The 110,131-nt window shown below is 65.7% G+C and carries 114 protein-coding genes and 1 rRNA gene (1 of these 115 cut by a window edge); 64 read left to right on the top strand and 51 right to left on the bottom strand.

The features are described 5' to 3' along the window. The 4 genes in view from HNQ08_RS04180 to HNQ08_RS04165 are tightly spaced (each overlapping or abutting the next) and all read left to right on the top strand, a layout consistent with a single transcriptional unit that may run on beyond the window. Positions 1 to 1,482, top strand: the 3' portion of a protein-coding gene (locus tag HNQ08_RS04180; protein ID WP_184127851.1) for a hypothetical protein. The gene continues 36 nt to the left of window position 1, outside the view; the window shows 1,482 of its 1,518 coding nt (coding positions 37-1,518); its start codon lies off the left edge, out of view; the stop codon is at positions 1,480 to 1,482. Beyond that, a complete protein-coding gene (locus HNQ08_RS04175) occupies positions 1,472 to 1,897 on the top strand; it encodes a RidA family protein (protein WP_184127850.1) in 426 nt (141 codons plus the stop codon). The genes HNQ08_RS04180 and HNQ08_RS04175 overlap by 11 nt, the downstream gene beginning before the upstream one ends. Beyond that, entirely contained in the window at positions 1,894 to 2,682 is a 789-nt protein-coding gene (locus tag HNQ08_RS04170) for a hypothetical protein (RefSeq protein ID WP_184127849.1), read from the top strand. Before HNQ08_RS04175 ends, HNQ08_RS04170 begins: the two co-directional genes overlap by 4 nt. After that, the gene (locus HNQ08_RS04165) at positions 2,679 to 3,641 is read left to right on the top strand and encodes an aldo/keto reductase (RefSeq protein ID WP_184127848.1); all 963 of its coding nucleotides are present in this window, start codon (positions 2,679 to 2,681) and stop codon (positions 3,639 to 3,641) included. The genes HNQ08_RS04170 and HNQ08_RS04165 overlap by 4 nt, the downstream gene beginning before the upstream one ends. Before the next feature lie 56 nt (positions 3,642 to 3,697). Here the strand turns inward: HNQ08_RS04165 and HNQ08_RS04160 are convergent, their stop codons facing one another. Further along, complete coding sequence (locus HNQ08_RS04160; RefSeq protein WP_342355677.1) at positions 3,698 to 4,429, bottom strand: HepT-like ribonuclease domain-containing protein; 732 nt, start codon at positions 4,427 to 4,429, stop codon at positions 3,698 to 3,700. Here HNQ08_RS04160 and HNQ08_RS04155 point away from each other — a divergent pair. The 3 genes from HNQ08_RS04155 to HNQ08_RS04145 are packed head-to-tail and all read left to right on the top strand — an operon-like array spanning position 4,428 to position 6,200. Beyond that, positions 4,428 to 4,811 (top strand): 4'-phosphopantetheinyl transferase superfamily protein, encoded by a 384-nt coding sequence (locus HNQ08_RS04155; RefSeq protein WP_184127847.1) that lies wholly within the window; start codon positions 4,428 to 4,430, stop codon positions 4,809 to 4,811. The two genes, HNQ08_RS04160 and HNQ08_RS04155, sit on opposite strands and share 2 nt — an antisense overlap. Positions 4,812 to 4,822: 11 nt before the next feature. Continuing rightward, on the top strand, positions 4,823 to 5,653 hold the full coding sequence (locus HNQ08_RS04150; RefSeq protein WP_184128878.1) for a Cof-type HAD-IIB family hydrolase: 831 nt from the start codon (positions 4,823 to 4,825) through the stop codon (positions 5,651 to 5,653). A gap of 55 nt (positions 5,654 to 5,708) precedes the next feature. After that, a complete protein-coding gene (locus HNQ08_RS04145; protein WP_184127846.1) occupies positions 5,709 to 6,200 on the top strand; it encodes a hypothetical protein in 492 nt (163 codons plus the stop codon). 3 nt (positions 6,201 to 6,203) lie between these two features. Here HNQ08_RS04145 and HNQ08_RS04140 read toward each other — a convergent pair whose 3' ends face one another. From HNQ08_RS04140 to HNQ08_RS04130, 3 genes are read right to left on the bottom strand one after another with little or no spacing between them, the layout of a single operon-like run. Further along, on the bottom strand, positions 6,204 to 6,611 hold the full coding sequence (locus tag HNQ08_RS04140) for a PhoU domain-containing protein (RefSeq protein WP_229789759.1): 408 nt from the start codon (positions 6,609 to 6,611) through the stop codon (positions 6,204 to 6,206). A 57-nt stretch (positions 6,612 to 6,668) separates the two neighbouring features. After that, the gene (locus HNQ08_RS04135; protein WP_184127845.1) at positions 6,669 to 7,943 is read right to left on the bottom strand and encodes a class I SAM-dependent RNA methyltransferase; all 1,275 of its coding nucleotides are present in this window, start codon (positions 7,941 to 7,943) and stop codon (positions 6,669 to 6,671) included. A gap of 39 nt (positions 7,944 to 7,982) precedes the next feature. After that, complete coding sequence (locus tag HNQ08_RS04130) at positions 7,983 to 8,612, bottom strand: nucleotidyltransferase family protein (RefSeq protein WP_184127844.1); 630 nt, start codon at positions 8,610 to 8,612, stop codon at positions 7,983 to 7,985. Positions 8,613 to 8,797: 185 nt separating this feature from the next. On the opposite strand from HNQ08_RS04130, the gene HNQ08_RS04125 reads away from it, so the two are divergent. Next, positions 8,798 to 9,262: an SRPBCC family protein gene (locus tag HNQ08_RS04125; RefSeq protein WP_184127843.1), complete on the top strand. Its 465-nt coding sequence runs from the start codon at positions 8,798 to 8,800 to the stop codon at positions 9,260 to 9,262. 41 nt (positions 9,263 to 9,303) lie between these two features. Here HNQ08_RS04125 and HNQ08_RS04120 read toward each other — a convergent pair whose 3' ends face one another. From HNQ08_RS04120 to HNQ08_RS04090, 7 genes are all read right to left on the bottom strand, one after another. Then, positions 9,304 to 9,930 (bottom strand): hypothetical protein, encoded by a 627-nt coding sequence (locus HNQ08_RS04120; protein ID WP_184127842.1) that lies wholly within the window; start codon positions 9,928 to 9,930, stop codon positions 9,304 to 9,306. Between the two features lie 109 nt (positions 9,931 to 10,039). Then, a complete protein-coding gene (locus tag HNQ08_RS04115) occupies positions 10,040 to 10,846 on the bottom strand; it encodes a hypothetical protein (RefSeq protein WP_184127841.1) in 807 nt (268 codons plus the stop codon). Positions 10,847 to 10,892: 46 nt separating this feature from the next. Then, on the bottom strand, positions 10,893 to 12,584 hold the full coding sequence (locus HNQ08_RS04110) for a putative ABC transporter permease subunit (RefSeq protein ID WP_184127840.1): 1,692 nt from the start codon (positions 12,582 to 12,584) through the stop codon (positions 10,893 to 10,895). Further along, complete coding sequence (locus HNQ08_RS04105) at positions 12,581 to 13,357, bottom strand: ABC transporter ATP-binding protein (protein ID WP_184127839.1); 777 nt, start codon at positions 13,355 to 13,357, stop codon at positions 12,581 to 12,583. Before HNQ08_RS04105 ends, HNQ08_RS04110 begins: the two co-directional genes overlap by 4 nt. 60 nt (positions 13,358 to 13,417) lie before the next feature. Then, positions 13,418 to 14,134 (bottom strand): nucleotidyltransferase domain-containing protein, encoded by a 717-nt coding sequence (locus HNQ08_RS27280; RefSeq protein WP_229789761.1) that lies wholly within the window; start codon positions 14,132 to 14,134, stop codon positions 13,418 to 13,420. A gap of 71 nt (positions 14,135 to 14,205) precedes the next feature. Then, on the bottom strand, positions 14,206 to 15,051 hold the full coding sequence (locus HNQ08_RS04095; protein WP_229789763.1) for an HAD-IIB family hydrolase: 846 nt from the start codon (positions 15,049 to 15,051) through the stop codon (positions 14,206 to 14,208). Between the two features lie 60 nt (positions 15,052 to 15,111). Further along, the gene (locus HNQ08_RS04090) at positions 15,112 to 16,332 is read right to left on the bottom strand and encodes a sensor histidine kinase (RefSeq protein ID WP_184127838.1); all 1,221 of its coding nucleotides are present in this window, start codon (positions 16,330 to 16,332) and stop codon (positions 15,112 to 15,114) included. Between the two features lie 130 nt (positions 16,333 to 16,462). Here HNQ08_RS04090 and HNQ08_RS04085 point away from each other — a divergent pair, with 130 nt between their 5' ends. Continuing rightward, a complete protein-coding gene (locus HNQ08_RS04085; protein ID WP_184127837.1) occupies positions 16,463 to 16,918 on the top strand; it encodes a response regulator in 456 nt (151 codons plus the stop codon). 76 nt (positions 16,919 to 16,994) lie between these two features. On the opposite strand, the gene HNQ08_RS04080 is transcribed toward HNQ08_RS04085, so the two are convergent. Both HNQ08_RS04080 and HNQ08_RS04075 read right to left on the bottom strand, forming a co-directional pair. Continuing rightward, on the bottom strand, positions 16,995 to 17,492 hold the full coding sequence (locus HNQ08_RS04080; RefSeq protein ID WP_184127836.1) for a PaaI family thioesterase: 498 nt from the start codon (positions 17,490 to 17,492) through the stop codon (positions 16,995 to 16,997). Between the two features lie 47 nt (positions 17,493 to 17,539). After that, positions 17,540 to 18,103, bottom strand: a complete 564-nt coding sequence (locus HNQ08_RS04075; protein WP_184127835.1) for a DUF402 domain-containing protein — start codon at positions 18,101 to 18,103, stop codon at positions 17,540 to 17,542. 35 nt (positions 18,104 to 18,138) lie between these two features. Here HNQ08_RS04075 and HNQ08_RS27275 point away from each other — a divergent pair, with 35 nt between their 5' ends. Beyond that, the gene (locus HNQ08_RS27275; protein ID WP_184127834.1) at positions 18,139 to 18,531 is read left to right on the top strand and encodes a hypothetical protein; all 393 of its coding nucleotides are present in this window, start codon (positions 18,139 to 18,141) and stop codon (positions 18,529 to 18,531) included. Between the two features lie 22 nt (positions 18,532 to 18,553). Here the strand turns inward: HNQ08_RS27275 and HNQ08_RS04065 are convergent, their stop codons facing one another. The 3 genes from HNQ08_RS04065 to HNQ08_RS04055 all read right to left on the bottom strand — a co-directional run bounded on the left by HNQ08_RS04065 (position 18,554) and on the right by HNQ08_RS04055 (position 20,476). Further along, positions 18,554 to 19,138: a YcjF family protein gene (locus HNQ08_RS04065; RefSeq protein WP_184127833.1), complete on the bottom strand. Its 585-nt coding sequence runs from the start codon at positions 19,136 to 19,138 to the stop codon at positions 18,554 to 18,556. A 322-nt stretch (positions 19,139 to 19,460) separates the two neighbouring features. Then, entirely contained in the window at positions 19,461 to 19,904 is a 444-nt protein-coding gene (locus tag HNQ08_RS04060) for a hotdog fold thioesterase (protein WP_184127832.1), read from the bottom strand. After that, a complete protein-coding gene (locus tag HNQ08_RS04055; RefSeq protein WP_184127831.1) occupies positions 19,901 to 20,476 on the bottom strand; it encodes a PaaI family thioesterase in 576 nt (191 codons plus the stop codon). Before HNQ08_RS04055 ends, HNQ08_RS04060 begins: the two co-directional genes overlap by 4 nt. Before the next feature lie 260 nt (positions 20,477 to 20,736). Between HNQ08_RS04055 and hemC the strand changes: the two genes are divergently transcribed. Then, positions 20,737 to 21,675 carry a hydroxymethylbilane synthase gene (gene hemC / locus HNQ08_RS04050; protein ID WP_184127830.1) on the top strand — a complete coding sequence of 313 codons (939 nt, stop codon included), beginning with the start codon at positions 20,737 to 20,739 and terminating at the stop codon, positions 21,673 to 21,675. A 57-nt stretch (positions 21,676 to 21,732) separates the two neighbouring features. Next, positions 21,733 to 22,572, top strand: coding sequence for a VOC family protein (locus tag HNQ08_RS04045; RefSeq protein WP_184127829.1), 840 nt, complete (start codon positions 21,733 to 21,735; stop codon positions 22,570 to 22,572). Positions 22,573 to 22,660: 88 nt separating this feature from the next. On the opposite strand, the gene HNQ08_RS04040 is transcribed toward HNQ08_RS04045, so the two are convergent. The 3 genes from HNQ08_RS04040 to HNQ08_RS04030 all read right to left on the bottom strand — a co-directional run bounded on the left by HNQ08_RS04040 (position 22,661) and on the right by HNQ08_RS04030 (position 26,616). Further along, on the bottom strand, positions 22,661 to 23,689 hold the full coding sequence (locus HNQ08_RS04040; RefSeq protein ID WP_184127828.1) for an ABC transporter permease: 1,029 nt from the start codon (positions 23,687 to 23,689) through the stop codon (positions 22,661 to 22,663). Between the two features lie 31 nt (positions 23,690 to 23,720). Then, entirely contained in the window at positions 23,721 to 24,743 is a 1,023-nt protein-coding gene (locus HNQ08_RS04035) for an ABC transporter permease (protein ID WP_184127827.1), read from the bottom strand. Positions 24,744 to 24,903: 160 nt separating this feature from the next. Continuing rightward, positions 24,904 to 26,616 (bottom strand): ABC transporter substrate-binding protein, encoded by a 1,713-nt coding sequence (locus HNQ08_RS04030; protein ID WP_184127826.1) that lies wholly within the window; start codon positions 26,614 to 26,616, stop codon positions 24,904 to 24,906. Between the two features lie 332 nt (positions 26,617 to 26,948). Here HNQ08_RS04030 and HNQ08_RS04025 point away from each other — a divergent pair, with 332 nt between their 5' ends. Beyond that, positions 26,949 to 27,422 carry a hypothetical protein gene (locus tag HNQ08_RS04025; protein ID WP_184127825.1) on the top strand — a complete coding sequence of 158 codons (474 nt, stop codon included), beginning with the start codon at positions 26,949 to 26,951 and terminating at the stop codon, positions 27,420 to 27,422. 78 nt (positions 27,423 to 27,500) lie between these two features. Here HNQ08_RS04025 and miaB read toward each other — a convergent pair whose 3' ends face one another. After that, complete coding sequence (gene miaB / locus HNQ08_RS04020) at positions 27,501 to 28,880, bottom strand: tRNA (N6-isopentenyl adenosine(37)-C2)-methylthiotransferase MiaB (protein ID WP_184127824.1); 1,380 nt, start codon at positions 28,878 to 28,880, stop codon at positions 27,501 to 27,503. 242 nt (positions 28,881 to 29,122) lie between these two features. On the opposite strand from miaB, the gene HNQ08_RS04015 reads away from it, so the two are divergent. Next, the gene (locus HNQ08_RS04015) at positions 29,123 to 31,009 is read left to right on the top strand and encodes a DUF5693 family protein (protein WP_229789765.1); all 1,887 of its coding nucleotides are present in this window, start codon (positions 29,123 to 29,125) and stop codon (positions 31,007 to 31,009) included. After that, complete coding sequence (gene csaB, locus HNQ08_RS04010) at positions 31,006 to 31,980, top strand: polysaccharide pyruvyl transferase CsaB (protein ID WP_184127823.1); 975 nt, start codon at positions 31,006 to 31,008, stop codon at positions 31,978 to 31,980. The genes HNQ08_RS04015 and csaB overlap by 4 nt, the downstream gene beginning before the upstream one ends. 23 nt (positions 31,981 to 32,003) lie before the next feature. Here the strand turns inward: csaB and HNQ08_RS04005 are convergent, their stop codons facing one another. Further along, positions 32,004 to 32,258 carry a hypothetical protein gene (locus HNQ08_RS04005; RefSeq protein ID WP_184127822.1) on the bottom strand — a complete coding sequence of 85 codons (255 nt, stop codon included), beginning with the start codon at positions 32,256 to 32,258 and terminating at the stop codon, positions 32,004 to 32,006. 138 nt (positions 32,259 to 32,396) lie between these two features. Here HNQ08_RS04005 and HNQ08_RS04000 point away from each other — a divergent pair, with 138 nt between their 5' ends. From HNQ08_RS04000 to meaB, 4 genes are all read left to right on the top strand, one after another. Then, positions 32,397 to 32,651 (top strand): hypothetical protein, encoded by a 255-nt coding sequence (locus HNQ08_RS04000; RefSeq protein WP_184127821.1) that lies wholly within the window; start codon positions 32,397 to 32,399, stop codon positions 32,649 to 32,651. Positions 32,652 to 32,735: 84 nt separating this feature from the next. Further along, the gene (gene scpA / locus HNQ08_RS03995) at positions 32,736 to 34,883 is read left to right on the top strand and encodes a methylmalonyl-CoA mutase (RefSeq protein WP_184127820.1); all 2,148 of its coding nucleotides are present in this window, start codon (positions 32,736 to 32,738) and stop codon (positions 34,881 to 34,883) included. A gap of 72 nt (positions 34,884 to 34,955) precedes the next feature. Next, positions 34,956 to 35,756 carry a VOC family protein gene (locus tag HNQ08_RS03990; protein ID WP_184127819.1) on the top strand — a complete coding sequence of 267 codons (801 nt, stop codon included), beginning with the start codon at positions 34,956 to 34,958 and terminating at the stop codon, positions 35,754 to 35,756. Between the two features lie 69 nt (positions 35,757 to 35,825). After that, the gene (gene meaB, locus HNQ08_RS03985; RefSeq protein WP_184127818.1) at positions 35,826 to 36,770 is read left to right on the top strand and encodes a methylmalonyl Co-A mutase-associated GTPase MeaB; all 945 of its coding nucleotides are present in this window, start codon (positions 35,826 to 35,828) and stop codon (positions 36,768 to 36,770) included. On the opposite strand, the gene HNQ08_RS03980 is transcribed toward meaB, so the two are convergent. Then, positions 36,757 to 37,407 carry a DNA-3-methyladenine glycosylase gene (locus HNQ08_RS03980; RefSeq protein WP_184127817.1) on the bottom strand — a complete coding sequence of 217 codons (651 nt, stop codon included), beginning with the start codon at positions 37,405 to 37,407 and terminating at the stop codon, positions 36,757 to 36,759. The two genes, meaB and HNQ08_RS03980, sit on opposite strands and share 14 nt — an antisense overlap. 135 nt (positions 37,408 to 37,542) lie before the next feature. On the opposite strand from HNQ08_RS03980, the gene HNQ08_RS03975 reads away from it, so the two are divergent. From HNQ08_RS03975 to HNQ08_RS03965, 3 genes are all read left to right on the top strand, one after another. Further along, the gene (locus tag HNQ08_RS03975; RefSeq protein ID WP_184127816.1) at positions 37,543 to 37,818 is read left to right on the top strand and encodes a DUF2171 domain-containing protein; all 276 of its coding nucleotides are present in this window, start codon (positions 37,543 to 37,545) and stop codon (positions 37,816 to 37,818) included. A 106-nt stretch (positions 37,819 to 37,924) separates the two neighbouring features. Further along, entirely contained in the window at positions 37,925 to 39,880 is a 1,956-nt protein-coding gene (locus HNQ08_RS03970; RefSeq protein ID WP_229789768.1) for an alpha-amylase family protein, read from the top strand. Beyond that, a complete protein-coding gene (locus HNQ08_RS03965; RefSeq protein ID WP_184127815.1) occupies positions 39,877 to 40,086 on the top strand; it encodes a hypothetical protein in 210 nt (69 codons plus the stop codon). Before HNQ08_RS03970 ends, HNQ08_RS03965 begins: the two co-directional genes overlap by 4 nt. A 154-nt stretch (positions 40,087 to 40,240) precedes the next feature. Here the strand turns inward: HNQ08_RS03965 and HNQ08_RS03960 are convergent, their stop codons facing one another. After that, a complete protein-coding gene (locus HNQ08_RS03960) occupies positions 40,241 to 42,478 on the bottom strand; it encodes an ATP-dependent Clp protease ATP-binding subunit (protein WP_184127814.1) in 2,238 nt (745 codons plus the stop codon). A 217-nt stretch (positions 42,479 to 42,695) separates the two neighbouring features. On the opposite strand from HNQ08_RS03960, the gene HNQ08_RS03955 reads away from it, so the two are divergent. Next, a complete protein-coding gene (locus HNQ08_RS03955) occupies positions 42,696 to 43,094 on the top strand; it encodes a carboxymuconolactone decarboxylase family protein (protein ID WP_184127813.1) in 399 nt (132 codons plus the stop codon). A gap of 38 nt (positions 43,095 to 43,132) precedes the next feature. On the opposite strand, the gene HNQ08_RS03950 is transcribed toward HNQ08_RS03955, so the two are convergent. Beyond that, on the bottom strand, positions 43,133 to 43,792 hold the full coding sequence (locus HNQ08_RS03950) for a hypothetical protein (RefSeq protein ID WP_184127812.1): 660 nt from the start codon (positions 43,790 to 43,792) through the stop codon (positions 43,133 to 43,135). A 272-nt stretch (positions 43,793 to 44,064) separates the two neighbouring features. Between HNQ08_RS03950 and HNQ08_RS03945 the strand changes: the two genes are divergently transcribed. From HNQ08_RS03945 to HNQ08_RS03910, 8 genes are all read left to right on the top strand, one after another. Further along, complete coding sequence (locus HNQ08_RS03945; RefSeq protein WP_184127811.1) at positions 44,065 to 44,826, top strand: electron transfer flavoprotein subunit beta/FixA family protein; 762 nt, start codon at positions 44,065 to 44,067, stop codon at positions 44,824 to 44,826. Continuing rightward, positions 44,823 to 45,773, top strand: coding sequence for an electron transfer flavoprotein subunit alpha/FixB family protein (locus HNQ08_RS03940; protein WP_184127810.1), 951 nt, complete (start codon positions 44,823 to 44,825; stop codon positions 45,771 to 45,773). Before HNQ08_RS03945 ends, HNQ08_RS03940 begins: the two co-directional genes overlap by 4 nt. A gap of 234 nt (positions 45,774 to 46,007) precedes the next feature. After that, the gene (locus tag HNQ08_RS03935) at positions 46,008 to 46,166 is read left to right on the top strand and encodes a hypothetical protein (RefSeq protein ID WP_184127809.1); all 159 of its coding nucleotides are present in this window, start codon (positions 46,008 to 46,010) and stop codon (positions 46,164 to 46,166) included. A 77-nt stretch (positions 46,167 to 46,243) separates the two neighbouring features. Beyond that, complete coding sequence (locus HNQ08_RS03930) at positions 46,244 to 46,576, top strand: DUF2087 domain-containing protein (protein ID WP_184127808.1); 333 nt, start codon at positions 46,244 to 46,246, stop codon at positions 46,574 to 46,576. Next, entirely contained in the window at positions 46,569 to 47,921 is a 1,353-nt protein-coding gene (gene radA / locus HNQ08_RS03925) for a DNA repair protein RadA (RefSeq protein ID WP_184127807.1), read from the top strand. Before HNQ08_RS03930 ends, radA begins: the two co-directional genes overlap by 8 nt. Before the next feature lie 173 nt (positions 47,922 to 48,094). Continuing rightward, positions 48,095 to 48,457 (top strand): ArsR/SmtB family transcription factor, encoded by a 363-nt coding sequence (locus tag HNQ08_RS03920; RefSeq protein ID WP_184127806.1) that lies wholly within the window; start codon positions 48,095 to 48,097, stop codon positions 48,455 to 48,457. After that, positions 48,454 to 48,981, top strand: coding sequence for an SRPBCC domain-containing protein (locus HNQ08_RS03915; RefSeq protein ID WP_184127805.1), 528 nt, complete (start codon positions 48,454 to 48,456; stop codon positions 48,979 to 48,981). Before HNQ08_RS03920 ends, HNQ08_RS03915 begins: the two co-directional genes overlap by 4 nt. Before the next feature lie 272 nt (positions 48,982 to 49,253). Beyond that, positions 49,254 to 49,667, top strand: a complete 414-nt coding sequence (locus tag HNQ08_RS03910; protein WP_184127804.1) for a VOC family protein — start codon at positions 49,254 to 49,256, stop codon at positions 49,665 to 49,667. 135 nt (positions 49,668 to 49,802) lie between these two features. Here the strand turns inward: HNQ08_RS03910 and clpB are convergent, their stop codons facing one another. Continuing rightward, positions 49,803 to 52,361, bottom strand: a complete 2,559-nt coding sequence (gene clpB / locus HNQ08_RS03905; protein ID WP_184127803.1) for an ATP-dependent chaperone ClpB — start codon at positions 52,359 to 52,361, stop codon at positions 49,803 to 49,805. Between the two features lie 257 nt (positions 52,362 to 52,618). Between clpB and HNQ08_RS03900 the strand changes: the two genes are divergently transcribed. Continuing rightward, the gene (locus HNQ08_RS03900; RefSeq protein WP_184127802.1) at positions 52,619 to 53,509 is read left to right on the top strand and encodes a hypothetical protein; all 891 of its coding nucleotides are present in this window, start codon (positions 52,619 to 52,621) and stop codon (positions 53,507 to 53,509) included. A gap of 155 nt (positions 53,510 to 53,664) precedes the next feature. On the opposite strand, the gene HNQ08_RS03895 is transcribed toward HNQ08_RS03900, so the two are convergent. The 3 genes from HNQ08_RS03895 to HNQ08_RS03885 all read right to left on the bottom strand — a co-directional run bounded on the left by HNQ08_RS03895 (position 53,665) and on the right by HNQ08_RS03885 (position 56,479). Next, positions 53,665 to 54,177 carry a hypothetical protein gene (locus HNQ08_RS03895; RefSeq protein ID WP_184127801.1) on the bottom strand — a complete coding sequence of 171 codons (513 nt, stop codon included), beginning with the start codon at positions 54,175 to 54,177 and terminating at the stop codon, positions 53,665 to 53,667. A gap of 243 nt (positions 54,178 to 54,420) precedes the next feature. Then, positions 54,421 to 55,659, bottom strand: a complete 1,239-nt coding sequence (locus HNQ08_RS03890) for a TCR/Tet family MFS transporter (protein ID WP_184127800.1) — start codon at positions 55,657 to 55,659, stop codon at positions 54,421 to 54,423. 199 nt (positions 55,660 to 55,858) lie between these two features. Continuing rightward, the gene (locus HNQ08_RS03885) at positions 55,859 to 56,479 is read right to left on the bottom strand and encodes a nitroreductase family protein (RefSeq protein ID WP_184127799.1); all 621 of its coding nucleotides are present in this window, start codon (positions 56,477 to 56,479) and stop codon (positions 55,859 to 55,861) included. Between the two features lie 88 nt (positions 56,480 to 56,567). Between HNQ08_RS03885 and HNQ08_RS03880 the strand changes: the two genes are divergently transcribed. From HNQ08_RS03880 to HNQ08_RS03855, 6 genes are all read left to right on the top strand, one after another. Next, entirely contained in the window at positions 56,568 to 56,954 is a 387-nt protein-coding gene (locus HNQ08_RS03880; protein WP_184127798.1) for a winged helix-turn-helix transcriptional regulator, read from the top strand. 1 nt (position 56,955) lies between these two features. Further along, a complete protein-coding gene (locus HNQ08_RS03875; protein ID WP_229789770.1) occupies positions 56,956 to 57,186 on the top strand; it encodes a hypothetical protein in 231 nt (76 codons plus the stop codon). 43 nt (positions 57,187 to 57,229) lie between these two features. After that, a complete protein-coding gene (locus HNQ08_RS03870) occupies positions 57,230 to 57,817 on the top strand; it encodes a hypothetical protein (protein ID WP_184127797.1) in 588 nt (195 codons plus the stop codon). Positions 57,818 to 58,101: 284 nt separating this feature from the next. Continuing rightward, the gene (locus tag HNQ08_RS03865) at positions 58,102 to 59,073 is read left to right on the top strand and encodes an aldo/keto reductase (protein WP_184127796.1); all 972 of its coding nucleotides are present in this window, start codon (positions 58,102 to 58,104) and stop codon (positions 59,071 to 59,073) included. Beyond that, positions 59,067 to 59,987: an NAD-dependent epimerase/dehydratase family protein gene (locus HNQ08_RS03860; protein WP_229789778.1), complete on the top strand. Its 921-nt coding sequence runs from the start codon at positions 59,067 to 59,069 to the stop codon at positions 59,985 to 59,987. Before HNQ08_RS03865 ends, HNQ08_RS03860 begins: the two co-directional genes overlap by 7 nt. After that, complete coding sequence (locus HNQ08_RS03855) at positions 59,984 to 60,988, top strand: SDR family oxidoreductase (RefSeq protein ID WP_184127795.1); 1,005 nt, start codon at positions 59,984 to 59,986, stop codon at positions 60,986 to 60,988. The genes HNQ08_RS03860 and HNQ08_RS03855 overlap by 4 nt, the downstream gene beginning before the upstream one ends. Here HNQ08_RS03855 and HNQ08_RS03850 read toward each other — a convergent pair. The 3 genes from HNQ08_RS03850 to HNQ08_RS03840 all read right to left on the bottom strand — a co-directional run bounded on the left by HNQ08_RS03850 (position 60,985) and on the right by HNQ08_RS03840 (position 62,966). Beyond that, positions 60,985 to 61,452, bottom strand: a complete 468-nt coding sequence (locus HNQ08_RS03850; protein ID WP_184127794.1) for a hypothetical protein — start codon at positions 61,450 to 61,452, stop codon at positions 60,985 to 60,987. The two genes, HNQ08_RS03855 and HNQ08_RS03850, sit on opposite strands and share 4 nt — an antisense overlap. A gap of 61 nt (positions 61,453 to 61,513) precedes the next feature. Further along, positions 61,514 to 62,188: a DUF2270 domain-containing protein gene (locus HNQ08_RS03845; protein WP_184127793.1), complete on the bottom strand. Its 675-nt coding sequence runs from the start codon at positions 62,186 to 62,188 to the stop codon at positions 61,514 to 61,516. A gap of 118 nt (positions 62,189 to 62,306) precedes the next feature. Continuing rightward, complete coding sequence (locus HNQ08_RS03840; RefSeq protein ID WP_184127792.1) at positions 62,307 to 62,966, bottom strand: MBL fold metallo-hydrolase; 660 nt, start codon at positions 62,964 to 62,966, stop codon at positions 62,307 to 62,309. Positions 62,967 to 63,059: 93 nt separating this feature from the next. On the opposite strand from HNQ08_RS03840, the gene HNQ08_RS03835 reads away from it, so the two are divergent. From HNQ08_RS03835 to ftsZ, 10 genes are all read left to right on the top strand, one after another. Continuing rightward, positions 63,060 to 64,136: a sensor histidine kinase gene (locus HNQ08_RS03835; RefSeq protein ID WP_425321332.1), complete on the top strand. Its 1,077-nt coding sequence runs from the start codon at positions 63,060 to 63,062 to the stop codon at positions 64,134 to 64,136. Further along, on the top strand, positions 64,133 to 64,717 hold the full coding sequence (locus tag HNQ08_RS03830) for a response regulator transcription factor (protein ID WP_184127791.1): 585 nt from the start codon (positions 64,133 to 64,135) through the stop codon (positions 64,715 to 64,717). The genes HNQ08_RS03835 and HNQ08_RS03830 overlap by 4 nt, the downstream gene beginning before the upstream one ends. Before the next feature lie 94 nt (positions 64,718 to 64,811). Then, entirely contained in the window at positions 64,812 to 65,426 is a 615-nt protein-coding gene (locus HNQ08_RS03825; protein WP_184127790.1) for a superantigen-like protein SSL4, read from the top strand. Positions 65,427 to 65,547: 121 nt separating this feature from the next. Beyond that, a complete protein-coding gene (locus tag HNQ08_RS03820; RefSeq protein ID WP_184127789.1) occupies positions 65,548 to 66,729 on the top strand; it encodes a pyridoxal phosphate-dependent aminotransferase in 1,182 nt (393 codons plus the stop codon). Between the two features lie 271 nt (positions 66,730 to 67,000). After that, positions 67,001 to 68,182: an undecaprenyldiphospho-muramoylpentapeptide beta-N-acetylglucosaminyltransferase gene (gene murG, locus HNQ08_RS03815; protein ID WP_184127788.1), complete on the top strand. Its 1,182-nt coding sequence runs from the start codon at positions 67,001 to 67,003 to the stop codon at positions 68,180 to 68,182. A gap of 23 nt (positions 68,183 to 68,205) precedes the next feature. Beyond that, on the top strand, positions 68,206 to 69,639 hold the full coding sequence (gene murC, locus HNQ08_RS03810) for a UDP-N-acetylmuramate--L-alanine ligase (RefSeq protein WP_184127787.1): 1,434 nt from the start codon (positions 68,206 to 68,208) through the stop codon (positions 69,637 to 69,639). Beyond that, positions 69,636 to 70,562, top strand: coding sequence for a UDP-N-acetylmuramate dehydrogenase (locus HNQ08_RS03805; protein ID WP_184127786.1), 927 nt, complete (start codon positions 69,636 to 69,638; stop codon positions 70,560 to 70,562). Before murC ends, HNQ08_RS03805 begins: the two co-directional genes overlap by 4 nt. Continuing rightward, positions 70,559 to 71,257 carry an FtsQ-type POTRA domain-containing protein gene (locus HNQ08_RS03800; protein WP_229789781.1) on the top strand — a complete coding sequence of 233 codons (699 nt, stop codon included), beginning with the start codon at positions 70,559 to 70,561 and terminating at the stop codon, positions 71,255 to 71,257. The genes HNQ08_RS03805 and HNQ08_RS03800 overlap by 4 nt, the downstream gene beginning before the upstream one ends. After that, positions 71,254 to 72,582, top strand: coding sequence for a cell division protein FtsA (gene ftsA, locus HNQ08_RS03795; protein ID WP_184127785.1), 1,329 nt, complete (start codon positions 71,254 to 71,256; stop codon positions 72,580 to 72,582). Before HNQ08_RS03800 ends, ftsA begins: the two co-directional genes overlap by 4 nt. Before the next feature lie 167 nt (positions 72,583 to 72,749). Continuing rightward, positions 72,750 to 73,820, top strand: coding sequence for a cell division protein FtsZ (ftsZ, locus tag HNQ08_RS03790; protein WP_184127784.1), 1,071 nt, complete (start codon positions 72,750 to 72,752; stop codon positions 73,818 to 73,820). A 166-nt stretch (positions 73,821 to 73,986) separates the two neighbouring features. Here the strand turns inward: ftsZ and mobA are convergent, their stop codons facing one another. After that, positions 73,987 to 74,589 (bottom strand): molybdenum cofactor guanylyltransferase, encoded by a 603-nt coding sequence (gene mobA, locus HNQ08_RS03785; protein ID WP_184127783.1) that lies wholly within the window; start codon positions 74,587 to 74,589, stop codon positions 73,987 to 73,989. 6 nt (positions 74,590 to 74,595) lie between these two features. Next, positions 74,596 to 76,062, bottom strand: coding sequence for an aldehyde dehydrogenase family protein (locus tag HNQ08_RS03780; RefSeq protein ID WP_184127782.1), 1,467 nt, complete (start codon positions 76,060 to 76,062; stop codon positions 74,596 to 74,598). A gap of 243 nt (positions 76,063 to 76,305) precedes the next feature. Between HNQ08_RS03780 and HNQ08_RS03775 the strand changes: the two genes are divergently transcribed. Further along, positions 76,306 to 76,758, top strand: coding sequence for a superoxide dismutase (locus tag HNQ08_RS03775; protein ID WP_184127781.1), 453 nt, complete (start codon positions 76,306 to 76,308; stop codon positions 76,756 to 76,758). A gap of 67 nt (positions 76,759 to 76,825) precedes the next feature. Here the strand turns inward: HNQ08_RS03775 and HNQ08_RS03770 are convergent, their stop codons facing one another. Then, the gene (locus HNQ08_RS03770; protein WP_184127780.1) at positions 76,826 to 77,971 is read right to left on the bottom strand and encodes a prepilin peptidase; all 1,146 of its coding nucleotides are present in this window, start codon (positions 77,969 to 77,971) and stop codon (positions 76,826 to 76,828) included. A gap of 354 nt (positions 77,972 to 78,325) precedes the next feature. On the opposite strand from HNQ08_RS03770, the gene HNQ08_RS03765 reads away from it, so the two are divergent. Further along, positions 78,326 to 79,786 carry a nitronate monooxygenase gene (locus HNQ08_RS03765; RefSeq protein WP_229789783.1) on the top strand — a complete coding sequence of 487 codons (1,461 nt, stop codon included), beginning with the start codon at positions 78,326 to 78,328 and terminating at the stop codon, positions 79,784 to 79,786. A 72-nt stretch (positions 79,787 to 79,858) separates the two neighbouring features. Here the strand turns inward: HNQ08_RS03765 and rimO are convergent, their stop codons facing one another. The 12 genes from rimO to HNQ08_RS03705 form a co-directional block, all read right to left on the bottom strand. Beyond that, positions 79,859 to 81,355 carry a 30S ribosomal protein S12 methylthiotransferase RimO gene (gene rimO / locus HNQ08_RS03760; RefSeq protein WP_184127779.1) on the bottom strand — a complete coding sequence of 499 codons (1,497 nt, stop codon included), beginning with the start codon at positions 81,353 to 81,355 and terminating at the stop codon, positions 79,859 to 79,861. Between the two features lie 124 nt (positions 81,356 to 81,479). Beyond that, complete coding sequence (purD, locus tag HNQ08_RS03755; RefSeq protein ID WP_184127778.1) at positions 81,480 to 82,727, bottom strand: phosphoribosylamine--glycine ligase; 1,248 nt, start codon at positions 82,725 to 82,727, stop codon at positions 81,480 to 81,482. Then, the gene (locus HNQ08_RS03750; RefSeq protein WP_221284011.1) at positions 82,724 to 83,638 is read right to left on the bottom strand and encodes an MBL fold metallo-hydrolase; all 915 of its coding nucleotides are present in this window, start codon (positions 83,636 to 83,638) and stop codon (positions 82,724 to 82,726) included. The genes purD and HNQ08_RS03750 overlap by 4 nt, the downstream gene beginning before the upstream one ends. Positions 83,639 to 83,643: 5 nt before the next feature. Further along, a complete protein-coding gene (locus HNQ08_RS03745) occupies positions 83,644 to 83,817 on the bottom strand; it encodes a hypothetical protein (protein WP_184127777.1) in 174 nt (57 codons plus the stop codon). A gap of 64 nt (positions 83,818 to 83,881) precedes the next feature. Then, a complete protein-coding gene (locus HNQ08_RS03740; protein WP_229789785.1) occupies positions 83,882 to 84,229 on the bottom strand; it encodes an RNHCP domain-containing protein in 348 nt (115 codons plus the stop codon). Continuing rightward, positions 84,226 to 84,651, bottom strand: a complete 426-nt coding sequence (locus HNQ08_RS03735) for a hypothetical protein (RefSeq protein WP_184127776.1) — start codon at positions 84,649 to 84,651, stop codon at positions 84,226 to 84,228. Before HNQ08_RS03735 ends, HNQ08_RS03740 begins: the two co-directional genes overlap by 4 nt. 254 nt (positions 84,652 to 84,905) lie before the next feature. Next, positions 84,906 to 85,511, bottom strand: a complete 606-nt coding sequence (locus HNQ08_RS03730) for a hypothetical protein (protein ID WP_184127775.1) — start codon at positions 85,509 to 85,511, stop codon at positions 84,906 to 84,908. 52 nt (positions 85,512 to 85,563) lie between these two features. Further along, entirely contained in the window at positions 85,564 to 86,880 is a 1,317-nt protein-coding gene (locus tag HNQ08_RS03725) for an ABC transporter permease (RefSeq protein ID WP_184127774.1), read from the bottom strand. Next, positions 86,877 to 87,638, bottom strand: a complete 762-nt coding sequence (locus tag HNQ08_RS03720; RefSeq protein WP_184127773.1) for an ABC transporter ATP-binding protein — start codon at positions 87,636 to 87,638, stop codon at positions 86,877 to 86,879. The genes HNQ08_RS03725 and HNQ08_RS03720 overlap by 4 nt, the downstream gene beginning before the upstream one ends. Continuing rightward, complete coding sequence (locus tag HNQ08_RS03715) at positions 87,635 to 88,996, bottom strand: efflux RND transporter periplasmic adaptor subunit (RefSeq protein WP_184127772.1); 1,362 nt, start codon at positions 88,994 to 88,996, stop codon at positions 87,635 to 87,637. The genes HNQ08_RS03720 and HNQ08_RS03715 overlap by 4 nt, the downstream gene beginning before the upstream one ends. Continuing rightward, entirely contained in the window at positions 88,993 to 90,045 is a 1,053-nt protein-coding gene (locus HNQ08_RS03710; protein ID WP_184127771.1) for a TolC family protein, read from the bottom strand. Before HNQ08_RS03710 ends, HNQ08_RS03715 begins: the two co-directional genes overlap by 4 nt. Next, positions 90,042 to 91,397: a TolC family protein gene (locus HNQ08_RS03705; RefSeq protein ID WP_184127770.1), complete on the bottom strand. Its 1,356-nt coding sequence runs from the start codon at positions 91,395 to 91,397 to the stop codon at positions 90,042 to 90,044. Before HNQ08_RS03705 ends, HNQ08_RS03710 begins: the two co-directional genes overlap by 4 nt. A gap of 253 nt (positions 91,398 to 91,650) precedes the next feature. Between HNQ08_RS03705 and HNQ08_RS03700 the strand changes: the two genes are divergently transcribed. The 11 genes from HNQ08_RS03700 (at position 91,651) to HNQ08_RS03650 (ending at position 102,695) form a co-directional block, all read left to right on the top strand. Further along, entirely contained in the window at positions 91,651 to 92,334 is a 684-nt protein-coding gene (locus HNQ08_RS03700; RefSeq protein ID WP_184127769.1) for a response regulator, read from the top strand. After that, positions 92,331 to 93,671, top strand: coding sequence for a sensor histidine kinase (locus HNQ08_RS03695; protein ID WP_229789787.1), 1,341 nt, complete (start codon positions 92,331 to 92,333; stop codon positions 93,669 to 93,671). The genes HNQ08_RS03700 and HNQ08_RS03695 overlap by 4 nt, the downstream gene beginning before the upstream one ends. 55 nt (positions 93,672 to 93,726) lie before the next feature. Next, positions 93,727 to 94,746, top strand: coding sequence for a D-alanine--D-alanine ligase family protein (locus HNQ08_RS03690; protein WP_184127768.1), 1,020 nt, complete (start codon positions 93,727 to 93,729; stop codon positions 94,744 to 94,746). Positions 94,747 to 94,851: 105 nt separating this feature from the next. After that, positions 94,852 to 95,757, top strand: coding sequence for a pyridoxal kinase PdxY (gene pdxY / locus HNQ08_RS03685; protein WP_184127767.1), 906 nt, complete (start codon positions 94,852 to 94,854; stop codon positions 95,755 to 95,757). Between the two features lie 104 nt (positions 95,758 to 95,861). Next, entirely contained in the window at positions 95,862 to 96,500 is a 639-nt protein-coding gene (locus HNQ08_RS03680) for a hypothetical protein (RefSeq protein WP_184127766.1), read from the top strand. 218 nt (positions 96,501 to 96,718) lie between these two features. Then, positions 96,719 to 98,404, top strand: coding sequence for a glycerol-3-phosphate acyltransferase (locus HNQ08_RS03675; RefSeq protein ID WP_184127765.1), 1,686 nt, complete (start codon positions 96,719 to 96,721; stop codon positions 98,402 to 98,404). A 135-nt stretch (positions 98,405 to 98,539) separates the two neighbouring features. Further along, the gene (locus HNQ08_RS03670) at positions 98,540 to 100,024 is read left to right on the top strand and encodes a phospholipase D-like domain-containing protein (RefSeq protein ID WP_229789789.1); all 1,485 of its coding nucleotides are present in this window, start codon (positions 98,540 to 98,542) and stop codon (positions 100,022 to 100,024) included. Positions 100,025 to 100,131: 107 nt separating this feature from the next. Next, positions 100,132 to 101,127 (top strand): 4-hydroxy-3-methylbut-2-enyl diphosphate reductase, encoded by a 996-nt coding sequence (gene ispH / locus HNQ08_RS03665; protein WP_184127764.1) that lies wholly within the window; start codon positions 100,132 to 100,134, stop codon positions 101,125 to 101,127. Positions 101,128 to 101,220: 93 nt separating this feature from the next. After that, entirely contained in the window at positions 101,221 to 102,024 is an 804-nt protein-coding gene (locus tag HNQ08_RS03660; protein WP_184127763.1) for a [LysW]-aminoadipate kinase, read from the top strand. Positions 102,025 to 102,064: 40 nt separating this feature from the next. Next, positions 102,065 to 102,394: a YbjQ family protein gene (locus HNQ08_RS03655; RefSeq protein ID WP_221283999.1), complete on the top strand. Its 330-nt coding sequence runs from the start codon at positions 102,065 to 102,067 to the stop codon at positions 102,392 to 102,394. A 22-nt stretch (positions 102,395 to 102,416) separates the two neighbouring features. Then, entirely contained in the window at positions 102,417 to 102,695 is a 279-nt protein-coding gene (locus HNQ08_RS03650) for a hypothetical protein (RefSeq protein WP_184127762.1), read from the top strand. Positions 102,696 to 102,819: 124 nt separating this feature from the next. Here the strand turns inward: HNQ08_RS03650 and HNQ08_RS03645 are convergent, their stop codons facing one another. The 4 genes from HNQ08_RS03645 to HNQ08_RS03630 form a co-directional block, all read right to left on the bottom strand. Beyond that, complete coding sequence (locus HNQ08_RS03645) at positions 102,820 to 104,175, bottom strand: S1C family serine protease (protein WP_184127761.1); 1,356 nt, start codon at positions 104,173 to 104,175, stop codon at positions 102,820 to 102,822. Positions 104,176 to 104,270: 95 nt separating this feature from the next. Continuing rightward, positions 104,271 to 104,699 (bottom strand): S1 RNA-binding domain-containing protein, encoded by a 429-nt coding sequence (locus HNQ08_RS03640; RefSeq protein WP_184128829.1) that lies wholly within the window; start codon positions 104,697 to 104,699, stop codon positions 104,271 to 104,273. Positions 104,700 to 104,792: 93 nt separating this feature from the next. Continuing rightward, positions 104,793 to 106,934 carry a hypothetical protein gene (locus HNQ08_RS03635; protein ID WP_229789791.1) on the bottom strand — a complete coding sequence of 714 codons (2,142 nt, stop codon included), beginning with the start codon at positions 106,932 to 106,934 and terminating at the stop codon, positions 104,793 to 104,795. Beyond that, positions 106,931 to 107,509, bottom strand: a complete 579-nt coding sequence (locus HNQ08_RS03630; protein WP_184127760.1) for a glycerol-3-phosphate acyltransferase — start codon at positions 107,507 to 107,509, stop codon at positions 106,931 to 106,933. The genes HNQ08_RS03635 and HNQ08_RS03630 overlap by 4 nt, the downstream gene beginning before the upstream one ends. A 177-nt stretch (positions 107,510 to 107,686) precedes the next feature. Between HNQ08_RS03630 and HNQ08_RS03625 the strand changes: the two genes are divergently transcribed. The 3 genes from HNQ08_RS03625 (at position 107,687) to HNQ08_RS03615 (ending at position 109,936) form a co-directional block, all read left to right on the top strand. Further along, positions 107,687 to 108,469 (top strand): HesA/MoeB/ThiF family protein, encoded by a 783-nt coding sequence (locus HNQ08_RS03625; protein ID WP_184127759.1) that lies wholly within the window; start codon positions 107,687 to 107,689, stop codon positions 108,467 to 108,469. A gap of 204 nt (positions 108,470 to 108,673) precedes the next feature. Then, entirely contained in the window at positions 108,674 to 109,018 is a 345-nt protein-coding gene (locus tag HNQ08_RS03620; protein WP_184127758.1) for an HU family DNA-binding protein, read from the top strand. Positions 109,019 to 109,429: 411 nt separating this feature from the next. Next, entirely contained in the window at positions 109,430 to 109,936 is a 507-nt protein-coding gene (locus HNQ08_RS03615) for a CarD family transcriptional regulator (protein WP_184127757.1), read from the top strand. A 100-nt stretch (positions 109,937 to 110,036) separates the two neighbouring features. Here HNQ08_RS03615 and HNQ08_RS03610 read toward each other — a convergent pair. Then, positions 110,037 to 110,131 (bottom strand): 16S ribosomal RNA (locus HNQ08_RS03610); the annotation flags it as partial.

Here is a 110,131-nt window from a genome sequence, read left to right as displayed (position 1 = left end):
CTGCCCGCCCTGGGGGTCTTCACGTTCACCGGGGCGCAGGCAGGCACGCCCACCCCCGTCAAGACCACCAATCAGACGTGCGGCGCGTTCACCGTGCAGCTCCGGCAAAACGGCTTTGAGGACCCGGCTGACAGCGCCAGCCTGCTGCTGAACGGCAAGACGCTCGCCAGCGTCAACGATTCGATGGTCAATCTGGACTTCTGCCGCGACGTCACCGGCGACGGCATGCCCGAGGCGATGCTGACAGGGTTCAGCGGCGGCGCGCACTGCTGTTTCACGCACCACCTGTACTCGCTGACGAGCCCGCCCCGGCGCATCCTTCAGGTGTTCAGCGCCGACACCAGCACGCTGACACCACAGCAACTGGACGGCAAAGGCGCGCTGGAACTGCTGGGCGGCGACTGGCGCTTTGCCTACGCCTATGGTCTGCCCTTTGCCGGAAGTCCGGCGCTATGGCAGATCTACTCGTACATCGGCGGGCAGTACGTGGACAACAGCCGCGCGTATCTGGGGGTGGCGCTGCGCGACGTGGGCCAGCCGGAGGTGGAAATGCAGCCTGGACAGGCACTGTACGACTATGCCTCGCTGCTGCTGGCGGGCCAGCCGGGACAGGCGCAGACCTACCTGTCGCAACTGCCCCCCCTGCTGCGAACCTGGCTTAACAATTACGACCCGGACATTCGCCAGGAACTCTCGGACTACGGCATGTCCGGCTGGCCCACGCGGGCGGGCGCGGCCCCGGATGCCCCCCGGACCGGGATCGGCGGCTCGTTCAGCGCGCCGGGAAGGGCGGAGTATCTGGCCATCGTCGCGCAGGGTGGGACGGCAGCGCTGCGGCTGTACCAACCACAGTCGGGAGGCGTGGTCGCCGGACCCATACTGGACACCCGTCCATACCCCACCCGAACGCCTTTTGGTCCGTCCTTCCAGGGCCTGAACTGGTGGCCTGCCTTCACCGTTCGGCGCGCGACGGGCCGCGACGACGCCGTGGTCCACGACGCCCGTTCCGGCAGCGTGAAGTACCCGGTCTATCGCCTGAGCGCGACTTCGGGAACGGTCCTGAATGACGACGCCCTGAGTGTCGCCACAAGCCTGATCGCCAACCTGGAAGCGCTGGCCCAGCATGTGTCTTCCAGCTATGCCAGCACGCCACGCACCCCCGCGCAGAGGGCCGAGGTTCAGCGGCGGATTGACGTGGCCGCGTCGCGCGTGCAGCCTGCGCTGGCCCTGGGCAACCTGAAGTTCGATCCGCGTGACCTGGGGAACTTCACGGTCTCGGCCCTGGAGATGCCCACAGATAGGGCCGACACCGCGCAGGTGGTGGCCCCGGTGACCTTTGGTCTGGTGGCCCCCGGTCAGGACAGCGAATATGTGACCGGCAAGCGCTACACCCTGACCGTGGATCTCAAGAAGAGCGCAGGCAGCTGGACGGTCACGCGCTGGGGGCTGGAGCGCCGCGTGGGTGAACCGTATGCCGAGTGAGTCAGAGCCGGAAAAGGCAGTCCACCCTGAGGCGGTAAGGCAGAACATCAGAGGCACCTCCCCCTGGGAGGCCACGGTGGGCTATTCGCGCGCCGTCAGGCTCGGCAACGTGGTTCATGTGGCGGGCACAACAGCCACGGTGAACGGCGAGGTGGTGGGCGTGGGGGACGCCTACGAACAGACTCGCGTGGTCCTAGGCATCATCGCAGGGGCGCTGAGCGAGGCGGGGGCCACGCTTGAAGACGTGGTGCGGACCCGCATCTTCGTGACTGACATCTCGCGCTGGGCGGAGGTGGGGCGGGCACACGGTGAGGTCTTCGGCACCATCCGCCCGGCGGCAACGATGGTGGGGGTGGCCGCGCTGATCGACCCGCAGCATCTCGTGGAGATCGAGGCCGAGGCCATCCTCCCATGAGTCCCGCCTCCGACCTGGAAGGCCATGCCGGGCTGGACGCCCGCCTGCGGGACGCCATGCACGCCGACCAACGCATCACGCACGCGCTGGCTTATGGCAGTTTTACCCAGGGCACGGCGGACCGGTTCAGCGACCTTGAGTACTGGCTCTTTCTCGATCCAGAGACCGAACTGGACGTGCGCGAGTGGCTTGGACGCCTGATGCCGATCCTGCACTTCGTCGTCAACGAGTTCGGCACGCCCACCGCCATTGGGCCAGGACTACTGCGGGTAGAGTTGCACGCCCTTCCCAACACACAACTTGCTGCGCTGGAGGGCTGGGGCAACGAACACCTCTTTCCCGAACGGATGCGGGTCAAGGATTCGGATGGACGGCTGGCGTCAGCCCTGCAGAAGCTGGCCGCGAACCCTCCGCCGGATCCGCAGTTGCAGGCCACGCTGGACCGAACGCTGAACTGGCTGGCCTTCGGGCTGAATGTGCTGGCGCGCGGCGAGCGCCTGCGGGCGCACGGCTTGCTGTGGTGGGTTCAGAGCGGCCTGCTGACGCTGGCGGTGGTGGAATCAGGCCACACGGATTACCTGCTCAACCCGGCGCGGCTGGCCGAAGGGCGGCTGGACGCGGACACCCTGCGCAGATACGAGGGCATCGCAGGAAGCCTGAAGGAGCTGGAAAGCGCGTATGCCAACGCGGTGACGTGGACGCTGGAACTGGCCGGCCAGCTCGCGCTAAGGGTAAATCCCGAGCTGGCCTCAGACCTGAAAGAACGTGCCAGGGTAGGGACATGACCTCTCCCCTGCTGCCACCGCATTCCCCCCGCCTGGGCCTAGGTCTGGCCGCGCTGGGACGGCCCGGCTACATCAATCTGGGGCACGGCGATGATCTGGCCGACAAGACGCCGCAGGCCATGCGCGATCACGCCTGGCACGTGCTGGACACCGCCTGGAGCGCCGGAATCCGTTACTTCGATGCCGCCCGCAGTTACGGCCGTGCCGAGGAGTTCCTGGGGAGCTGGCTCCGGGAGCGCGGCCACGGCGTCTCCTCTGGAGGGGTAACGGTCGGCAGCAAGTGGGGCTATACCTATGTGGCGGCTTGGCGCACCGATGCCGACACGCACGAGGTCAAGAGTCACGATCTGGACACGCTGGAACGGCAGTGGCCCGAAACGCTGTCCAGCCTGGGCCGCGCCCCGGACCTCTATCTGATCCACTCCGCGACGCTGGAGACGGGCGTGCTGGAAAACAGGCAGGTGCTGGCGCGGCTGGCCGAACTGGCAGCTTCGGGTGTGCGCGTGGGTCTGTCCACCAGCGGACCGGGGCAGGCCGACACGTTGCGGCGGGCGCGGGCAGTCACGGTGGACGGCGTCAATCCTTTGAGCGCCGTGCAGGCCACCTGGAACGTGCTGGAGCCCTCGGCGGGCGCAGCGCTGGCCGAGGCCCATGAGGCCGGCTGGGCCGTGGTGATCAAGGAGGCGGTGGCCAACGGACGGCTGACCGGACGGGGCGACATCCCGCCCGCGATGGCACAGGTCTGCCACGAATGGAACGCCACTCCCGACGCTGTCGCGCTGGCCGCCGCCCTCGCGCAGCCGTGGGTCGACGTGGTGCTGAGCGGCGCGACCACTCCGGAGCAGCTGGAGAGCAATCTGCGGGCACTGGAGTTGCGTGGCGATTTCCCTGCGCTGGTGGGCTTGGCTGAGTCGCCACAGCAGTACTGGCAGACGCGGGCGGGGCTGGCCTGGAACTGAATGCACTGTTCAGGCGTTTGCCAGGGGGAACAGCCCGGTCATCGCCCGGCGAACCGTTACTCCTCTCTCCCGTCCGCCAGCTGTTGCAGGGCGGGGCGGATGTTGATCAGCTCCGAAGTGGCCGTGTGCCACACCAGCGCCGGATCGATCCCGAAATAGTCGTGCGCCACCAGATTGCGGATGTCGCGCAGGTAGGCCCACGGCACCTGCGGGTGGCGGTCCTCCACACTCTGCGGGATGAACTTGGTGGTCTCGCCCAGCCGCGCGAGGTTTCGCAGCACGGCGTCGCGGCTGCGCTCGTCGGCGATAAAGCTGTCCAGGGTGTGGTCCGCCGTGTAGGCGCGCACGCGGTCCAGGGCGTCCAGCACGTCATGCAGCCTCCAGCGCCAGCGTTTGCGCCGGAAGGTGGTGTGCGGGTGAGGTGGCACATTCAACACGTCAACCGCGTCGCTCAGGATCTCGCGGCGCAGTTGCGGCTTGAGGCCGCCCTCGGTCAGCACGTCGATGCGGCGGCGCAGGGTGTCCTCCAGCAGGTCCTTGACGTTCATCAGGTCCAGCAGGCCCGCCTCAGCCGCGAAGTCCACCAGCAGGTCCACGTCCGACAGGTCGGTGGCCTCGCCGCGCGCCACCGAGCCGAAAATCCGCACACGGGACACGCCCATGCGGCGCCACTGGTCCTCCACGGAGCGGATGAGGCGCGCCACCTCCTGCAGGCTGGTGTCGGGAAAGAGGGTCGGCTCTGGTTTCACCGTCTGAAGATACCCGCCGCGCACTACCATCACGGTCATGATCGTTGCCGTGGGCCATGACCTGATCGAGATCGCGCGGATCCGGCGCATGCTGGAGCGTGAGGGGCCGCGCGCCGAGCGGCTGTTTACCCCCGAGGAACTGGCCTACTGCGCCCGCCTGAGCGACCCGGCCCCCAGTCTGGCCGCCCGTTTCGCAGCCAAGGAAGCCTTTCAGAAGGTCTGGCCCAGGCCGCACGGCTGGCGCGACGTGTGGGTGGTGCGCCACGCCACGCCGGACGGTCCCTTCCGGTTCACCCGGCCCTTCCTGGCCTTTGTTCCCGAGATCGAGGCCGAGATGAAGGCGCAGGGCTGGGCAGCCCACCTGACGCTGACGCACACCAAAGAACACGCCTCTGCGGTCGTGGTGCTGGAGGAGCGTTAAGCATGGCGGCCATGTCCATTCGCCTGATTGCCACCGATCTGGACGGCACGCTGCTGCGCCCGGACCTGAGCGTCAGCCCGCGCACCCGCCGGGCCCTGGACGCGGCGCGGGCAGCGGGGATCCTCGTCGTGCCGGTCACAGCCCGGCAACCGCGTGGCGTCCGGCGGATTGCAGAGGCGGCAGCCTTCACGGGGTGGGCACTGTGCGGCAACGGCGCTCACGGGCTGCACCTGACCACTGGGGAGGTGCTGTTCGAGGCACATGTGGACGTGGCGGCGCAACGCGCGCTGGCCGAGGCCCTGTCCGAGCGCGTTCCCGGGGTGCTGTTCGTCAGTGTGCGGCGTGGGGGTGAGGTGTTCGTCGCCCAGACAGGCTACGCCGAACTGGCGCATTTCGAGGATCACAAGCGCGAACCAGGCGAGATGGGGCGTTTTCTGCTGGACGAGGTGCTGGCCGAACCCAGCCTGAAATTCATCGTGCGCCACCCGACGCTGACCCCGCGCGAACTGCAGGCGGAAGTCCAGGCCCTGACGCTGGGCGGCTACGCGGTGACCCACAGCGGCGCGCCGTTTCTGGAAGTGCTGGCCGAGGGCGTCAGCAAGGCGTGGGGCCTGTCACGGCTGTGCGAGAAACTGGGGATCGCCAGGGACGAGGTGCTGGCCTTCGGGGACGCCCCCAACGACGCCGAGATGCTCGCCTGGGCCGGGCGCGGCGTGGCGATGGCGAATGCCGAGGCCAAGGCGCTGAGTGCGGCAGACGAGGTCACCCTCAGCAACGCCCAGGACGGCGTGGCTGTGGTGATCGAGCGGCTGCTGGGCCAGACACCGCCACGACTGGACTGACCCCGATGGTCTGCCATCTGACAACCCGGCCCGCTTCCGGCGGGTACGCTGAGGAATGAATGCCAGAACGTCCACGATGGCCCTCGCCCTGCTGGTGCTGAATGGGTTGGCGCTGGCGCAAAGCGGAACGCCCCTCCCCACCAAACCCCCGGCGTCTGCCGCCAGCCGCACCCCCGCCGAGCAGGCCGCCTTCACGCGTGGTCGGGCGCTGATGACCGAATTCCTGGCGCTCAAGCTGGACCGCCTGTGGAACGCCTTCACGCCGGACGTGCAGGGGCAGTGGGGCACGCTGGCCGGCTTCACCGCCTTCCGCAAGACGGGCATCGAGCAGTACGGCAAGGAAACCCAGCTGGTGCGCGAGCGAACCTTCATGCAGGGCGACGAGGCGATGTATGTCCGCAGCTCGATCTACGAGAAGATGCCCGATCAGGTGTGGGCCTTCGTGGTGGGTTTCACGGGCGAGCGGGTGACCACCTTCGGCGTGCTGCTGGAAGACGAGCGCACCGACGATCCGGTGGCGCTGAGTTATGTGATGCTGGGCCGTTAGACTTCAGCGGCCGCTCTGCTGCGCCAGCACCTCACCGTTGCGGTTGGTGATGGCAAAGGTGTACTGCCCTGCCTCCAGCTTCTTCCAGCCCAAGCGCTGGCCCTCGCAGGCGTCAGGCAGGACCACCTGCGATGGTCCAGGGTAGCGGTTGCCCAGACTGCTCTGGCGAAACAGTTCCAGCGCGCGGGCCAGCGCGATGGCGCAGTTCTGGGCGGCGGCGCGGGCCGTCACGTCGCCGGCACTGGGCGTGCTGCTGTTCGGCCTTCGAGCTTTCAATTCGGACACTTCACCTTCAAGCGCGTCGATACGGGCGCTGAGGTCGGCGATCTGCTGGGCAGCTTCCGGGTCTGGCCGGGGTGCCTGGCAGCCGCTCAACAGCATGGCGGGCAGGAGCAGGAGGCCAGCTTTCATGGGGTTCACGCTACCGCCTGCGTTGCATAGCGGCGTGAAAGACTTGCCAAGGGACCCTCAGCGGTTCAGCACGCTGACGATTTCCACATGGCTGGTCTGCGGATAGAAGTCGTGTGGCGTGACCTCGCCCAGCTTCCAGCCCCGCCGCACCAGATCACCCACGTCGCGCGCCCAGGTGGCCGGATCGCAGGAGATGTAAACCAGACGGTCCGCCGTGCTGGAGTCGATGTGAACCCGCGCTCCCTCCTCCAGCCCGGCGCGCGGGGGATCGACAACGATCACATCGGTGCCCAGTTCGCTGAAGCGGGCGGCGTCGCCGTCGCGGTAGGTGACGTTGCCCTCTGGCCTTCCTGCCGCGACACTCTCGGCCACGTCCTGCCGCCCACGCGCCAGGGCCTCGGGCGAGGCGTCCAGCACGGTCACGCGGCGGAAGTTGGGGGCCAGGTGACGGCCAATTGCGCCCGCGCCGCCGTACAGGTCCACAGCGTGCTCGCCGCTGCCCGCGAGTTCGGCAGCGCTCACGTAGGCCAGGCCCGCCGCCGCCGGATTGACCTGAGCGAAACCGGTGGCACTCACGCTGACCTGCACGCGCCCGAACTGCTCGCGAATCTCCGATTCCCCGGCGATCAGGCGCACCCCCGCGCTGAAACGGCGTCCAGCCGGCTGGGCCAGCGAGACCCCCACCACCCCGGCGTCCATCAGGTGATCGCTGGCCCGCAGGAACACGCGCGGCTCCCCGGCCCCGATCAGCGCGGCCACCACTTCCCCGGTCAGCGCGCTGGCGCGGAAGGCAACTTCGCTCGCCGGATCCAGATGCACCGGATCGATCTTCTGCACGATGGCCGAGATGGCTTCCATCACGAGCGGATCTTCGCCCACCACCAGCGGCTCATTGCCGCGCCGCTCCCGGTAGGCCAGGCCAGCGGGTGTGACCAGATACTGCGCGGTGTTGCGGTAATGCCATTCGCTGGGACTGGGCACGGTCTCGTTGACCCCGTGACTCAGCTTGGCAATCCGGCTGAGTGCCTCCCGCACGAAGTCGCGTTTGTACCGCAACTGCGCGCCGTAGCTGGCGTGGGCCAGATCGGCAGTGGGCAGTTGCGGGCCGTCCACCCGGTCTGGACTTGAGCGCAGGACCTCCAGCGTCACGCCCTGACGCACGCCCCGGCCTGAGCGAACCGCCGCGCGCACCCGCTCGCCGGGAAGCGCGCCGCGCACCAGCACCACGCCGCCCTCGTCACGGGCCAGCCCCAGCCCCCCCGCGACGAGCTTCTCTATTTCCAGGGTTAAGACTTCGGGTTGTGGGGCACTCTGGGGGGCAGCTTCAGACATCAGATCTTCAGGGTAGCGCGGCGCGGCGGACTCAACCGTTCAGCCCCTCTCCTTCAGCGCCGCCTCCGCCCTGGCCAATCCCTCAGGGGTATCGACATCCAGCAGCAGCGCGGCAGGAAAGTGCAGCGTCACCGCCGCCTGGGCACGCGCCCCGATCACCCGGCGGGGGCCGTGATCGGTGTCGCTCAGCGTCAGCAGTTCGGGCAGAAGGTCTGCCCGCAGCAGATGCGGAGGGGCGTGGACCGCCTCATTCCCCTCGCCGTAGGCCGACAGCACGACCGAGGGGGCCGTTTCCCGGAATGCCGCAAGCAGCGAAGCATGAAGCTCTGCCGTTACCAGCGGCATATCGCCCAGCGCAAAAGCTGCGCCGCCCACACCAGGCGGCAGGTGTTCGGCGGCCACCCGGAAGGAGGAGGCCAGCCCCCGCTCCGGCTGCGGATTGACGGCGAATGAGAACGGCAGGTCAGACAGCGCCGCCCGAATACCCTCGCCCACCTCGCCGGGGGGAATGACGGCCAGCAGCGGGGCGTAGACCTGCGCCAGCGCCCGCGCCGCGTACATACACAGCGGTTGCCCATTCAGGGGCGCAAGCTGTTTGGGATGGCCCATGCGTGTGCTGCGGCCAGCGGCGAGCAGGACACCCGCGACCGGAAGGGGCTGAGGGGGCATGGCGCATGGTAGTACAGGGCAACGCAGCTGGCGGGAGTGAAACACGCACACGGCTGAACCACGGCCCACAAGAAAAACAGGAGGCGCGTTCATCGTCCCTGGTCTCTGGCCCCCCTACAATCACAGGAGCCCCGGCACCTCAACCGCTGCCCCACCTCTTCAAAGTTTCCAAAGGAGCGTCAAGCATGAAACTCAATTACTCAGGTCAGGAACAGGTCAAAGCCGCCCCCGCCGTCGTGTGGGCCTTCGTACAGGATCCCGAACGCGTGGCGCGTTGCCTGCCCGATGTTCAGGAGGTTGTCGTGCAGGATGCCACGCACATGGAGGCCACCGTGCAGGTGGGTGTGGGCATGGTGCGCGGCAAGTTCAAGTTCAAGATTGAGGTGCTGCCCGACGAGGCGGCGGGGCGCGTGAACGTCAACGTGCGCGGCGGCGGCCTGGGCAGCGTGGTGGACCTGACGGCGGGCGCGAACGTGCTGGACAACCACGACGGCACCACCACCCTGGACTGGACCGGCGAGGCCAATATGCGTGGTCCGGTGGCCTCGGTGGGCGGGCGCATGCTGGACGCTCAGGCCAAGAAGCTGATCGAAAAGACCTTCGAGAACATGGGCACGGCCATGAGCGCGGCGGGGGGAACGCTGGCGTAAGCGCGGGCGCAGGACAGCGGCGACGGGCCAGGCCCCGTCTCTCAGCCGCTTTCCGGCAGCGCTGCCCGCCCCTGGTCCAGCTGTTGTACGGCGCTCACGACGCCGTGCGGCGACACCGACAGCACGCGGCGTTCGGCCAGTGTCCACAGGGCGCGGTGGACCGCCATTTCCATCTCGGCGCTGCCACCGGGGGCTAGGCGGTCCAGCAGCGCGGTGTAACGCAGTGGTCCCGCCTCCGGTGCGCCGCCCGCCCAGCCCGTGACCCCGGCCACCAGCGTCAGGATCTGGCGCTGCTCAGGGGTCTCGGCACGGTTCAGCAGTTCCTGACGGGCCAACGCCCGGCGGATGCGGGCGTCGCGTTCGCTGCGGCGCTGCTCGAGCAGTGCGGCCACCTCTTCCGGCGTGGCCTCGCCCCGACGGGCCCGCGACTCGTCAATCAGGCGCTCCAGATTGCGGTCTGCGGTGTCGCCCACACGGATGCGGACCGCTTCGGCGCGGTCACGCACCAGTCCGGCGGCGCTCTGCACGCGCGGGTCGTTCAGGGCGCTCTGGGCGGCGCGGCGGGCCGTTTCACGGAAACCGCCGCCCTCGCCCGGCTTGGCTTCGGGTTCCCGCAGGGCCTTGGTCACGCGGATCAGGGTGTTCAAATTGGGGCGGCGACGGCTCATGCGTCCTCCTGTGGCAGAAAAGAGGGAAGGAGAAAATACGTCCTCCACTTATAGCGGAGGCAGGGGTGAGAGATCGTCAGCCGAAAGTGAATCCCAACGTCCCGTATCCTCAGTCCTTCTCGCCCTTGCGGGCTGCCAGAAAGCGTTGCTGCGTTTCCCAGGCCCGTCGTCCGGCCTCGCCGCCGGAATCCTCTGCCCCCGCAATCTCGCGCACCTGCTCCAGCGCCCGCGTCAGTTCGCCCAGATCACGCTGGTCCTCGGCCTGGGCTTTCCAGGCGTTGACTGTGTTGGGTAGATAATCGGTCAGGCCCTGGCGGGCGTCGTAGGACCGGCGGGTATCCCCATTGCGTTTCGCCTCGGCAGCCACCGTTTCCAGATGCTCCACGGTGGCAAAGACCTGTCCGGCCACGGCGGGGGGCAGCCCCCGGCACAGGGCGCGGAGGTCGATTTCGGAGAAGGTCTCGCCGCTGGACTGCGCCGGAAGGGCGACAGGCGGCTGAATGTCCTGTTCCTTCACCTGCCGAGCGTCAGCTGTGCCGGTGCGAACCGTCAGCATGGCGGCGGCCAGCCCCAGCGCCGCCACCACCAGCACGAAAACCATCAGCAAGACATTGCCCTCAGTAAAGATGCTGGTGACCGCAAACACGGGAATGATCAGCTGGACGCCGCGTTTAAACCCCGGCAGGGTCAACAACGTGGCCATCCCCCGCTGCGCCTGCACCGAGCTGAAATAGAGGGCCGCGAGCAGGGCCACCAGTCCCAGCAGGGTCACGCCCACCAGCGCACTGCCCTCGCTGAAAATCAGACCGATGGCCAGCAGCGCAATCAGGGTGCCGCCGAGAAGGGAAAGGGGATCGTCACGCCGCCGGGCCTGACGTTCGGCGCGGCGCTGTGGTCTTTCGAGGTCATCCGCCATAGGTGGGGCAATTATGCGCTCCGCCGCAGGAGTGTTCGCTCCACCACTATTCCAGCGTATCCAGCTTCCGCCACCCCAGACGCAAGCTGAGCCACGTCCCGAAAACCGTCGCCAGCCCCAGGCCGATCAGACCCAACACGCCCTCGGGCGTTGACAGCGCGGACAGCCCCGTAAATAGATCAGGCCGCAGCACGCTGCCTGCCGCCGGACGCGCCAGCAGTCCCAGACATAGCACTGAATACGCCAGACTCAGGCCCATGAAGGCCAGCCCGCCGGGACTGACGCCGATCTCGGCTGGGTTGTCGGCATCGAATTTGGGCGAGGCCGCGCCCAGGCCCACCCCGAGCGCGGTGATCACGAAAGCGTTGCTGACGCTGACCAGGCCGCTCAGGAGCAGCAGAGTGGGCCCCAGATCCATGCTGCGGGCGCTGGCGATGCCCATCACCAGCCCCAGCGTGAGCGTGACGGGCAGCACCCCGTAAAACTTGCTCAGGACGATCTGCCGGGCGCTGATCGGGCCAGTTCTGAGCAGCCAGTACGCCTTCGCCTCGGTGCTGAGGGCAGGAAAGGCCAGCCGCACCGCCACGCCCGCGACGATAAAGCCCTGAAAGGCCAGCTGCACGTACCCCAGAATGCCCCGGAACTGCGGCACTGGAATCGGCACGGCCCGGACGCTCACCAGGTACACCCCGGCCAGCGCCACCACCACAAGGAGCTGGCTCCACTGGGTCGGATCGCGCAGGGTCACACGCAGATCCTTGTGGGCCAGGCTGCCGGCGGGGCCGAGCCGTGCAAACAGCCGCTCTGCCAGCGTGGCCCGCCGGGGCGACGGATCGAGCCGTGGCGTGCTGGAGTCCAGCGCCCGCGCCCAGCCGTCCTGATACGCGCGGGTGGCGAGGGCGGTGGCGGCGGCCAGCAGGCCCACGGTCAGGATCACGAGCGGGAGCAGCGCCACGTCCACACGGCCCTGTGACGCGCTCCAGAGACCCTGCGAGGCCCACACGGGCGGGAGGAAGGGGCTGCTGGGGCTGGCAAAGTTCTTTAATAGCGCCCCGAACTGTGCGGGGTCCTGCATCTTCTGGATCAGGACTTCAGGACGCAGGGCACGGATGGCATAGACCAGTCCGGCACTGATCAGCACGCCCAGACCGGTGCTGACCTCACGCACCCGGCCCACCGGGGCCAGACGCATCAGCACCACGGCCAGCAGCGCCCCCAGGCCCACCGGGGCGGCAAAGGTCATCACCGCCGTCAGCACCATCAGCGGGTAGGCCCACAGCGGCGCGTGGAAGTACACGCCCACCGTCAGCAGCAGCGGAACGGTCAGTAAGGTCGGCACCAGGGCCGTGTTCAGGAACGTCTCGGAGACCTTCAGCGCAAAGACGCGCCAGGTCTTGAGGGGCTGGGTCAACAGGAAATTCAGGTCCTCGCTGAGGTACAGCGTGGAGATGGCGGCGGTGGTGGCGCTGAAGGTCACGCCGCTGCTCAGGGTGATCAGGCCAATTTCCAGCACGCGCGCAAAGACATGGGTGCCGATGCTGCCAAATGACCCCAGGAACTTCAGTGCCCGCCACGTGCCGTACACCTCGCCCCAGACGAGGAGCACGGCCAGCACGGCGACGAAGGCGTAGCCCCACTTCGGCCCCCGCCGCAGCGTGTGGCGCAGGGCGGTCAGCTTGAGGTTCAGCAGACTGGGCGCACGGGATGGATGGGCCTGGGGGGCCGGGCGGGTGGTCATCCCGCTTCCACCGCCTCCCGCCGCCGGTGTTCCTCCTCCTGCTCCTCCTCAATCAGGCGAAAAAAGATGCGTTCCAGGCTGTCGCCGTGCACGCCCCCGGCCTCGGTGCCCGTGCGGGCGCGCAGATCGTCCATGGTGCCCTCGCCCAGCACGCGGCCCCGGTCCAGGACCACCAGACGGTCACAGACGGCCTCGGCGAGCGGCAGGCTGTGGGTGGTCAGCAGCACGGTGCGGCCCCGGTCGGCGTGGGCGCGGAACAGCTCGCGGACCTGCTGGGCGGCGTGGGGATCGAGGCCTACCATCGGCTCGTCCACGATCAGCACGCCGGGATCGGGCAGCATGGCGGCAATGATCGCCACCTTCTGGCGCATCCCGTGCGAGAACGTCTCGATGGGTTCGTTGCCGAAATCCTCCAGCCGGAACAGGGTCAGCCAGCGGTCAATTTCCGCCTCGGCCCCTTCCACCTTGTAGAGCTGGCCCACAAACCGCAGCAGTTCGCGGGCGGTCAGCTTGCCATACAGGTAAGGGCGATCCGGGATGTATCCGAAGGCGGCCTTCGCTCTCAACGGTTCTTTCCAGACGTCGAAGCCCGCCACCCGCACCGTGCCAGAGGAGGGGCGCGTCAGGCCCACCAGGGCGCGAATGGTGGTGGTCTTCCCCGCTCCGTTGCTGCCCAGCAGGCCAAACACGGCCCCCGGCTGCACGGTGAAGCTCAGATCCTGCACCGCCTGATGTGCGCCGTAGCGTTTGCCATAGTGGCTGACCTCGATCATGCGGTCCCGATCATGAACACGAGTGTAGGGCGGGCGAAATGACAGGGAACTGACGCGGCCTCACGGGACGGGTTCGGGTTCAGTGCCGCCCTCCACGTAAGACAGTTCGCCCATCAACCGGCGCGCCAGAACCTCGAAAGCCTCCTGCCGCGCGTCATCCGTCGCCGCGCTCAGCACGAGCCGAAGTTCCTGGGCGATGACGGGTGCTCTGGCCTCCAGATCGTCCAGCCAGCGTTCGCGTTTCACATCCCACCAGCCGTGGACGGCGTACAGAGGCCGCACCAGCAGCGGGCCAAGTGCCGCCATGACAGTCAGCGTATGAACAGGGGTGTGGAGGCTGGCACGGGCGTCCATCACGGTATCCATCAGCATGAACCGGATGAATTCGCTGACCGGTGTGGGCGCCGGGCCAGCAGCATACAACGCCTGCGCCTCGGCCATCAGGGGGCCCAGATCGGGATGGGGCAGCGCGGGGCGGCCCTGGGCGAACATCGCAATCGTCGCAGCGTCCCCGTCGGTAAACATGGAGCGCACCTTGCGAACGGGATTGTGGAAGACTTCCACCGGAACGCCGTCCACTACAAAGTTGCTCCGCCAGCGGAAATCGCCGGTCACCAGCGCGTGAAAGTCCAGATCGCTGTACGGCGTGGCCTCTCCCCGCGCCGCCGAGCCGCACCACAGCGCGGCATAGACGCGGGGTGTGGCGGCGATGCGCTCGAGAGCAGCAGGCAGGGCGGCTTCCAGACGGGCTTGATGGGGGGACCTTCCAGACTTCACCCGTGGATTTTAAGCTCCGCCCCTGACGAAGGGGACCTCATTTCAAATCAGGGAAATGTCCCCTTCTCCGGTCAGGGACGCGCTTCTTCCCGTTCCAGGCGGTCTGCCCAGGCGTTCAGATAACCTCCCAGATCCGTCTGGCGGTTCAGACGGGTGTGGGCATGGCGGGCCAGCAGGGGCAGCTTGCCCACCTGCACGGCGTAGCCGGCCACCTCCAGCATGGCCTCGTCGTTGTCGCTATCGCCGTAGGCCACCGCGCGGTCATGGGGCAAGTGCAGCGCGTCCGCGATCAGCGTCAGGGCCGCGCCCTTGTGGGCACCCTCGGGGGTGACGGTCAGGAAACTGAGGTACGGATCCTGCGCGCCGGTCAGGACCAGATGCGGGTGGGACTGCCGCAGCCGTCCGGCAAAGTCCGCCACGCCGGGGTGATAGAACCCGGCTTTCAACACATCCCCGACAGGCGCTTCGCTCAGGGGGGCGTAGTTGCGGGCAATCATCCAGGGCTCCGGCTCGGTGCCGCGCGGTAGGTCCACGAACAGGCGCTGGGCCGTGAACAGCACGATGCGGGCGCCCGTCAGTTCGTGGGCCAGCACCGCCTCCAGATCCGAGGGCGTGAAGCGGGCCTCGCTGTGCAACTCGCCGTCCACCACGATGCGCCCACCATTGTTGGTTGCGACCGCGTCGGGCTGCATCACCTCCATCACAGCGTCGGGAGCCATGTCGCGTCCGGTGATGATCGCCAGCTTGACGCCCACTTCGCGCAGCCGCGCCAGGGCCTTCCCGGTGGCAGCATCCACCTCACGGCCCTGCTCGGTGATCAGGGTGCCGTCCAGATCAAAGGCCATCAGCAGCGGCAGGCCTGTCGGGGGCGGAATTGGAGGGCGTCCAGTGGGGAGGCCAGAATCGCGGGAGGTCACGCGCGGCAGCCTAGCAAAGACCGGACCGTGCGAAATGGGAAAAGATCAGAGGCCGCGCTGTCACCCAGCCCTTGCTTCATTGCCCGAGCCCTGCTGGGGGGCGGCTTCCTGAGCGGCGGGCAGCGTGAAGTGAATGGCGGTGCCGCCTCCGGGCGCAGCCTCAATCCAGATGGTGCCGCCGTGACGCTCCACGATGCGGCGGCACACCGCCAGCCCGATGCCGTTGCCCCCGGTGGCCGTGCGCCCGTGCAGACGCTGAAACATCCCGAAGACCTTCTCGGCGTATTCTGGCGCGACGCCGATGCCGTTGTCGCGCAGCGTGAAGTGGACCAGCGGCCCTTCCGGCTGCGCGCTCAGGTCCACCCGCAGCGGCTCGGGTCCATGAAACTTCAGGGCGTTGCCCAGCAGGTTGTCCAGCAGCTGGCGCATCTGGGGCGGGCTGGCGTACACCGGGACTAGATTGCCGATGTCCAGTTGGGCGTCCGGCGGCCAGTCCAGCTCGGTCTGGACCTCGCGGCACACCCTGCCCAGATCGGTCATTTCGCGCGGGGCTTCTTCACTGACGGTGGCCAGCGCCAGCACGTCACGGACCAGCCGGCGGGCGCGCCCCACCTGCTCGGTGATGTGGCCCAGGTAGGTGTCGGCCCGCTCGTCGAACTGCTTGCCCCGGTAGCGGTGACGCAGGATGTCAGCGTAGGCCCCCAGCGTCCGGAGCGGTTCCTGAAGGTCGTGGCTGGCCACGTACACGAACTGCGAGAGCTCCTCGTTGCGTGCCGTAAGTTCAGTGTTCAGACGCTGCAAATCCAATTCGCTGGCTTCCAGCGCCTGCGTCCGTTTCAGAACCCGCCGCTCCAGCGAGACGTTCAGGGAGTTCACTTCCCGTTCGGCCAGTTTCCGGCGGGTGATGTCCTCGTGGGCCACCAGAGCGTAAAAGGCGCCGTCCTGCTCGAAGCGGGTTACGCGGGCCACGTAGTAACGCTGCTGGGTGGGCGTATGACAGGGATATTCCAGCTCATACAGGGCCTGCTCACCGCTCACCACCGCACGAATGCCCGCCGCAATGGCGTGCGCATAGGAACTGTCCTCCCCCTGCGCCGCTTCGCAGACCGTCAGGTAATTGACGCCCACGTCGTTGCCTGTTCCGCCGTTCTCACACGCAAAAGCTGTCCACGCCCGGTTAACGGCGACGATCAGCCCCTCCGCATCGACAATGGCAATATTCGCCAGCAGCGCATCGAAAGCCGCCACGGCAAAGCGTTCAGGCGGCGAAACGGTTGACATGACCTTTAAGGTAACACCCGCGCTCCCCTGGCGGCCCAAGGCTCATTCCAATCTTCACTTTTTCTTGCTGCCAGGAGCCATTGTCTACTGGCTGACGATTGGCCCGCCGGTCAATAATTAATCTGATTTCATGAGTGCTGCGCCCTTTCACCTGCTGCTTGTCGAGGACGAGCTGGCCGACGCCCTCCTCTTCCAGGATATGCTGGCCGAACAGGACCAGGACATCACAGTTCATCACGTTCAAAACGGACAGGAAGCCCTTGATCATCTCGCCCACCCGGACCGGGCTTCGCGCCCCCATCTGATCGTGCTGGACCTCAACATGCCCATCATGAACGGCCATGAGTTCCTGGAACGGGTCAAGACCCTGCCCGAGGTGCGCTCCATCCCGGTGCTGGTGCTGTCCACCTCTGAACACCCCAGCGACATCCACCGCGCCTACGATCAGCAGGTCAGCGGCTATGTGGTCAAACCGGGCAACTACCAGGAATACATGCACGTGCTGGAAACCATCCGGGCCTACTGGCGTGGACTGGTCCGTCTGCCCAGCCTCGAAGAGGTGCTGCGGGGCCGCGTCGGCTCCTGAACCCATGAAGCCGGCAGGGCGAAAAGAGCAGAAGGGCCAGGCAAACCACCTGGCCCTTCTGCTTCTTCCGTCTTTCTCAATTCCCCCGGATGGTGGCCATGGAGCGCAGATACCAGTGCGCCACCGCCCGCATCACTGCCTTGTCCTCGCCGTCACGGACGGTGACATCGACGGTCAGCCGGGCCTTACCGTCCCGGGCATAGGTTTCCAGTGCGGCGGGGAGTTCCTCGGCCCGCGCCTGTGCCGTGGCGCTCAGGCCACCGCGGGCGCGGCCCACGTAATGTGTGTCCAACCGCTCGATCAGTGGAACACCCCCGGCGATCTGGGCCGCAAAGGCTCCAGCGAAAGCGGCTCCGCTCGTCGCCTCGGCCAGCAAGAACTGCGCTCCAGCGTGGATGGTCCCCAGATGGTTGTGAAAGGCGGGCGTATCGGCACACTTGCCCGTGGCCCAGCCCACGCCGACGTCGGTGATGGTCACGCCCACAGTGGCGTTCATGGGAATAGCGTGCAACGCGGCCTGAACAGCCTGTACAGCTTGCGGGGGCAGAGTGGGAAGGAGCGTGGATTCGGGCATGCAAGACCTCTGGGAATTGGATTTTGAACCGAGTTCAAGTTCTGGCTTCAAGTATACGGGTCTTCCACATAGCGGCGCAGCACTTGCACTGGCGAGTAGGTTCCCGCCCGCAGCTCCGTCTCAATGTGGTGGGCATGTTCCCAGGTCTGCGCGGCCAGGATCGGCGTGACCAGCCCGGCCACTACCGCCTCGTCCAACTCGTCAGCATCGATGATCTCGGTGGCGGCCACGGTCCAGGGGTCCTCTTCCTCGGGATCGCCCACCACGTCCAGATACAGATCGTCGTGCCACGGCAGACCGTCTTCGCTGACGCCCTCTCCACCATGAATGTCCACGTAGAACTGAACCGGCTGGCCCACCGCGTTCAGCTGCACGGTCAGAGCTGCGCCCATCATACCCTCGCCCGTGCCGGTGGGGTGACAGCGAATCCAGCGGTAACCGTCGTCGAGGATCAGGTGACAGACGGTGGTTCCAGGTCTGGTCACCTCCAGCGGACGAATCACGCTCTGGGCCGTGAAATCCACGATCACGTACCCTGGCACCGCCAGCACCGTCTGGGTGGACTGCGTGACCCGCGCCCAGGGCCGGAGATCAAAGGTTTTGCGCTTCACGCTCCCCAGAGTAGCCGTTTGGTTAGGATACGGGCGTGAGCCCCTTCGTCCGCCGCCTATGGCCCGCCGTGGTGCTGATCGTGCTGCTGAGCGCCTTGTGGGCCGTTCCCGCCCTCCGTCAGGCCGAGGCCGAACGTCAGCGGCAAAGTGCCGAAACCATGCGTCAGGCCGAAGCCACGCGCCTGCTGGCCTCCGATCCGGTGCGCTTCGAGGAATACGTGCGGCAGGTGGCGATTGCCGCCGACGTGATCGGGGACGGCGAGCAGAATGCCAGTGGCCCATGCCGCAGCGTCAGCGGCTTCGAGAGCGGCGTGGGCGATCCCCCGCCCGAAACGCGGACCTGCGTGATCCGCGATCCGGGGAAAGACCCGGCCACCGTGACGCTCACGCTGGGCGATGGCCGGGTCTTTCGCTGGCCCAGAGATTAACCTGCTCCTGTGATTTCAGGCCTCAGTTGGGGCCGTTCGGTCCACCCTGGCTCTTGTTCTTCTCCTCGGCGCGGCGGCGCAGTTCGCTGGCGAGGTCCGTGAAATCCTGAGCGCTGGGCAGAACCTTGCGGGACTGCTGTTTGGCCTCCTGGATGACTTTGACCTGCTCCTTGCGGCTGTCGGGCAGTCCCAGGCTCTTGCGCTCGAAGTAACTCTGCGCCACCCGGCCGAGCCCGAAGGTCCAGCCGTACACGGCGGGCGCGGTGATGATGCCCCCAATCACGGGCAGCGCCAGTTTTGCCAGGCCGCGCATGACCTGCCGCGCCGCCACGCCGTAGGCCACCGTGACCCCTAGTTCCTGCACGATCTCACGCGCCCGCTCGGGCGTAATGTCGAAGCCGTAGATTTTGCCGATGTGCAGCACCATCTTGGCCTGCACCGGCGTGATTACCAGAATGTCCGCGAAGGGAATAGGCTCTATGGCCACCGCGCCGGACAACAACGCCGCGCTCTTGATGACCTCATCGACATTGTCTTCGCGACTCCGGTCCGAGTCGATGTCGAAGTTGAAGTTGTCGAGAACCTGCTTGACCAGCGGGGGCAACATGGGGCGAGTGTACTCCCAGTGACGGGGCGCGCGTGAGTCACGGGTGAACGCCCGTCCACCTTCGCGAGGGATTGCGTCCAACTGACACGGCAAGAAATCAGGACACGCCGGGGGGTGACGTGTCCAGGGAGGGAAGGATGAGGGGTGGAGTGCACCGCTCCAGATCAGCCTAGTTCCGGCCCATCACATTTTTCTGACAGGTGGCGGGCACACCTAAGACACGTGATCCGCCGGCAGCAGAGGGAGCACCGGACAGACCGCTGACAGGCGCGTGCTCCTGCGCCCACAGGACCGGAGCGGTGGCCGCGCCCATGCAGGACAATCAGCCCGGCTGTCTCTCCTGCGGCCTTGGGATAATCGCCAGCGTGCAGCGCGAGATGCAGATCAGCTTGCCGCGCTCGTCGGCGATCTCGACGTTCCACACCTCGGTGGTCCGGCCCTGGAAGATGGGCGTGCCCGTGGCCGTGACCGTTCCGGAAGCTATCCCGCGCAGGTGGTTGGCATTGATTTCCAGCCCCACCGCCACCATGCCCCGGTCCTTGACGTTCAAGTACGCGCCCGTGCTGGCCACGCTTTCGGCCAGCACCACACTTGCTCCCCCATGCAGCAGGCCGAACGGCTGGTGCACGCGGCTTTCGACCGGCATCTGTGCCACCACCCGCGTTCCGCTGGCCTCACTGAATGTGATGCCCAGGTGTTCCACAAGTGTGCCCTGACCGCTCCACTCTTCAGTCAGGGCGGCAGCCTGATTTTTTGCATCACTCATAGGTTCGTCTCCTGCTGTAGGGCAGAGGGTATGGGTGCGGTGGGACGCAACACCAGGCAGGTGGTGGTGGCCGTGGCGTAGACCTTGCCTGCCTGATCGACGATCTGTGCGCTGGCGGTGGCAATCTGACGCGACACGCTGATCACGTCAGCCTCTGCGCGGACCTCGGCCATACCCATTCGCAGCGGACGTAGGTACTTCACCGCCAGATCCAGGGTGGTGTAGCCCACCCCGGCGGGCAACATGGTGTGGATCGCGCAGCCCAGCGCCGAGTCCAGCAGGGTGGCATAGACGCCGCCGTGGACGCTGCCGATCGGGTTGTAATGGAATTCCTCGGGGCGCATCCGAAAGACCACCCTTCCTTTTTGCACATCCTCCTGGCTGCCGATGCTGAACCCCAGCGTCTGTCCAATAGGTGGGGGAGGAAAATCGCCCCGGGCCATGCCGCGCAGGTAATCCAGCCCACTCAGGCCGGGTGCCGCGTCCGCGCCGATCAGCGGGTCCTGCCAGGTGTAGGTACGGGTGCGCTTGGGGGCACCGGAGTGGGCCGAAGGGTGTTCAGTCTGGGTCATATGACTCCTTGCTGGTCTTGCCTTGCCGCCTATGCTGCTGAAGCGCTGCCCGGCGTGTTCCTGCAGATACCATAGGGCGGATCTGCGAGCCGGGGGAAGATTGAGCTTGCTTGCTGACCGTGGGCCTTTCAGGTCCGCTCCAGTCACGCTCAGCGTCCTTCCAACGCTGGACCCCGGCAGGCTGATCACCCTGGCACTGCGGAGATGAAGGACAAAACGCGTAGGCGTGAGCCGCCCCCAACCCCTATACTGCCCAGGTTATGCGGACGGTGACGGTAGGAACGCGCGGCAGCACGCTGGCGCTGGCACAGACCCACTGGGTGGTGGCCCGGCTCAAAGAAGAGTGGCCTGAAACGGATTTCCGGATTCAGACCATCGCCACCAAAGGGGATCGCAACCGCGCCAGCCTGATCTCAATGGCCAAGGAGGGCGACAAGGGCTTCTGGATCAAGGAGATCGAGGACGCCCTGCTCGCCAAGCGCATTGATATTGCGGTGCATTCTCTCAAGGACCTGCCCACCGCACAGCCCGAGGAACTGGAAGTGGCCTCCATTCCCAAACGGGTGGATGCCCGCGACGTCCTGATCGGGAAGGAGGGCATGAAGCGTCTCTCGGAGCTGCCCCACGGCGCGCGCGTCGGCACCAGCAGCGTGCGCCGCAAGGCGTTCCTGAAAGCCTTCCGCCCGGACCTGCAAGTCGTGGGACTGCGCGGCAACATCGACACCCGGCTGGCGGCGCTGGCCTCTGACGAATATGACGCGATCATCCTGGCCGCCGCCGGCCTGATCCGCACCGAGATGCGCCACCGCATCGACGAGTTCATCGAGCCGGACATCATGCTGCCCGCCCCCGGTCAGGGCGCGCTGGCCCTGGAGACCCGCGCCGATGACGATCTGACGGTAGAGGTTGCCTACGCCATCCACGACCACACGACCGATGACCGCATCACCGCCGAACGTGAATTCCTTGCGGGGCTGGGCGCGGGGTGCATGGCTCCGGTGGGCGCACACGCCACGGTCAAGGGCGGCATTCTGACGCTGGAAGGCTGGGTTGCTGCGCTGGACGGCTCGCAGGTGATCCGCGCCACCACCAGCGGTGACGTGGCAGAGTGCGCTGACCTGGGTGCGGAGCTGGCCGCCGACACGCTGGGGCAGGGAGCGCAGGCGCTTGTGGACGCCGCACACCAGCAGATCGCCTGAAGAATCCCTGAATCCCGCCAGCGAACTGGGAGGGGCGGCCTGCGCTCAAATGCAGGGATGACCCCCTCTCCTATCCTTGATCTGGCGGGCTTGACGCTGGAAGTCAATCATCTGGCGCGCGGCGTGCGCTTTTACTCACAGGTTCTGGGCCTGGAACTGATCCGCCACGACGAGGCGGTGGGCGTGGCCGAATTCACGGTCAATCCGCACCAGACCCTGACGCTGTGGCAGCCGATCACACGGCAAAACAACGATGACCGCCTGGCTTCCCTGAGGCCACGTGGGGCATCACACCTCCACTACGCCTGGCAGATCGACCCCAGCGACCTGGAACCCAGCAAGGGACTGCTGGACGCTCACGGACTGGAATGGCAAGAAATCAACCTGGGCACGGAGGACCGGCCAGACTGGACGCTGTACTTCTTTGACCCGTTCGGGCACGGCCTGGAACTGCGCGGCGTGAACCGGGAGGATACGCGGCAACCGCACTTTCCGCCCCAGCCCATGGCGCGCCCCGCCCACGCCCTGCCGGTAATGGGACTGCGCGAGGTGGCCCTGGCCTTTGGCGATTACTCTGCCATGAAGAAGCGCCTACCGGGCGCCTACGGCTTCGCTTTCGCCAAGGAGCAGGAGGACCGTGACTTCGCCCAGTTCACGCTGGGTCCGCAGAGCGAGCCGGACGGCAACGGCACGCCGAGGAGATGGCTGTATGCCTGGGACCCGCAGGTGGGGCTGGCCGATATGCTGGGCGGCGACCACGCGCTGGTCCGCTTCTACGCCGACGTGAACGCGGTGGCCGATCTAGTGGCGGCGGCTGGGCTGCTGTCGGTGCAGGACGAAAAGGGGCTGGCGGTTCGTGATCCGGAAGGACACGTGTTTGAATTTGTTGCGGGCTGACCCGCTGGGCGACACCCCAACAGACAAGAAAAAGTACGCGGTGTTCGGGAACTGAAAGCCCGGACACCGCGCACCACTGCCAGTCGACCTATCTCGTCTTGGGATCCAGCGCGTCGCGCAGACCGTCGCCGAACAGGTTGAAGGCCAGACTGAACAGAATGATGAAGGCGGCGGGAAAGACCAGCACATACCAATAATCAGGCTTCAGCCACGCGCGGGCAAAGTCGACCAGTTGCCCCCATTCGGAGTACCCCGGCTCAAAGCCGAGGCCCAGGAAGCTCAGAGCGGCGATGCCCAGCGGCACAGTTGCCAGGTCCAGCACGGCAATGGTGAAGACGGTGGTCACGCTATTGGGAACAACGTGTTTGAGGATCATCCGCAGGTCGCGGGCACCCAGGCCACGGGCGGCGTCTACGTATTCCAGTTGCCGGGTCTTAAGCACGTCCCCACGAATCACGCGGGCGTACCCAGCCCAGCCCGCCACCGAATACGCCAGGATAATCGGCCAGGTGGGATCACCCCCGGGATTCTTGGCCCGCAGGATGGTCAGGATCACCACCGTCAGCACCAGCCCCGGCATGGCGAACAGCACGTCAATGAACCGCTGAATCAGGTTGTCGATCCAGCCGCCGTAAAAGCCGCTGATGGCCCCGATCAGCACGCCCACAGCCAGCGTGATGCCCACGATGATGAAGGCCATCTTGAGCGCGGTGCGCGTTCCCCAGACCAGTCCGTAGAAAATGTTGTAGCCGTTCACCGTGCCGAAAGGCGCAGTGGCACCGGGGATCGAATTTGGGGGAACGGGTTCCTGCGCGAAGCTGAGCCGTTCAATCTTGTAACAGGAGGCTGGCGGCGCAAAAACAGCCTGCCAGAAGGGTGCCCCCAGCGGGTTGTACACCTGATTCTGGCTGGTCATGCCCAGATCGCGCAGGCAGTTGCCGGTGGGTCTGGCCACCAGGGGGGCGAACAGCGCCAGCAACGCGAATAGCAGGGTGATGATCAGCCCGCCGATGGCCAGTGGGTTGCGCCGCATCTTCCGCATGGCCGGACTGGTCCAGAACATCTGAAAGGAGCCGCGTTTCTCGATGGCAATGGGAGCCGAGGAAGTGGTCGTCATACAGGCCTCCAGGTGGTTTTAGAGGGGAACATCAGTGAAACCTCACGCGGGGATCGATCACACCGTACAGGATATCCACCGCCGTGCTCATGACGACCACCAGCAGCGCCGAGAGCAGGGTAAAGCCAAGCACCCCGGCAATATCGAGTTGCAGGGCTGCCTGCACGAACCACTGACCGATACCCGGATACGCGAAGATGGTCTCGGTGATGACCGAACCGGCCAGCAGGTTGATGATCAGAAAGCCGCCCAGCGTGATGATGGGCAGCAGAGCGTTGCGACGGGCGTGCTTGCCATTGACCACCCCAGGAGCCAGCCCCTTGGCACGGGCGGTACGGACGTAGTCGCTGGTCAGCACTTCCAGCATGCTGTTTCGCATCACCTTGACAAGGTTGGCACTCAGGACGATCAGCAGGGTCACGGCGGGCAGAATCATGTGACGCAGCGCGTCCCAGGCAATATCCCAGCGTCCGTTCAGGGCGGCGTCCACCGTCATCATGCCGGTGTAGCGTCTCATGTCACCGACCGCGAACTGGTTCAGGATGTCCAGTTGCCCCGCGCCGGGTAACCAGCCCAGATAGGCGTAGAATACAGCAAGCAACACGATCCCCAGCACGAAAGTTGGCAAGCTGTAGCCCAGGACCACCACCACCCGCAAGATCTGGTCGATCAGCTGATCCTTGTGCAGCGCGCTTAACGTCCCCAGCCAAACTGAGAGCAGCAGAATGGGAATGGCGGTCAGGAGCGCCAGTTCAATGGTGTTGGGCAGGCGCTCGGCAATTGTGGCCACCACATCCTTGTTGCTGGCCTTGGAAAAGCCCAGATCGCCCTTGACGATGTTGGAAAACCAGCGCCCATATTGGACGGGAAAGGGATCGCGCAACCCACGCTCGTCAATGATCTGTTGTATGCGCGCGGCCTGCTGCTCGCTGCGGATGTACGGCGCGGCGCGTTGTTCCGGGGTGAGTAGTTGCGTGAGGCCAATGACGATAACGGAAAGGACGAGCATGACCAGTGGGATCTGGATCAGTCGCCGGAGAGTGAAGTTAAGCATTTGGGCCTCAGTTTATAGGGAGGAAGGCGCATGAAGGTATCTGCAGCATGAACCCGAGCAAAAACAAAAGGGGGACGGGGCAACCCGCGTTCGTGGTCGCCCCGCCCTTCCCCATCGGCGTTACCGCTCCTGGAACCTTTCAGGTCACAGAGAAGAACGCTTACTTCTTGGTCAAGCCCTTCCAGTACAGCGAGGTCATGGGGTTGAAGGTGGCCTTGGTCAGCCCCTCACCGGTGACGCGGCTGCTCTGGAACTGGTAAGCCACAGGAGCGGGAACCAAGATGAATGGGGCCTGTTCGTAGGCGCGCTTGCCCACCAGACTGTACAGACGGTTGCGCTCGGCAACGTTCACTGTGCTACGGGCCTGCTTGAGCCACTTGTCCACGCTGGCATCTTTCCAGTTGGCACGCGGGCTGTAGTAGCCGTCGCTGGCGTAGAAGGTGTACATGAAGTTGTCGGCGTCGGCGTAATCAGGCGCCCAAGCGATCAGGATCATGGCTTCCTCGCCCTTCTTGGAATCGGCCAGCATTTCGGACCACTGCTTGGCCTGAATGTTCACGCGGAACTTGGGATTGATCGCCTCGATGTTCTTCTTCAGGATTTCCATCGCGGTCTGCGATGCGGGGGTGTTGGCACGATAGTTGGCCGTCAGAACGAAGCCGTTCTTCCACAGCTGGCCGCCCCAGGCGCGCTTGAAGTATTCAGTGGCCTTGGCAGCGTCGAAGGTGTACTTGCTGATCTTGGGATCATAGCCGGGGAAGGAATCGGGCAGCAACACCGTGCGCTGCGCTCCCTTGCCCTTCTGCACGTCCTTGATGTAGCCCTGATAGTCGAAGGCGTACGAGAAACCGCGGCGCACATTCACGTCGCTGAAGAAATTGGCCGGAATGCCCTTGCCGTCCAGCTTGCCGCTGCCCAGCAGACCGGTACCCTTGATGTTCTCGTTCATGAAGATCGCGGTAGCGCTGGTGTTGGGCAGATCATCCACCCAGGTCACGCCGGGCTTGCCCTTGATCTGCGCCTCATCTACTGCGCGGCCCGCACCCTCAATGATGTCGGCGTCCCCACGCAGCAGCGCCTGCTGGCGGGCGGCCAGTTCCGGCACCTTCTGACGGATCACGTTCTTGATGGCAGGCTTCTTGCCCCAGTAGCCGTCAAAAGCCTGAAACAGGTGATTATTGGCGTCATTACGGACCAGCCTGTAGGGACCGGTGCCGTTGGGTTTCTTGCTCAGTTCACTGCCGGTCAAGTCCTTGCCGATCCAGTCCTTCCAGGTCTTCTCGGTGCCGTCCCATTCGCCGATCTTGGCGCTGTAGGCCTTTTCCACGATGGCCTGGCCGGTGTAAGCCAGCTTCGCCAGGAAGGCGGGGTCCACGGCGGGCAGCGTGAAGACGAGTTGCCCGTTGTTGTTGCACTCCACGGACTTGTCAATCTTGGCCCAGGTCACGCTCTTGTCATCGGCCGCGTTGCTCTGGCTGCCAGTCAGGGCCTCGGCCAGGAACCAGTTACCACTCGCGCCGCTGTTTGTCACCAGATTGCGCTCAAAGGTATATTCGGCGTCAGCGCAGGTCATGGTGGCGCCGCTGTGGAACTTGACGTTCTTGCGAAGGTCAAAGGTGTAGGTCTTGCCGGCGTTGCTGATCGTCCATTTGGTGGCCAGCAGCGGCACCAGCTTGGTCAGGCTGGCGCCGTCATAGGTGAGCAGCGTCTCGTACATGTTGTCCACGAGCGCCGAGGAGGCGGTGTCGTAGGTCACGCCGGGGTCCATAGTGGGCACGTCGCCCGCTGATTGAATGACCAGCGTATCGGCAGGGGACGCGGCGAGCGCGGCGGAAACAAGGAGCAACGAGCTAAGCGTGACTAATTTCTTCATGGGGCCTCCGTAAGGGGGTTGACGGGTGGGGTGGGTCAAAAAAAGAACACAAAGGTCGAATTGCCCGGCCTTGTCACCTGTCTAGAGTTTGAACGTACGCATCATAGCGTAGGTCATCCTACTTAGTGTGAACTTGGCCAGCATCCGCTTAAGATAGTGGAGGAGCATGGCGTGACGCATCCGTCAAGGACATACAAGTCCCGGTCCGGGATGGTTGATGGTTTTATACGTCACCCCAGGCTGAAAATGGCTTGAGTGGGATGGTTTCCACTCTCAAACAGGAAGGCGCTGTCAGGGCACTTTCTCAGACGCAGGCTGTTACGCTGAACGTCATGTTTCGCCTTCCCCATCTGCTGTCTCCACGTCTTCTGTTGGCGGGCCTGGCGCTGGCCGCCACGTCATGCGCCCCACGCGTCACGCTGCCACAGACCCAGATCAGCTCCGGCGTCAGCGTCAATGGGCGGCTGCTGACGGTCACGCTGGTCAACCGCGGTCCATATGACCTGCTGCTGAAAAATGACTGCCCCAGGCCCTTCAGCCTGAGCGTGCTGGACACCGCCAAGACCGGACAACCAGACCTGAAATATGGCCAGTTTCAGGTGTGCGTGGCGTCGTACTTGCCGCCCAAGCCGTGGAATATCGGCGAGCAGATCCAGGCCGTGGTGGAGTTCCCGCAGGAGACTGGCCTCCGCACGCTGGAGGCTCAGGCCAGCGTCAATGTCAAACTGGCGTCCAACGGTACCGGGCCGGACGGCTTCCGCACCATCCAGGTGAAGATTCCGGCCTTCCAGGTGAACATCAAGTAACCGCTCCATCCGGGCGGACGGACAGCGGAGCCTAAGAAAAGGCCCCCTCCGAAGGGAGAGGGCACCGTGAAAACTGTGTCAGGCCATCTGCAGTGGACTGCTCAACGCCGCCGCCTGTGGCTCCAGCCGCGGAATCTCGGGCAGCGGTTGGCCGTCGGCGCCCAGCAGGCGGCCATAGAGCATGTGTGGGGTACTGTGGTCGATAAGAACCGGGTACACGCCCGCGCCCTCCGCGCCGAACGCCTTAGGCACGACGGTGGGGTGGTTGCCACGCGTATGGCCCTCCAGGAATCCTTCGCTGTGGGCATCGCCGCGCAGCAGAACTTCCTGCACCGTGCCGACTTTGGTGGCGTTGCGCAGCTTGCTCCATTCCTTCTGCTTGACGATCAGGCGCTGTAGTCGCTCGGTCTTCAGTTCACGCGGCAGGTCCGCAAAGTGCTTGTAGCTTGGTGTGCCGGGACGCGGCGAGTAGATGAACATGTAGGCGCTGTCGTAACCGACCTCGTCGTAAAGACTGAGGGTCTCCTGGAAGTCTTCCTCGGTCTCGCCAGGAAAGCCCACAATGATGTCGGTGGCGAGAACCACGTCTGGCAGATGCTTCTTGATGTCGGCGATGTGGCCCAGGTATTTCTCGCGCGTGTACTCACGGGCCATGCGGCGCAGGACGCGGTTGCTGCCACTCTGAACCGGCAGGTGAACGAAATCGCAGACGGCGGGCGTTTCGGCCATTGCGGCGGCCACGTCCTCCGTGAAGTTCATCGGGTGGCTGGTGGTGAACTTGATGCGTTTCACGCCGCTACGGCCCACAAGCCGCAGCAGATCGGCAAACGAGGGGTACCCCGCCAGCCTCGCCCCGCCGTCCACGCCGTAAGCGTTGACGTTCTGGCCCAGTAGCGTGACTTCCTGCACCCCCGCCGCGAGTTGCAGGTCCAGTTCTCTCAGAATGTCATCGGGCGAGCGGCTCACTTGAGGGCCGCGCGTGGTGGGCACGATGCAGTACGTGCAGTGGTGGTCGCAGCCGCGCATGATGGTCAGGTGCGCCTGCAGCCGGCCCGTGGGCGGCGGGGGGATGTGTTCGTGCAACTCGTCCTTGAATTGCAGGCCCCAGAAGCGCCCATTGCTCTCCAGCGCCGCGCCGATGTCCAACAGACTCCCTGGCCCCAACAGCACGTCCACCTCGAACTTGCGGGCCATCTGCTGGCCCTCTTCCAGCTGCGCCAGGCAGCCCATCATGCCCACCACCAGCGGGCGCTGCGCCTTGGTCTTGCGCAGTTGCCCCAGCAGGCTGCGGACCTTGTCGACCGGCTTGCCGCGCACAGCGCAGGTGTTGACCAGCACGAAGTCGGCCTCGTCGATGCTCTCCACTAGATCCGCACCGAAGCTGACCAGTTGCGACTGGACCAGGTGCGTGTCGTACTCGTTCATCTGACACCCGTAGGTGATCATGTGTGCCTTCATGTCTTGAGTTCTCCTCTCAGCCTGACAGATGGATTCTGCGGCCTTTCTCGCGCCCCGAATCAGGCGTGACGACGGATTGTAGCGCGTGGTGTTCACGGCCACGCTCCAGGAACCAGTAGCGGACACGGCGCTCCCACCCCTCCACCCTTCGGCTGACGTGCCCCGGCCGGGACAGGCGCTAGGATGCCGCGTTTCTGGCTCGCTTCCCCTCCCCCACCCCACCACGCCGCTAGGATGTGCCTGTGACCGACCCGAACCGCGCCCCATTCCACCAGCCTGCCCCGCTCTCACCCGCGTCACTGCCGCCCGCCACCCGTCATCCCTGGACCCCGCTGTTGCTGGGCCTGGTGGCGCTGTCGCTCATTCCGGCACTCCTGCTGGCGTTCCAGCGCGTGCAGTTCGAGCAGGCGCAGAAGACGGCAGCCCTGGTCATGGACTACCCGGCGCTGGTGGTTCAGGCCCGCCGCTTTGGTCTGGAGCCGCAGGCGCTGCTGGACCGGTACAAGGCGCTGGGCGTCAATGGTCTGGCGCTGTACGAGGACACCGTCGCCAGCCTGGAGCAGCGCGGCGAGCTGTACCTGAAAAGCGGCGCGGATCTGGCGGCAGATTTTCCGGGGCAGCAGGTCAGGACCAACGCCGTGTACATGAAAACCGCCACGCCCGCCATTGCTGAGGCGTTGCGAAACCGCTACACCATCCCCACGCGTGAGGTGACCATCGGGGGCCAGACCTGGGTCGAGTGGCCCAGTGACCCGCGTTTCCTGCCTGCTGGGCCGGACACGGCGGCGGTGGGCGACTTCAAGGAGCAGGGCATGGTGCTGGTCTACCGGCCCTATCAGGACGACGCGGTGCCGACGGCGAAGGTGGGCGCGGACTGGCCGGACGTGCCGTTCATCGCCTTCACCGGCGATGAGGTGATCGGGGCGCGCACGCCGGAACTGCTGGCGCAGGTGGACAAGGCGATGGGCAACCGCCTGCCCGCCATCATCGAGGGCAACATTCAGGACGGGCTGGAGGAACTGGTGGAGACGCACGGTGGGGTGCGGCTGTTCGCGCTGGCCCCCAGCTACCAGAACCAGCTGGAGCCGCTGGACGTGGCGAGCAAGTACAATCTGGCCGCCCGCGAGCGAGGCATGCGGCTGCTGTACCTGCGCCCCTACCCCACCATCAACGAGACCGAGGCCATGCTGGGCCGCACCCAGGAACTGCTGAAGCGTTCCGGCGTGAAGCTGGCAGCCCCGCAGGTGGGTTTCTTTACCCCCAGCCCGGTGCTGAAGGCGCTGAGCATGATCGGGCCGCTGGCCGCGCTGTTGCTGCTAGGCCTGAGCTTCCCGCTGGCCAGGCTGGGCGTGATCGCGGCGGGCGTGGTGGCGCTGCTGGCATTCGGCCTGAACACCCTGCACCCCTTCGAGAGCGCCGCGCTGGTGGCCGCCGTGAGCTTCCCGGCGCTGGGGCTGGTCCTGAGACGCTCAAAGGTCACCGACTGGTTCCTGGCCACTGGCCTGAGTCTAGTGGGGGTGCTGTTCGTCTCGGCGCTGGGGGCCAGCCGTGAGAGCACGCTGGGCCTCGAACCGTTCCGGGGGGTGGGCCTGACCCTGCTGCTGCCGTTGCTGCTGGTGGCCCTGAGCTTTCTGCCACGCCAGGACATCCGCAAGACCGCCGCCGACATCTACGCCGCACCCATTCGGTTGGGTGACGTAGCCGTGATGGGCCTGGGGCTGATCCTGCTGTCGCTGGTCTATGAGCGTCGCGGCAACGCCACCGGCGGCTCGGCCAGCGAATTCGAGGCGTCCCTGCGGCGCGAGGTGCAGGACTCGATCATCCGTCCGCGCTTCAAGGAGATCGCCGCACATCCGCTGGCGGTGCTGGGGCTGAGCGGCACGCTGCCCGGCTACTTCAGCGGCCTGCTGATCCTGGCGGGGGTGGTGGGGCAATCCAGCATCCTGAACACCTTCTCGCACTTTCACACGCCGCTGCTGATCAGCGCAGCCCGCGTGTTCATCGGGCTGGGGCTGGGGCTGCTGCTGGGCGTCATCGCCATCTGGGTGCTGAGGTCCGGGATGCGGCTGTGGAACACCTACGGCTCGCCGCGCCTGAGCGCGGGCGCTGGCTCCAGAGGCCAGGCGTGACCCGCCGGGTGGCCGTCAGCGGCTATTACGGCTTCGGCAACACCGGCGACGAGGCAATTGCCCTGGCGATCACACGCGAGATCCGCAAGCGCGGCATGACGCCGCTGCTGCTCTCGAACACGCCCCAGGAATCGGCCCAGGCCTTCGGCAGCGAGGCAGCGGCGCGCATGAAGCCGGGGCCGCTGCTCGCGGCGGTGGCCCGTTCAAGCGTTCTGCTCAGCGGGGGCGGCGGCCTGCTTCAGGACAAGACGAGTGCCCGGACGCTGAGCTACTACCTGGGCGTGATCCGGCTGGCCCGCTTCCTGGGCAAGCGCGTGGTGATCTTCAACCAGAGCGTCGGCCCGCTGTCGCCGGAGGGCGGGCGCAAGGTGGCCGCCGCCCTGACTGGTCTGCGGATCATCGTGCGGGATGCGGGCAGTCTGGAGACCCTGGAGGGTCTGGGCCTGAAAGGCGAACTGGGCGGCGATCCGGCCCTGCTGCTGACGCCCACGCCGGAGCTGACGCGAGACCTGCGGAGCGTCATCATCGCCCCGCGCGGGGACGTCACAGAGGCGCTGGAACCGCTGCGGGACGTGACCCTCCAGCTGCGCCGCGCCGGGCGGCATGTCACGGCCCTGAGCTTCATGCCAGACCACGACGACGTGGCCGCACACGCGCTGGGGGCCAATGTGGTCGTCAGCACCCGTGACCCGCAAACGGCACTGGACGCCATCGCCCGCAGCGGCTACGTGATCGGTGTGCGTTTGCACGCCGTGATTCTGGCTGCCGCCGCCGGCACGCCGTTTTCCGGCGTCGCCTACGATCCCAAGGTCCGGGGCTTCTGCACCGACGCGGGCGCCCCCAGCCATCCTGTTCCGCCGCCAGCGGCGGCCCTGGTGGACGAGGCGCTCCGCCGCGTCACCCCGGACTGGAACGCTCTTGAGGATATGAAACTGCGCGCCGCACACAGCTTCAGTCAGGCGCTGAGCTAAGGGCTGGCCCGATCAGCGCCGTCTCAGGCCCTCGGCTTGACGTAGGCCGCCAGCCCGGCCAGGGCGCTGGTTAGCACAGCCAGGCCCAGGGCGCGCGCAAAATTGGTCAGGCTGGACAGCCCGAGCTGAGCGCTCATGGCGTGTTCCAGGCTCCCCACCGAGCGCAGCCACAGCGGCGCGGCAGAACCCAGGGAGGCGAAGGCTCCCAGGGTCAGCACGGCCATCCCCAGCGCGAAGGCGAACAGCACGACGGTCAACAACCACGCTAGCGCGCGCATCGGTGGTACGTCCTCATCCGGTGGATCCTGGTCTATCGGTCATCGGCAAGCATTGTATTCGGATTCAAAACGGCGTGCGGCACAGCGCAGAATTTCACACCCGTTCCTCCTTTTAAGCCGAATGTGTACCCTGTGGAGGTGAGCCTGCCTGCCCGTGTCCGCGTGACCCGCCCTCCCCTGCCGCTGGCCCCCACCCTGCGAAGCGCCGCCGCCCGCCTGTGCCCCGACGCACCGCTGGAGCAGGTCAGGGCCGCTGCCCTGGCGATTGCCGGGGGGGCCGTGATTGGCGCGCATCTGGTATGGAATGGAAGCGAGGCCCAGGCCCTGGAAACCGGCTGGCGGGGACGCGGGATCGAGGAAGCCCTGACCCAGGCGGTCGCAGAGGGAAGGTGAGCTGTGCCCCGAACGTCTCAGGGTCCTCCTAACGCTCGTTAGGCCCACGCGTGGCATCATGACCCCACACGGAGGCTGAAGAGCATGATCGAGCAAGACACACCCAAGCTGGACGCCTGGAAGGCGCTGGCCCGCAAGGATCTGAGGGGCGCGGAACCCGAGACCCTGAACCGCGTTACCCCTGAAGGATTGACCCTTAAGGCGCTGTACACCCGCGCCGATCTGCCCGAAGGAGCCGCCGACACCCTGCCCGGCCTGCCGCCCTACACGCGTGGCCCACGCGCCACCATGTACGCGGCGCGGCCCTGGACGATCCGGCAGTACGCAGGCTTCTCGACCGCCGAGGCGAGCAACGCCTTTTACCGCCGCAATCTGGCTGCCGGACAAAAGGGGCTGTCGGTGGCCTTCGATCTCGCCACGCACCGGGGCTACGACTCGGACCACCCGCGCGTGGTGGGCGACGTGGGCAAGGCCGGCGTCGCCATCGACAGCGTGGAGGACATGAAACTCCTCTTCGATGGCATTCCCCTGGACCAGATGTCGGTGTCCATGACCATGAACGGCGCGGTACTGCCCATTCTGGCCGGATACATCGTGGCTGGGCAGGAGAGCGGGGCCAGCCTGGAGCAGCTCTCCGGTACCATCCAGAACGACATCCTCAAAGAGTTCATGGTTCGCAACACCTACATCTACCCACCTGAACCGTCCATGCGGATCGTGGCCGACATCATCGCCTTCACGGCCGAGAAGATGCCGCGCTTCAATTCCATCTCCATCAGCGGTTACCACCTGCAGGAGGCGGGCGCGAATGCCGCGCTGGAGCTGGCCTACACCCTGGCTGACGGCCTGGAATACGTGCGGGCGGCGCTCCAGCGGGGGCTGGACGTGGACGCCTTTGCCCCCCGGCTGAGCTTCTTCTTCGCCATCGGCATGAACTTCTACACCGAGGTCGCCAAGCTGCGCGCCGCCCGTCTGCTGTGGGACGAGATCATGGCCGGCTTCGGGCCGAAGAATCCGATGAGCCGCGCGCTGCGGACGCACTGCCAGACCTCTGGCTGGTCCCTGACCGAGCAGGACCCGTACAACAACGTCGTGCGCACGGCGATCGAGGCGATGGCGGCCGTATTCGGCGGCACCCAGAGCCTGCACACCAACGCTTTCGATGAGGCGATTGGTCTGCCCACCGAATTCTCGGCGCGGATTGCCCGCAACACGCAATTGCTGATTCAGGAGGAAACCGGCATCCCGGACGTCGTGGACCCCTGGGGCGGCTCGTATCTGATGGAACGGCTCACCTTCGACCTGGCCGAGAAGGCCCGCGAACTGATGCGTGAGGTCGAAGAACTGGGCGGCATGGCCAAGGCCATCGAGGCCGGGATTCCCAAACTGAGGATCGAGGAAAGTGCCGCCCGCAAGCAGGCCCGCATTGACCGGGGTGAGGACGTGATCGTGGGCGTCAACAAGTACCAGCCCCCGGAGCAGACCTCTGTGGAGCTGCTGGACATCGACAACGACGCCGTGCGCGAGTCGCAGATCCGACGACTGGAACAGGTGCGGGCCGCACGTGATCCACAGGCCGTCCAGTCGGCGCTGGACGCGCTGGAGGACGCCGCCCGCACGGGAAGCGGCAACCTGCTGGCCCTGTCGGTGGAGGCCATGCGCGCGCGCTGCACGGTGGGCGAGGTTTCGGAGGCGTTGGAGCGGGTCTGGGGCCGTCACGCCGCCGAGGTCCGTACCCTGAGCGGCGTCTACGCTCAGGGATACGTGGGGGACGAGGGTTTCGCCGCGCTGCAACACGACATTGAAGCGTTTGCCGAGGCCGAGGGCCGCCGCCCGCGCATGCTGGTGGTCAAGATGGGCCAGGACGGCCACGACCGGGGGGCAAAGGTTATTGCCACTGGCTTCGCCGATCTGGGCTTTGACGTGGATGTGGGCCCACTGTTCCAGACGCCCGAGGAGGCCGCGCGGCAGGCCGTGGAGAACGATGTGCACGTGATCGGCGTCAGCTCGCAGGCCGCAGGCCACAGGACGCTGATTCCACAACTGATCGCTGCCCTGAAGGATCAGGAGGCGGACGACATTTTGGTGATCGCGGGCGGCGTGATTCCTCGGCAGGACCACGCGTCCCTGCAGGAGGCGGGCGTGGCGGGCATCTTCGGCCCTGGTACCCCCATTCTGACCAGCGCACACGAGGTGCTACGGCTGCTGCGAGAACGGAATGGGCCCAATTAATTACGCTCTTGACAGAAAGACGATTGTGGCTTAAGCTGCTGTTGAAGCCCAATCCAACAGGAGGCACAATCCATGTCCCAGCCCCAGACGCTCACGCCCGTCACGCCGTCGCCCATTCCTGCCGGAGAACCGATCTGGGCCGATCTGGATTCACCCCACCCAGAGGAGAGTCGGCAATTCTATGCCGCCCTGTTTGGCTGGGAATACCAGATTTCTGAGGAATACGGAGGTCACGCCAACGCGCACCTGCACGGGAACAAGGCCGCAGGCATCAGCCCGATGCCTCCGTATTCAGCGCCGGGGACACGGAGTGCCTGGACGGTCTATTTCGCCAGCGAGGATCTGGAAGCCGACATCAGCCGGGCGAGAGCTCTGGGCGGGCAACTGCTGGCCGGGCCCATGCAGATCGGCGATCAGGGCCGCCTCGCCACGTTTGCCGATCCCGCTGGAGCGAACTTCGGGCTGTGGGAGGACGATCAGCACGGCGGCTTCGCGGCGCACAACGGCCCGGGCCGCCTGGTCTGGGCCGAGGTCAACACCCATGATGCAGCGTCGGCCACTGCGTTCTACGGTCAGCTCCTGAAGGCCGACGCTCAGCAGCTTCCCGGCGCGGACTACCATCAGCTCATGCACGGCGAAACGGGCTTCGCGGGCGTGTCGGGCCACGCCCAGAACTGGGAGGCGGTGGATGCGGGGGGCTGGATGGTCTACTTCTACACCGAGGATGTGGATCAGGCCGCCCAGGTGACAGAGCGCAGCGGCGGCAAGGTGCTGGTGGCCCCCTTCGATATGGAATTTGGCCGTATGGCCGTGCTGACCGATCCGGCGGGCGCCGTCTTCTCGGTCATGAATCCACAACCTGCGGGCCGCTAGTCCCCGGATACGAAGTGATTCGCCCCGATGGCCCTGCCGCACTGGTGGGGCTTTCTCTATGATGGCCGTATGTCCGCCCATCCCCTAGCCGAGCCTTTGCTGGCCGGCAGCCGCCGCGCGCTGGCCCGCGCGATCACCCTGAGCGAGTCCACGCGCGCCGATCACGAGGCGCAGGCCCAGCAGTTGCTCTCAGACGTTGCGCCGCACGCTGGGAAGTCCATTCGTGTGGGCCTGACCGGAGTCCCGGGGGTAGGGAAGTCCACCTTTATTGAGGCGCTGGGCCTGCACCTGGCCGAGGCGGGTCACCGGGTGGCGGTGCTGGCGGTAGACCCCAGCAGTGCCCGCACGGGCGGCTCAATCATGGGCGACAAGACCCGCATGCCCCGGCTGACCGTTCACCCGGGCGCCTACATCCGGCCCAGTCCGGCGGGCGGCAACCTGGGTGGGGTGGCGCGGCGCACCCGCGAGGCCATCACGCTGTGCGAGGCGGCGGGCCACGACGTGGTGCTGGTGGAAACTGTGGGCGTGGGCCAGAGCGAGACCCAGGTTGCCGCCATGACCGATCTGTTCGTACTGCTCACGCTGCCCAACGCGGGTGACGAACTGCAGGGGATCAAGCGCGGCATCATGGAGTTGGCTGACCTGTGTGTGGTGAATAAGGCCGATAGCGCTCCCAAGGCGGCGGTGCGTGCCCAGACTGAACTGCGTGCGGCCCTGAACCTCCTGACCCCACACGACGCCCCCTGGCGGCCCCGCGCCCTGCGGGCATCTGCCCTGACTGGCGAGGGCGTGCCGGAGGTCTGGGCGGCAGTGCTGGACTACGTGCAGGAGGTGGACGTGGCAGGCAGACGCCGCGCTCAGACCGCCCAGTGGTTCGACGAGTTACTGCGCGAGGCCGCCTGGCGACTGTTCCGCGCAGGGCTGGACAGACAGCAGCTCCAGACCCTGCGGGCCGAGGTGGAGGCCGGGCAGCTCACAGCGATTCAGGGCGTGGCCGTCCTCACAACCCGTTAAGTCCTGCTTCTGTCGTGCCCGCACTTGGTGTTCCCGGCGAGACCCAGGGATTGCCCCGCATCAGGAAACGCCACGGCAAGTCCGCCCCCCGGCGCAGGCCCACGCGGGACGTAATTTCAACTGCCGAGTCCGGCTGGGTTTGTCCTGGCACGATGTAGAAGGAGGGGCTGTCAATGGGCTGCCCCCCCAATTCCCCGGTCAGGCCCAGCGCCGTGACCAGCTTGGCGGGACCGTTGCTGAGGTCAAGGGAACGTCTGACGGGCCGCAACTCGCGCATCCTCTCCTCGCCCAGCAGGGGTTGAACGGCCCGGATCAGGATGGACGCCTGGATGCCCGTGGGGCGGCACACGACGTTCAGCAGCGGCTGCCTGTAGGCGAAATGAAAGTAGACGCGCCCCGGCTCGCCGCCCATCGCCCCCGCCGCGCCGGGCAGCCGAGCGATCACGTGGCAGCTGGGATCGCGTGGGCAGTCGTAGCCCTCGGTCTCCACGATGCGGGCCGCAAGTATCACGCCGTCCTTCAAGACGCGCACCAGCACCGCGCCGATCAATGCACGCGCCACCGCCACCGGATCACCGGCGAAAAAGTCGGATCTCAGGGCGTGGGCGTGATCGATCTTGGGCTGGGCAGACCGCATGGGTGCCAGCCTAGGGGGCAGGTGCGCTGGGCTGTGCGTGGACGCTTACGCAACCGGGAAAGGAATTTCTGTATCTCAATGTTCTCTAACGCCCACGCCAATCTGCCGGTCATGCCCCCGGCCTAGCCTGGAGTCATGACACAGAACCAGAACGCAGACGCTGGCCAGATCACCGAACGCATTGCCAAGGACCTCAAGGCGCGTCTGGACCAGGGCGGCGAGCACATGCAGGTCAAGGACAACAATGGCGAGCATGTCGGCACGGTGGATCACCTGGAAGGCGACAGAGTCAAATTGACCAGGAGCGACAGCAGCGACGGCCAGCACCACTACGTTCCGCTCTCGCAGGTGGAAAGCATGGACGACGTGGCGGTCTACCTCAATGTGACCCGCGAAGAAGCGATGAAGTAACGACAGCGCACACCACAGGCGGCGGAGTGATCTGCCGCCTTTTGCTTTGCCAACCACTGACCGTGTTGGAAACACTTCCATGTACGCCGTATGCTGATGGACAACCATGCCTGACATCCTGCTGACCCCCAAACTGGCCGAGCGACTACGGCTGGCCTTCGACGATGACCGGGACGCCGAGACCTTCTTCCTGCGGCTGGAGCGCTACGGCCCCGAGTTGCTGGACAGCCTGCGCGAGGTGTACCTGGAGCGGGCCGACGGCCTGCTGGAACGCCTGCTGGAGATCATGTTGCAGGCTTACCACACCCGCCCAGCCGATCTGAAACGGCTGGATGAGGCCCGGTTGCTCTCCCCCGACTGGCTGCAGTCGTCCCGCATGGTGGGCTACGTGGCCTACACGGACCGCTTCGCCGGAACGCTGTGCGGCGTGCAGGACCATGTGGACTATCTGGAAGGGCTTGGTGTCACCTACCTGCACCTGATGCCGCTGCTGCGCCCACGTGAGGGCGAGAACGACGGCGGCTACGCGGTGGCCGACTACCGTTCGGTGCGCCCCGATCTGGGCAGCATGGACGACCTCTCGGGACTGGCGCGCGACCTGCGGGGCCGGGGCATCAGCCTGGTCCTCGATCTGGTCCTGAATCATGTAGCCCGCGAACACGAGTGGGCCGAGCGGGCGCGGGCGGGCGAGGACCAGTACCGCGACTACTTCCATTTCTTTTCGGATCGCGGCCTGCCGGACGCTTACGAGGCCACCCTGCCCGAGGTCTTCCCCGACTTCGCCCCTGGCAACTTCACCTGGGACGAACACGCGGGTGAGGGCGGGAGCGGCGGCTGGGTCTGGACCACTTTCAACACCTACCAGTGGGACCTGAACTGGGGCAACCCCGACGTGCTGACCGAGTTCGTGGACATCATCCTGAATCTGGCGAACCGGGGGGTGGAGGTCTTCCGGCTGGACGCCATCGCCTTTATCTGGAAACGGCTGGGCACCAGCAGCCAAAATCAGCCGGAGGTGCATCACCTGACCCGCGCCCTGCGGGCGGCGGCGCGCATCGTGGCCCCAGCGGTGGCCTTCAAGGCCGAGGCCATCGTGGCGCCGGGCGACCTGATCCATTACCTGGGCACAGGCACGCACCACGGCAGGGTCAGCGATATGGCCTATCACAACAGTCTGATGGTGCAGTTGTGGAGCACCCTCGCCAGCCGCGACACCCGCCTGATGGAACAAGCCCTGCGCGCCTTTCCTCCCAAGCCCACCAACACCACCTGGGGCCTATACGTCCGCTGCCACGACGACATCGGTTGGGCCATCAGCGACGCCGACGCCGCGCGGGTGGGCATAGGCGGCCCGGCCCACCGCCACTTCCTGAGCGATTTCTACAGTGGCGAGTTTATGGGGGCTTTTGCGCGTGGACTGGTCTTCCAGTTCAATCCGGTAACCGGAGACCGGCGCATTAGCGGCTCGGCGGCTAGTCTGGCCGGGCTGGAAACGGCGCTGGAGAGCGGCGACGAAACCCTGATCAGTCTGGCGGTGGAGCGGCTGCTCCTGCTTCACACGGTGATCCTCGGCTTCGGCGGGATACCGCTGCTGTACATGGGCGATGAGCTGGCGCTGACCAACGACTACAGCTACGCCGATACGCCCGAACACGCCGCCGACAACCGCTGGGTCCACCGTCCACGCATGGACTGGGCGCTGGCAGAGGATGTTCAGGCGCATCCCGACACCCCAGCTGGACGGGTCAATGCGGGCCTCCGCCACAGAATCGCCGTGCGCAAGGGGTTGCCCCATCTGCACGCCTCCATCGAATCACATGTGATCGCCAGCCCTGACCCCCGTGTGCTGATGCTGCGCCGGGATCACCCGCTGGGCACGCTGCTGGAGCTTTACAACTTCAGCGAGGAACGTGTGGTGCTGCCCGCCTACAGCCTGCGCGGCCATCTGGGCGAGGACGCCCGCGACGCGCTGAGCGGCAGCGCCTTTCACCTGACCCGCCCGACCCTGACGCTGGACCCCTACCGCGCCCTGTGGTTGACTGCGGCGGAGGTGAACACATGACCGATCCGAAAACACCATCAGGCAGGGTGCCGGGCCGCACCAGGGTTCCCACTGAGGCCCTGCTCCGCGCCGTGCGCGACGCCGCTGAACGTCTCACCCGCTTTTCGCGCGACCCTGACGTGCGCCGCGAGGCTGGCAACGTTGCACAGTCGGTGGGCAAACTGCTGGACGCCATTCGCAAAGCGGGGGCAGAGAAGGGACGCTGAAGCTGGCCTGCCCTCTCCCGCCAGTGGCTGATGAAGTCGTTGGCGGGGGTTCTCTTTGAATCAGTTCGCGCCCTCCGATCTGCCACCTATTTCCACCACACACGATAAGAAAAGCCCTCTCCGTTGGGGAGAGGGCCGAATGCAAAAGCCTGTGTTACGCCAGAATCTGCGGCGGTGCCGTCGTGCCGCGCTCGAACTGCACGCCAGCATCGGTCAGGACCACGCGGACCTCGTCGCCGTCGCGGCTGATCAGTTCCAGGGACAGTGGGTCCTCGATCTCCTCGCGGACGAGCGTTCGCAACTGCCGTGAGCTACCCACCGCATGCTTGGGACTGCGCGCCTTGAGTTTGCCCACCAGCCAGGAGGCGATGGCCGGATCGAAGGTCACGTTCAGCTCGCGGCTGGCCAGTTCCTCGCGCATCTCGCCCATCAACTGCTGCGCCACGCGCACCAGTTCTTCCTCGCCGAGCGGCTTGAAACGGATCACGTCGTCCAGCCGGTCCAGAAACTCCGGGGTAAAGATGTGGCGCAGCGGCGCGTTATTGTCCGGGGTGACTGGGCTAAAGCCCACGGTGGGGCCGACGTTGAAGCCGGTGTTGCTGGTCATGATGATGATGGTGCGCCGGAAATCCACCGCGCGGCCCAGACCGTCGGTCAGGCGGCCATCGTCGAGCACCTGCAGGAAGGTGTTGTACACGTCCGGGTGCGCCTTTTCGATCTCATCGAGCAGGATCACGCTGAAGGGCTGGCGGCGCACGGCCTCGGTCAGGCGCCCACCCTGCTCGTAGCCCACGTAACCGGGAGGCGAGCCGATCAGCTTGCTGATACTGTGGCTCTCCTGAAACTCGGACATGTCCACACGGATCAGCGAGCGCTCGGAGTTGAAGAGGCTGCGCGACAATGCCCGCGCCAGGTGCGTTTTGCCCACGCCGCTGGGACCGACGAACAGGAAGCTGGCCGCCACGCGGGTACGCCCGCCCAGGCCCACACGGGCGCGGCGCAGCGCGGAACTCAGTGCCTTGATGGCGTCCGGCTGACCGTAGACCTGATCTTCCAGACTGGCTTCCAGATCGCCCAGTTGCTCGGCAGACTCCTCACTGTAAATGCCGCCCATCGAGTTGATCACGCTCTCGATGTCCTCGCGGGTCACGTAAGGTTCGCCGTCCTCAGTCTCGGCCACTGGTAACTCGATGCTCATGTTGAGGCGCACCCGGCTGGCCGCCTCGTCAATCAGGTCAATCGCCTTGTCGGGGAAATTGCGCCCCGGCAGAGACCGTTCACCGATGCGGACAGCGAGTTCCAGCGCGGCGTCAGGAATCTGCACGCCGTGGTGTTCCTCGTACTTGGGCCGCAGGCCACGCAGAATCTGCAGGGTCTCGGCGGGGCTGGGCTCCAACACGATCACTGGCTGGAAGCGGCGTTCCAGGGCAGCGTCCTTCTCGATGTAACGGTGATACTCGCCCGTGGTCGTCGCGCCGATGACCTGAATCTCGCCACGTGACAGGGCAGGCTTGAGGATGTTGGCCGCGTCCAGCGTGCCTTCTGCGCCACCTGCACCCACCAGCGTATGCAGCTCGTCGATAAAGGCCATTACTTTGGCGTTGCGCAGTTCCTCAATGATCTGGCGCAGGCGTTCCTCGAACTCGCCGCGGTACTTAGTGCCCGCCACCACGCCGGACAGATCCAGGCTGATCAGGCGGATGCCGTGCAGGTTGGGCGGCGTGCGCTTCTCATGAATGGCGAGGGCCAGCCCCTCCACGATGGCGGTCTTGCCAACGCCAGGATCGCCGATCAGAACCGGATTGTTTTTGGTGCGTCGGGTCAGGATCTGTGTGACGCGGCGGATTTCCTCGCTGCGCCCGATCACCGGATCGAGCTTGCCCTCGCGCGCCCACTTGGTCAGGTCGCGGCCATACTCGTCCAGAAACGGCGTCGCGACCGGCTTGGCTGCCTTGCCGCCGCTGCTCTCGCCCTGCGCCAGGATGCGCCAGCGGATGGTATCCACGTCCTTAGTCAGTTCCTGCAGGATGCGGAAAGCCACGCCGTCGCCCTCGCGGATAATGCCCAGCAAGATGTGTTCGGTGCTGGTGACCTGTGCGCCCAGGCTGCGGGCCTCGCTACTGGCGAGTTCCATCACCCGGCGGGCACGGGGCGTGATGCTGGGGGCGTCATTCAGGCGGTTGCCCTCGCCGCGCCCGATGATTTCTTCGACCCGGCGGCGCAGGCCGTCCAGGCTGGCCCCGAATTCGGTCAGGATGGTGGCGGCGGTGCCGCCCTCGCGCATCAGGCCCAGCAGCAGATGTTCGGGGCCGACCATCGCGTGGCCCAGGCGGTTGCCTTCCTCGCGGGCATAGTGAAACACGAGTCGGGCGCGGTCGTCATATCGGTTCATGGAAGACCCCCAGGGGGCGAAATCGCGGTGCGCGTGGCTCGTTCAGAACGCAGAAAGCGGGAGCGGCGAGAGAAAAGATCGGGTGGACGGACAGTTCCGAGTCTAGAGCATCCCCACAGCGTCAGACGCGCCTAAACTTACGTTCTTCTCCCCCTTTACTGTAATCCTTCCCACCTGACGCCCTTCTTTCGCCCCGGCGCCCGCTACGCTGGACAGCATGAGCGACAACGAGCACCCTTCCCACTCCCAGCAACCCGAAGGCCGCGCCAGGAGAGTCATTTTCGGCTCCCAGCATGACCGGATCATGCAGCGGCTCAGGGGGCTGGACCCCGATCTGGCCGCCCAGATTCAGGACTTCGCTTACGACACCGTGTACGATTCCTCGCCGCTGGATCTGAAGACGCAGGAGCTGATTGCCTGTGCACTGCTGGTCTCATTGGGGAGCCCGCCCGAGTTGCGAACCCACCTGCGCGGCGCGCTGAATGCCGGGGCTACGGAAGAGGAGGTGCGGGGAGCACTGATAATGTGCGTGCCTTATCTGGGGTTCCCACGTGCCGTGGCCGGTTTTGAAGTGTTGAAGAGCTATATGGACGCTCAGGAGACCAAAAAAGGGTGAACGGGCCGCAGCCTGTCCACCCCATTATCCCCTTCAGCTTAGAAGATGTACTTGACGCCGATGCGGGCCTTGAAGTTCGTGCCAGGACGGATCACTCGGCTATCGAAGGCTGAGTAGCTGCCGTCGTTGGTGGAGATGGTGTCGCCCTTACTGGTGGTGATGGCGCTCTTGAAGAAGTAATCCGCGCCCAAGTCACCCACCAGACTCAGGTTGCCTGTCAGAGCGTAGCTGGCCATGGCCCCAGCGCCTACACCGAAGGCGTTGCTAGAATAGGTGGTGCTGCCACTGCTGCCATAGTCTTCGGTAGATTTGAACATGCCGTAACGGGCACCCCCGTAGACCATGGTGTCGAGGCCAGGAGCCACTTCGCCCAGACCGTAGGTGCCATCGACGGACACCACCGTCTGACTGCCCGATTCACTGGCGCGCCCCGCCTGCTTGGCCGCTCCGAAGGTCTGATTAGGACCGGAAATGCCAGGCAATTCCGGGCTGGCGTCGTTAATCGCGTCGCTGGGACGAGTGTAGGCCACGCCTACCTTGACGCCCACCGGGCCGACCACGTTGGGGGCATGGACAAACACTTCACCGCTCAGGCCGCCCGCGTAGCCGCCGGTCAGGCCAAGCTGGACGTTGTTAAAGGTCTGTGCGCCAGCCGTCGCGGCAGCAGCGAGAATGGTCAGGGAAATCAGCTTCTTCATGACAACCAGCGTCGGCCCTCAACATGAGAATGCCTCATGCTCTGGTTGACGACGGATTTAGAGAGCGGGAGCGGTGGGGGTGTCTCCCGCATAGGAACGCCTCAATGGAGTTTGTACCCTTTACCCATCCGGTTGGAACTCTGCCGCTTCAAAATGAGAGACCGTGTGCGCCGTATTCTCTTAACTCAGGAGATGCTGCTAAACTTAGACTGAGTTTAATTTTACCGGCGGGTTCATGACGCTCCAATGGACCGGCCCCCTCTGGAGGTTGCATGAAAATATTGACCCTTGTAAGACAGGTTCCCGACGCCGAGGCGCGTGTGAAAGTCAGCGGTGACCGCGTGGATCTGGAAGGCACCACGCTGGTGATCGACGGCATGGATGAATACGGCGTGGAGGAGGCCCTACGCCTGCGTGAGGGGAACGCGAACGTGGAAGAGATCGTGGCACTGGCCGTTGGCCCAAAGAAGGTGGAAGACGCCCTGCGGACGGCCCTGGCCATGGGTGTGGACCGCGCCATCCACATCGAGACTGATGAGCGCTTCGACGCCGTGTCCCTGAGCAAGATTGTGGCGCAGGTCGCCCAGAGTGAGGGCACGGACCTGATCCTGCTGGGCGGCCAGGAGGCCGACTGGGATTCTCAGGCCCTGGGGGCCGCCAGCGCCGAACGACTGGGCTGGCCGCAACTGACCTGGACCAATGAGCTGAACGCCGACGGTGAGACCCTGACGGGACGCCACGACGTGGATGACGGCAACGAGGGCTTCAAGGTGGCTTTGCCTGCTGTGATCACCGCGCAGCAGGGGCTGAACGAGCCGCGCTACCCCACCCTGCCCAACATCATGAAGGCCAAGAAGAAGGAGCTCCGCAAGGACGATCTGGGCGGTTTTGGCGTGCAGCCAGCCGTGAAATACGTGGGAGCCGAGATCCAGACCCGCGCCCGACTCAACAAGATGATCGACGGCAAGGATCCGCAGGCCGCCGCCGAACAACTTCTCGATCTCCTGCGCAACGAAGCGAAGGTGCTGGCATGATTTTAGTCGTCGCAGAATATGCCGGGGGCAAACTCGGCAAGTCCACGTTGGAAATGGTTACCGCTGCCCGTGAGTCTGGGCGCGAGGGTCCCATTACCCTCCTCGTCCTGGGTCAGGGCGTGACCGACGTCGCCACTGAGGCCGCCGCCGTGGCCGATCAGGTGCTGGTGGGCGACCTGGGTGCGCTGGCGCAGTACAACCCCGAAGTGTGGGCCGCCGCCGTGGCCCAGATTGCCCGTGAAGGCGAGGCCAGCACCGTCCTGATCGGCGGCAGCCGCTCGGGCCGCGAGTACGCGCCGAGAGTGGCGGTCAAGCTGGACGCGCCGTACCTGGAAGACGTGATCAAGCTGAGCGCCGAGGGCGACGCCCTGCGAGCGCAGCGTTACACCTTCCTGGCCCGCGTAACCGAGACAGTGGAGGCCAGTGGCCCCGTGATCGTGGCCACGGTCAAGCCGGGCAGCTTTGCCCCAGCCGCTCCAGCAGGCGAGGCGGGCGAGCAGTACGACATCGAACTCAATCTGCCGACTCCACGCACGGAAATCACGGGCAAGAGCGTCGAGAAGTCCAGCCGCGTTGCCCTGTCCGAGGCCGAGGTGATTGTGACCGGTGGGCGCGGCGTGGGCAGCCCGGAAAACTTCGCGCAGTTCGTGGAAGGCCTGGCCGACAACATTGGCGCAGGCGTGGGGGCGACGCGGGCCGTCGTCGACGCCGGCTGGCGGCCCTATGCCGAGCAGGTGGGCCAGACTGGCAAGACCGTGCAGCCCAAGGCGTATATCGCGCTGGGTGTCAGCGGCGCAGTGCAGCACCTGTCGGGCATGGGCAAGAGCAAGAACATCATCGCCATCAACAAGGACGCCGAGGCCCCGATCTTCAAGGTGGCCGACTACGGCATCGTGGGTGACGTCAGCCAGATCGTCCCGGCGCTGATCGCAGCCAGCAAGAAGTAAGCCAGCAACACCCAGTACGTCACCCCAATGGCTGCCCCTCTTCGGAACGGGGCGGCCATTTCCGTTTAATCCATAAGACCGCCACCCTCATCGTCTTGCACTGAAAGAATCCTGCGAGACGGTAGGCCACACATTGAGGCGAAGGCGAGCAACGCGGCCCTCAAAGGACGCTGCTTTCTGGATCTCGTCGTCTGCCTCAAAACCTCGGTGCTGGCCGGGGGCCATGAACACCTGATGGTCGGGGCGGCCTGCGCCGTCATCATCGCTTCCCTGGGCTTCGGTCTGCAGCGCAGGGTCACGCAGCGCATCACGATAGCGGTGTTGATCGTCTTCGCGCTGATGCTGATGCTGGGTAGTGTCTACGTGGACTGCATGAAGCTGGCTGTGCTGTAGGCCCACCTGCAGGCCAGCCGTCCCGCTTTGTGCCTCCCGGCCCGCTGCCCCGCGCCCCCAGCGCGTAGCATGGAGCCATGACCAAAAGCATCACCGACTTTCAGGACGAACACGGGCGCATCACCGCCTGGCCCAGCAAACGTCGCCGCGCCCACCAGATGGCGATCCTGGATTACCTGACGGGCCTGTTCGAGCCGGGCGTGTCCTACAACCAGGGCCAGGTGGAGGGCGTGCTGGCCGATCACAGCACCCTGGAAGATCCATCCGTTCTGCTGACTGAACTGCTGGAGGGCGAGTACCTGACCACCGCCGACGGTGCGTACTGGCGCGCGGACGGGCGGCCCGGCGTGAGTGCCACTGACTCCAGATCATCGGATGAGGTGGAGATCAGCGTCAGTACGAATGGCTAGGGTTACCACCAAATACGTCTGCAACAGCTGCGGCTACCAGTCCGCCAAACCGCTGGGGCGTTGCCCGAACTGTCAGGCCTGGAACTCCTTTGAGGAGGAAATGCCCAGCGTCACGGGCGGCAAGGCGCGTGGTGGCGGGGCAGGCGGTTACGGCGGGATCACGGGCGGCAAACTCACGGCGCTGTCCACCGTTGGTCGGCGGGAGGAACCGCGCACCTCCTCGGGCATCGTGGAGCTGGACCGCGTGCTGGGCGGCGGGCTGGTGGCCGGGGGCGTCACTCTGATCGGCGGTGAACCGGGTATCGGCAAAAGCACGCTCCTGCTTCAGGTGGCCGACAGCGTGGCGCGGGCGGGCGGCACCGTCCTGTACGTGGCAGGCGAGGAATCGCTGGAGCAGATCCGGCTGCGCGCAGACCGGCTGGGCGTCGTGGCCGACATCCAGCTCACCCGCGATACCCGCGCCGAACACATCGCCGCCCTGATGAACGAGCACCGGCCCGCACTGTGCATCGTGGACAGCATTCAGACCGTAACCGTGGAGGGTGAGGGTGCCCCCGGCGGCGTGGCTCAGGTGCGGGACGGCACGTCCATGCTCACGCGCGCCGCCAAGGAAACCGGCACTGCCACCGTGCTGGTGGGGCACGTCACCAAGGACGGCACCGTGGCCGGGCCGAAAGTGATGGAACACATCGTGGATACCACCGTGTTTCTGGAAACCGTGGGAGCGTTTCGCCTGCTCCGCAGCGTCAAGAACCGCTTCGGACAGGCGGGAGAACTGGGGGTCTTCGAGATGCGCGGCGAGGGGTTGATGGCCGTGGAGAACCCCAGCGCCGCCTTTTTGGCCGAGCGTCCGGTGGGGGTGCCGGGGAGCGTGGTGGCCGCCACCGTGGACGGCCAGCGCCCCATGCTGCTGGAAGTGCAGGCGCTGGCGAGCAAGACGCCCTACCCCAACGCCCGCCGCGTGGTGGTGGGTCTCGATCCACGTCGCGTGGACGTGGTCCTGGCCGTGCTGGAGCGCCGCCTGGATCTGACTCTGGGCGGTCTGGACGTGTACGTGAACCTGGCGGGCGGGCTGAAAGTTCCCGATCCGGGCCTGGATCTGGCGGTGGCCCTGGCCGTGTACAGCGCCGTGGTCGGCCGCTCCCTGCCAACCAGTGTGGCGGTGTTCGGTGAAGTGGGCCTGGCCGGCGAGGTTCGTAGCACCGTGGCCTCACAGCGCCGTGCCGAGGAAGCGGGCCGCGCCGGGTACAAACGGCTGATCGTACCCCCTGGTCTGGACGGACACGCCGGAGTTAAGAGCGTTGAGGAAGCGGTAGGCGTGGTGTGGCAGGCGGCTAAGGTGTGAAAAACAGGCAGTAACACCTTAACGGAGGAGCGAAGGGCAGGGAGGGTGAGTGTGACAGGACTTCACCCACAGACTGCCCTCCACTTCATGCAATCTGTATGCCTTGACAAGAATATTCCACATATGGAATAATAATCCCAAGCAAGAACGACAGGAGGTGATGAGTCAAGCTTTTGAACATCGAAACTTTACAAGCTCTTGCCGATCCACAGCGCTTTCAGATGGTGGAGCTGCTGCGCCAGCAACCTCTGACTGTGGGAGAGATTGCCGCCCGCCTGGACCTCCGGCAGCCGCAGACCTCCAAACACCTGCGGGTGCTGAGCGACGCCGGGGTGATTGAGGTTCAGGCCAGCGCCAACCGCCGCATCTGCTCGCTACGCCCAGAGGCGTTCCAAGAACTGGACGACTGGTTAGGCCGTTACCGAGAACTTTGGGAGGAACGCTTCGACAATCTGGAAGACTACCTGCACAAGATTCAGCAGCCGGACGCCACCACGCCAGACGAAACCGCACCCAGGAAAGGAGAAACCCCATGACCAGCACAGTGCCCGCGATGACCTCACAAGTAGAAAACGGCAAGGAACTCGTTCTGAAACGTACCTTCAGGGCTCCACGCCAGCTGGTGTTTGAGGCATTTACTCAGGCCGAACATCTCCGCCAGTGGTGGGGGCCGCGTGGCTGGGAGGTCACGCACTGCACGGTGGATCTGCGCCCCGGCGGCAGGTGGCACTACTGCATGAAGTGCATGGACCCCGCGCAGGGCGACTTTTACGACATGGAGTCATGGGGGCTGGGCATCTACGACGAGATCACGGCCCCCGAACGGCTGGTCTACACCGACTATTTCTCCGACGCCGAAGGCGGCATCAACAACGACATGCCCACTACCCAGGCCATCCTGACCTTTGAAGAAGTCAACGGAAGCACGAACGTGATCAGCCGCTCCATCTATGGCACCGAGGATGCGCTGAAGACCGTCATGGACATGGGCATGCTACAGGGCATTACGGAAACGTGGGATCGCCTCGCCGAACACCTGACCGCACGCCAGGAGAGCTGAGGGGCGGAGGCTGACAGTCACCGAATTTCTACCGCTGGAGGGTAAGAAGAACCATCCTGCCTGGACCGGGCCGGACTGAAATCACGAGTTGCCGCGTTCAACGCCCCGGTCAGCTCTCCGATGCCCTCCAGCCCGGCGGCAGGGTTGACACTATTTTGAGGTCCCGCCAGGGTGCTCGGAGCGCTGTCGGATCAAGGCGTGAGTAAGACCTTTCAGGCCTGGAAGCACTGCCTCTGAGGGCTGCACTGATGGAAGGTTAACCGAGGAGATGAATGAACTGGACATTGGAAGTCGTCGTGGTCCCTGTCAGCGATCTTGACCGCGCCCGCACCTTTTACGAAACCGGGCTGGGCTTCAAGGTCGATCACGACACCCGGATGGGCGAGAACCGACGCATCGTGCAACTGACGCCGCCGGGATCGGGCTGTTCCATTGTGATTGGAACGGGACTGTCCGGGATGGCACCCGGCTCGCTTCAGGGGTTGCAACTGGTGGTTGGCGATCTGCGGGCCGCCCACGCGCAACTGGTTGAACGTGGCCTGACCGTCAGTTCCATTCAGCTGGTGGGCGCGCAAGGCCCGCGCCCCGCCACGGACGACGATGCACTGAACTTTTCCGGTTTCGTGTTCTTCAAGGACCCGGACGGCAACAGCTGGGCCATCCAGCAGATCGACGCGCGGGGCTGACGCTTCACGATCCGCATCGCGGTGAGCCCGGTAGCCTTCGGCACCGTTGGCGAAGCGCCCGCAAGCCCAGAAAAGCCCCCCCCCGAAATGGGGGAGGGCTTCACGAGTTTCAGCTCAGCCAGGAGGGCAGATTGTTTAGTTCAGCACGCCCGTATCGAACTGAAAGTGGCCGTCCCGGTACTCCACGTTCAGCACGCTGTTGTCGGGCACATGGCCTTGCAGGATTTCACGGGCCAGCGGCGTCTCGATCTCGCGGGCGATGGCACGCTTGAGGGGCCGGGCACCGAAGGCCGGGTCATAACCGATCTCGGCGAGCTTGTCCTTGGCGGCGTCATCCATGTGCAGGGTCACGCGGCGTTCGGCCAAGCGCTTGCGCAGACCGCCCAGCTGAATGTCCACGATGCGGTGCAGATCGGCCGCGGTCAATGCGTCGAACACAATGATGTCATCCACCCGGTTCAGGAACTCCGGGCGGAACTGGGCCTGCAACTCGCCCAGCACGGCCTCGCGGATCTCGGAGGCGTCGTCGCCGCGCGCCTGCATTTCCAGGATCAGCGGGCTGCCCACGTTGCTGGTCAGGATGATCAGCGTGTTGCGGAAGTCCACCGTGCGGCCCTGTCCATCGGTCAGGCGACCATCGTCGAGCACCTGCAACAGCACGTTAAAGACGTCCGGATGGGCCTTCTCGATCTCGTCGAGCAGCAACACGCTGTAGGGGCGACGGCGGACCGCTTCCGTCAGCTGACCGCCTTCCTCGTAGCCGACGTAGCCGGGGGGCGCTCCGATCAGGCGGGCCACCGTGTGCTTTTCCATGTACTCGGACATGTCGAGGCGGACCATCGCGTCCGAGCTGTCGAACAGGTATTCGGCCAGGGCTTTGGCCAGCTCGGTCTTGCCCACGCCGGTCGGCCCCAGGAACATGAAGCTGCCCAGCGGACGGTTGGGATCGTTCAGCCCCGCCCGCGCCCGGCGGATGGTATCGGCCACACTGGTGATCGCGCGGTCCTGGCCAATCACGCGCTGGTGCAGCTGCTCTTCAAGGTGAAGCAGCTTCTCGCGCTCGCCCTCCATCAGCTTGGAGACCGGAATGCCCGTCCAGCGGCTGACCACGGCGGCGATGTCCTCCTCGGTCACTTCCATGTGAGCAAATTCTGCGCCCTTGAGCTTCTTTTCCAGATCTTGCACATCTTTCTCAAGCTGTGGCAATTTGCCGTACTCCAGCTCGGCGGCGCGTTGCAGATCGTAGTCGCGCTTGGCCCGTTCGATGTCGGTTCGCACTGCGTCTAGCGCCTCACGTTTCTCGCGCAGGGCCGCCACCTCATGACGCTCGGCCTCCCAGCGGCCACGCACCTCGGTCAACTCGTCGGTGATGGCCTTGAGGCTGTCCTCAATGTCTAGCAGGCGGTTCTGCGAATCCTGATCCTTCTCGCGCTTGAGGGCCTCGCGCTCGATTTCCAGTTGCAGCTTGCGGCGTGACAGTTGATCGATGCGCTCCGGGCTGCTTTCAAGCGCCATTCGCAGGCGGGCCGCCGATTCGTCGATCAGGTCGATGGCCTTGTCTGGCAACTGCCGGTCCGTGATGTAGCGCTCGCTCAGGGTTGCGGCGGCCACCAGCGCCGGGTCAGTGATTTCGACGTTGTGGTGAACCTGATAACGCTCCTTGATGCCGCGCAGGATGGAGATGGTGTCCTCCACGGTGGGCTCGTCCACCATCACCGGCTGGAAACGGCGTTCCAGGGCCGAATCCTTCTCGATCTCACGGTACTCGTCCAGCGTGGTTGCGCCGATCAGATGCAGTTCGCCGCGGGCCAGCGCCGGCTTGAGCATGTTCCCGGCGTCCGGGCTTCCCTCGGTCTTGCCCGCACCGACAATGGTGTGCAGTTCGTCCACGAACAGGATGATCTCGCCCGCCGAGGCGATTACCTCGTCAATGACGCCCTTGAGGCGCTCCTCGAACTCACCCCGATATTTGGCCCCGGCCAGCAGGCTGCCCATTTCCAGGCTGACGATGCGTTTGTCCTTGAGGCCCTCGGGCACGTCGCCGCTGACGATACGGATGGCAAGCCCCTCGGCAATCGCCGTCTTGCCCACACCGGGTTCGCCGATCAGTACCGGGTTGTTCTTGGTGCGCCTCAGCAGAATTTGCATCGCGCGCCGAATCTCCTCGTCGCGGCCAATGACAGGGTCAAATTTACCGTCTCGGGCACGCTGCGTCAGATCGGTGCCGTACTTGTTCAGGGCATCGAACTGGCTTTCGCTGGATTTGTTGGTCACGGTTTTTCCTTTACGCGCCTCAGTGATGGCACGGTTGAGTTCAGCTTCCTTGGGCAACTCTTTCAATTTTGATTCGCTGCGCAGGGCCAGCAACAGCGCGTCGGCGGCCACGAAGGCGTCACCGAACTGCTCAGCGATGGTGTCGGCCCTGGTAAACGCGCGGTTGAGCGCTGGATCCAGATACAGCTGCTCGCCCCCACCCTGCACACGCGGCAGCTTGCCCAGCTCGGCATCCAGCGCTTTGCGAAGTGTGCTGATGTCGCCCCCTGCAGCAGTGATGGCGCGGGCGGCGGTGTCGTTGTCGGTCAAGGTTCGCAGCACATGCGGCACCGTCAGGGTCTGATGCCCACTCTGCTGTGCGAGTTGCTGAGCAGCATTGATGGCTGTCGCACTCGCCTCGGTAAAGCGTTCGGGATTCAAGTAGAAACCTCCTGGGGACAGGGAAAAAAAGACTCGTTCAATGTGTCGCTAGTCTAAAACTTGAGTGTAGTCATGTCAAGTTTATTGAGGATTTATTTTGGATGTTGTTGCACGTTCTGTGGACGGCAGATCAGGCCTGCTGAACGTTAGATGTGCCCCTCGGTCAGCCAGCCGTCATGCTGGCCGGATACACCCAACAAGACAGATTGGCCCCCTCTCCCTCTATTCCAGGCATCTCGCCGTTTCCCAGGAGTTTTATGTTCCAGATCCGATCCCTGTCCGCTGCCCTGCTGGGCACCCTGACCCTCACCGCTTTCACCCTGCCTGTGGCCACCGCGCAGACGATTAAGGGGCAGAGCATCACCGTCAATCCCACTGCCCCAGCCACTGTGACTGGCCTGACGCTGATTGACGCCGACACCAACAAGCCGGTGCCCGGCTTCGATCCGATTCAGCCTGGCGCGACCCTGGACCTGGCGCGCCTGCCCGCCCGGATGAACATGCGCGCTAACGTGTCCAACGCGGTCAAGAGCGTCTGGTTCGGTCTGGACGGCAACGGCAACTACCGCCTGCAAGGCGGCGCCCCATACTCGCTGTGCAACGACAATGGAGGCAACTTTGAACCCTGCCCGGCCGCCGTCTTCGCGCCTGGCGCCCATAGCCTGCTGGCAACGCCTTACGCTGCCGCCAATGGGGCCGGCACAGCAGGGCTGGCGGCCTCGCTGACCTACACGGTGGTCCGCAGCGCTGCCGCGCAGCCCGCCCCTGCCCTGAGTGTGACCAGCTTTACCCTGATTAATGCCGACACCAACCAGCCAGTGTCTGGCTTTGACCCCATTCGTCCCGGCGCGCGCCTGCGCCTGTCCGCGCTGCCTCCACGGCTGAACGTACGGGCCAATGTCGGCAGTGGCGTGCGTAGCGTGCGCTTTGTCCAGAAAGGGAACAAGGACTACCTGGAAAACGAGGCCCCCTTTTCCCTGTGCGGGGATTCCAAGGACAAGAGCGGCAAGAAAGGCGATTACCTGACCTGCGACGCCAGCCGTTTTGCGCCCGGCACGCACCGGCTGACGGCGACCCCCTTCGAGAAGATGTTCGCAGGTGGGACCGCGGGCAAAGCCCTGACCCTGGACTTCACGGTCGAGCGCTGAGGCTGGCCATGGCCTCCTGGCAACAGATGCCGGGAGGCCACTCAAAACGAGGCTGTGTCAGAGCTTCAGGCGGGGGACAGAGCGAAAGGGAAGTCAGGCTTTTTAAGCCACAGCTGACGACCGACCTTTCTTCTGTCCCCCTTGACCTGCCTGGATTACTTCTGCCTGCCAAACAGCCGGGGGAAGCGGCTGACAGGTTCAGACGGGCTGGCCGGGGCCACGGTGGTCTCCAGTTCACGGACGGCAGCCAGCAGGTATTCCGGCACGCCCGCGTGGAACAGTTGCGCTTCGTCCATCCAATCGGCCCCCAGCAACTCCTCCGGCTGGGGATTGAGGATGCCTGAGCAGTACTCGCTGCCGAAGATCAGGTTGAGGCGGGCATCTGCCGCGCCGTTCTGAACGCCCCGCCCCGCGTGAGAACCCACCAGACGCAATTCGGCCACCGAGATCCCAACCTGGGCCAGCAGCGTGCGCCGCAGCTGGGATTCCACGACATTGGCCCCGCTAGACGAATTGAGGACCAGGCCTGGCAGGCCGTGCAGTCCACCGGGCAACAGGGGAATGCGGGGGCGGACGATCAGGTAGGTCTCGCGTTGCCGCACCAGGGCGAAAACGCCCACCTGATAGGCGACGACTGAGGATTGGGTTTCGCTGGCAGAACTGGACACAGGGATAGCGACTCCTGAAAATGGGGCTTGGGACCGGACTGTAGAGATTGTAGTGCGGAAAAGGGCTTCTCCGAATCCCCCCTCAGCCTCCCCCCCTGACAGGGCGTGACGGAGCCGCCAGGAATTTAGCAAGGATAGAAGAGCGCCCCTGAAGCAATCATTCAGGGGCGCTCTAGCGGTCGTCTTCCTGCGGCAGACATTAAGGAAGCATCACATGCACAACTGGGAATCGAGGATCAGGCTTCAGTCGCCCACGCCGCCCAGAACCGGTTCCGCCGGGGTGCGGCGAAGCACCGTCCAGATCATGATCAGGCCCGCCAGGGACAGAGCCGCGCCCATGATAAACGCTGCGCCCGGCACCCGGATGGGCGCGCCGCCGCCGTTGAAGTACGCGAAGACGGCAGTCGCGACGATTGGCCCCACCACCCCCACCAGACTGTTCAGGCTGGTGATCGCGCCCTGGACACGGCCCTGCTCGGTCTCGCTGACCTGACGGCTGATCAGGCCCTGAATAGCAGGTTGTGCCAGCCCGCCGCCTGCCCCCACCACCAGTGAGGCGTACAGCACCGGCGAACTGCGCGCCACACTGAGAATCAGGAATTCAGCGGTCGACATGATCAGACCTAGCAAGATGGTGCGCCGCTCCCCCAGGCGCTTGATGGAAATCCCGATCAGTCCGCCCTGCACCGCCGCCGTCAGCAGGCCGAAGAAGGCCAGCGCTACGCCGTTTTGCAACGGACTCCAGCTCAGTACACCCTCGGTGTACAGCACCCAGGTGCTGAAGATGACCTGCCCGGCCAGCCCCAGCAGCACGAAGGTCAGGGCGAGGCTCCGCAGCAGGGCGTATTCGCCCAGCGCCTTGAGGGGCGTGAAGGGGTTCAGGTCCTTGCGGTTCAGCTGCTTGCCACGGGCAGAGGCCGGCAGCGATTCGGGCAACACGAAATAGCCGTACAGCAAATTCAAGCCGCTGAGAGCCGCCGCCACCAGGAACGGCACGCGCAACCCGTACTCTCCCAGCACGCCGCCCAGCGCCGGACCCAGGATGAACCCTACGCCGAAGGTGGCTCCCAGTAGCCCGAAATTCTTGGCCCGGTCGGCGGGCGGCGTCACGTCGGCGATGTACGCGTTGGCGACGGTCAGACTAGCCCCGGTAATCCCGGCAATCAGGCGACCGATCAGCAGCCACCACAGGCTGGGCGCAAAGTACAGCAGCAGGTAATCGAGAGTCACGCCCAGCAGACTCAGCAGCAAGACCGGACGCCGCCCGTAGCGGTCACTCAGCGTGCCCAGAATGGGGGCGAAGACAAACTGCATGATCGCGTAGGCCGCGGTCAGCAGACCGATATCGCGTGCCCCTGCCGCCTCGGACCCGGCCAGTTCCTTTACCAGCCCCGGCAGGACGGGAATGATTAGTCCGATGCCCATGATGTCGATTAACGCGGTGATGAGAATAAAGATCAGGGCGGCGGGGCGTCTGGACATGGCAACCTACTTTAGCGGCGAGAGGACGGAGAAATGTAGCTGGCAAAGCCAGCCGGCGCAGCGCAGGCACGATTCAACGGAAATGTAATCTTGGTAGCGAATTACGTCAATAGGCAAATATGCCGAGCGCCATTCAGAACACCGGATCAGAACAGAACCGCCCCCACTTCGGAGGGCGGTTCTGAAGATCAAGCGGACCTCAGTAGAAGGTGGTGATGCGCTCGACGTTGTGGCGGTGGTGAGGAAAGCCATCCTCCGCGCGCTTACCGATGGGCAGCAGGCCAGCGAACTGGACGTGTTCGGGCAGACCCAGTAGTTCGCGCACTTTATCGGGCTGGAAGCCCAACATGGGCACGGTGTCGTAGCCCAGGCCGCGCGCCGCCAGCATCAGGAAACCGAAGGCGATGTTGGCCTGACTCAGCCCCCACTGACCGCGCTGAGCGACATCCTGGCCCCCAAAAGCGCCCTCGAAGGTTTTGCGCTGTCCGGCGCGGCCCTGCTCTCCCATCCCGGGGTGAGCCGTTTCTTCCACAGTGTTCAGCGTGTCTTCCATGTCGCTGTAGACCACGATCACGGCGGGTGCATTGCCGATCTGAGCCTGGCCGTAGGCGGCGGCCTGCAATTGCTCCTTGATCTCAGGGGTCTGCACCACGGCGAAGCGCCAGGTCTGGGCGTTCCAGGCGCTGGGGGCCAGGCTGGCCAGACGCAGGATTTCGCGCAGATCGCCCTGATTCATGGGCTCCTGCACGAATTTGCGAATGCTGCGGCGGGTTTCGATGGCTTCGGCAACGGTCAGGGGCTGGGTCAGGGTAGCAGTCATGGGTAGGAGATTACGGCAACCAGTTTAAAAAGTCAAGTGATGTAATCTGCTTCTTAATTGGTTTTGCATTTAGGTGTAGAATCCCTCCATGAACACGAAACTCTCCTCTCCCGGCCCCTCTGCCGTTGCAGAGAAGGGCTTCTGTCCGGTGTACCGGGCCATCGGCGTCCTGCAGGAGAAGTGGGTGCTGCATATCGTCCGCTCTCTTCTAGACGGCGAGAAGGGCTTTAATGAGCTGGCCCGCGCAGTGGGCGGCTGCAACAGCGCCACGCTGACCCAGCGACTGGAACACCTGGAAACGCTGAACATCATCAGCAAGCGCACCGAGGATACGCACGGCAAGCTGGCGCGCAGTGTTTACACCCTGACCCCAGTGGGCCTGGAACTTCAGAGCGTGATCAACGCGATCGACACCTGGGGACGCGCCCATCTGCTCGAGCACCAGGATGATGTGACAGGCGTGTCGGGCTGCTGAGGTGTTGCCCGCTATCCTGATCTTCATCGTCCTTCCCGTGGTCCTGATCGTGGTGGCATTTCGGATCAAACCGCTGGTGGATACGGACAGGGGGCGCGGCGATGCGCTGGGCGGCATGCGCGCGGCGGGTGGGATGTTTGGCAGTCACGGCCTCGCACCGGACGAACGGTCGGTGGCCGAGGACACTGAGCGGGTACGCTTCGATCTGGATCAGATAAAGGCCCGTGAATGAGGGGACGATGCTGGCCCCATTCCAGCTGCTCTAAGCTGGGCACATGAGCCTTAAAGACAACTTCACGGCAGACGAGTGGTTCAAGGTGATGACCGGCCCCGGACGGGCGGGTGCGGCAGTGGTGGCTGCCAGCCCCAGTGGTCTGACTGGGCTGCTGGCCGAGGCCGGCGCGATTGCCGCTGCCGTGCGCGAGAGTGTGAGCCGGGAAAACCGCACGCCTCTCATGGAGGCCATGGCCGCTGACCTGCTGGGCCAGCCTGGTGCCCGCGCCCCGGAACAGGAACGCGCCCGCAACGTTGAGGACGTGAAAAACCAGAGCCTGGAAGGCGTGCGGCAGGCCATGTGGCTGGTCAATGCCAAGACCAGTGAGGAGGACGCCGCAGCCTACCGCGAGATGCTTCTGCTGGTGGCCCAGCGCACTGCCGAGGCCGCCAAGGAGGGTGGATTCCTGGGCATTGGCGGCGAGCAGGTCAACGACAAGGAGCGCGCCGTGATTGAGGAACTGCGCCAGTTGCTCGGGGGACAGATGGCGGACGGGCATGGTGCAGGCGTGATCGCGCACGAGACACCACCCGAAACGCTGGTGGTGCGGCCAGAGCCGGGCCCGGACGGTTCGGGAAACAGCAACTGACCAGCAGATGTTTTTTCAGCAGGCGGCCTCCAGATTGATCGGGGCCGTCTGTTTTCATGACAGGGTTGTCAGATGGCTGCCCAACATGATCCACCCCCTCCTTCTTGATGAACAGGAGACGCGGAGTTGCCCAGCCAGCAGTATTTTTTAGCTTTCCGCGAGGGGGTGAACGGGGAAGCCAACGGAGGATGTGCCCTGCTAAACATGAAGGCCGCGCCGGGATGACGCTGCCCCGCCCGCGGGTGTAGCGTCGGGTCAGAGCAAGACTCAAGGAGGCGTCATTTATGGAGTACCGTCACCTGGGCCGCACCGGCCTGAAAGTCAGCCCACTCTGCCTGGGCACCATGAACTTCGGCCCTGAAACCACCGAGCAGGACAGCTACCGGATTATGGACATGGCGCTGGAGCGGGGGGTCAACTTCTTTGATACCGCCAACGTGTACGGACGCAAACCCGGCGAGGGCGTGACCGAGCAGATCGTGGGCCGCTGGCTGGAAAAGAATCCTGGCAACCGCGACAAGATCGTGCTGGCGACCAAGGTCTACGGCAAGATGGGCGACGGCCCCAACGATCAGAAGCTCTCGGCGTATCACATCCGCAAGGCGTGCGAGGACAGCCTGCGCCGCCTGAAGACCGATCACATCGACCTGTACCAGATGCACCACATTGACCGCGCCACCCCCTGGGAGGAGGTCTGGCAGGCGATGGAGGGGCTGGTGCGCGAGGGCAAGGTGCTGTACGTCGGCAGCAGCAATTTCGCGGGCTGGAACATCGCGCAGGCCAACACCCTGGCCGCCCAGCGCCACTTCATGGGCCTGGTGTCCGAGCAGAGCCTGTACAACCTGTCGGCGCGCACCATCGAACTGGAGGTCATTCCGGCGTGTCAGGCGCTGGGCCTGGGCCTGATTCCCTGGAGCCCACTGGGTGGCGGTCTGCTGGGCGGCGCACTACAAAAAGCCAGCGAGGGCCGCCGCGCCAGCGAGAACATGCAAAAACAGATCGACCAGCACCGCCCCCAACTGGAGCGGTACGAGGCGCTGTGCAGGGAGCTTGGCGAGTCGCCGGCGGACGTGGCCCTGGCGTGGCTGCTGCACCAGCCTGCCGTGACGGCCCCGATTATCGGCCCACGCACGGTAGAGCAGCTGGAAGGCGCACTGGGGGCGCTGGACATCAAGCTGACGGATGAGATCCTGAACAAACTGGACGAGATCTGGCCTGGCCCCGGCGGGCAGGCCCCGGAAGCCTACGCGTGGTAACGGACGGCTCCCAGGCTCCGGCAGTGGGGCCGGTGGTACTGACCGGTGCGGCGGGCCGGGCCGGACGCGCCGCTCTGAGACACCTGTTGGAACACGGTCACGAGATCATTGCTGTGGACGCTCAGCCCATTCCCAGGCCGGACGGTGAATTTCCCGGTTTCCTGAAGGCTGTTCTGCGCGCCGATCTGACTGACCTGGGACAGACGCTGGAGGTTATGCACGGGGCGACCAGCGTGATTCATCTGGCGAACATTCCTGCGCCCGATCTGCAGGCCGCGCACTATACGTTCGTGCAGAACGTGACCATGAATCACAGCGTCTTCACGGCGGCCACGCTGCTGGGGCTGGACCGGGTGGTGTGGGCGTCCAGCGAGACCACGCTGGGCCTGCCCTTCGACGTGCCGCCCCACTACGCCCCAGTGGACGAGGCGCACTATCCCCACCCGGAGTCGTCGTATGCTCTGAGCAAGGTGGTCACCGAGACCATGGCCGCGGATTTCGCTCGCAAGACGGGTATCCCCTACGTGGCCCTGCGTTTTTCGAACATCCTGGGACCGGAGGAGTACCGCCGTTTTCCAGAACTGGCCTGGCCCGATGCACAGGCCCGCAAGTGGAACCTGTGGGGGTATATCGACGAGCGCGACGCCGCACTGGCCTGCCGACTGGCCCTGACGGCGCCGCTCGTGGGGGCCAGCAGTTTCATCATCGCCGCCGCCGACACGGTGATGCCTCAACCCTCGCGCACCCTGATGGAACAGGTCTTCCCAGGGGTCCCGCTACGCAAAACGCTGAAAGACTTCGAGACCCTGCTCAGCATTGACCATGCCCGGCAGCACCTCGGCTTCGAACCCCAGCACTCGTGGCGAGACACGCTGACTGAGCCAGAGATGGACGCTCAAGGCAAACGAGCATGAAGGTCCTGTTTATCGGTGGCACCGGCATCATCAGCTCGGCGTGTTCGGAGTTGGCGCTGGCGCAGGGCGTGGAACTGTACCTGCTCAACCGGGGAGAATCCTCCCGCCCTCTGCCAGACGGCGCCAAGGTGCTCCAGGGCGACATCCGCGATCCGGCCAGCGTGCGGCAAGCGTTAGGCGATCTGGACTTTGACGCCGTGGTGAACTGGGTGGCCTTCACGCCCGAACACATCGAGACCGATCTGGACCTGTTCGCGGGGCGCACCCGGCAGTACATCTTCATCAGTTCCGCCTCGGTGTACCAGAAGCCGCTGGGCCACCTGCCGATCACCGAGTCCACCCCGCTGCACAATCCCTTCTGGGAGTACTCGCGCAACAAGATCGCCTGTGAGGAACGGCTGACCCGCGCCTACCGCGAGGACGGCTTTCCCATGACCATCGTGCGGCCTTCTCACACCTATGACCGCACCTTGCTGCCGATGGACGGCGGGTGGACGGTGGTAGACCGCATGCGCCGGGGCAAGCCGGTGATCGTCCACGGCGACGGCACCTCCTTATGGACGCTGACCCACCACCGCGATTTCGCCGTGGGTTTTGTGGGCCTGCTGGGTCGCCCGGCGGTGATCGGCGAGGCCGTGCAGATCACCGGGGACGAGTGGTTGACCTGGAACCAGATTTTCGAACTGGTGGCGGGCGCGGCAGGCGTCCAGGCGCAGCTGGTCCATGTGCCGTCCGAGATCATCGCGGCCTTCGCTCCCAACTGGGGCGCGGGGCTGCTGGGTGACAAGGCGCACAGCGCCGTTTTCGACAACACCAAAATCAAGCGGCTGGTGCCGGAGTTCCGGGCCACCATTCCCTACGCGCGCGGCGTGCAGGAAGTGCTGGCGTGGTACGACGCCGATCCGGCCCGGCAGGTGGTGGATGGGGAGTTGGACCGACTGATGGACGAGATCATTGCGCAGGTTCAGGCGGTGGGACCACAGCGCCAGGGTGGGACCTAGGGCGCTGTGGCGGCGGGCGTCATTGCTGGAGCCGATTCTCCCACCCGGTTCAGTTCGATGGTGTATCCCAGCAGCTCACGCCCCAGCAACACCGTTCGCAGCACCCCACTGATTTTAGTCTCGGCCAGCGTGGCGTGCAGGTTGCCGCGATGCTTGTCACCGTTCTCGAACAAATTCAGTTCCAGCGCGCCGCCGCTGCCGCTGCGCTTGAACGTGCCACTGGCCGCGTATGCTTTACGGCTTTCCAGGTTGGTGATCACGCCGGTGGCGCGCCCCTCCCGCTCCTGCACGGCCAGGGTCATGCGGTAGGGCACGCGGCCCGTGCCGCCCACACCAATGCCCTCGTAGGTGCCGTTCACGGCGCGTTCCAGCGGGGTCAGCGGACTGAGGTATGCCCCGAAGGCGCAGCCACTAAGAACGGGCGGCAACAGCAACAGGGCGGCAACGGCGAAACGTGAGCGCATACCGGAGGCTACGCAGTCCTCATGAAGTCCATCTGATGCGCCCTGATGTCTCCGTCCTCACTCAACCCTCTTCCAGCGGATACGTGCGGGCGGCACGCATGGCCAGCCAGATTAGATAGGCGTAGAACACGAAGACAAGGGCGAACACCAGCCAGCCCGGAAAGTTGCCGATATCGGCCAGCGCGAAGGCGTCGGGGAAGCTCAGGACGTAGCCCTTGGGCTGACCCAGGTCCAGCTTGGCTAACCATGCCAGCAGCACCGCCGCGTAGATCCACAGGTAATTGCGCCCTAGCCGCCAGCCCAGCGCGTCGTTGCGGCTCATTGGGCTGCGCGGCTTGCTCAGTTCGGCCAGCAGCAACTGGTGCCAGCCGGGGTCCACCTTATCGCCAAGCATGGCCGGGTAGAAGAAACGCTCCATGATCCGCACGCGGTGGTGCGCGATCTCGTAGGTGCGGAAACGCCGGGCTTCCAGCCGCAGGAAGAAGTAGTTCATGAACATGGCGAACAGGAAGGTGGCGTGGCTGTTGCCCACATCCCCCAGGGCAAACGAGGCCAGGCCGGCGCTGGTGACCACCGACCAGTTGGTGGTCATGTCCAGCCGCTGACGCCACGCCGTCATCTTGCCCACCTCGGCGCGGTACAGGTGGATCAGCGCGTTGGCCTGGTTGGTACTGTAACTGACCTCCGTCAGGCCGGGCGCGAGCATCGCCCCTGGCCCGCCACCTGCCCCCGGCATCAGCCCCCGTCCCCAGTCACGCTGTCCCAGATCATGCCGCCCAGCGTAGCGCGCCGACGCCAGCGGCGGTGCATCTGACCTATCAAATCAGACCGGCACCCCCCCATCCGGCTAGACTTCAGCGCAAAAAAGGGTTGCAGCGGCGTTCTGCCCCAATGGTGGTGGCCCCGCCATGACCCGAATACACGGCGGTGGCGTCGGGCAGCGTCAGCAGTTCACGGTTGATGCCCGCCAGCAGGGTGGGGTGGTCCCCCCCCGGCAGGTCCGTGCGCCCGATGCTCCCCTGAAACAGCGTGTCCCCCGCCACCACCACACCATTTTCGCCGTCTGTTCCCGCCAGAAACACCACATGCCCCGGCGCGTGCCCTGGCAACTCGCGGGCCATCAGGGTCAGGTCGCCCGCCGTGAAGATCTGGTCCTGCGCGATGTCGTGGTCCGGCGCCTCCGGCTGGATGAAGGGCAGGTTCCAGCGCCCCGCCGAGGCCGCGCCCATGCTGTACAGCGGCAGATCGGCGGGATGCAGCCAGACTGGAACCTGCAACGCCTCGCGCACCGGCTGCACGGCCCCAATGTGGTCGAAATGCGCGTGCGTCAGCAGAATGCCGCGCACGGTCACGCCGGAATCACGGATCAGGGCCAGAATTCGCTCGGCGTCGTCGCCAGGATCAAAGAGAAAGCCCTCGCCCTGTGCGCCCGCCACCAGTACGACGTTTTCCTGCAACGGGCCGGTAGGCAGGGACCAGACTCGAACGTGACCGTGGACAGAAGGTTGCCGCATGGGCGCAGTGTATCGGTCCAGCCCCTCTCACCCACACATTGCAAGGGAATACCGTGAGGGTTCTGTCAGACCCCCCCCCATAAGCTGAGTTTCGTGAGTGGCCGCCTGATCTCCGAACTGCCTGAACAGGATCTGGCCGGACGGCGCAGGGCGTCGCGCAACACTCTGCGGGCCCAGTTCGCGCTGGTGATCTTCCTGCTGGCGTTCCTGCCCAATCTGGTCCTCACGCTGACCGCCCAGCCCGCCCTACCGGCAGGAGCCCTGGTGGGCTGGATGCTGCTGGTGGGCGTGTTGTGCGGGATGGTGGGCTACGTCCTAAGTGGCGCGTTGCTGCGGCCCCTCAGCCGCCTGCAGGCCGAGGTGGAGGGCGGCGAACTGACCCCCCACGCCGACGACCCGGCGGAAATCCTGCGGCTGCGCCGCGCCTTCTCGGACCTGCTGAGCCGGCTGGGCACCGAGCAGACACGGCGCAACGCCTTTATGGCAACGCTGGTGCATGACCTGAAGACTCCGCTGATCGCCGCCGGACACCTCACGCACGCGCTGGTCCACCTTCCCATGCCCGATGCCGAGCGCCGGGAAGTGGGTGCCCAGATGGGGGCCGAGACCGCCCGGCTGCTGGCGCTGGTGCAGCAGATGGCCGACGCCCACCGATTCGAGCGCGAGGACGTCATGGTCCAGAGCGCCCCCACCGATCTGCGCGCTCTGCTCGACGGCGTGGCCCGCCGGGTCAAGCCGCAGGCCGAGTGGGGCGGAGTGGAAGTGACAGTGGACGGCAGTGGCTACGCCCTGGCCGACGCTCAGGTGCTGGAACGCGCCGTGACCAACCTGACCGAGAACGCCATTCGCTACGCCCACTCGAAGGTAGAACTGCGGGTCACGCCCGGCGGACTGGTGGTGGCTGACGACGGCCCCGGCTTGGGCGGCTCGCTTGCTCAACTGGCGCAGCCCTTTACCTCACAGCCCACCACCATCGCTGGACAGCAATACACCGCCGGAACCGCTGGACTGGGACTCTTCATCGCCCGCCGTATCGCCGAGGCCCACGGCGGCGAGTTGCACTACACCCACCAACCCCACGGACTCCCCTCCCACGAGGCCGCCAGCCCACTGCCCGCATCCGCTCTGCCCACCGTTTTCACGCTCACTCTTCCGGAGGTCACCCCATGAGACTTGTTATCGCCGACGATCACCCGCTGTTCCGCATGGGCCTCAAGTACGCCCTGATGCACCAGGGCTTCGACGTGGTGGCCGAGGCCGCCGACGGCCTGAGCGCCCTGGACGCCTGCCGCACGCTACAACCAGACGCCGCCCTGCTGGACATCAAGATGCCCGGCATGACCGGCATCGAGGTCTGTGAACGGCTCCGCATGACCCACCCCCAGGTCGTCAGCGTGCTGATCACCACCTTCGCCGAACCCGCCATCGTGCAGGCCGCCCGCGCTGCCGGGGCGCGCGGATACGTGAGCAAGGAAACCGATCCCGAGAGCCTGGCCCGTCAACTGCGCGACATCGTGGCGCACCCCGAGGTTGACCGCCTGCCGCAGGTGGACGTGCCCCGGCTGACCCCCCGCGAGTCTGAGGTCCTGCCGCTGCTGGCCCAGGGCTACAGCAACAAGGAAATCGCCAAGAACCTGGGCGTCAGTCCCGACACTGTCAAGGACCATCTGGCCCGCCTGTACGCCAAACTCGACGCCGGGGACCGCACCCAGGCGGTCAGCCGCGCCCGCTCAATTGGCCTGCTGCACTGAGGAAAGCTGCGGAATCCTGACCGGGGAGAGGACTTGCGGGTCTTCTCCCGCATTTCTGTGCCGGTTGCATCCAGATCTCCTCTACCCTGCTGGCATGTTGAAAACCATTCTGACCCGCTCCCTTGCATTGGCCCTTGCCACCATCACTTTTGCCAACGCGCAGTCCGCGCCCGGCACGCCCATTTTCGTTCAGCCACCGCAACAGCAAACGCCGGAAGTGGTGCCGACGGTTCCACAGATCGTGACCCCACCGCCTGTAACCCCAGTGGCCCTCCCTCAGCCCACGCCGGACCGTTTTACCGTCTGGGGCGGCGTGGGCACCGAGCTGTACGTGCTGCCGGGCGTACTGCTCGGGGCCAGTGCGCCGATAGGCCATCTGGGCGGCGTGAATCTGGCCCTGCGTGCCAGCGCCGAGGCCGTCATCGTCCCGGTGGCGGATCTCCCCGGCCCATTGCCATTCGTGAACGTGGACCTGTTGCTGTCGGGCAGTGGGCGTGGGCTGCGGGCTTACGGCGGTCCCAGTGTGGGCACCATTCCAGGGTTCGCCATCCTGCTAGGCGGCGTCGGGGGTGTGCGCGGCGACTTTGGCGCAGGACCGTGGGGCTACTTCGCCGAGACCAAGGCGCGTGTGGCCTTCGGCGCAGCGGGGGGAAGCGGCGCGATGCTGGTTCTGCCAGGGGTCAATCTGGGGATCACGTACCGCTTCTGAGGGGTAGTCAGGCCTTCTAATCGCCTGACGCTCAAACTGCCAGAAAATGTTCGGGACTTTCCGGAGAGACCGTTAGACCTTTTGAGGATTTGACCTTCCCCACCCCTGTACCCTGGACCCCATGAGCAGCCCCTTTCTGCTATCGGCGCGCGCGCTGAGCCTCAAACCTTCCTCGACGGTGGCCGTCACGGGCCGCGCCCTGGAGCTGCAAAAGGCCGGGGTTGACGTGATCAGCATGAGCGTGGGCGAACCGGATTTCGACACGCCCCCGCATGTCAAGGCCGCTGCGATTCGCGCCATCGAATCGGGCCGGACCAAATACACCCCGGTCAGCGGCATCCCCGAACTGCGGGAAGCCATCAGCGCCAAGTTCCAGCGTGAGAATGGGCTGGACTACGCGCCGGACGCCGTGACGGTCACGTCGGGCGGAAAGCAGGCGCTGTTCAATGCTTTCCTCGCGCTGCTCAATCCCGGCGACGAGGTGCTGATTCCCGCGCCGTACTGGGTCAGTTACCCAGAGATGGTGGCGTTGACCGGGGCCTTCCCGGTTCCGGTGCCCACGCACGCGGCAGCCGGCTTCCAGCTCGATCCGCAGGCGCTGGAGGCGCGTGTGACGCCCATGACCCGCATGATCGTGCTAAACAGCCCTGGTAATCCCACAGGGGCTGTTTTCACGCCGGACGTGTTGCGGGCGGTGGCCGAGGTCGCTATGCGCCACAACCTGATGATCGTGACCGACGAGATGTACGAACACCTGGTCTACGACGCCCAGCAGATCAGCATCGGCACCTTTGCGCCGGAACACACGCTGACGGTCAACGGGGCCAGCAAGGCGTATGCCATGACCGGCTGGCGCATCGGTTACGCGGGCGGCCCGAAGTCAGTGATCGCCGCCATGAACGCCCTGCAATCGCAGAGTACAAGCAACGCCAGCAGCGTCTCGCAGTACGCCGCCCTGGCCGCGTTGGCCGAGCATGAGGAAACGGCGCGGTTCGTCGAGATGGCGCTCGGGGCATACCGTCAGCGACGGGACCGCATCGTGGCAGGGCTAAACGCATTGGGCCTGAAAACGCCCACGCCACAGGGGGCCTTCTACGTGATGGCCGACACCACCCGCATACACCCTGACGAGCTGGAGGCAACCCGGATCATCCTGGATGACGCGCGGGTGGCCGTGGTCCCGGGCACCGATTTCGCTGCCCCCGGTCAGGTCCGGCTCAGTTACGCCACCAGTATGGAAAACATCGAGGAGGTGTTAAAGCGGCTGGGCGGGCTGCTGCAGGGTCGGGCACAGGAGGAATAAGGAGCCTGGGGGTGTCGGGCCGGCTGTGGGTGGCCCGGATGTGCACGGCACCGCCCCAGATAGGGGAGAAACGGCTCGGCAGAATTCGACTGACGCCTCTTGATGGACTGGCTTATCTCACCACCTTAATCCAGGCCTCGAAGATCCGTGGACGTACCAGGAGGGGCTGATTCGGGCGATCAGTGAAACGCAGCCTTCAACGACGGAAAACAGCGACGATCTGGGCTGAATACCGCCTCCTCCACAGCTCCATCCTCTACACTGCGCCCCAATGGCTCTGGTGGTAATGGCGACAGGCGGAACGGGCGGACATATTTACCCGGCGGTGGCAACCGCGCACGAACTCACTCGGCGCGGGCACGCGGCCATGATTCTGGGGCAGCGTGGCGGCATGGAAGAACGCATTGCCGCCGAGCAGGGCCTGCCCTTTCAGGGTGTGGACGCGGGCAAACTGGCCCGCAGCGGGCAGGGCCGCCCGGATCCCCGCGAGCTGATCCGGGCCGGGCAGGGCGTGGCGCAGGCACGGGCAGTGCTATCCAAACTCAGGCCCGGCGCAGTGGTGGGCTACGGCGGCTTTGCCAGCCTGCCGGGGGTGCTGGCCGCCCAGAGCCTGCGCATTCCTACCGTCCTGCACGAACAGAACGCCCGCCTGGGCCTGACGCAGCGGCTGGCGGTTCGTCAGGCGCGGGCAGTGGGCACCGCCTACGAGCGAGTGTTGGGCCTGGATCCTCGTAAGGCCAGCATGGTGGGCATGCCGGTGCGCGAGGACCGCATGGACCGCATGGAGGCGCTGAGCCGTCTGAACCTGCGTGTTGGCCCGCTGACGCTTCTGGTGATGGGCGGCTCGCAGGGATCTCTGTTCCTGAACAACAACGTGCCAGACACGCTGCGCAATATCCTGGGCACAGAGGGCCTGCTGGAAAGCGGCTCGGCAGCCACCACCGCGCGGATTGACCTGCAGTTCGAGCCGCAGGGCGAGCGCGATCTGGTGCGCGATCTGGTCTCGGAAGCGGTGGGCAGCGAGGCCATTCAGGTACTGCACTCCACCGGACCGCGCTGGTTTCCAGAGGTCGCCTCGCGGGTGCAGGACATGGACTGGTATCACGCCACGGGATTCGTGGACGCCGTGGCGGCGTGGTCGGCGGCGGACCTGGCGATCACGCGAGCGGGAACAGGCACGCTGGCCGAGGCCGCCTTTCATGGCGTGCCGACGATCATGGTCCCACTCCCTGAATCGGCGGAGAACCACCAGTTCCACAACGCCCGCATGGTTCAGGAGGCGGGCGCTGGCATCCTGGTCGAGCAGGCCCGCGTGAGCGCCGAGCTGGGGGCGGCGGTGTTACAGTGTTCCTCGCCTGCCATGCGCGCCGAGATGCGCGACGCGGCGCTGGGGCGCTCCCCGGTGGGTGCCGCCGGGCGCTTCGCCGATCTGATCGAGAGGCACCTGCGCTGATGGCTCCACCCCCTCCTTCCGACATGACTGACTCTCCCCTTTCCCAGCCCACCCCAGACACCACTTACCCTGGCCAGCCTCACTACCACCTGATGGGCATCGGCGGCATTGGCATGAGTGCCTTTGCCCGGTTGCTGCGCGCGCGCGGGGCACAGGTCAGCGGCTGCGACGAGTCCAAGAGCGAACTGACCGCCCAGCTTCAGGCCGAGGGAATCGCGGTGGACATCGGTCACGCGGCGGCACATGTCACCGGCCAACTTCACGGCAAGATCGACGTTCTGGTGGCGTCGGAGGCGGTGCCCAAGTCGCACCCGGAACTGGTGGCCGCGCGGGAAGCAGGCATCGAGGTCCGCCCACGTATGGCCCTGCTGGATGAACTGCTGCGCGCCGGCCCTAGCATCGGCGTGATCGGCACGCACGGTAAGACCACCACCACCAGCATGATCGCCGTGGCGCTCGCCGGGGCAGGGCTCGACCCCTCGGCCTTCGTGGGCGGCATCGTGCCGGAATTCGGCAGCAACGCCCGCGTGGGCGCTGGGCCTTTTGTGGCGGAGGTGGACGAATCAGACCGTGCCTTCGCCGAACTGGGCAGCCAGACCGCCGTGTTCACCAACGCCGAGGACGATCATGTGGGCGGCAATCAGGCCACCTACTGGGCCACCGTCGAGGAACAACACGCCGGTTTCGCGCGGTATGTGGCGCAGTCGGACCGGGTGCTGCTGTGCGCCGACTGGCCGGGTCTGGACGAACTGTGCGCCGGGGCCAAGGAGATTCTCAGCTACGGGCAGGCACAGGACGCCGACTACCGCGCCGTGAATCTGCGCCCGGATCCGGATGGAACCTCGTTTAACGTCACTTTCCAGGGAGCGACGCTGGGTGAGGCACGCGTGGGGCTCCCCGGGGTGCACAACGTCCTGAACGCGCTGGCGGCGCTGGCGGTCAATCACCTGTACGGCGGCGAGTTCGAGGCGGCGGCGGCGGCGCTGGCTGCGTTCGGGGGACCGGGCCGCCGCTGGCAGCGAATCGGCACCCTGAACGGCGCGCTGGTGATCGACGATTACGCACACAACGCCACCAAGGTGGCCGCCGCCGTGCAAGCCGCACGCCAGACCGGGCGGCGCGTGCGGGTGGTGTTCCAACCGCACCGCTACCTGAGAACGCAGCAGAGCTGGCCCCGGCTGGCCGACGCTCTGATGGACGCCGACGAGGTGTTGCTGCTCGACATCGCTGCCGCCTCCGAGACTCCCATAGAGGGCATCCACGCCACGCTGATTTCGGAGCGGATGACCGGCAACGGGCACACGGGCGTGAGCTACCTGCCGGACCGCACCGAAGTGCTGCGGCAGCTGCGCACTTCGGCAGCCCCCGGCGACGTCATCGTGACGATGGGTGCGGGCGACGTGTGGAAGCTGGCCCGCGAACTGGTCGGGCCGGGGGCTGCCGGGGTGTCGAAGTGACCGCGACGCCTGAAAGCCGCACAGGCGCCCGGGTCCAAAGGCTCGCGCTGGCCCGCTTCACAACGCTGGGCGTGGGCGGCGAGGCCGAGGTCTGGGTCGTCACCAACCATGAGCAGCTGGCCGAGGCCATGGAAGAGCCGTACCGCATCCTGGGCGGCGGCAGCAATCTAGTGATCTCCGACCAAGGGGTGCCGGAACGGGTGATCCGTCTTAGTGGCCCGCTGGCCGAGCGTGACCTGACCCCTGACCCTGACCTGAGCGATCCGGACCGGATCGTGACCGGCTGGGTGGGCGGCGGCGTGCCCCTGCCCGGCCTGATTCGCGCGCTGCAAAAACTGGGCTACAGCAATCTGGAAGGCACCGTGGGCATTCCTGCGCAGGTGGGCGGCGCAGTCTGGATGAACGCTGGAACGCGCTACGGCGAGATGTTCGACGGTCTGCACACGTTGGAAATCGCCACGCCAGCTGGGCTCAGGGTGGTCACGCCGGATGACCTGCGCTGGGGCTACCGCGACAGCGGCATTCCACGCAACCACATCGTGACCCGGGTACGCCTGAAACTCCAGAAAAGGACGCCTGAAGAGGTTCTGGCGAAGATGACGCTGGCGGATACTGCGCGCAAGGGCCAGCCCAAGATGAAGACGCCGGGCTGCGCCTTCAAAAACCCCGGCGGCGTTGGGGCCGGACGGCTTATTGACGAGGCGGGGCTGAAGGGCACGCGGGTGGGCAACGCGCTGATTGCCCCTGAACACGCCAACTTCATCGTGAATCTGGGCGGCGCGACCGCAGCCGACGTTCACGCCCTGCTGGACCTGATCCGCCAGCGCGTGGGGGTGCCGCTGGAACTGGAGTACGAGCTGTGGCCCGGTGAGGTGCAGTTGGGGGCCTCGCTCCCAGCCCAGTGGGCACTGGAACCAACGTGAGCATCCCCGATGACGCAGCGCCGGAGGCAAAGGTTGTCTCCGCGCCCTCGCTGTCCACGCTGCGTCCGCCGTCGCGCCGCCGGTGGTGGTGGCTCGGCGGGGGTATCCTGCTGGCCGGGGCCCTGATTGCCAGTTGGTTCGCGCTGCCCATCCGTAGCGTCGAGGTGACGGGCCAACAGCACCTGAGCGCTCAGCGCGTCCGTGATCTGGCGGGCCTGACCCCACAGTTTGGCTGGTTGTACTACGGGACGTGGCGGGCGCGCGGGTTGCTGAATGATCCCTGGGTTCGTTCGGCCCTCGTCACGCGGCGTTTTCCCGACACGGTGACCGTGCAGATTAGCGAGCGTCTGCCAGTGGCCCGCTGGCAGACAGCAGATGGAACGGTGGTGGCGCTGGCGGCAGACGGCACGGTCTTGCCCAGAACCTCACAGCAAAACTCCGAATTGACCCGGCTCCCCATGATCCAGGGCTGGGGTCCGTCGCGACTGACCGAGGCCCTGAAGGTGTTGACGGTCCTGGGCGGTTACAATGTTGAGTCGGTGGCCTACACGCCAACTGGACTCAGGGCAAAAATGCCGGCTGGGTCCGTCTGGAGCGGCGACCTCAAATCCTTACTGAAGTATGCTGGGAGTATCGGCATGTATCCAAAACAGAACATCAACATCTACCCCTGGGGGGTGAGCGTCCAGGAATGAAGGACAACACGATCATCGTGGGCCTGGACATCGGGACCACCAAAATCACCACCGTTATCGGCGAGGTCGCCTCTGGCGGCGGGATCGACATTATCGGCGAAGGCACCGTGCCCAGCGAGGGCATGAAGCGCGGCAGCGTGGTTAACCTGGAACGCGCCACCCAAGCCATCAAACAGTCTGTCCTGGCCGCCGAACGGGTGGCCGGCGTCAAGGTCAGCAACGTCTACGTGTGTGTGGCGGGCAACCACGCCAAGGCGATCACCAGCCACGGTTTGGCCGCCATCCGGCGCAACCAGGAAATCGGGCAGCCGGATGTGGACCGCGCCATCGAGAACGCCCGCGCCGTGCCGCTGGATCCCAACCTCGAAATTATCCATACGTTGCCACAGGAATACGTGGTGGACGGTCAGGAAGGCATCAAGAGCGCGGTGGGCATGCACGGCGTCCGACTGGAAGTTGACGTGCACATCGTGGCTGGAACCGCCGGACCGCTGCTGAACCTGCGCCGCTGCGTGCAGGAGGCTGGCCTGCAGGTGGAGGGTTTCGTGCTCCATGTGCTGGCCTCTGGACTGGCGACGCTGGAAGCGCTGGAGCAGACCCAGACGGTCATCGTGATTGACATGGGCGGCGGCACCACGGATATTGGCGTCTTCAAGCGGGGCAATCTGGCGCACTCGGCCACCATTCCGATCGGCGGCGAACACGTGACGGCGGACCTGGCACAGATCCTCAAGATTCCCATGGAGGAGGCCGAAAACGTCAAGAAGCGTTACGGCTCGGCCCTGCCCGATCTGGCCGACCAGGACCTGACGCTGGAGATCACCACCGCGTCGGGCAGCACCCACGCCATCAGCGCCTTCGAGTTGTCGCGCATCATCAAGCCGCGCCTATCGGAGATCTTCTCGATGATCCGCGAGGAGATCGACCACACCCTCGGCCCGGCCGAGTTGGTGGCGCAGGGCGTGGTCCTGACCGGTGGCGCGTCGCTGCTGCGCGGCACGGTGGAACTGGCCCGTGACCGTTTCCGTCTGCCCGTCCGGATTGGGCGTCCGCGCGGCATCGGCGGTCTGACCGACATCGTCGGCGGCCCGGAACACGCGGCGAGTGTGGGCCTGGTGCTGTACAGCCTGGGGGAAAACGGGCGCGTGCCGCAGATCGTTTTCAAGGAACCCGAACTCCCGGCGCCCATCATCGACGATTTCAAGGACCCAGCTCTTCCGAAGCCCACCCCCAAACCCACGCCCCCAGCCTCCAAGCCAGCCACTGGCGACGCGGGCGCAGGCCTGATCAACCGGGTGCGCAACTGGCTCAAGGAATGGACCTGACGTGACGCGCTGGGCCTCAAGGAAGGCGAGAACTGAAGATCAGCTCTCACCCGGCTTGAGGCCCAGGTACACAATTTCCGCTGCACCTTATATGAGGGTGCGCTAAACTACCACCCAGAAATCGACCTCTTCCTGCCCGGCAGGATGGTGAGGCAAGGAGAAGATAGATGCAAGCGGCCAGAATTCGCGTGATCGGCTTGGGCGGGGCAGGCAACAATGCTGTCAACCGCATGATTGAATCGGGACTCGAGGGCGTGGAGTTCATCGCCGGGAACACAGACGCCCAGGTGCTGGCCAAGAGCCACGCCGAGATCCGCATTCAGCTGGGTGACCGACTGACCCGCGGGCTGGGTGCGGGTGCGGACCCGGACGTGGGCGAGAAGGCCGCCCTGGAAGACCGCGAGCACATCAAGGAATACCTGGGCGGCACCGACATGCTGTTCATCACGGCGGGCATGGGCGGCGGCACAGGTACCGGCTCCGCTCCGGTGGTGGCCCAGATCGCCCGTGAAATGGGCATTCTGACGGTGGCGATCGTCACGCGCCCCTTCCGCTTTGAAGGACCAAAACGCCTGCGGATCGCCGAGGAAGGCATCAGCAAGCTGGCCGACGCCGTCGACGGTATGATCGTGGTGGACAACGAGAAGCTGCTGACCGCTGTGGACAAAAAAGTGTCCTTCCGCGAGGCCTTCCTGATCGCTGACCGCGTGCTGTACTACGGCGTCAAGGGCATCAGCGACGTGATCAATGTCGAGGGCATGATCAACCTGGACTTCGCGGACGTGCGCAACCTACTGTCCAACAGCGGCACGGTCCTGATGGGCATCGGCGCGGGCCGGGGCGAGAAGGTCTCTGAGGAGGCCGCCATGAGCGCCATTCACAGCCCGCTGCTGGAGCGCGGGATTCAGGGTGCGCGCCGGATTCTGGTCAACGTAACGGGCAGCTACGACCTGAGCATGACCGACGCCAACGAGATTGTCGAGAAAATCCGCGAGGCCACCGGTTTCGAGGATCCCGACATTCTGTTCGGCATCACCCCTGACGAGGCGGCGGGCGACGAGGTCCGCGTGACCGTGATCGCCACCGGCTTCAACGAGACCCCCATGAGCATCGCTAGCGGCAATGCCCGTGGCAGCGTCATCGACAATATCGTCCGCCCGATCCGGGGCAGCGGCAGCAGTTACGATCCCAAGGACTACGATATCCCGGCCTTCCTGCGGAACGTCGAGCGCGAATAACCGATCACACCCGTTGAGGAGGCCAGAGCATTTGTCTCGTGGCCTCCTTTGACGATACGCCAGGACGATCGGCTGGGGGATTGGGCCAGTGCCCGCTGCATGATCTTGACAGACGCTGCATAGCGCGCTATATTTTTTATCAACACCGCCGGATGAGGCGGCTTTTTTATTGTTTTGACGGACTGGCGGTTTCCGCAACGAGAGCGGCCAGATCATCTGGAGAGTTTACGTTCCTCAAGGCGGAGGATAGGCCTGCCAGGGAAACGCACACGCAGTGCTCGGAAGGCGCGGCGAGCCGCAAGCGACGTTCACCCCTGTCCAGCAGATCCGTGACGTGCCCGAGCAGATCGCGGCGGTACAACCCCGCCAACGGTTGTGGGCGGCCCATCCTGTCAAGGGGCAGAACTGCCCGGACGGCTGGCGAGCGGGCCTGGGCCAACGCTGCCCAGAACCCGGGGGTCAGCCCTAGCAGGTCGACTCCTGTAAACGCCAGCCATTCTGTCGGCGCGTGGCGCAGGCCCGCTTCCAACCCGGCGAGCGGCCCCTCTCCGGGCCGGGTATCAGGGATGACCTTCCAGCCCGACAGGGCGTACTTGCCGGCGGGCGCGATCAGCAGGCGGGTGGGACATGCCCGCAGACTGTCGGCGACGTGCCTCAACAGAGGCTTCCCGCGCAGGAGGGCCAGCGCCTTGTCCGAGCCGAAACGGCTGGACCGTCCCCCGGCGGTGATGACCGCCGTGAAATCCCAGTCTGCAAAAGTGCCGGTCACGTGGTCCTACTCGCGCGGCCCAGCCTGACGTTCCAGCAACCGGAGGGCCCAGGCAGTCAGCCGCGGCAGCGGGCGGCCATACGGCGGGTACATCAGCCGCACTGGAGACGGGCGTGGTTCACGCAGGATGGCGCGCTCGTGACTGAAGGTCCGGAAACCGTGTTCGCCATGGTAGTTGCCCATGCCGCTGGGACCCACGCCGCCGAAAGGCAAGTGCGGATTGGTCAGGTGAATGACCGCCCCGTTAACCACCATGCCGCCGCTGGTGGTCTCCTGCTTGACCTGTTCAATGGCCCCCTCGTCCTCGGCGAACAGGTATAGGGCAAGCGGGGGGTCCAGCTGACGCACGAGCGCCAGCGCTTCTTCAAAGCTGCGGTAGGTCAGCACCGGCAGCACCGGGCCAAACAACTCCTCGCCCATCAATGGCATCCCGGGCGTCACGTCCGTGACTACGGTGGGTGAGATGAAGCGCGACGGCGGATCGAACTCGCCGCCCAGTGCCACCCGGGCGCCCCCCTCAACGCTGCGGGCCGTCAGCTTCTGGAGACGCTCGACACTGGCCGCGTCCACCATGCGTCCGTAATCGGGGCCAGCACGCAGCCACGCGCGGTCCCCGTAACGGCGGGCGATCACCGCGTCCACCTCCAGCACAAAGGCGTCGCGCATGTTTTCCGGCAGCAACACGTAATCAGGGGCCACGCAGGTCTGCCCAGCATTGAGCAGTTTGCCCCAGGCAACGCGTTCGGCTGCCGTCTTCAATTCCGCGCTGGGATGCACGATGGCGGGAGACTTGCCGCCCAGTTCCAAGGTCACGCTGCTCAGGTTCTGCGCAGCGGCGGCCATCACCTTGCGCCCAATCTCACCGCTGCCCGTGAAGAAAATATGGTCAAAGGGCAGCGTGGTCAGGGTATGGGCCACCGCGCCATCACCCTGGACCACCGCCACCAGTCGTGGCTCGAAGACACGCTCCAGCAGTTCCCGGAGGACGCGTGAAACGTTCGGGGCCTTCTCGCTGGGCTTGAGCACCACCGTATTGCCCGCCGCCAGACTGGCGACCAGCGGCGAGAGCGCCAGATTGACCGGGTAATTCCAGGGGCTGAGGATCAGGGTGACCCCGCGGGCCTGAAGCTGCACCTCGCTGTGTGCTCCGGCCAGCATCAGTGGGGTGCTGACCCGGCGCGGCGCCATCCAGCGCGGCAGGCGGCGGATAACGAACTGCAACTCTTCGAGCACCGGATGAATCTCGGTGATCTCGGCCTCGGCGCGGCTCTTGCCCAGGTCAAGGGCCAGGGCGTCGGCCAGTGCCATTCGCCCCCCCCTGATCGCGTCGTGAAGCCGCCGCAAGATCGCCTGACGCTCGGCAGCGCCTGTCTGCGCGGCTCGCCAGCGCCAGTCCCGCTGAGTCTGGAACAGGCGGCGTAGATCGATTTCGGAAGGTTGTGGCACGACGGGCAGAGGTGCAGTGGCAGTCATGGCGGAACCTCGCAGAGAAGGGAAATGGAAAGGATTGAACCCAGGATAAGTCCTGGCCGATCCTGCGACTGTGCGTGTCAGCCGTGTCCCCTCCTTCCGGACCGGTCAGTCATCGGCACAATCGGGACTCGATGAGACACCTTAAGCACTCCGTTATAAAGCAGGTGATGCGACACTCCGGGCGAGGGAGAGACGCCACACTGCGAGACGACAGACAATTCAAAGTTCCATGGAGGTCCCACTATGAAAAGTATTCTGATGCTGCCCGCCCTGGCCGTTGCCCTCAGCGCCTGCACCATGATGTCGGGCAACATGATGTCCTACACACTGACCAAGCAGCCTGCCGGGATGGCGCTGAACTCCAGCGGCACGGTCACGCCCACGACGAGCGGCACCATGGTCATGACCACCGCCAAAGTAATGGGCTTGGCCCCCAGCACCTATTACGTGGCCCACTACCACGTAATGGGCACCATGAGCACCGATCCCTGCGCCAGCGGCGGCGCCCCCATCCTGGCCAGCAAGATCGTGGGCCAGACCGACGCTACCGGCATGCTCAGCCTGTCCGGCAGCGTCGAGAAGTCGGCCATCATGGACGCCAAGTACTTCAACATTCACACGGCCACTGGCCCGGATGGCACCCCGGCAGATGCAGGTGTGGCCTGCACGCCCATTGACGTTGCCATGCTGAAGTGACCTGAGCTCAGCGAAATGAGGGAGGCCCGGCGACTCGCCGTGGCCTCCCTCATTTCGCCGTTCACAGTTACAGTCCCAGCATTCCCCGGTAGCCCTGCACGATGCTTGCGCCCCAGATCAGCGCCACCAGTGCGCCGAAGGCCAGAAAAGGACCGAATTTGACGCGGTTCTCGCTTTTGCGGGCCAGCTGAAACACGCCAATGATCGCCCCGGCGAAGACAGCCACCACCAGCGCCACCAGGAGCCGCTCCCAACCCAGAAACGCGCCGATCACGGCGGCCAGCTTCACGTCGCCGAAGCCCATCGCGCTGGCATCGTACTGCTCGTCTGCGCCGTCGGCCTCTGCTCCCTGCCGGTGCTTGAACCACCAATACACGCCAGCCACCAGGGACACTGCCCCTGCCGCCGCCAGCGAACCCTGCACCATTAGAATCAGGCCGGGACCGATGCCCGCACTGCCCACCACCACGCTCAGCAACAGGCCACCCAGGGTCAGGGCCTCCGGTACGCGGACGACGCGCCGGCTGACCGCATTGACCACCGCCGACAGCAGGCCCACGCCCGCACCCCACCACGGCCCCAGCCAGGCGCCCGCCAGCAGCCCAACACTGATCTGCTGAAAACCGACAGGAAATTCCGGATACTGCCGCTCGCGGAATCGGCGCAGCACCCACGAGCCGAACTGGTTGATGGCGACGAGCAAGCCCGCGCCCAGCAGGGCGCCGTTGACCGCTCCCGCCAGATCAGGCAGCCCCTCCACACCGTTCCGTCCATTGAAAAAGCCGAAAAGCAGGCCCAGCGCGACGCCCGGCAGGGTCAGTTCGTCGGGGATGGTGTAGGTGTCCAGGTCAATCGCACTGCCCACCAGCAGCAGCGTGAACAGCAGCATCAACCCCAGGCTGCCCGCGCCGTAGGTGGCAATGGGAAACAGCAGGGCGATGGTGGCATAGCCCAGTCCGGTCAGCGCCTCCACGATCGGATAGCGGGTTTTGATCGGCGCGCGGCAATAGCGGCACTTGCCTCCCAGCGACAGCCAGGAAAACAGAGGCACCAGATCGCGCGGGCTGAGGCCGTGGTCACAGTGGGGGCAGTGGCTGGGCGGAAAGGCGATGTTCTCGCCGCGCGGCAGCCGCCAGATCAGCACATTGGAAAACGATCCCACCAGCAGGCCGAACAGACCAGCGAAGACCACCAGCAACACGTCAAGGCTCACCGGAGAAGTGTAAGCGTCCCGGCCTTACAGTGGCCTTCCACATCACCTCCGCCCTCACGGGCGGCTGTACGGAACGTTCCCGGAGGTCAGCCACCCTTTTCGGCAGACCCCGCCCCAGGGATTGGGCAGGTGGCCTTCCGACGCTCAGGCACTTCGCAGCCCACCCCGTCCTTATTGAGCTGGCCTTTTGACTGCGTTCCAACTTGCCGATTCCTGAGTGGAGCAGTGGAATACTAGTGAAATATACCGGGGAAGACTCTGCCCTTTTCGGTCAGAGCCCCTTGCTAAGTGCCTCATCCTGCACCCCGTCCACATCTATTCCGCCGACTCCGGCGTCTCCAAAGGTCTTTGAACATGACGCAAACTCCCACAGCAACCACTTCCACCATTCCTGCTCCCCGCACTCCCGCGCTGCCGCAGATCATTCAGGGCGGCATGGGCGTGGGCATCTCGCACTGGGAGCTGGCGAAGGCCGTTTCCCGGATCGGGCAGCTGGGGATCGTGTCCTGCACCGGCATCGACAACGTGCTGGTGCGACGCCTGCAGGACGGGGATGAGGGCGGCCACGTGCGCCGCGCCCTGGCCGCCTACCCCAACCAGGAGCGCGCCGAGAAGGTTATCAGGATGTACTTCCTGGAAGGCGGGCGCGCCCCCGGCCAGTCGTACCGCCGTGTGCCTCTACCCACCGTAACCAAGCACGGCGCGGCCTGGGAGCTGGGTGTGATGGGCAGCTTCGTCGAGGTGTTCCTGGCGCGCGAGGGGCATGACAATCCAGTGGGCGTCAACCTGCTCACCAAGCTGCAACTGCACACTGTCCCGGCCCTCTACGGCGCGATGCTGGCCGGAGCCGACGTCGTGATCATGGGTGCGGGCATTCCGCGTGAGATTCCAGGCGTTCTGGACGCCTTCGCGGCGGGGGGGCAGGCCTCGATCAAGCTAGACGTCAAGGGCGGGGAAGCGGCCGTTCTCACCTTCGATCCCACCGAATACGGACTGGAGCGGCGCGAGTTGAAGCGCCCGAAGTTCTACCCCATTGTCACCTCGCACATTCTGGCAGGGGTGCTGATGAAGAAGGCCAGCGGTTCGGTAGAGGGTTTCGTGATCGAGGGTCCCACCGCCGGGGGCCACAATGCGCCGCCACGCGGGAATCCCACGTTCGACGAGTCCGGCCAGCCGATCTACGGCGAGCGCGACATCGCCGATCTGGATGAGATGAAAAAGCTCGGCCTGCCGTTCTGGCTGGCGGGCAGTCGAGCCACCCCCGAAGCCTTGCAGGAAGCGCTGGCGCGCGGCGCAGCGGGCATTCAGGTGGGCACGCTATTCGCGTACTGCGCCGACAGCGGTCTGCGCGACGACCTACGGGAGCAGGTTCATGGGCTGACGAAGGAGGGTGGGGTGGACGTCTACACCGATCCCCTGGCCTCCCCTACCGGATTCCCGTTCAAGGTGGTGCAGCTGAGTGATACCCTGGCCAGCCCCGAGTTGTACGCGGCGCGCCCACGCGTGTGCGACATCGGCTACCTGCGTGAAGCCTACGCCGCCGAGGACGGCAAAACGGGGCTGCGCTGCGCCGCCGAACCCGTGGATGCCTATCTGTCCAAGGGGGGCAAAATTGAGGACACCGTGGGCCGCAAATGCCTGTGCAACGCCCTGATGACCGACGCCGGATACGCTCAGGTACAGAAGGGCGGGTACGTGGAAGATTCACTGATGACCAGCGGCGACAGCCTGAATGACATCGCCGCGTGGCCGCTTGGGTACCGGGCAGAGGATGTCGTCGAGTTCCTGCTGGGGCGCTATACGCCGGGAGCATAGGCAGCAGCAAAAAAGCTGGGGACCGCAGGAAAGAGATGCGGTCCCCAGCTTTTTTGCCAATCTAGAGCGGCCTCAGTGATGCCCCCCGAAATGCCCCAACTGTGGCACATTCGGCTTCCACTCGGGGCGTTCCACCACTTCCCCGAACAGATCGTATTCGTCGCTGTCCTCAATCCGGACGCGCACGATATCGCCAATTTTAATCTGACCCGCGAAGTCGCCTGCGAACAGGTAGACCTGCCCATCAATGCCAGGAGCGTCGCCCTTGGTCCGTCCGATCAGACGTGTTCCCGGCGCATCGTCTTCGTCGTCGTTGAACTCGTCGATGATCACGTCCATCACGCGCCCCACCTTCTCGGCCAGACGCTCGGTGCTGATGCGCTGGGCCACCTCCATGAAGCGGGCGAGGCGATCCTGTTTCACGTCGTCTGGCACGGGATCCGGCAGCGCGTTGGCGTCGGCTTCCTCCACGTCCGAGTAGGCGAAGGCGCCCACACGGTCCAGCCTCGCGTCCTCCAGGAAGGTCAGCAATTCCTGGAACTCTTCCTCCGTCTCGCCAGGGAAGCCCACGATAAAGGTGCTGCGGATGGTCAGTTCGGGGCAGATGGTGCGCCAGCGCCGGATGGTGTCCAGCTGCTTGCCCGCGCCGGGCCGCCGCATCAGTTTCAGGATGCGGGGCGAGGCATGTTGCAGCGGCACGTCCAGGTACGGCAGGATTTTGCCCTGCGCCATCAATTCCACGATTCTGTCCACGTGCGGGTACGGGTAGACGTAGTGCATGCGCACCCACGCGCCCATTTCCCCCAGCTTGACGGCCAGATCGGTCAGGTGGGCGCGGACCTGTTCGCCCTGAAACTCGGACTCGCGGTAGCGCAGGTCCACCCCGTAGGCGGAGGTGTCCTGCGAGATCACCATCAGTTCCTTGGTGCCGCCCGCGATCAACCGGAAGGCCTCGTACAGCACCGCGCCAGCGTCGCGTGACACCTGCAGGCCGCGCAGCTTGGGAATGATGCAAAACGCGCAGGTGTGGTTACAGCCCTCGGCGATCTTGACGTAGGCGTAGTGCCGGGGCGTCAGCTTGATGGTGGGCGCGAACACGTCGCCGTGTCTGGCCAGCTCGCGCTCAGGACGCATTCCGGGAGCAGCGACAGGCAGGACGCCAGTAAACTCGTCCGTCTCGATGGGAAGCAGCTCGCGCACGTGCATCATCACGTCGTCCACGGCCTCGCTGCCGGTGATGGCGGCGACTTTGGGGTGACGCTCCAGGATCTTCTCGGGGCGCTCTCCCAGGCAACCGGTGACGATCACGCGGCCCGTGGCGTCCAGCGCCTCACCGATGGCGCTCAGGGACTCCTCCACGGCGGGCGTGATGAAGCCGCAGGTGTTGACCACCACAGCGTCCGCGCCCTCGTAGCTGGGGGACACCTCATAGCCCTCCACGCGCAGCTGGGTCAGGATACGCTCGCTGTCCACCAGTGCCTTGGGGCAGCCCAGGCTGATAAAGCCGACCTTACGGGTGGGCCGTTCCTGCTTGTTCACCGTCGCAGGTGAATCGATCATTTGCGTCATGCGCTCTCCTCCGTCCTCTCGCCTCTCTGTGCCGGAGGCAGGGTCAGCCCGTCAGTCTACAGGAAAGCGGAAGCCTGAAGCAGGCCGCAGTTCACGAATCCCCGGAGGCGGAGGGAGCCAGTCCCTATTCTTCTGCCGCACGCGCCCCAATTCGGGAACCGATGTCGCGCCGCAGCTGCGCGCCCGCAAATTCCACCCGGTCCGCCAGCGCGTAGGCGCGCGCCAGAGCGGTGTTCAGCGTCGGAGCGACAGCGGTCACGGCCAGTACCCGCCCGCCACTGCTCTGCAGCTCTCCATCCACTTCACGGGTTCCGGCGTGGTAGATCACCTCTCCCACGCCGATACTGGGCAGGCCCAGCGGCACGCCGCGCACCGGATCGCCAGGGTAGCCGGGAGCCGCCAGGATGATGACCGCGCTGGCCTCGTCGCCAAAGTGGACGGTCTGCGGGTCGAGTTGTCCGGTCGCCGCGTCCAGGCAGTGCTGCGCAAGGTCACTGCCGAGCAGCGGCAGCACAGCCTCGGCCTCGGGGTCACCGAAGCGGGCGTTGAACTCCACCACCCTGGGGCCGTCCGGCGTCAGCATCAGCCCGGCGTACAGCACACCCCTAAAAGGCAGGCCCTCGGCCCGCATTCCGGCCAGGGTGGGGGCGATGATGCGCTCACGGATGACCGCCAGATCGCCGTCCGACAGCGGAAAGGGGCATACCACACCCATGCCGCCGGTCATGGGACCGGTGTCGCCCTCGAAGATGGTCTTGTGGTCCTGGCTGGGCGGGGTCAGGGCGAAGCGCTCGCCATCGGTGAGGGCCAGCACCGACACCTCCTGCCCGGTCATGAAGTCCTCGATGACGGCGCAGGCATCCGGCACGCTGAAGATGTCGTGCAGAGCAGCCACAGCTTCGGCCCCGCTGCGGGCAATCGTCACGCCCTTGCCCGCCCGTAATGCAGCGTCCTTGATCACGATGGGCGCAGACAGGGTTTCCAGGTGCGCCAGCGCCTCGTCCAGATCAGTGAAAGTGGCGTGCTGCGCTGTGGGGATGCCGTGCCTGTGCATGAACGCCTTGCTCCAGCCCTTGTCGCCTTCCAGGCGGCTGGCCGCCCGGGTCGGGCCGAAGGCAGGAACACCGCGCGCCGTACAGGCATCCACCACGCCCGCCGCCAGATAGGCTTCTGGACCAACGATGACCACGTCCGCCGCCTCGCGCACGGCCAGTTCGGCCAGCGTATCGGCGTCCTGGGGGCTGTCCAGAATGCGGGCGAGCTGGGCGATGCCAGGATTGCCCGGAGTACACAGCACCGTATGGCCCTGCCGAGCGCAGGCGTGGACGATGGCGTGTTCGCGCCCGCCGCTACCAATGACCAGGACGTTCAAGACGGACGCACCGCTTTTTTCTGCCAGTAGCGCATCAAGCCCTGCACGCTCATCCACGGCGGACAGGCGAAATCGTAGCGGGAGGGCAGATCCTCACCTTCCGCCAGCAGTTCCTGCATCAGCACTTTGGTATACGCCTCAGAGATCGTCTCAAAGTCCTGTTCCGCCTCCATTCCGGCGTGGATCCGCCGCGCGTCCAGCTCCATCTTGTCCAGCAGCCCGTCCCAGTGGGCAGCCTCGTGGGGATAGCTGCCGAAATGGGCCAGATGCAGGGTCCCGGCGTCCCGTTCGCGCAACGCCGCCACGCTCTGTCTCCAGACTTCCAGATTGATATCCGGCGGCGGCGTGGGCGCACGCGGGGTCTGGCGCGTGTCCAGACGCACTCCGCCCACGTCTCCCACGAACAGATCCGGCCCGATGTGGTAGGCCAGATGGTGAACCGCGTGGCCCGGCGTGTACAGGGCGTCCACGGCGAGGTTGCCGATCTGAAGTGTTTCGCCGCCCGCCAGCACGGTCAGTTTCTCAGGTGGAATAGGCAGCATCTCGCCCCACAGGCGATCCATCGCGTCACCGTAGATCTGGGTGGCACTGGCCACCAAGCGTTCCGGGCTGGCCAGGTGTTTTGCGCCGCGCTCATGAACGTAGGCCCGCGCCCCCGGCACCCGCGCGAGGATGGTTCCGGCGGCCCCAGCATGGTCAAAGTGGATATGCGTGAGCAGCAGATGGCGCACGTCGTCCAGCGTCGCGCCCAGTGCCTCCAGGCGGGCGCTCAGCGCGGGCAGGGTGCTGCTTGGCCCGGTGTCCACCACCGCCAGCCCATCCCCGGTGTCGAGAAGGTAGGAGGCGATCACGCCGGGAGTGTTCTGAAACTTCAGGTCGATCGTCTGCACGCCCTTCACGGCGCTGCCCATGCCCGTCACGCGGCGCCTGCCACGCGCGCCACAGCCAGCAGGGCAGCGGCGGCGAACTGCACGAAGGCCACCGTTCGCAGCGCTCCCGCATTCGGCGCAGCCTTGAGCGGCCCCATGCTGAGCATCAGGATAAAGGTCGCGCTGAGCAGGATGAACCCGCAGAAAATCCAGAGAGCCATGGGGCACAGGATACTGTCCGGGTTGCGCCCGGGGCCGGGAAAGACAGATCTTCAGCCTGTCGGTCTACCGCCCTCTTGTGGTCAGCGCGATCAACGCGTCCCAGTCGTCCGGCTGCCGTGGATCGTCCAGGGCGGTGCGGTTACGGCCCGTGAACCCACACCTGGCGCACTGGTGGACGATGATCCAGCCTTTCTTTCCGCTCTGCTCTGCGCCTACCGGCACCAGTAGACCGTGGCAGGTGCTGGCGCGGTCACCGGGCAAGACGTCCACATGCAGGCTGTGCAGACACGCAGGGCAATGGTTGCGGACGCTGCCGTTGGTCAGTGGCAGGACCTGTATGCCGCAGTGCTGGCACACAAAGGAGTTGTTGGTACCCTGCACGACGAAGCGGCGGCCCGCCGTGTCAGTCACGCCTTGCCTCTCAGCTGCCGCCCCCGCGCTGCCCAGCGGGAGTCCAGAAAAGCGCGAATGACGGCGGTGCCCACCAGCGCGGTGCCCAGCAGCAGGTAAGCCAGCCCGGCCCCACTGACCACCCAGCCCTGCCACGCCACCGAACCGGCCAGCATGCCGACCACGAACACCACCAGCCCTGCCACCATGCAAAACCCCACAGTCAGCCGCCACGCCCACACGCTGCCGCGCCAGACGTTAAACAGCAGAACACCAGTGGCGATGGCATACAGCAGGTTGCGCGTCCAGTCCGCCGTCTGCCCCTGCACCAGCCCAGCCACGAACGGCGTGATCGTCACCATGAAAATGCCGACCAACACGGCCAGGGTCGGCGTGCGTCCGGCCTCGGCCTGCTGCGCGTTGTGGGGGGAAGAGGCGGCCATCAGACCCCTATTTCAGCATGGCTGGGGCGGGACAATTGGGAGGCAGGAGGGATCATGAGCGTCGGGGAGTTCCGCCGCACGGGGAGCTGAGCCCGCACAAGTGCGAGTGCGTGAGCGACTTTCTGCCCACACTGCGTGGTCAAACCAGTCCCACACTGTTTCACGGAGCGAAACCTACGCCGGAGCCCCGGAGTGAAACCTGAAGAAGACGTGCCCTATCCAATGTTCGGATAGGGCACGCCCTTCTGCCCCCTCTACTTCTTCTGCAATACGGCGATGTACGCCTTCAAGGCGTCCGCCGCACGGCCCTGCTTGAAGGGGTTGAACTTGCTGGGATCGAACTGGCCGCCCTGTGCGTTCTGGCCGCCTGCCGCGCCCTGACCACCGGGACGCTGACCACCGAAACCACCGCCAAAGCCGCCGGGCACGCCGGGAATCCGCACACCTCCCTGCCCCTGCCCGCCTGCGCCGTTCGTCCCACGCTGGGCACGCTGGGCGGCCCGCTGCTGCTCGGCCTTGAGCATCAGGCCGTCCAGCGCGGTGAGCTGCTTGTCGGTCAGAAGTTTGTCCTCGATCTGCGACAGGTACTTCTTGGCGTCATTGGGCTGCACACTCGTCGCCTTCTGCAGGGCGGTTAGGATCGGCAACAATTGCTTGGCCTGTGCTTTGGTCAGGGCGGTGGCCTTGTTTTTCTCCAGTTCAGGCAGCAGACGAATATCCTGTGCCAGATCGTTGATGGACTGGAATTGCGCCATGCGGGCGCGCATTTCCGGCGTCATCTGGCGGTTCGGGGTGTTCTGCTGCGCCGAGGCGAAGGCGGAGAGGATCAAAACGCTGGTCAGGAAGAGGCTGTTTTTCATGGGCGTTGCTCCTTGGAGTGAGGTGTGGGAATCAAGACGTGGGCGGTCAAGCTCATTCGTAACGCAGGCTGTCCACCGGGTCTAACCGCGCGGCCCGCGCGGCCGGGTAGTAGCCGAAGAAGATGCCCACCAGGGCGCTGAAGATGAAGGCGATGATGATGGGTGTGGGAGAGAAGACGGGCGCGATGCTGAAGAACTTGCCCGCATAGGCCGCCGCGATGCCCAGGCCCAGGCCAATCACACCGCCGCCGATGGACAGCAGCGACGCCTCCACCAGAAACTGCGTGAGGATGTCGCGCGGCTTGGCCCCCAGCGCCTTGCGAACGCCGATCTCGCGGGTGCGCTCGGTGACCGACACCAGCATGATGTTCATGATGCCGATGCCGCCCACCAGCAGGCTGATCCCTGCGATGGCCCCCACCAGGATGGTCAGCGTCGAGGTGATGGCGTTCAGGCTCGCCAGACTGTCGGCCTGGTTCTGCACCTGAAAGTCTAGGTTGTCGGGATCGGTCTGATCATGACGCACGCTGAGCAGATCGGTCACGTCGGTCTGGAGCTGAGTCAGATCCTTGGCGTTGCTGGCCGAGAGGTATACGTTGCTGACGGTGGGCTGCCCCCCCGCACTGTTGGTGCGCGAGAAGCGCTGGAGGTAGGTGCTCAGGGGAATCAGAACCTGGCTGTTGGCATTGCCGAAGCCGCTGTTGCCCTTGTCTGGCAGCACGCCCACCACCGTGAAGGTCACGCTGCCCAGGCGGATCTTCTGGTTCAGGGCGTCCGTGTCCACAGCACCCTCGCCCCACAGGTCAACCAACACTTGGTGGCCGATGACCGCCGTACGCTTGCGTCCATCCACGTCGGCCTGCGTGAAGTAGTCCCCGGCCTCTACCGGGCTGTTGCGGACCGTGGCGTAGGCGGGCCACGTGCCCACCACGCTGGCCTGGGTGTTCAGGCTGCCCAGCTTGGCCTGCACGTTGCTGTTGACGGTGGGGGCCACGCCCGAAACGCGGTCTCCGAAGGCAGCGGCCAGCGCCTCGGCGTCCTTGACGGTAATGGTCTGGCGGGGGCCGCCCCGCACCAGACTCCCACCCCCGCCGCCACGCGCGCTCTGGACCGTCAGCAGGTTGGTGCCCAGTGATTCCAGCCGGTCGGTGACGCCCGCCGTGCTGCCCTGCCCGATGGCGGTCAGCGCCACCACCGCCGCCACGCCGATGATCACGCCCAGCGCGGTGAGGATCGAACGCATGGGCGTGCCGACAATGGCCCGCCACGCAATCGTGAAGGCCCCGCCCAGACCGATGCCGCCCCGACGCACGGGCGGCGCAGACCGCTCCGCCGCCCGTTCCTGCTGGGGCTCGGAGGTGGTGGTCATGGGCCTGACCGCCTGTCTGCCCGTCTGGGGGTCTGTCGCTCATCGGATTCCACCAGGCCGTCACGCACGCGGATGATGCGCTCGGCGTAGGCGCCGATCTCCGGCTCGTGCGTGACCAGCACCACCGTGGTGCCCTCGGCATGCAATTCACCGAACAGGGCCATGACCTCCTCGCCGGTGCGGGTGTCCAGGTTGCCCGTCGGCTCGTCGGCCAGCAGCAGGCGGGGGCTGCCTGCCAGGGCGCGGGCCACCGCCACGCGCTGTTTCTGCCCGCCGCTGATCTGACTGGGCAGATTGCGGGCCTTGTCCTCCAGGCCCACGCGGCGCAGCACGTCAAGGGCACGTTCGCGGCGCTCGGCGGCAGTCACCCCGGCGTAGGTCAGCGGCACCTCCACGTTTTCCAGCAGGTTCAATCTGGGCAACAGGTGAAAGGCCTGGAACACGAAGCCGATGTCGGTGTTGCGGGCCTCGGCGCGCTCGTTCTCGCTGAGGGTGGTCACGTCGCGCCCGCCCAGGACGTAGCTGCCCGCACTGGGGCGGTCCAGCAGGCCGATGATCTGCATCAGGGTGGTCTTGCCGCTGCCCGACGGCCCCATCAGCGCCACCATCTCGCCCTGAACGATCTGCACGTCCACACCTTTGAGGGCCTCGAAGACCACATCGCCCTGCTCGTAGACCTTGCGAATGCCGCGCAGATCCACGACGGGCGGCGGCGAAATCACAGGCCCAGTCGCTTGAATTGCGCGTGGAGCGGTCATGGCTGACCTCCAAACCCGCCGCCAGGGGGGCCTCCGCCAAAGCCACCCGTGTTGCGCGTGCCCGAGCTGCCAGAGGTCGAGGTGCTGCGCGCCGTGCCGGGCACGATCACTTCCTGCCCGGCGGCCAGCCCGTCGGTGATCACCGTATTGGTGCCGTCGGTGGCCCCCGTCGTGACGCGTACGCGCTCAGGCTCCGCACCGGGCACCTCCACGTAACTGCGGTTCCGGACCGTCTGGATGGCTTTGCTGGGAACGATCAGCCCACGTTCCTGACTCTGGATGATCTCGGCCTCAGCGGTCATGCCGCTGCGCAGCTGACCGTCCGGATTGGGCAGCGTGACCGTGGCGGTGAACACGCTGATGCCGCTGGACTGCGTGGCCCCTGGCGACACTCGCGCCACCTTGCCGGTGAAGGTCTGACCGTCGTAGGCGTCCAGCGTCACTTCCGCCGTCTGTCCGGCCTGCACGCCCGCGATCTCGGTCTCGTCGATCTGCACGGGCAAATTCAGGGTGCTGTCGTCCAGGATGGTCAGGATGGTGGTGCCGCTGTTGACCACCGTGCCCGCGTCGGCGCCCACCGTACTAACCACGCCACTGATCGGCGCGTACAGCTTGAGGCTGGCGCGCGACTGCTGCGCGGTTTCCAGAGCGGTTTGCGCCTGCTGCACCGCGATCTGGGCGCCGCGCAGGTTCTCGGCGTCGCTGCTCTGGCCTGTGCTGCTCTGGGTCTGGGCGGCGTTCAGGGACGCGCGGGCGCTGGCCAGCGCGAGTTCTGCCTTGGTCACGTTGGCCTGCGCGGTGTTCAGATCGGCGTCCGACAGCGCGCCGATGGCGTGGAGTTGCCGCTGCCCGTCCAGGGTGCGCTGCGTCTCCGCCAGGGTCTGCTGCGCCTGCGCGACGCTGTTCTGCGCGCTGCTCACGCTGCTGCCCCGCTGCGCCGCGCTGCTGGCCTGGTTGGCGCGTGTGGCGTCCAGACTGGCACGGGCCTTGTCCAGATTCAGTTGTGCGGTCTGAACATTCTGCTCCACCGTGTCGCTGCTCAGGCGGGTCAGCAGTTGCCCCCTGGTGACGCGCTCGCCCACCGGCGGCACAGCGCCCACGGTGCCCGCCTGATCGGCCCCGACCGTGCGGGTGGCCCCTGCCTCCAGTGTGCCAGGGCCATTGACGCTGATCCGAACCATGCCTCGCTGCACTGTTGCCGTGGACACTGTGGGAGCAGCCACGGCAGTCTCGGCCCCGGTGCGGGCCAGATAGAGGCCGCCCCCCACGCTGCCCAGCAGCAGCGCCCCCAGCACGAACAGCGGCCAGCGCCGGGGCCGGGCCGTGCTGCCACGCGCGGGGGAAGACGTGGTGGTCACAGCGCCCCGCCAATACCGGTCAGGTTCTGCCCGCTGGCGACGGACAGGGCGGCCAGGGCCTCGAGCACGTTGTCCTGCGCCTGCAGGCGGGCAAACTGCGCCTTCTTGAGCGCCAGTTGCGAATTCTGCAGTTCGACGGGGCTGATGGTTCCGCTCCTGAGCCGCGCCGCATCCTGGTTGTAGGTTTTGAGGGCAGCGGCTTCACGCGCCTGCGCCACGCCCAGCAGTTCGGAGCTGTTCTGGGCCGTCTGGTACGCGCTGGCGAGGGCCTGCGTGGCACTCTTCACGGCGCTGTCCAGGCTGCGCTGCGCGTTTGCCAGGGCTGTGCGGGCGTCCTGAAGGGTACGGGCTGGGGTGAAGTCGTTGTCGGCCAGCTTGACGTTCAGCTGCGCGGCAGCCAGATCGTTGTTCGCCGACACCTGCGAGGTCAGCGTGCCAAGACCCGCCTGCAACTTGCTCAGGGTGGCGCCGAGTTTCGGCACCGTGGCCACGCCTGCCGCCCGGACGCCCCCGCCCAGCCCGGTCAGGGTGGACAGCCGCGCGCTGGCGAGGCCCACCTGCGCCCTGGCGTCTGCCAGATTCTGCTGGCTGCCCGCCAGGGTGTTTTGCGCGCCCTCCACGTCCAGCGCGGTGGCGTTGCCGACGTTCTGCTTGACCTGCGCCACCTGCACCGCCTTGCTGTCCACCGCCACCTGCAGGGTCTGGAGGTTCACATTCTCCTGCGCTTCCAGCAGCGCCGTAAAGGCCGTGACCGTGCTCTGCAGGGTGTTCAGCCGTGCGCCTCGCAGCGCCGCCTGGGCCTGGGCCTGCCCGCCGGACGCGCTCAGCTTGGCGGCCACCAGCGCGCTGGGATCGGCCTGCGCGGCGCGGTTGACGGCAGAAGCCTTGTCCAGATTGGCCTGCGCGGTCTTCACGTCGGCGTTGTTGGTCAGGGCGGCGGTGACGGCGGCAGTGGCGGTCACGCTGGGCGCACTCTGGGCCAGCGCCGGGGGAACGAGCAGCAGGGAGGCGGTCAGGAGGAGTCTTTGGCGTGGTGTCGTGCGGTTCATCGGGAGCCTCCGGCAGCGTTCTGAAGTTGAAGCAGGTTGGTCTGGGCGGTGATGCGCGCGGCCAGCAGGTCACGCTGGGCCGTCGCCAGTTCGAGTTCGGCGGCGCTCACGTCGTCCGCCGTCCCGGTGCCTGCCTCCAGGCGGGTCCGGGCCGTCTGCAGGGCAAGTTGCGCCACCTCCACCGCCGTCGCGCGGGTCTGCACGGTGATCAGTCCCGTTTGCAGGGTGCTGTAACGGATTCGCACGTCCAGCTCCACGTTCTGCTGAGCCACGTTCAGCGACAGTTGCGCCTGCGTGACACTGGCCTCTGCGGCAGAGAGCTGGGCTTTCTGACCCGGCGAATACACCACGTAGCTGCCCGTCACGCTGGCGCTCAGGCGGTTGGCACTCTGGGCGGACCCCCCCAGCGGCAGGCTGTAGCCCGCGCTGAGGGTGCCCTGCTGCAGGTTCAGGGCCGTGGTCAGGCCGCCGCTGCCCCCGGGGCCGTAGCGGACGCTGGCGGTCACGTCGGGCAGCGTGGCCTCGCGCTGCTGCGTGGCCAGGTCATCCTGTGCGGCACCCAGGGTGTTCTGCGCCGCGATCACCTCGCTGCGCGTGGCCCTGGCCTGTGCCACCAGCGCCGCCACATCGGGCAGGGTCACGGTGTCGGGCGGCTGGGTGCTGAACGTCACGTCTCCCACCGCACCCCCCAGTGCCGCTTCCAGCCCTCGCCGCGCGGCGTCCAGACTGGCGGCGGCCTGCAAGCCTGCGCCCTGGGCAGCCTGCACGGCGGCCTGGGCGCCCAGCACGTTCCCGGCGGTGGCGTTGCCGCTGCTCTGCTGGGTCTGGGCCACGGTCAACTGTCGCTGCCGCAGGGCCAGCGTGCGGGCCGCGATGTCCACCTCCTGTGTCGCCAGCACGGCAGCGAAATACTGCTGCGCCACGTTCAGCCGCGCCGAATTCTGGGCGTCGGTCAGCCTGGCCTGGGCCAGCGCCAGACCGCGTTCGGCTCCCCGCAGCCCGCTCTGGTTGCTGGACCACGGCAACACGCCCAGGCTGACGTTCACGCCCGCCGCGCCGCTCGTGCTGCCCGCCGTGACCGTGCCGTCCGCTGCCGTGAGCGGGCCGCTGTAGGCCGCGTTGCCGCTGACGCTGATCGTGAGGCCCAGCGCCGTGCGGGCCGCGTTCAGCCCCGTCTGGGCGGTCTGCACACTCAGACGCGCGGCGGTCACACTGGGGGCAGCGTCCAGACGGGCCAGGGCGTCCTCCAGGGTCAGGGGCGCGCCAGTCTGCGCCGAGGCCGCGCCGCACAGGGCCAGTGTCAAGAGTGACAGACGCCAGGGAGGCGGCCTTGAGTGTCGGGGAACGTTCATGGCCGCAGTCTGGGCGCCCCCTGCGAACACTCCGCGCAGGCTTTTCGAAGATTTATCGAAGATGATTTTCAGCCCGCTGAGAGAGCCTGAAGCCCAGATTGAGGGCCGCCCAAGCCGCCTTTGTCCTTCGCCCAGTCTTCATGCGGTGGGCTTAAGGTGAAAGCATGAATGGGACTCGTGGCACCCCGCTGGCCATTGGCCGAAGGCAGACGACAAGCACACCTCCAGCCCTCCCGACGTCTGGCGCCCGCCCATGAGCGCCCTGCTGCTGATCGTGGAGGACGAGCCGCAACTCGCCGAGGTGCTCGAAGCCTACGCCCGTCAGGAGGGCTACCGCACCGAGCGTGCCGGGGACGGCCTTGCGGCCCTGAGTGCCTTCCGGGCCATCAGCCCAGATCTGATCCTACTGGACGTGATGCTGCCTGGAAAGAGCGGCCTGGACGTGCTGAAGACGGTGCGGGCGGACGGCGGCACCCCCGTCATCCTGGTCACGGCCCGCGCCGAGGAAACCGATCAGATCGTGGGGCTGGAACTGGGCGCGGACGATTACGTGGTCAAGCCGTTCCGACCGCGTGAGGTGATGGCCCGCGTGAAAGCGGTGCTGCGCCGTGCGAGCGCCGCGCTAGAGGACGCCGAGAGACCGATCCGGGTGGGGCCGCTGGAGGTTGATCCGCGCGCCGTGATCGCCCGGGTGAACGGTCAGGCGCTGACCCTGACCCCCGCCGAATTCCGGCTGCTGTCGCATCTGGCCGAGTCGCCGGGCCGCGCCTTTACCCGCGAGGAGCTGCTGGCGGCCGCTCTGCCCGACTCCGAGGCGCTGGAGCGCGTGGTGGACGCACATCTGGCCGGGGTGCGGCGCAAGCTGGAGGGGGCAGGAGCGGCAGGACTGCTGCGAACCGTGCGTGGGGTGGGCTACCGGCTGGAGGTTGCCGGTTGAACCGAACGCCAGCCCCCCGCAAGCGGCGCGGCCTCTCGCTGGGGTTCACGCTGCTGCTGGCGATGCTGGCGGTGGTGGGGCTGTCGGTGGGCAGCACCTTCGTGTTTTCCAATCTGGCCGTGCAGGGCGAGTTTCGCCGCCTGCCGCCGGAAGTCCAGCAGTACCTGCGGGCCCAGCAGGAGGCGCAGCGCCGCGGCGAGGTGATCGTGGCCGTACCGACGCCGCAGATTCGGACCGGCACGCCCGCCGATCCGTACCTGCCCCCCGGACGCAGCAGCCCGGACGTGAACGGCGTGGTGCGGGGCGCAGGCGGCAACGACATCCTGATCGAAGCTGGCGCCAGGGTGCGGGGCCGGGACGACGGCAGCGGGCCGCCCAGGGGCTTCACGCCCCGCACCCAGGATTTTCTGGAGAACATTCAGGAAAACCTGCTGCGTGTGGGGGTGCTGGCCGCCGCCGTCTCGGCGCTGCTAGCACTGTTTCTCTCTCGCCGTCTGGCCCAGCCCATTCTGGCCGTCTCGGCGGCGGCGGCGGGACTGGCCAAGGGGGATCTGAGCGTCCGCGCGCCGGTGCTCAGCGGCGAACGCGAGCTGGCCGAGCTGGCGGGCAACTTCAACGAGATGGCCGATAATCTCCAGACGCTGGAAAACGAGCGGCGGCAGGCGGTGGCCGACATCGCCCATGAGTTGCGCACGCCGCTGGCGATCATGCAGGCGCGGCTGGACGCGCTGGAGGACGGCGTGTACACCCTGAGTCCCGAACAGGTGGCGCTGCTCAGCCAGCAGACTCAGCAACTCACGCGGCTGGTGGACGATCTGCGGACGCTGACGCTCGCCGAGGCGGGCCGCCTGAGCCTGCACCCGGAAGCGGTGGATCTGACCGGCCTGACCGCCAGGGTGGTGCGTGATCTGGATGACCGGGCCGGGGCGCGGGGCATCACATTACAGCTGCAGGCGCCGTCGCCCATCCCGCTCCGCGCCGACGCCGGACGGGTGCGTCAGATTGCCGTGAATCTGCTGGAAAATGCCCTGCAACACGCGGCCCGACGGATTCAGGTCAGCGTGGAGGTCGACGGCGCTGTGGCGTGGCTGCATGTGGACGACGACGGCCCTGGAATCCCCGAACAAAGCCGTGAGGCCGTGTTCACCCGTTTCACCAGGCTGGACAGCAGCCGCACGCGCGGCACAGGGGGCAGTGGCCTGGGACTGGCGATTGTGCAGCAGCTGGCCCAGGCCCACGGGGGCGCAGCCTGCGCCGAGCAGAGTCCGCTGGGTGGGGCGCGGTTCACGGTGCGCTTGCCGGTGGCTGCCGGAGAGGAGGCGCACGCCTCGCCCTAAGGTTGCGCCGCTGACGCCCTCTGGCTCCCACCCTGCCCATGACATACTGCGCCGCGTGAAGAAGCGCATTCTGCTGCTGGCTGGCGGCCAGTCCGGGGAACACGAGGTCAGTCTGATGAGCGCCCGCAGCGTCCTGGCGGCCCTGCCGCGGGACCAGTTCGACGTCACGCCCGTGGCGATCAGCAAGCAGGGGCGCTGGCTGCCCCCCACCGACACCCGGCAGGCGCTGGAGAGCGGCGCGGCTGGTACGGGCGGCGATCTGGTGCTGCACCGCGTGGCCAGTGCCGAGGGCTACGACGCCGTGTTTCCGTTGCTGCACGGCCCGATGGGCGAGGACGGCACGGTGCAGGGGCTGCTGACGCTGGCGGGCATTCCCTTTGTCGGCAGCGGCGTGCTGGGTTCGGCGGTCAGCATGGACAAGGTGATGACCAAGCAGGTGCTGGCCTCGGCTGGCATTCCACAGGTGGAGTGGCGGCTGGCGGTGCGCCGCGAGTGGCAGAGTGACGCAGACAGCGTCAGGCGCCGCGCCACCGAGCTGGGATTTCCACTGTTCGTCAAACCCGCCAATCTGGGGTCCAGCGTGGGCATCAGCAAGGTGCAAGGGGCACAGGAACTGGACGCCGCCCTGGACCTGGCTTTCAGCCTGGACCGCCGCGTGATCCTTGAGGCCATGACCGCCCACAAGCCGCGTGAGCTGGAGGTGGGCGTGCTGGGCAACGACTCACCCATTGCCAGCCCGGTGGGCGAACTGCGGTTTGCCTCCGAGTTCTACGACTACGAGACCAAATACACCGAGGGCCGCGCCTCCGTGCACATTCCCGCTCCCATTCCCGAAGAGGTGGCCGGGCGCGTGCGCGAACTGGCCCTGAGCGCCTTCAAGGCGCTGGACTGCGCCGGGCTGGCCCGCGTGGACTTCTTCTACCTGGAAGAGAGCGGCGAGCTATTGCTGAACGAGGTCAATACCATGCCCGGCTTTACCCAGACCAGCATGTACCCCAAGCTGTTCGAGGCGGCGGGCCTGGGTTACAGCGAGCTGGTGACGAGGCTGGTCGAGCTGGCGCTGGAAGAACGCTAGGCGGGCTGGGAGGTCGCGCAGAACTCCCCGGAAACGCTGCCGTGAAACAGCGCCTCTGTGGCAGACGGACCCCAGAACTCCCCCACTCGCCCTATCCTGGGGGACATGACAGTCTCCAGCTCGGCCACCGCCCAGCCACCACTCAACGTCCTGAGCATTCAGTCGTGGGTCAGCTACGGCCATGTCGGCAACGCTGCCGCCGTGTTCCCCTTGCAGCGGCTGGGCATCGAGGTCTGGGCCATCCACACCGTGCAGTTTTCCAACCACACCGGGTACGGCGCGTGGACCGGAGCCGTGTTTCCCCCGGAGCAGATTGCCGAACTGGTGGATGGCATTGAGGCGCGCGGCACGCTGGGCAGTTGCGCGGGCGTGCTGAGCGGTTACATGGGTTCAGGCGGCACCGTGGCGGCAGTGGTGGAGGCGGTGCGGCGGGTTCGCGAGGCCAATGCGGGGGCGCTGTACTGCTGTGATCCGGTGATGGGGGACGTGGGACGCGGCGTGTTCGTGCGCCCGGAATTGCCCGAACTGATCGCGGCGCAGGCGCTGACGGCCGCCGACATCCTGACGCCCAACCAGTTCGAGCTGGAACTGCTGAGCGGGCGGGAGGTCCGGACCCTGCAAGACGCGCTGGAGGCCGCCCACAGCCTGCGGGAGCGGCTGCACGCGGGCGGGCCGCGCATCGTGGTCGTGACCAGCCTGGTGCGCGAGGACGCGCCGGAAGACCAGATCGAAACGCTGGCCGTCACGGACACCGGGGCGTGGCTGTGCCGCACGCCGCTGCTGCCACTGGACCCTCCACGCAACGGCACCGGGGACACGATCGCCGCCCTGTTCTTCGGTCATTACCTGCAGCGCCGGGACGTGGCGACAGCGCTGAGCCTGTCAATGAGCGCGCTGTACGGCCTGCTCAAACAGACCCACGAAGCGGGCAGCCGCGAGATCCTACTGGTGGCCGCACAGGAGGAGTTTGGACAGCCTTCTCAAGTTTTCGACGCCGAGAAAATCGCTTGAACCCATTCACATGAGACCGGCCTACAGGTCATTTCAGCATCGTCCCAATGGGTGTTGGAAGTCGTCTCATGTGAGTCTGAGGGCCTGCAGCCAGACTGGGTGACATGAAACACATTCTGTTCCCCACTACTTCGCAGGCCGATGCCTTTATCGCTGAACTTCAGGAGAAGGGTGTCGTCGCCCCCACCATGGGGACCTCAACGTATGGACGCCACAGTGACATCCGGACATCCGACAATGGCATGGACAACACGACGACAGCGGGCGGCGACGTCCGGACCTACGACAACACCGATAACGACGGGTCCAGCGCGGCGGCTGAGGATGCTGGCGCCGGTGCTGTAAAGGGCACGGGTGTGGGTGCCGTAGTGGGCGCTGGTGCAGGGCTGCTGGGGACGGCAGGCACGGTCGCGGGTGTAGGCGCCACCGTTGCCACCGGCGGCTTGGCGATCCCAGTCGTGCTGGGCATGGCCGCCTTGGGCGCTGGCGTGGGCGCGGCAGTGGGCGCAGCGGGCGGCGCGGCAGGCGTCGACGAGAACCATGATGGGCGCACGGCCGACAGCGATTACGGCACCTACGGTGTCAGCGACGACTACTACGACCGGATGCACAGCACCATGAATGCTGGTGGCCGTGCGGTGGCCGTTGAGGACGCAGTGCCCTACGACGTCGTTGCAGAGGCAGTCCAACGGCACGGCGGGGAATTTGTGGACGAGAATACGATGGACTCCCGCCGCATGTAAACCTTTCTCCATCAGAATGCCCCCACCTGCAAGTGCAGGCGGGGGCATTCTGTGATCCGGATCAACAGCTCTAACAGAAACGTGCCAGAGCAGCGTCTAAAGCAAGCGCTGAGCACATACGGGTTGATTGCACACCTTACGAGGCAGGAACTGTCAACCGTGGACCTTCTTCATCACGATGGTGTGTCCAGCACTGCGAAAGCTTTAGAATGCCTGCCATGTTGTTTCTGTCGGCCCTGTTGCTGCTGGTGGCCTTTCTTGTGGGCAGCCTGCCGCTGGGTTATCTGCTGCTCAGCCGCGCCGGGGTCAGCACGCGCCTGAGCAACGCCCATAACCTGGGCGTGGAGAATATGCTGCGGCTGGTGGGACCGGGGCTGGCGACGGCCTCAGCGCTGCTGGACGCGGGCAAGGGTCTACTGGCGGTGTTGATGGCCTCCAGCCTGGGCCTTGCGGAAGTCACCGTGCTGGCGGCGCTGGCGGCGTACCTGGGACACCTGCATCCGCCCAATGCGCTGTATGCACCGCTTTACGGCACCGTGCCGCCGCGTGGGCGCGGGAATCTGGTGCTTCTGGGGGTCCTGGCCGGTGTGGCAGTCACCGGTGCGGTGCCGTTGTGGGCAGCGGCCCTGCCGGTGGTGGTCTACGCGGGCGTCACCGGCTACTGGGGGTACATCAGCGCGGCCACGCTGGCCGGACTGCTGGCCTTCGCGGTCGTGATGGCACTGCTGCCTATCGGCGTTCCGGCCAAATTGGCGGCGCTGGGGCTGCTGATCGCGGCAGGCTGGCGCTTCAAGGAGAATATCGGGCGCATGCTCGACGGCACCGAGCCGAAGCTCGGCGACGAGGTGCCGCTGGCCGGAAAACGCGGCGACGAGGTGGTCGCCGCCTTCATGATCCACCCCATGACCCTGGAGAACTTCTGGTCTGCCCGCCGTTTCGCGTGGATGAAACCGCTGGTGGAACGCGGCGTGATCAGTGAACGGACGGTCCGGCAGATGGCCGAGAACCTCCGCCCCATGAAGGTAGGCGAGCTGCGCGGCATCCGCACGCCGGAGGGTCAGAGCATCCGCTGCTACCTGCTGTCCAGCCCTCTGCTTCCGGACGTGTTCGACACGCAGCCGGAACTGGCGACACGGCGTGCCATCGAGGGAGCGCGGCTGGCGCACGAGCTGGGAGCGGAGGTGTTCGGCCTCGGCGCTTTCTGGTCGGTGGTGGGCAACAAGGGCGTAGACGTGCAGGCCGCCGTGCCAGAGATCACGGTGACCAACGGCGGCGCGTACACCTCCGGAACCATCAAGGCCGCCATCCCAGGCATCCTGAGGCACTTCGAGTCCGAGGGCCGTGACCTGAGGGCCGCCACCGCCGGAATCGTGGGGGCGAACGGGGTGGTGGCTTTCGGCATCGCGCGAACCATCGCTCCGCAGGTGGGGAAGATCATCATGCTGGGACGCAACATGGATAAGCTGGAGCGCAGTGCCGCCACCCTGCGCCGCGCCAACAAGGACACCGAGATCGTCACCACCACCGACTACGCCGCGCTGAAGACGGCGGACCTGATCTTCTCGGCCACCAGCGATCCGCAGCCGGTGATCTTCGCGCAGCACGTCAAACCTGGCACCTGGATTTTCGACGAGGGCCGCCCGGCGGACGTGGACGAGAGCGTGGCCAGCGTGCCTGGTGTGCGGATCATTCCCGGCGGCGTGGTGCGCCCACCCGGTGGTATGACCACCGCCATCGACCTGCAGTTCGGCGAGGGTGCGGTGCCCGCCTGCCTGGCCGAGACGCTGATCATCGCCGCCACCGGCGAGCATCACCGCAAGAGCCTGGGACCGCAGACCATGAGCGAGAACATCAATTTTTTCGTGGACCAAGCCGCGCGTCTCGGCTTTGAGGTGGTGGACTGAGCGGGTGCCCGGGCCTCTCTTGCCAGATGCTGGGCCTGTGTACAGCCCTGGGCGCAATCTGACGCCTCTCTAAGAACGTTCGGGATGTGCCTTAAAAGGGCGCCCGGTGGGGTTACAGCCGGCCTATCCTGCCGCATGCCTGTTCGTGCCATGCGTTGCCTGCTGGTGCTCGGAGCCGTGGCCTGGGGCAGCTGGGGGCAGGGGGCAACATTGCCCCTCTTTCTGAGGCCAGTTTTGCCTGCTGCGCCCGCCAACCGGCCCGCCTGCGCCTCGCCCACGGACCCGCTGGAGGTGGCGCTGTGGCAGGTGGTCACGGCGAACGGTCAACCAGACCTGAGCTGCGACAATGTCTTCACCGGCTTCCTGCGAACGCCACGCGGTCCCGGCACACCGCTGGACGCCTATCAAATCACGGCCAGTGAAGTGGTCAACGCCCGGAATGAGGTGCTGCTGGCCAACATGGAGTGGAACGCTGGGCCAGGGCATCCCGGCTGGACCTTCGTGCAGGCGGTGGCTGAGCTGTACGGGCGGGTCCGGGCCGATCCCTCAGCCTACCCGCACGGCATGACCGTGCGGGTGCTGCTGGGCGGCTTTCCGGATCTTCTCCACCCGGACGGCAAACGGCAGCCCCTGGCGCTGCTGGACGATCTGCTGCGGCTGGGCGTGCCACTACAGGACGCCCGTGTGGGCTGGACCCTGACCCTCCTCAACTACCGCTACTTTCCCCACAGCCACGTCAAACTGCACATCATCGACGGAAGGGATCTGACGGTGGCCGGGTACAACTACACCGACTGGCACCTGCCCTCCTCCGAGCCGGGGGGCCACGGTCTGCATGATCTGGGGCTGCGGATGAGCGGGCCAGTAGCGCAGAGCGGCGTGGCCACCTTCGACGATCTGTGGCGGCACAGTTCACAACTGCGCTGCCCGGACGCCGTGACGCGGGAGACGGCAGCGGCGAGGTGCCGGCTGACGCCCCCGGATCCGGTGACCCACCCAGCAGCCGCACGGGAGGCTGTCGCTGCCGGCCACGCGCGAGCCTTCATGCTCTACCGCCGTCCCGGCAGCGATGAGGCGGACCGCGCCCACCTGGCCCTGCTGGGCGCGACGCAGAGACAACTCGATCTGATGCAGGCCGATTTCGGACCCACGATGAACTGCTGGGGGGCTTACCTGAACCCGCAGGGCTGCGGCCCGGAGACCTGGCCCGTGTACTTGACCGCTGTGCTGGAAGCGATCCGGCGCGGAGTGCACGTTCGGCTGCTGACCGTAGATTACGGAACGGGTGCGGCGGCCAACCGCAGCGGTGTCACGCTATTGCGTCAGGAACTGCGGCACCTGGGCCTCCAGGACCGCTTCGAGGCCCGTTATGTCACCTTCAACATGCACTCCAAGGCACTCACGGTGGACCGCCGGATGGTGGTAGTCGGCAGCATGAATTTTCATTTCAGCTCCTGGGGTCAGCTCGGGCTGGCCGAGGCCGCGCTGGCGACAGCCGATCCCGCAGCAGTGTCGGAGCAGGAAGCCAGCTTCGAGACCGTCTGGCAGACGGCCAGCCGCCCCGTTCCGGACGAATGGTGGCTGAAGAACGTGGTTCCTGAGCCGGCACCGGGACCATGACTCCCCGGAATCATTTGCCGGGACACCCGACACGGTCAGGCCTTGCCCAGGCCCGTAAACTGGGGGCATGACTGACCTCTCCCCTATGTCCCCGTCGCGTGCGCCGCATGGTTGAGCGCATCTACCTCGCCAAGCCGCGCGGCTTCTGCGCGGGCGTGGTCATGGCGATTGGCGCGGTGGAACGGGCCGCTCGGACCGAGGAGAAACCCGTGACGGTCTACCACTCGATTGTCCACAACCACACTGTGGTGGACCGGCTGGAGCGCGGCCACGGCGTGCATTTCGTGGAGAATCTGGATGACATCTCGGCCCTTCCAGGCGGCGGAGAAACGGTGGTGTTCTCCGCGCACGGCATCAGCCCGCTGGTGCGTGAGCGGGCCCGGGCGCTGGGGCTGAGTACCATCGACGCCACCTGCCCGCTGGTCACCAAGGTCCACACCGAGGCCAAGAAGTACGCCCGCGAGGGCTACACCATCTTGCTGATCGGCGACAGCGCGCAGCATCAGGAGGTGATCGGCACGAGTGGCGAGGCGCCCGACAACACCATCCTGGTGGGCGTGCTGGGCAAGAGTGGCGAGGGGCTGCACGACCCCCACACGGTCACCGTACCGGATCCCGACAAACTGGTGGTCCTCACCCAGACCACCCTGAGCGTGGACGACACGCGGCGCACCGTGGACATCCTCAAGGCCCGCTTCCCAAGGTTGATCGTGCCGCCCAGCGAGGACCTGTGCTACGCCACCAAGAACCGCCAGGACGCGGTCAAGGCCATCGCGCCCAACGTGGACGCTTTTCTGGTGCTGACCAGCACGCACTCCAGCAACGGCATGCGCCTGCTGGAACTGGCCGCCGACACCTGCGGCCGGGCCGAGCGGCTCGAAACCGTGGCCGATCTGGCAGACCTCGATCTGGAGAGCGTGCGGAGTGTAGGCATCACCAGCGCCGCCAGCACGCCCGATGATCTGGTGCAGGCGGTAGTGGCCCACTTCCGCGCCCTGAATCCGGACTTGCAGGTGATCGAGGAAGGCGAGTGGGAAAACATCGAGTTCCGCGAGCCCAAAAAAATTCTGCCGGGGCAGCCCCTGCCGCGCACGATGGGCTGAGGAAAGGCAGCCCAACCGTCCCGCAGCTCTGCCCAGCCAACCTCCTCCCCGCACGCCTCGATGCTCTAGCATGCCCCGCATGAGGGTGCAGGCATGATTGTGGTCAAGGTAGGCGGCAGCGCCGGGATCGATTACGACGCGGTGTGCGCCGATCTGGCGGCGCGGTGGAAGGCGGGCGAACGCCTGATCCTGGTCCACGGCGGCAGCGGCGAGACCAACCGCGTGGCCGAGGCGTTGGGACATCCCCCCCGGTTCGTGACCAGCCCCAGCGGGTACACCTCGCGGTTTACAGACCGCGAGACCCTGGAAATCTTTGAGATGGTCTACTGCGGCAAGATCAACAAGGGCATCGTGGAGCGCTTGCAGCGCCTGGGCGTCAACGCGGTGGGCCTGTCAGGGCTGGACGGGCGCATCTTCGAGGGCCGTCACAAGGACAGCGTGCGTGCGGTGGAAAACGGCAAGACCAGGGTGCTGCGCGGCGATCACACCGGGACGGTGGAACGGGTCAACACCGATCTGATCGAACTGCTGCTGGGCGCGGGCTACCTGCCGGTGCTGACACCGCCGGCCAGCAGTTACGAGGGCGTAGCGATCAATGTGGATGGCGACCGCGCCGCTGCCGCTCTGGCCGTGGCCTTGAAGGCCGAGGCCCTGCTGCTGCTGTCCAACGTGCCGGGGTTGCTGCGCACCTATCCGGACGAGTCCAGCCTGATCCGCCAGATTCCGGCGAACGATGTCGAAACCTACCTGGAGTTCGCCCAGGACCGTATGAAGAAGAAAGTGCTGGGTGCGGCAGAGGCTGTGGCGGGCGGCGTGCAGCGCGTCATTTTCGGGGACGCGCGCGCAGGGCAGCCCATCACGGCGGCGCTGAGCGGTGCGGGAACGGTGGTGTCGTAGCCATGGGAACCGGGATGAGAACCGGAGCGTAAAGACTCACATGGAGAAACTGTTGATCACCACCACCAACGAATTGGAAGGCTACCGCGTCACCCGCCAGCTGGGCGTGGTGCGCGGGCTGACCGTGCGCTCGCGTAGCGTGCTGGGCAATCTGGGCGCGTCCCTGCAGACCATTCTCGGCGGCAACATCACCCTTTACAGTGAACTGGCCGAGAAAGCCCGTCAGGAAGCCTATGACCTGATGGTCCAGCATGCCCAGCAACGCGGGGCCAACGCGGTGCTCGCCATGCGCTACGACGCCAACGAGATCACCGACGGTGTGACCGAGGTGCTGGCCTACGGCACGGCGGTCGTGGTGGAGCCGCGCTGACTTGCTCCCTGATGGCCACCCCATGACCGCCGCCGAACTGCTGAATTACCTGAACGTCAGGGGCGGTCAGGAATACCGCGTCACCGCCCTGCTGCACATTGGCACGGGCAAGAAAGCCAGCGTGCGCGAGCTGGGCGAGTATCACCTGAACGTGCGCGGCGGCCACGTGCAGGCCACCGGTCCCAGCGGACAGACGCGCCTGCTCAACCGGAGCGAGTTCCTGGCCGTCTTCGGCAGCTACGTCTTCAGCCCTGTGACGCCCACCGGGGCCATGACTGATCTGGGCCCACTGTTCGGCTAGGCGCAGGGCGCAGCGCCCCTCCCCTCTCGCGGCTGGTAGGTGAGAGCCGGAAGGATAGGAGAAGTATGTGAAAAAGGGGCAGAGGTCACAACCCCCTGCCCCGCACTTTTCTTCTGTCCTGCCCTTACTGCTGCGCCTGGGGCTCTGGGAAGGTCACGTCGCTCAGATTGACCGTGACCTCGCGGGTCTGTCCTCCGCGCTTGACGGTCAGCCGCACGCTGTCGCCCAGGCTCTTGCCCAGGATGGCGCTCTGCAGGCTGTTGTCGTCGGTGATGGGCTGACCGTCTACCGCCGTGATCAGGTCTCCGTCGGTGGAAACCGTCGTGGTCTGGCCGGTGGCCGGATTGGTCAGCTTGATGCTGTCGTTGCTGCCCGCCTGAAGTTTGGCGTTGGCGGCGGGGCTGCCAGGAACCACTTCCTGCACCAGCGCGCCACTCTTGGGCAGGCCGGCAGCCTGGCGCTGCGCGTCGGTCAGGCCGCTGACATCCGTGAACTTGATGCCCATCCGCGGCGGCTGCACCACGCCCCCCTGACCGGCCTGGAGCTGGGGTAGCAGCTTCTTGACCGTGTTGACCGGGATGGCGAAGCCCACGCCCGCACTCTGACCGGCACCACCGGTCAGGATCTGGGTGTTGACGCCGATGACCTCGCCGGAACTGTTCAGCAGCGGGCCGCCCGAGTTCCCGGGGTTGATGGCCGCATCGGTCTGGATCAGGCTCTGTTTGATGCCCTGCATCCCCACCGGGGCTGTGCGCTCCAGGCTGCTAATGATTCCCTCGGAAACGCTGAAATCCAGACCGAAGGGGGCGCCCATCGCCACCGCTTTCAAGCCCACGTCCAGCTTGCTGCTGTCGCCCAGCGGAATCGGCTGGATCAGCTTCTTCGGCAAACCTTCAGGACGGATCAGCGCCAGATCGAAATCAGGGGCGCGGGCAATGACCTTGGCCTTATACTCGGTCTTGTCGCCGTGGACACGAATGGTGATCTCGCTGGCCCCGTCCACCACATGGTTGTTGGTGATGATATCGCCCCGGCTGTCCACGAAAAAGCCGCTGCCGGTGCCCGTCTGGGGCTGAGGCGTGCCTTCACTACCGTCGCCCCCCTCACCGAATGGGCTGTTGCCGTCGCCGAACGGGAAGCCGAACGGCATCTGCTCCTGCATACGCTGACGCAGCTGCGCCTGCGGATTGGACGCGGTGTCGGCCTTCTCGGTCACGCTGACGTAGACCAGCCCACCCTGGCGCGCTTTGACCACGTTCACGGTGTTCGTTTCGGACTCGGTGCGGGCGCGGCCCCCGTCGTAATTCTGGTTTAGTGGGGTCTGAGGAGGCGTTGCCAGGGCCGGCACCATCTGACCCTGAACATTTTGCGAGGAGGACGCGGCGCTCTGGGCAGCGGACCGTTCGTTGACGCCGTAACCCACAAACGCGCCGAGGGCCAGCGTGCCTGACAGGGCGAGGATGGACAGATTCTTCTTCATGGCCGCAGTGTGGCGCCGTCCGGTTACACAGCGGTTAAAGGCTCTGGACCAAAAAAGCTCCCGGCCAGCGAGGACCGGGAAAGCGTAACCTGATTTTACTTCTTGCGCTTGCCGCCGCTGCCCGGCTTCTTGGGGCCACCAGTCGTCGTGCGTTCCTTGGCGTCACGCATGAACGAGCGCAGCTTGGCCTCGAACTGTGGACTCTGCCGTCCGATGGCGCGCGGACGCGGCACTTCCTCGGGCTCTTCGAGCAGTTCTTTGATCGACAGGTCAAGACGCCCGCGTTCATCGCGGCCCAGCACCTTGACCTCAATGTTCTCGCCTTCCCGCACATGATCGTGGATATTACGCACGAACGAGTGTGCGATCTGCGAGATATGGACGAGGCCAGTCTCACCGTTCTCGAACTGGATAAACGCGCCGAAATCGGTCACACGGGTTACGCGGCCCTCGGCCACCGCGCCAGAATCAAGTTGCACTAAAGGAGTTCTCCTGGGGAAAGCATGGCTCACATGGTACACCATGCGGGCCGAACGTGGGCTGCTTCTTAAATGCGGCGTCAATTCTGGCCCGTAGCTCACATTTCCGGCGGTCAAAAATAGCCACGCCCAGATCTCTCAGTGGTCCGCGTGCGCTCTCCAGCGTTGCTGACGGTAATGGCGCACCTCGGCGGTGAGCAGGATGATGGTGTTCAGAATGTAAATGGCGGCAAGGACGCCGACCAGGGCACTCTGCAGCGCGCCAGAGGCCAGCAGCGGCAGGGCCGGGAACGTCACCAGGCCGCTCCACGGTGCCAGGGCCGAGAGCACCGCCGACCAGGCCAGGAGTAACATGCCCCCCCATGGGCTGTTCATCAAGCCGCTGCCGGGCAGCAGCAGGGCCAGGCCCCGAACCAGTGGTGCGCGGGCCTGCGCCGGGGTCAGCGCCGTGCGTGGCAACAACATCGAGAGGGCCATCAGGGCACACAGCAGGGCCGTGCCCAGCAGTGCCCAGCCCAGGCGGGCGCTGCGGCCCGGCATGGGATTCAGCACCTGCGCAGGATTGAGCAGTGCCTGGCGCAGGGTCACGCTCAGGTCACCGGTCACAGCGCGGGTCAGGCTGCGCTGGTCCGGGTAGCACAGCCGGGGCTGGCCAGGACGGTAGGTGCGCTGAAAGCTGGTGTCCGGCGTGCCCGGATTCAGACCCAGGTTGAAGGCGGGAGCCCGCAGATCAGGTCGGGCCGACAGTGCGGCGCGGTACTGCTCACGGGCCTGCGCCTCGTCGCCACGGGCCTGCGAAATCGCGCCCAGGTTGTTCAGCGCGCAGGCGTCGGGCAGAGCCGCCGTGTAGATCTGACGGGCCAATGAGTCGTCGCCGTCCAGTTGCGACGCCAGCCCGGTCAACAGGGCGCTGTCGGGGCCAGGGCGCAGGTTCAGGTCTCCCAGCCCCGCCCCGGCCCAGCCCCCCCCGTAGGTGCCGATGTTCAGCGCCGGACTTCTCAGCGCTGCACCGGCCAGATTGGCCCATTGCCAGCCGCCCAGCGAAACCACCAGTCCGGCCAGCAACAGGGTCAGCAGGAAACGCTCGCTCAGGGAGGCATATGCCACCGAGATCTGGCGTGAACGTGCCAGCGGGCGGCGCAACCACGACAGGAAACGTCCGCCCAGAGGCACGGTGGCCTGCCCCTGGGCTTGCCACGCCCGCACCATGAGCACGATCAGGGCCGCGCCCAGGCTGAGCAACAATGCCAGGGCCAGGAAGCGGGCAGCGTCCCGCACAGTGTCCAGTCCCCCTGCCCCGAGGTTGTAGAGGGTGCCGGTGCGCAGCGAGCGCGAGAATTGCCGCCACTCCTCGGCCTCGCCGGCGCGGCCCTGGGCTTCCAGAATGCCCGCGTAGCGTGCGTACAGCGCTGGTCCACCCTCGAAACGCGGGTGCAGCTCACGCAGGTAGCCGATCCAGGCGGCGGCGCGGGCCAGCCGGTTCTGGGCCAGCAACGTGCCCAGGTACGCGCTGGGATTGCCGTAGGCACTCAGCGCTGCCCGGCTGACCGGCACATCCGGGTCCAGACCCCGCCCGGCGGCGTCCCGGCGGGCGCGGTCAAGAGCCAGATCGGCAGCGGCTGGATATCCCGCCGTGTCCAGCCGCGCGGCCAGTTGTACCCACGCTGGGAACGGGAGGCTGGTCCCCAGCGCGCGGCGCACGGTGCTGAGGGCCGCGTAGCTGTCGCCCGCCTCACGGCGCTGCCCGGCCAGCCGCAGGAGCAGAAAGGGATTGGTGGGATCCTCGCTGGCCGCCGCCTGCACCCCCTCTTCAGGCACCGCCTGGGCCGCGCGCAACAGCCACTGCGTCACCGCGGGGTCTGGGGGAAAGACCACCCGTTCCTGCACGCTGAGTCCGGCAGCGTCACCGGACAGTGTGAAGCGCTCGGCGTAGCCGTCCCCGCCGGTGGTCACGCGGACCACCCCTCCGGACGCGTCCAGGGAAGTCACTGGGCCAGGAAGATCCGCACGGCCCAGCACCCGGCCCTGCGCCGTGTAGGCGTACACTTTCGGCCCCACGCCCAGATAGGTCACGTCGCCCACCTCCAACGGGCCGCTCAGCTCACCCAGCGCTGCCGGATAGTTGCGCTGCCAGACCAGCCTGGAACCGTCTTCATAGCGCAACGTGCGGCCCTCAAGCACCGGAACCGCCCCTGCCGCCGTCCAAAGCAGCCCAGGCAGCAGACCCAGGACCAAACGGGTCACGCGCCAGTCCATCCCTGCGCCCCGCAAACGCCTCATGTTTTAGGCCCCTGTGCCACTGGAAAGGCCAGCAGATGAATGGCCCGCACGGCCATGGCCGCCCCCCCAGCAACCAGATCGGCCAGACCGCCCTCGCGCAGGCTCAGCAGCAGCCCCACCGGCACGGCGACGGCGGTCGCAAATGGGACGGCATTCAGCTTCAGGTGACCCTGCAGGGTCACCCGGTACAGCGGAATCAGCGCCAGCGCAACAGCCAGCATACCCAGCAGGGTCAGCGGAGCGGACACCAGCAGGGCACCCATCAGGGGAGCGATGCCGCCGCCGCCCCGGAAACGGAAGTACAGCGGGTAACAGTGGCCTAGCACCACCGCCAGGGTGGCCAGCCACGTCAGTTCAGGGGCCAGCGCCCGGGCCAGCAGCACGGCCAGCGCACCTTTAAGGATATCCCCAGCGGTCACCAGAATGGCGGCGTTACGCCCGAACTGCCGGTAAGTGCCGCTGCCGCCTGGCAGGTCACGCCCAAGGATGTCGTTCCCATGCGCCCGCGAATAGAGCACGCCTGTGACCAGCGACCCCAGAAGATAGGACAGGACGGCAACCAGCAGGGCTAACATACGGGCCGCATTGTAGGGCAGCAAAGACGCGCTGGAGGCGCTGATCCGCCATCCGAACACAGGGCACGTCAGGCGGCGAGTCCTGTGCCTCGCAATCGCCTCAGACAGCGTTCTAAAAGCGCCGAGACTGTGAGTGGAACGCCTCTCCTCTGTCCCGCCTCCATTACACTCGGCACGATGACCACTGGTGAAAGCAGAGCCCAGGTGCTGGAAGAGCCCCTGGGGCAGGCGTCTCAGGAACTCTCCCGAGAGGAACTGCGCCGTTACTCGCGGCAACTGCTCGTTCCGGAATGGCTGGAGGCCGGGGCACAGGAGCGGCTGCGGAGCTCAAGCGTACTGGTTGTGGGTGCGGGCGGACTGGGCGGCCCAGTCGTTCTGCAGCTGGCTGGAGCAGGCGTGGGGCGGCTAGTGATTGCAGACGGTGACACGGTAGGCGTGAGCAACCTGCACCGTCAGACCCTTTTCACGGCTGCCGACCTGGGCCGCCCCAAAGCCGAGATTGCGGCCGCCCGGGCGCAGGCGCTTAATCCCTTTGTTCAGGTCCAGACAGCGCCCAGACTGGACAGCGCTGGTTTGGACCGCCTGATTCCCAGCATGACGCTCGTCGCAGATGCCAGCGACAATTTCGAGACGCGCTACGCTATTGCCGACGCCTGCATGCGAGCCGGACGCGAATGGGTCTGGGGCGCGGCGGGCGGCAGCAGTGGCATGGTCAGCGTGTTTGGACCCTATTTGGGCCTACGTGACCTGTTCCCCACTCCAGGAGAGGGTCCCTCCTGTGAGGAAACAGGAGTCCTGGGCCCCGTCCCCAACTTAACCGGCAGCCTGATGGCTCAGGAAGCGCTCAAAGTTTTGGGTGGCGTGGGCGAAGCTCTGCGAGGAAGGCTCTGGACCTTTGAAGCGCTATCCGGGCAGACACGAGTCCTGAATCTCAAGTCAGTCAAACCGACATCATCTTAATTTTAGGTTCATCTTGTATACATAAAAATATTACGTCTGGCATGAGATTTATTGATCCACAAGCTCCTTTTTGTCCGCCGAGGAACAGCACGGGACGACGAAAAGACAATGGGTGACGTCAAATTCGAGCCTTGACGATAGGTTAATGTGTGTTAAGGTGCATTTGAGCCAACAACAGCTCAGTCCCAATCAGGAGGTTTGCACATGGCAAAGAGCTCCAAACCCGCCGCTAAGAAACCCGCCGCCAAAGGTGCGCCCACTAGGAGCGCAAGCAACAAGATTGCAAAGACCCAGATCATCGACATCGTAGCCGACAAAACCAGCCTGAATAAGAAGCAGGCGGGCGAAGCGGTGGCTGCAGTCCTCTCCAGTGTGGTTGCGGCCTTGCAAGGCGGTCAGAGCGTCGGCCTGCCTGGTCTGGGTACCTTAAGCGTCACGCAAACTGCGGCGCGGACGGGCGTTCGCCCCGGCACCAACCAGAAGATCACCATCCCCGCTGGCAAGAAGATCCGTTTCAAAGTGGCCAGCACCCTCAAAGGGACACTCTAACTGTCAGCGTAGAGTTCTCCCCTGCGATGTTTCCGAAGTTCTTTTTAGAAGCCCAGTCGGCCCAGAAGCTGCCTGGGCTTCATTCAGAAGTCTCTGTCTGTCTCTCTTGCCTATGAACCCGGTGGACAGTCACAGGGAGCTTTTTACGAACTCCATCTCCAGGCTGGGTCGAAGCGCGTGCATTTCTCACCCTTGTGAACTAAACTGTAATATATGCACCACAATCAAGATGGGACGGAGCAGGCGATCAGATGACATATCTGTTCAATAAGAGAACGCGGCCTAGACGTCCCAGCTGTCTCGTGTCGGATTTACTTCCCTGGTGAGGTTGATCTAGGGCAATCAGGCATTGGAGACTATGGGAAGGCAAACGCATGTTCACCGTCTAATTGGACAGCAGGAGGCGCCACGTTGAAGCACTCGACCTTTGCACCCGGTGACCGTGTAGTGCTGCCACCTTACGGCCTTGGAATGATCAGAGGGACTTGCCAGCGGCCTGTAGGAGAAGCCACCCATGAATACTACGAGATTCAGTTCTCGCATACGGCCAGCCGCGCCTACGTCCCGGTGGCTGCGCCGCAAAGTGCTGGAATGCGCGCCGCACTGACCGAGAACGATCTGCCTGAATTGCTGGCCCGATTGCAGGACAGCACGCTGGACCTCCCACACCAGTGGGCCGCCCGCCAACGTTTGGTTACCGAGATGCTAGCTAGTGGCAACCCACTGGAACTGGCTGTCCTGACGTGCAAGTTACGGCACTGGAATGTTGAACGGGGACTTCCCGATCTGGACCGACAGGCTTTCCGGCGGGCCATTAAATTACTGGAGCAGGAGGTCAGTGGTTTGGCGGACCACAATGCTGTGCAAGTACAGCGCTTCCTCGAAAGGGCCTGGAACGAAAACCCCCACAATGAATGACACAACAACCCAAAGAAGCGCCCCCAACAAAAGTTGGGGGCGCTAGGGCAGATGATGAAAAGCCTCTTGCGAGGGAAGAACAAGCAGTGCGGAGCGATGTAAAGGAGGTGATCCAACCGCACCTTCCGGTACAGTTACCTTGTTACGACTTCACCCCAGTCATGAACCACAGCCTAGACGCCTGCCGTGAAGCTC

It is taken from the genome of Deinococcus humi, assembly GCF_014201875.1.
GTDB lineage: Bacteria > Deinococcota > Deinococci > Deinococcales > Deinococcaceae > Deinococcus > Deinococcus humi.
The sequence above is the reverse complement of the archived record's forward strand: the minus strand, read 5'-3'. Positions and strand labels throughout refer to the sequence as shown.

Bases quoted from the DNA above. Each gene is read 5' to 3' on its own strand.
- HNQ08_RS04175 (WP_184127850.1), top strand. From the start codon at position 1,472: ATGCCGAGTGAGTCAGAGCCGGAAAAGGCAGTCCACCCTGAGGCGGTA.
- HNQ08_RS04165 (WP_184127848.1), top strand. From the start codon at position 2,679: ATGACCTCTCCCCTGCTGCCACCGCATTCCCCCCGCCTGGGCCTAGGT.
- HNQ08_RS03825 (WP_184127790.1), top strand. From the start codon at position 64,812: ATGTTGAAAACCATTCTGACCCGCTCCCTTGCATTGGCCCTTGCCACC.
- HNQ08_RS03750 (WP_221284011.1), bottom strand. From the start codon at position 83,638: ATGGGCAGCGCCGTGAAGGGCGTGCAGACGATCGACCTGAAGTTTCAG.
- HNQ08_RS03900 (WP_184127802.1), top strand. From the start codon at position 52,619: ATGTTCCAGATCCGATCCCTGTCCGCTGCCCTGCTGGGCACCCTGACC.
- HNQ08_RS03975 (WP_184127816.1), top strand. From the start codon at position 37,543: ATGACACAGAACCAGAACGCAGACGCTGGCCAGATCACCGAACGCATT.
- HNQ08_RS03730 (WP_184127775.1), bottom strand. From the start codon at position 85,511: ATGAAAAACAGCCTCTTCCTGACCAGCGTTTTGATCCTCTCCGCCTTC.
- HNQ08_RS03680 (WP_184127766.1), top strand. From the start codon at position 95,862: ATGAAACACATTCTGTTCCCCACTACTTCGCAGGCCGATGCCTTTATC.
- HNQ08_RS03625 (WP_184127759.1), top strand. From the start codon at position 107,687: ATGACCACTGGTGAAAGCAGAGCCCAGGTGCTGGAAGAGCCCCTGGGG.
- HNQ08_RS04120 (WP_184127842.1), bottom strand. From the start codon at position 9,930: ATGAGCCGTCGCCGCCCCAATTTGAACACCCTGATCCGCGTGACCAAG.
- HNQ08_RS04160 (WP_342355677.1), bottom strand. From the start codon at position 4,429: ATGACCGTGATGGTAGTGCGCGGCGGGTATCTTCAGACGGTGAAACCA.
- HNQ08_RS03745 (WP_184127777.1), bottom strand. From the start codon at position 83,817: ATGGCTCTCTGGATTTTCTGCGGGTTCATCCTGCTCAGCGCGACCTTT.
- HNQ08_RS04085 (WP_184127837.1), top strand. From the start codon at position 16,463: ATGAGTGCTGCGCCCTTTCACCTGCTGCTTGTCGAGGACGAGCTGGCC.
- radA (WP_184127807.1), top strand. From the start codon at position 46,569: ATGGCTAGGGTTACCACCAAATACGTCTGCAACAGCTGCGGCTACCAG.
- ftsZ (WP_184127784.1), top strand. From the start codon at position 72,750: ATGCAAGCGGCCAGAATTCGCGTGATCGGCTTGGGCGGGGCAGGCAAC.
- HNQ08_RS04155 (WP_184127847.1), top strand. From the start codon at position 4,428: ATGATCGTTGCCGTGGGCCATGACCTGATCGAGATCGCGCGGATCCGG.
- HNQ08_RS03650 (WP_184127762.1), top strand. From the start codon at position 102,417: ATGACCGCCGCCGAACTGCTGAATTACCTGAACGTCAGGGGCGGTCAG.
- HNQ08_RS04090 (WP_184127838.1), bottom strand. From the start codon at position 16,332: ATGTCAACCGTTTCGCCGCCTGAACGCTTTGCCGTGGCGGCTTTCGAT.
- HNQ08_RS03700 (WP_184127769.1), top strand. From the start codon at position 91,651: ATGAGCGCCCTGCTGCTGATCGTGGAGGACGAGCCGCAACTCGCCGAG.
- miaB (WP_184127824.1), bottom strand. From the start codon at position 28,880: ATGAAGGCACACATGATCACCTACGGGTGTCAGATGAACGAGTACGAC.
- HNQ08_RS04125 (WP_184127843.1), top strand. From the start codon at position 8,798: ATGAAACTCAATTACTCAGGTCAGGAACAGGTCAAAGCCGCCCCCGCC.
- HNQ08_RS04045 (WP_184127829.1), top strand. From the start codon at position 21,733: ATGACCCCCTCTCCTATCCTTGATCTGGCGGGCTTGACGCTGGAAGTC.
- HNQ08_RS03710 (WP_184127771.1), bottom strand. From the start codon at position 90,045: ATGAACCGCACGACACCACGCCAAAGACTCCTCCTGACCGCCTCCCTG.
- ispH (WP_184127764.1), top strand. From the start codon at position 100,132: ATGGTTGAGCGCATCTACCTCGCCAAGCCGCGCGGCTTCTGCGCGGGC.
- HNQ08_RS04065 (WP_184127833.1), bottom strand. From the start codon at position 19,138: ATGTTGCCCCCGCTGGTCAAGCAGGTTCTCGACAACTTCAACTTCGAC.
- HNQ08_RS03910 (WP_184127804.1), top strand. From the start codon at position 49,254: ATGAACTGGACATTGGAAGTCGTCGTGGTCCCTGTCAGCGATCTTGAC.
- HNQ08_RS03890 (WP_184127800.1), bottom strand. From the start codon at position 55,659: ATGTCCAGACGCCCCGCCGCCCTGATCTTTATTCTCATCACCGCGTTA.
- HNQ08_RS04040 (WP_184127828.1), bottom strand. From the start codon at position 23,689: ATGACGACCACTTCCTCGGCTCCCATTGCCATCGAGAAACGCGGCTCC.
- HNQ08_RS03775 (WP_184127781.1), top strand. From the start codon at position 76,306: ATGAAAAGTATTCTGATGCTGCCCGCCCTGGCCGTTGCCCTCAGCGCC.
- HNQ08_RS03840 (WP_184127792.1), bottom strand. From the start codon at position 62,966: ATGCGGCAACCTTCTGTCCACGGTCACGTTCGAGTCTGGTCCCTGCCT.
- HNQ08_RS03780 (WP_184127782.1), bottom strand. From the start codon at position 76,062: ATGACTGCCACTGCACCTCTGCCCGTCGTGCCACAACCTTCCGAAATC.
- HNQ08_RS03990 (WP_184127819.1), top strand. From the start codon at position 34,956: ATGTCCCAGCCCCAGACGCTCACGCCCGTCACGCCGTCGCCCATTCCT.
- HNQ08_RS03955 (WP_184127813.1), top strand. From the start codon at position 42,696: ATGAGCGACAACGAGCACCCTTCCCACTCCCAGCAACCCGAAGGCCGC.
- HNQ08_RS03655 (WP_221283999.1), top strand. From the start codon at position 102,065: ATGGAGAAACTGTTGATCACCACCACCAACGAATTGGAAGGCTACCGC.
- HNQ08_RS03970 (WP_229789768.1), top strand. From the start codon at position 37,925: ATGCCTGACATCCTGCTGACCCCCAAACTGGCCGAGCGACTACGGCTG.
- HNQ08_RS03725 (WP_184127774.1), bottom strand. From the start codon at position 86,880: ATGACCACCACCTCCGAGCCCCAGCAGGAACGGGCGGCGGAGCGGTCT.
- murG (WP_184127788.1), top strand. From the start codon at position 67,001: ATGGCTCTGGTGGTAATGGCGACAGGCGGAACGGGCGGACATATTTAC.
- HNQ08_RS04140 (WP_229789759.1), bottom strand. From the start codon at position 6,611: ATGAAAGCTGGCCTCCTGCTCCTGCCCGCCATGCTGTTGAGCGGCTGC.
- HNQ08_RS03950 (WP_184127812.1), bottom strand. From the start codon at position 43,792: ATGAAGAAGCTGATTTCCCTGACCATTCTCGCTGCTGCCGCGACGGCT.
- HNQ08_RS03885 (WP_184127799.1), bottom strand. From the start codon at position 56,479: ATGACTGCTACCCTGACCCAGCCCCTGACCGTTGCCGAAGCCATCGAA.
- HNQ08_RS03640 (WP_184128829.1), bottom strand. From the start codon at position 104,699: ATGGTGTACCATGTGAGCCATGCTTTCCCCAGGAGAACTCCTTTAGTG.
- HNQ08_RS03855 (WP_184127795.1), top strand. From the start codon at position 59,984: ATGAAGGTCCTGTTTATCGGTGGCACCGGCATCATCAGCTCGGCGTGT.
- HNQ08_RS03675 (WP_184127765.1), top strand. From the start codon at position 96,719: ATGTTGTTTCTGTCGGCCCTGTTGCTGCTGGTGGCCTTTCTTGTGGGC.
- HNQ08_RS03670 (WP_229789789.1), top strand. From the start codon at position 98,540: ATGCCTGTTCGTGCCATGCGTTGCCTGCTGGTGCTCGGAGCCGTGGCC.
- rimO (WP_184127779.1), bottom strand. From the start codon at position 81,355: ATGACGCAAATGATCGATTCACCTGCGACGGTGAACAAGCAGGAACGG.
- HNQ08_RS03915 (WP_184127805.1), top strand. From the start codon at position 48,454: ATGACCAGCACAGTGCCCGCGATGACCTCACAAGTAGAAAACGGCAAG.
- scpA (WP_184127820.1), top strand. From the start codon at position 32,736: ATGATCGAGCAAGACACACCCAAGCTGGACGCCTGGAAGGCGCTGGCC.
- HNQ08_RS03930 (WP_184127808.1), top strand. From the start codon at position 46,244: ATGACCAAAAGCATCACCGACTTTCAGGACGAACACGGGCGCATCACC.
- HNQ08_RS04105 (WP_184127839.1), bottom strand. From the start codon at position 13,357: ATGATCGAGGTCAGCCACTATGGCAAACGCTACGGCGCACATCAGGCG.
- HNQ08_RS03735 (WP_184127776.1), bottom strand. From the start codon at position 84,651: ATGGCCGCCTCTTCCCCCCACAACGCGCAGCAGGCCGAGGCCGGACGC.
- meaB (WP_184127818.1), top strand. From the start codon at position 35,826: ATGTCCGCCCATCCCCTAGCCGAGCCTTTGCTGGCCGGCAGCCGCCGC.
- HNQ08_RS04115 (WP_184127841.1), bottom strand. From the start codon at position 10,846: ATGGCGGATGACCTCGAAAGACCACAGCGCCGCGCCGAACGTCAGGCC.
- HNQ08_RS03830 (WP_184127791.1), top strand. From the start codon at position 64,133: ATGAGACTTGTTATCGCCGACGATCACCCGCTGTTCCGCATGGGCCTC.
- HNQ08_RS03965 (WP_184127815.1), top strand. From the start codon at position 39,877: ATGACCGATCCGAAAACACCATCAGGCAGGGTGCCGGGCCGCACCAGG.
- pdxY (WP_184127767.1), top strand. From the start codon at position 94,852: ATGACAGTCTCCAGCTCGGCCACCGCCCAGCCACCACTCAACGTCCTG.
- HNQ08_RS04025 (WP_184127825.1), top strand. From the start codon at position 26,949: ATGTTTCGCCTTCCCCATCTGCTGTCTCCACGTCTTCTGTTGGCGGGC.
- HNQ08_RS03705 (WP_184127770.1), bottom strand. From the start codon at position 91,397: ATGAACGTTCCCCGACACTCAAGGCCGCCTCCCTGGCGTCTGTCACTC.
- hemC (WP_184127830.1), top strand. From the start codon at position 20,737: ATGCGGACGGTGACGGTAGGAACGCGCGGCAGCACGCTGGCGCTGGCA.
- HNQ08_RS03850 (WP_184127794.1), bottom strand. From the start codon at position 61,452: ATGCGCTCACGTTTCGCCGTTGCCGCCCTGTTGCTGTTGCCGCCCGTT.
- HNQ08_RS04035 (WP_184127827.1), bottom strand. From the start codon at position 24,743: ATGCTTAACTTCACTCTCCGGCGACTGATCCAGATCCCACTGGTCATG.
- HNQ08_RS03635 (WP_229789791.1), bottom strand. From the start codon at position 106,934: ATGAGGCGTTTGCGGGGCGCAGGGATGGACTGGCGCGTGACCCGTTTG.
- HNQ08_RS03940 (WP_184127810.1), top strand. From the start codon at position 44,823: ATGATTTTAGTCGTCGCAGAATATGCCGGGGGCAAACTCGGCAAGTCC.
- HNQ08_RS04145 (WP_184127846.1), top strand. From the start codon at position 5,709: ATGAATGCCAGAACGTCCACGATGGCCCTCGCCCTGCTGGTGCTGAAT.
- HNQ08_RS03620 (WP_184127758.1), top strand. From the start codon at position 108,674: ATGGCAAAGAGCTCCAAACCCGCCGCTAAGAAACCCGCCGCCAAAGGT.
- HNQ08_RS03845 (WP_184127793.1), bottom strand. From the start codon at position 62,188: ATGCCGGGGGCAGGTGGCGGGCCAGGGGCGATGCTCGCGCCCGGCCTG.
- HNQ08_RS03630 (WP_184127760.1), bottom strand. From the start codon at position 107,509: ATGTTAGCCCTGCTGGTTGCCGTCCTGTCCTATCTTCTGGGGTCGCTG.
- HNQ08_RS03660 (WP_184127763.1), top strand. From the start codon at position 101,221: ATGATTGTGGTCAAGGTAGGCGGCAGCGCCGGGATCGATTACGACGCG.
- HNQ08_RS03880 (WP_184127798.1), top strand. From the start codon at position 56,568: ATGAACACGAAACTCTCCTCTCCCGGCCCCTCTGCCGTTGCAGAGAAG.
- HNQ08_RS04110 (WP_184127840.1), bottom strand. From the start codon at position 12,584: ATGACCACCCGCCCGGCCCCCCAGGCCCATCCATCCCGTGCGCCCAGT.
- murC (WP_184127787.1), top strand. From the start codon at position 68,206: ATGACTGACTCTCCCCTTTCCCAGCCCACCCCAGACACCACTTACCCT.
- HNQ08_RS04130 (WP_184127844.1), bottom strand. From the start codon at position 8,612: ATGCCCCCTCAGCCCCTTCCGGTCGCGGGTGTCCTGCTCGCCGCTGGC.
- HNQ08_RS04005 (WP_184127822.1), bottom strand. From the start codon at position 32,258: ATGCGCGCGCTAGCGTGGTTGTTGACCGTCGTGCTGTTCGCCTTCGCG.
- HNQ08_RS03935 (WP_184127809.1), top strand. From the start codon at position 46,008: ATGGTCGGGGCGGCCTGCGCCGTCATCATCGCTTCCCTGGGCTTCGGT.
- HNQ08_RS04150 (WP_184128878.1), top strand. From the start codon at position 4,823: ATGTCCATTCGCCTGATTGCCACCGATCTGGACGGCACGCTGCTGCGC.
- HNQ08_RS03820 (WP_184127789.1), top strand. From the start codon at position 65,548: ATGAGCAGCCCCTTTCTGCTATCGGCGCGCGCGCTGAGCCTCAAACCT.
- HNQ08_RS03960 (WP_184127814.1), bottom strand. From the start codon at position 42,478: ATGAACCGATATGACGACCGCGCCCGACTCGTGTTTCACTATGCCCGC.
- HNQ08_RS04055 (WP_184127831.1), bottom strand. From the start codon at position 20,476: ATGACCCAGACTGAACACCCTTCGGCCCACTCCGGTGCCCCCAAGCGC.
- HNQ08_RS03945 (WP_184127811.1), top strand. From the start codon at position 44,065: ATGAAAATATTGACCCTTGTAAGACAGGTTCCCGACGCCGAGGCGCGT.
- ftsA (WP_184127785.1), top strand. From the start codon at position 71,254: ATGAAGGACAACACGATCATCGTGGGCCTGGACATCGGGACCACCAAA.
- HNQ08_RS04135 (WP_184127845.1), bottom strand. From the start codon at position 7,943: ATGTCTGAAGCTGCCCCCCAGAGTGCCCCACAACCCGAAGTCTTAACC.
- HNQ08_RS04060 (WP_184127832.1), bottom strand. From the start codon at position 19,904: ATGAGTGATGCAAAAAATCAGGCTGCCGCCCTGACTGAAGAGTGGAGC.
- HNQ08_RS03870 (WP_184127797.1), top strand. From the start codon at position 57,230: ATGAGCCTTAAAGACAACTTCACGGCAGACGAGTGGTTCAAGGTGATG.
- HNQ08_RS04080 (WP_184127836.1), bottom strand. From the start codon at position 17,492: ATGCCCGAATCCACGCTCCTTCCCACTCTGCCCCCGCAAGCTGTACAG.
- HNQ08_RS04170 (WP_184127849.1), top strand. From the start codon at position 1,894: ATGAGTCCCGCCTCCGACCTGGAAGGCCATGCCGGGCTGGACGCCCGC.
- HNQ08_RS03765 (WP_229789783.1), top strand. From the start codon at position 78,326: ATGACGCAAACTCCCACAGCAACCACTTCCACCATTCCTGCTCCCCGC.
- HNQ08_RS03645 (WP_184127761.1), bottom strand. From the start codon at position 104,175: ATGAAGAAGAATCTGTCCATCCTCGCCCTGTCAGGCACGCTGGCCCTC.
- HNQ08_RS04030 (WP_184127826.1), bottom strand. From the start codon at position 26,616: ATGAAGAAATTAGTCACGCTTAGCTCGTTGCTCCTTGTTTCCGCCGCG.
- HNQ08_RS03980 (WP_184127817.1), bottom strand. From the start codon at position 37,407: ATGCGGTCTGCCCAGCCCAAGATCGATCACGCCCACGCCCTGAGATCC.
- HNQ08_RS03720 (WP_184127773.1), bottom strand. From the start codon at position 87,638: ATGACCGCTCCACGCGCAATTCAAGCGACTGGGCCTGTGATTTCGCCG.
- HNQ08_RS03865 (WP_184127796.1), top strand. From the start codon at position 58,102: ATGGAGTACCGTCACCTGGGCCGCACCGGCCTGAAAGTCAGCCCACTC.